Here is a 109,494-nt window from a genome sequence, read left to right as displayed (position 1 = left end):
CACCGTCGCAACAAAAAGCGCGGTGAAACGCGGCCAAACCTACCAGCTGATGTATGTGGATGATTTGGGTGCGTATAAAACCCGCACGCTCACCAGCCAGTGATCGGAAAGACTCACCATGAAAATGAAACAAAACAGGCTCTGCATGCTGGCTGTCTGCTCGCTTCTGCTTTCGCATAAATCAGGTGCGGTAACGTTTGATACCTCCCTGCTTGCTGGCGCATCCGGTGAGTCCGATCTGTCACGCTTTTACGAAAACAACGCCATGCCAGCCGGTCCCCAGGAGATGGATATTTACGTCAACGGAGACTGGAAGGGGCGCTATACGGTGACCTACGGCGAGCAACAGGATGACGTTCGCCTTGCCTGGAAAGACGCGCTTATGCTGGGGATCAACACCAAAGCGATTCCGGCCCCCGCCATTACTGACGGCCAGGTGCAGCTGCACGATCTGGTTCAGGGCGGCGAGGTAAAAACGGACACCAGCACGCTTAGTCTGGGACTCACCGTGCCACAGGCGGCCGTCTTACGTACCGAAGAGGGCTATGTTGCCCCTCAGTTCTGGGACGAAGGGATCCCGGCGCTGATGCTCTCCTGGAACACCACCTGGTACAACACGCGAACAAAAGGCTCCGCCAAAGAGACCAACGATGATTTTTACGCCGGGCTGGATTCCGGGGCCAACCTGCTCGGCTGGCAGTTTCGCGACAGCAGTACCTGGCGCAAATCCGCCAGCGGTGACAGCAGCTGGCAGAATAACACCCGCTACCTTCGCCGCCCGCTGGCGGCGCTGAAATCCAACCTGACGCTGGGCGACTTTTATATTCCCGGCGATCTGTTTGATTCCCTTCGTGTACGCGGCGTGTCGCTGGCGTCCGATATGAAAATGCGCCCTAACTCGCAGCAGGGCTTTTCACCGGTAGTGCACGGCGTGGCGCGCACTAACGCCCTGGTGAAGGTAATGCAGAACGGTAACGTCATCTATCAGGAGAACGTTCCGCCGGGCCAGTTCACCCTCGACAGCATTCAGCCGACCGGTTCAGCGGGCGACCTGCTGGTGGTCGTGCGCGAAGCGGACGGTTCCCAGCAATCATTCACGGTGCCTTTCTCTGCCGTGCCCGGCATGCTCAAAGAGGGTGTGAGCGAGTACAGCGTGGTGGCGGGAAAGGTTCATCAAAACACCCTTGAAGCGGACCCGGCGTTCCTGCAGGCCACGCTGCGCTATGGCTTTAATAACCTGATGACCGGCTATACGGGCACGATCGTGAGCGATAATTATCAGGCGGGGCTTATCGGCACCGGCTGGAATTTGCCCTTTGGCGCGGTATCCGTGGATGTCACCCACGCCAAAACCACGCTGCAGGACAGAACCGACAGCGGCCAAAGCTTTCGCGTGTCGTACAGTAAATTTATCGATACCACAGCCACCAACTTCACGCTGGCGGCCTACCGCTACTCCACGAAAGGGTATTACAGCTTTAGCGACGCGCTTTACTCCCGGGAAGGGTATCAACGCCTGAAAGCACAGTATGACGAGTATGAAGATCGCTTCGGGGTCGCCCCGGAGATGACGATGAGCACCTGGGATGCCCTGCGCGCCGCACAGCCTAAAAACACCTTCACGCTTAACCTGAACCAGCGTCTGCCCGACAACTGGGGCACGGTGTTTATCTCGGGTACACAGCGCGACTACTGGAATTCCCGCCAAACCTCGCGCGAATATCAGGCCGGCTACTCCAACGCCATCGGCCGGGCCAGCTATACCGTCTCCGCCAGCCGGGTGCGCAACAGCGAGCGTGAAGAAGAGACGCGTTTTTACCTCTCCCTCAGCCTGCCGTTCTCGCTGTTTGATAACAACGCGTGGGTCACCTCCAGCCTGACGGCCAGCGACTCGCATTATGAACAGAGCAATATCAGCATGAGCGGCAACGCGCTGGCGTCGAACCGCCTGAGCTATACGCTCTCCGGCAGCAATGCGCGGGGCGGGAACAACACCGCCAGCGTGAACACCGCATACCGGGCAAACTTCGCGACGCTTGGCGGCTCCTACAGTGAATCCTCCGACTACCGCCAGATGGGGCTGAACGGGCGCGGCAGCCTGGTGGCCGTGCCGTGGCATCTGCTTGCCTCCAACGAAACCGGCTCCACCATGACCATTGTCGATGCGCCGCAGGCGGAAGGGCTGATGGTTAACGGCGACGAAAGTATCGTGACCAACCGTGATGGCGTGGCGCTGGTGCCTTACGCCACGCCGTACCGTAAAAATGCCATCACCCTGTCCGAAACGGCGAACAGCCGCGGGGCAGAAGTGCTGGGCAACATCGCTAACGTCGCCCCTTACGATGGCGCGGTGAACTATATCCGCTTCGATACCGACCAGCGCCAGTCCTGGATGCTGCGCGCCACCCGCCCGGACGGGGCACCGTTGCCGTTTGGTACCGAAGTGCTGAACGAGCGCGGCGAGTCGGTGGGTTATGTCGGCCAGGCCAGCGTGCTCTACATTCGCGCGGAACAACCACCACGTGAGCTTAGCGTTCATTTGCGTGGCGGAAATTGCACTATCGCCGCACCGGCGTGGGGACTGGAAAGCCCGTCCTCTGTTTGCCATTACTAACGGAACATCAACATGATACGGTTACTGACCTTTCTGTTTCTCGCCTGCGTCAGCGGGGCAAGCTATGCCACCTGTTCCGGGGGCAGTATTTCCTATGGTCCGCCGATCAGCGTCGATCTGTCGGATAAGCTGACGCCCGCCACGCCGACCTGGACCGGGAGCTTCAGCACCCAGTACAGCGGCTCGTTTAACTGCTCAACCGGCAACAGCGAGTTTTCTTACACGCCGATCCTCTCGACCGACAGTAAGTACGCCACCATTCTGGGCTTCAGCAATGACAAATACAGGGTGCGGGCGGAGATCACCAGCACGCATCCCAACAAGACGCTGAGCGCGAGCGGTAACCATACGGCTTCTGAACTGAACACGCCGTTTACCGTGCGCTTTACGCTGGTTGATCAGAGTGGTACGACCCTCTCGGGAGACACGGCGACCATGAGCGATGTCTTGTTCGTCAGCGATATGAGCGGCATGTCGTTCTGGGAGATCATTACCTGGCCGATCAATCAGCTGGTGAAAATCGTGCAGTGGCTGTTTAACGGCTTTAAGTGGCCATACGATAACCGGGATATGTTTGGCCAGCCGATGACCATCAAATATGCGCCGAAGCTGACCACCTGCTCTTTCGACAACGCGGGGCTGACGGTTCATTTACCTACGCTTGGTATCCCACAGTTGAGTGCCTCTGCCCAGCCAGGGCTGACGCCCTTTACGCTCAATATGAGCTGTCAGAATCTGGGGACAAACGGGACGTCTGACCGGGCGATTGAGATGTTCCTCTCCAGCACGCAGCTGCTGTCGACCGACAGTTCCGTACTGGTCGACACCAGCAGCGGTGCCGCACAGGGCGTGGGGCTGCGGCTGATTCAGCGGAATAACCCGCAACAGCCGGTCATCTTCTCGACCTCTACCACCAGCCGCGGAAATGCCACGCTGCTGTTCAACGTGGCGGCGGGCGGGGCACTGAGCAAGACGTTCACCCTGCCCATGGCGGCGTCCTATTATGTCTGGGCACCGGCGAAGGTCAGTCAGGGCAAACTCAATACGACGGCGACGCTGAATATTATCTACCCCTGATGCGCATCTGCCGGGACGCTGTCGTTCCGGCGAATCGATGCTTAACTCCCGATCCGGCCCGCCATCTGCAGGTATTTGATGAGTTCGCTGTGGTTGGTGAGGTTGAGTTTTTTCATCGCATTGTGCTTTTGGGTGGCGATGGTACTGGCCGAGCGGCTTCGCAGCTGGGCAATTTCGGTCACGGTGTAGCCTTCCACCAGAAGATGCAGCACCTCCCACTCCCGGGCAGAAAGCACCGAACGCGAGCGCGCGCCGGCGCGCATCATTCCCTTCAGATACGATGAGACACGCGGCCTGGCCTCTTCTGCTCTGAGCAGCGCCTGTAATTCTCTTTTCAGCTCGCCGGGCTCGTCCTGCAGGGAAAGGGTCAGCTCGTATTTCATCTCCAGCACCCTTTTTAATAATCCGTACTGTAATTCAGGCACAAAAAGCACACGCTTAACGTGGTGCGTATGACATAACATATTGAGCCGGTTACTGGTCTGTACGCTCCACGATTTATGGTTAAACAGATAACTGAACTCGGCCATAACAATATCGACCTGACCGTCGCTAATGGCATCAAAGAGCTGTTCTGTTGATTCCACTATTGATATTTGCAGAGAATATTCAGGCAGTAATTTACGCAGCGCATCGCTTATCATCTCCTGCAGAATATTGACCCGATAAAACACAATAATCCTGAGAGTGAATTCAGAAAAAATCATATTATTTCATTATTAACACGATAAAAGGAGACTGATAGTAGTGTAATAAGCCCATGCTCACAACTTATTCCCACCAGGATTTTAACGCCCGGGTGGCTAAAATTCCTGGCGAAGCAATACAAGTGGCGAACCAACACCCAAAACGTGCTAAAACCCCGTCTAAAAACCCCATAAAAAGAGCGTGTTATCCATATCAAACCTTAACAAACGCCATTTCTCAGGATAAAAATCTATCTCTAATATTATAAGAAGATTAAAAATATTATATCTCACCTTAAAATATTTTTTGAATTTTATCTTTCGATAATAAAAGGGATTGGCTTTACGCAATACATTCTCCTGGCATACATTTTATGCCATGTCTCGCGACAAAGGCATGGGTGACCGCACGATTCAAATTACTGTTTCTCTTACACGGACCGGGTGCCCAACTAAAGGAGAATGACCATGAAAGAAACAATACATGTGGCCGTTATTGATAGTTGTGAGTTCACAATGATTGGCCTGCAATATCTTGGCAACCGTGAACCTGACGCGCATCGGGATGTTATTTTCCATGGGTTCAGCAATATTGAAGATTTTCTCCTCAGCGAACGAACCTGGGACATCGTCATTTATGATCCACTGAATATCGGCAGTTTTATGATTACGCCCAATGAAGATATTCTGCGCATTAAAGAAAAACAGCCAGCGGCGAGGATCTATATCTATTCGTTATCCGTCGGTTTTCTGAAATTTAAGCATGTGGATGGGGTCATCAATAAGCGCGTGTCGCTGGGGGATATCAAGGCGATGTGGCAAATCCTGATGAGCCAGACGCCAAAAGCGTTAAACCATTACAACGTGAGCATTACGACGCGGCAGCGCCCTGCAAGGCTCTCCAACGAGGAAGCGAGCGTGCTGCGAGGCTACTCATGTAACCTGAAAACCAAGCAAATTGCCCGTCAGCTCGGCTGCAACGTCAGGCTGGTCTATTTCTACAAAAACAATGCCATGAATAAGCTGAAGGCCGTGCGGGGCCCCTCGTTCTATCAGAGCATTCGCTGGATCCTGAATTAACTTCCCGACCGTGTGTCGTTTGCCTTTGTTCCCGTGTCCGCGGGAACCTTTTTTTCTGCAGGTCTTGTCATGTACACCGTGCTTCCCTCTCCCCTGCTGCATGCCATCACCGGATTGCGGTTTCAGCCTTTAGTCGATTTGCATTCCGGCCAGGCGGTGGCGCATGAGGTTCTGGTGGAGATCCACAACGTGAATCTTGACGCACTCTTCGCTTCACTGCCCACCCGCAGCGCGCTGCAAATTTTTTTCTGGCAGGCCAATACGCTGCTGCAGATGCCGGACAAAGGCCAGTACTGGCTTAATCTCCCGGCAGACCAGCTGCTTGATGCTAAAGCCATCGACCTGTTGCTTGCGCTACGTCACCAGCAGCGCTTAACGATAGAAATTCAGGATCCGTTAACCGTGACCCGCATGAGTGCCGCAGAGCAACGCGGCATCCATCACGCCCTGCTTCAGCTTAAGGCGGCGGGCTGGAAAATCTGGCTGGATGATCTGACTCAGGAACTGGCAGACGACTATGCGCGTCTTGCTCTGCCGGTAGATGGCATCAAGCTGGACCGCTCAGAGCTGAGCTCTCCCGCCCGCTTTGACACACTGGTTCACTTCGTCAGAGAGAAGATTGCCCGGGCTGTTGTCGTCGAAGGCATTGAAACCGCGCAGGACTTACAGCGAGCCTGCGCCTCAGGGGCACGGTTTGGCCAGGGTTTCCTCTGGCCGGAAAGCCGGATAGATGCCAGCGTGACGGTGTAAATTCCGTGGGCATTACCAGCCCGGCACCGCTCCGCCGTTAAAAATGGTCTCCGCCGCCTTCGCTACCTCCGGTGACTGATAGGACTGGATAAATTCCTTTACGTTCTCTGCGTCTTTATTGTCTTCGCGCGTCACCACGATGTTCACGTACGGCGAGTTTTTATCTTCGATAAAGACGCTGTCATGCACCGGGGAAAGCCCGGTTTGCTGGATATAGGTGGTGCTGATGATGGCAACATCCACTTTCGGGTCATCCAGCACGCGCGGCAGTTGCGCCCCTTCCAGCTCCATAATGTTCAGTTTTTTCGGGTTAGCGGTGATATCCAGCACGGTTGGTAGCAGGCCCACGTCCGGTTTCAGGGTAATCAGCTTCTCTTTTTGCAGCAGGAGCAGCGCGCGACCGAGGTTGGTGGGGTCATTAGGGATGGCAATGGTCGCCCCGTCTTTCAGGTCAGACAAGGATTTGATTTTGCGGGAATAACCGGCCATCGGGAAGACGAAGGTATTCGCTACGGCAACCAGTTTGTAGTTATGCGCCTTGTTATCTTCTGCAAGGAACGGACGATGCTGGAAGACGTTAGCATCCAGTTCTCCCTGGTTGGTGGCATCGTTGGGCAGCAGCGAACCGCTAAACCCGACCAGCTCCACATCCAGACCGTATTTCTCTTTTGCCACTTTTTTGGCGACTTCAGCCACATCCTGCTCCGCGCCGTTGATCACGCCGACTTTAATGTGTTTGGCATCGCTGCCACTTTGATCGCATCCTGCCAGCAGCAGACCCGCGAGAACCAGAGCACCCAATCGAAGTTTCACAAGACCTATCCTTTTGATGAACGTTTCAGTGACTATATCGGCAACGAGGCGGTGAAATAAAAACCGAAAAGGAATCAATAAGAAGGATAGGTTATATGCGGTCTATTGCCGGGTGACGCTGCGCCACCAGGCATCGGCGATCACGACGCTGTTGTCCAGTCCTCAACGGCAAGCGCCTGCACCATTCTGAATGCATGATCGTTGGTCACTATTGTTGTACCCCGACTAAGAGCATGCGCAGCGATCAGTTGATCGAGATCGCCCATCACTCTCCCTCTCTTCTCCATTTCTGCGCGGAGTTCACCGTACGTTGCTGCGGCTTCACTGTCCCAGTCGCAAATAGTGATGGTTTTAAGGAACTCAAGTATTGTTTTTTGTAATCTGTCACTTTGCTTTTTGGCTATTCCATAAAGCAGTTCAGCCTCCGTCACGCTTGAAATACACATTTTTTCTATTGGGGTGCGAGAATAGTGCTTTATCACCCCGGGATGTTGCCTGACGAGGTGGCTTACTATGTTTGTATCCAACATATGCAGCATTTTCTAGAACCCTTCAAATGGATCTCTTGTTGTATAGCTCTGATTGCGTTCCTCTTTACTCAGGAAAGAATCAGGAACATCAGTCTGCTTCAATAAACGTAAAAAATTATCTCTGTGACGCTCCTTTTCCGATCTCGCAGTCAAGATGACGTTCCCTTCCTCATCTCGTCGGATGTAAACACTCTCCGTATCAAACATGAAATCAGCAGGCAACATCACTGCCTGACGTCGCCCCTTTTTGAAGAGTTTTGCTGTACGTTTCATTGCTATCTCCCTGGTTGAATGACCAGGCCGAAGCATGTGCCATCGCCCTCAAGGGAGGCAAGCGAGACGCGTCAATTTCAGAAAGCGACTCGCAATAAATAGCGGAATGACTAATGCAGAACCGGGCCTAAAGCGCTTTCGTCAGATAATGACGCTGCATGCCTGGATACGGGTAATCCTGCAAAGACATCTGCAGCTGGTACCCCTGTTTTTCATAAAACGGACGCGCCTGGAAGCTGACCGTGTCGACCAGGGCATGTGTACAGCCTTTACGTCGGGCTTCTTCTTCCGCCGTTTTGATAAGCTGGCTGCCCACGCCGGTTCCCCGTACGGTATCGCTCACCCAGAGATAATCAATATTCAGCCATTCACCTTTTCGTACGCCGATTAATCCACCCAGCATGACGCCCTTTTCGTCTCGCATGTAAACGCCAATATCACCACTAAAGTTCGTCATATCTAAAAACTGGGCGTTGTAAGCTCTTAATCCCACAAATAACTCTTCTTTTTCTGCGGGTGTGACTTTTTCTGTTATGCTCAGGTGCATATTTTTCTCCTTATTTTCCACGCAATCTGAATATCTCACAGGTTAACCTTCATAAAAACTCCTTATTTCCTCCATTTTTTAAATCCTGAAATATTCATTCAATATGTAAATAAAAAAAGCCTTTCCAATACGCACCCAAAACGTATAATGAGAACGATCATTCTCACTTTTTTACCCGGTAATCGACGATGAGCACAAAACTGGAAGAACGGCAGAAACAACGTCAGGACGAGATCATCACCGCCGCGCGCCGCTGCTTTCGCGCCAGTGGATTTCATGCGGCCAGTATGTCGCAAATCGCCAGCGAGGCGAAACTCAGCGTCGGGCAAATTTACCGTTATTTCAGTAACAAAGATGCGATTATTGAAGAGATGATCCGCCGTATTATCGATTCCCGTATCGAGGGAATGCAGGACAAAACGGTGGTGGAAGGCATGCCGCAGGCGCTCGCCTGGCGTCAGACGATTAACGAAGACGACGATGCGCTGATGCTCGAAATGTCCGCCGAGGCGACGCGTAATCCGCAGGTGGCCGCCATGTTAACCGCAGCCGAGGCCCGTATGTTTAGCAACGCCTGTGCGCACCTGAAAAAGCAGTTTCCTCATTTAAGTGATGAACATATTCGCTGCTGCGTGGAGATTACCGCCGTGATGATCGAAGGCACAATTTACCGTCGACTTACGCCTTTAAACGTGCCGTCAGAACAATTAGAGCCGATTTATCAGAATATTTTAAATATGCTTTTCACTGCGAAGTAATCGCATGTGAATAATTAACGGGAACAGGTAATTTCCCGGTTTACCATTTCTGGTTCTGCCAGAGATACGGTATCGCTGTGCCTTTAAAACGCCCTCCTCCTTGTTAAGCCATTAACAGGGCGGGCATCGTTCACCCTGGAAAAAGATGATGAAAAAGATAACAACCTCCATCGCCGCATTACTCCTCCTGACAGGGTGTGATAATGCGCAAACATCTGCTCCCCAACGTCCTCTTCCGGAAGTGGGGATTGTCACACTCATGAGCCAGCCGGTGTCCGTCGTCAGTGAACTGACCGGGCGTACCACCGCCGCAATGAGCGCCGAGGTTCGCCCACAGGTGGGCGGCATTATTCAGAAGCGGCTGTTCACCGAGGGCGATACCGTGAAAGCCGGACAAGCGCTGTATCAGATCGATCCCTCCAGCTACCGCGCCGCGTTTGATGAAGCCGCCGCGGCGCTGAAACAGGCGCAAGCGCTGGTGCAGGCCGACTGCCAGAAAGCCCGGCGCTATGCGCAGCTGGTGAAAGACGACGGCGTGTCGCGCCAGGACGCAGAAGACGCGAAATCCACCTGCGCGCAGGACAAGGCCAGCGTCGAGTCAAAGAAAGCCGCGCAGGAGAGCGCGCGCATTAACCTCAACTGGACTACCGTCACCGCGCCGATTGCCGGACGCATCGGCATCTCCTCCGTCACGCCCGGCGCGCTGGTGACCGCTCAGCAGGACACCGCGCTGGCCACCATTCGCGGGCTGGACACCATGTATGTCGACTTAACGCGTTCGAGTGCCGATCTGCTGCGATTACGCAAACAAACCCTCGCCTCGAACAGCGATACGCTCAGCGTCACGTTGCAGCTAGAAGACGGCAGCACCTACAGCGAAAAGGGTCGTCTGGCGCTGACCGAAGTGGCGGTGGATGAATCGACCGGCTCGGTCACCCTGCGCGCCGTCTTCCCGAACCCACAGCATCAGCTTTTGCCGGGGATGTTTGTCCGCGCCAGAGTGGACTAGGGCATCATGGATGACGCGATCCTGGCCCCTCAGCAGGGCATTACCCGCGATGCCAAAGGCAAAGCCACTGCGCTGGTAGTGAACGCCAGCAACAAGGTGGAGCAACGCCAGCTGGAAACGGGTGACACCTACGGCGATAAATGGCTGGTGCTGAGCGGTCTGAAGGCGGGCGACAGGTTGATTGTGGAAGGCACCGACAAAGTCACCGCCGGCCAACAGGTGAAGGCCGAAGAGATGAAATCCAGCGGAGGGAATGCCTGATGTTTTCCCGTTTCTTCGTGCGTCGCCCAGTATTTGCCTGGGTGATCGCCATTCTGATTATGCTCGCCGGGATACTGGCGATCCGCACGCTGCCGGTTGCGCAGTACCCGGACGTCGCCCCGCCGTCGATCAAGATCTCCGCCACCTACACCGGTGCCTCCGCGCAGACGCTGGAAAACAGCGTGACGCAGGTGATTGAGCAGCAGCTCACCGGGCTGGATAACCTGCTCTACTTCACCTCCACCAGCAGTTCGGACGGTTCGGTGAGCATTACCGTCACCTTTGAACAGGGGACCGACCCGGACACCGCGCAGGTCCAGGTGCAGAACAAAGTCCAGCAGGCGGAATCACGCCTGCCGACTGAAGTACAGCAGTCCGGGATCACCGTCGAGAAATCGCAGAGCAACTTCCTGCTGATCATGGGGGTGTACGACAAAACCGACACCGCCAGCAGCTCGGATATCGCCGACTGGCTGGTCAGTAATATGCAGGATCCGCTGGCGCGCGTGGATGGCGTCGGGAGTCTGCAGGTGTTTGGCGCGGAATACGCGATGCGTATCTGGCTCGACCCGGCGAAGCTGGAGTCCTACTCGCTGATGCCGTCAGATGTGCAAAGTGCGATTGAAGCGCAGAACGTGCAGGTTTCCGCCGGTAAAATCGGCGCGCTGCCCTCGTCGAACGCCCAACAGCTGACCGCTACCGTACGCGCCCAGTCGCGTCTGCAGACGGTGGATCAGTTCAAAAATATCATCGTCAAGAGCCAGTCTAACGGCGCGGTGGTACACATCAGCGATGTTGCACGCGTGGAGATGGGCAGCGAAGATTACACCTCCACCGCGAAGCTGAACGGCCACCCGGCCGCGGGGATGGCGGTGATGCTTTCACCGGGCGCTAACGCGCTCAATACCGCCACGGCGGTGAAAGAGAAAATCGCCGAGTTCAAAAAGTCGATGCCGGAAGGCTACGACGTGGCCTACCCGAAAGACAGCACCGAGTTCATCAAAATCTCCGTTGAGGATGTCATTCAGACTCTGTTCGAAGCCATTATCCTCGTGGTCGTGGTGATGTACCTGTTCCTGCAAAACATCCGCGCCACGCTGATCCCGGCGCTGGCCGTTCCGGTGGTTCTGCTGGGCACCTTTGGCGTACTGGCGCTGTTCGGCTACTCCATCAACACCCTGACCCTGTTTGCGATGGTGCTGGCGATAGGGCTGCTGGTGGATGATGCCATCGTGGTGGTGGAAAACGTCGAACGTATTATGCGTGATGAAGGGCTGCCCGCCCGGGAAGCCACGGAAAAATCGATGGGCGAAATCTCCGGTGCGCTGGTAGCGATTGCCCTGGTGCTCTCTGCGGTGTTCCTGCCGATGGCCTTCTTTGGCGGCTCCACCGGGGTGATTTACCGTCAGTTCTCGGTCACCATTATCTCGGCGATGCTCCTTTCCGTGGTGGTGGCATTAACCCTGACGCCTGCGCTGTGCGGCTCGATTCTGAGCCACACCGCCCCACATAAGAAGGGCTTTTTCGGCGCGTTTAACCGCTTCTACAGCAAGACCGAGCATGGCTATCAGAACAAGGTGCTGCGCGCCCTGCGCCGCTCCGGCGGCATGCTGGTCATCTACGCTCTGCTCTGCGGCGCGATGGGGTTCGCGATGCTGAAACTGCCGGGCAGCTTCCTGCCGACGGAAGACCAGGGCGAAATCATGGTGCAGTACACCCTGCCAGCAGGCGCGACGACGGTCCGTACTGCCGAAGTCAGCCGCCAGGTGCGCGAGTGGTTCCTCACCAAAGAGAAAGCCAACACCAACGTTATCTTCACCATTGAGGGCTTCAGCTTTAGCGGCAGCGGCCAGAACGCCGGGATGGCGTTTGTCTCCCTGAAAAACTGGTCCGAACGTAAGGGGGATGAAAACACCGCTCAGGCCATTGCCCTGCGCGCCACGCAGGAGCTGAGCACCATCCGCGATGCGACCATCTTTGCCATGACGCCATCGGCGGTGGACGGCCTGGGCCAGAGCAATGGCTTTACCTTTGAGCTGATGGCGAGCGGCGGCACCGACCGCGACACGCTGCTCAAGCTGCGTAACCAGCTGATTGGCGAGGCGAATCAGGATGCCTCCCTGCACGCGGTTCGCGCCAACGATCTGCCGCAGATGCCGCAGCTTCAGGTGGATATCGACAACAATAAAGCCGTGTCGCTGGGGCTCTCCCTGAGCGACGTCACCGACACCCTCTCCAGCGCCTGGGGCGGCACCTATGTGAATGATTTTATCGATCGCGGCCGCGTGAAGAAGGTCTATATCCAGGGCGACAGCGACTATCGCGCCGTGCCGTCCGATCTCAACAAATGGTATGTGCGCGGTAGCGACAGCACCATGACCCCGTTCTCCGCCTTTGCCACCACCCGCTGGGAGTATGGCCCGGAAAGCCTGGTGCGCTACAACGGCTCGGCGGCGTATGAAATTCAGGGCGAGAACGCCAGTGGTGCCAGTTCCGGTACGGCGATGAGCAAAATGGAGCAGCTGGCGAATAATTTGCCGTCCGGCAGCACCTGGGCGTGGAGCGGGTTGTCCTTACAGGAAAAACTGGCGAGCGGCCAGGCCATGAGCCTGTATGCCCTCTCGATCCTGGTGGTGTTCCTGTGTCTGGCGGCGCTTTATGAGAGCTGGTCAGTACCGATTTCCGTCATCCTGGTGATCCCGCTTGGGGTGCTGGGCGCGGCGATTGCCGCCTCCCTGCGCGGCCTGAACAATGATGTCTACTTCCAGGTGGCACTGCTGACCACCATCGGCCTGTCGTCGAAGAACGCCATTCTGATTGTTGAATTTGCCGAGGCGAAAGTCGCCGAAGGCTACTCCCTGACACGTGCGGCGCTGCGTGCTGCCCAGACGCGTCTGCGCCCCATCATCATGACCTCGCTGGCGTTTATTGCAGGCGTGACGCCGCTGGCGATTGCCACCGGTGCAGGGGCCAACAGCCGGGTGGCGATCGGTACCGGCATTATTGGTGGGACGCTGGCCGCCACGCTGCTGGCGATCTTCTTCGTTCCGTTATTCTTTGTACTGGTGAAACGTCTGTTCTCCGGTAAACACAGCAACCGGAGGTCATAATGTTTCGTTTATCTGTTTTCGTGTTAGCGCTGATGAGCGCGGGCTGCGTCTCTTTAGATCCCACGTATCAGCGCCCGGCTGCGCCCGTCCCGGCGACGTTGCCGGGTGCGCACGGCGAAGCCACCGCCGTGGTGAGTCAGTGGCAACAGGTGATGAACGATGCGCGCCTGAAAGGCGTAGTGACGATGGCGCTCAACAGCAACCGCGACCTGCAAAAAGCGATTGCCGATATTGACGCCGCGCGCGCCCAGTACGGCGAAACGCGATCGTCCCTGTTCCCGACGGTGGACGCGGAGCTGAGCCACACCCGCAGCCGCACGCTGGCAAGCGGTGTCGCGACCAGCGATGAGGCCAACGGCACGGTCTCCAGCTTCGAGCTGGATCTGTTTGGCCGCAACCAGAGCCTGTCGCGTGCAGCACGTGAAACCTGGCTTGCCAGTGAATTTACCGCGCAGAACACGCGCCTGACGATGGTCAGCGAACTGACCACCACCTGGGTGACCCTGGCGGCCGATAACAGCAACCTGGCGCTGGCAAAATCGACGATGGAGAGCGCCGCCAGCTCGCTCAGGATAGTGAAGCGTCAGCAGCAGGTCGGCGTGGCGGCGGCTACGGACGTCAGCGAGGCGATGGCGGTTTACCAGCAGGCGCGAGCCAGCGTGGCGAGCTATCAAACGCAGGTAATGCAGGACAAAAACGCCCTTAATCTGCTGGCGGGTGACACGGTGCCGGACACTCTGCTGCCGGGTACGCTGGAGAGCCTGAGCGATAACGCCATCACGCTGATCCCGGCGGGTGTCAGTTCCAGCGCGCTGCTGCGTCGCCCGGATATTAAGGAGGCGGAGCACAACCTGCTGAGCGCCAACGCCAATATCGGTGCCGCGCGCGCCAACTTCTTCCCGACCATTTCACTGACCGCCAGTGCGGGCGTCGGCAGCGATTCGCTTTCGTCCCTGTTCAGCCACGGGATGAAGGTGTGGTCATTCGCACCGTCCATCACCCTGCCGCTGTTCAGCGGCGGTAACAATCTGGCCCAGCTGCGCTACGCGGAAGCGGAGAAGAAGGGATTGATCGCCACCTACGAGAAAACCATCCAGAGCGCGTTTAAAGACGTGGCCGATGCGCTGGCACGCCGTGAAACGCTCAGCGAGCAGCTTGATGCCCAGCGTGAATACGTTGCGGCCGAGCAAAAAACGCTGGATGTGGCGACCCGCAGCTATCAGGCAGGTGCCGGGGATTATCTGACGGTACTGACCGCGCAGCGGTCGCTGTGGTCGGCGCAGGAATCACTGATATCGCTGCAGCAAACCGACCTGGAAAACCGCATCACGCTGTGGCAGTCGCTGGGGGGTGGGATTGAATAAAGCAGATATGCGGCAAGTGGATTGTATGGAGGATTATTGAGGGCTGGAAACGTGCTTCTCGCCGGGTGGCGGCTGCGCCTTACCCGGCCTGCACAACATTTTTAACGCTTACGCACATCCGGAATGATCAAATCCCCGCGCAGCACGTACGACCCGAGCATCTGTGTTTTTTCCGTCAACCAGCTCACGATGCGCGCCGCCATGGCATCCATGGAATACTCAATGGCCGGGATCACCGGAATGCCTGGCAGATGCAGCGATCCGGCAAGGCTGAAGACCATGATGTCCTCCGGCACCGATTTATTAAACGCCTGCAACTGCGGGATCACCCGCTGCGCTTCCTGCTCGTCCGCAACCAGTAATGCGTTGAAATTCAGCGTGCTGGCGTTATTCAGCAGCTCCTGCAGCGCCACGGACGAGGAGGTCGCGTCCATAAACACGAGGTTGCGGTTGAAGGGCAGGAAATTTTTTTCCAGCGCATGTTTGTAGCCCAGCAGCACCTGATCGGCAAAGCCGCTACCGTGCGGATGGATCAGGGCAATCTGGCGGCGTCCCTGGCTGGTAAGGTAGTTACAGGCGGTTTCGGCGGCGAAGGCGTGATCGAACTGGATGCTGTTGGGATTTTCTGAGCCCATACAGTCAACCAGGATGACGTTATCCATGTCGATATCCAGTGGAAAACGCGCGCCAATCACCAGAATGTCATCGCAAAGCCCACAGGAGAGCTCTTCCAGGGCGTGCAGCACGTCCGCTTTGCTATGGGCGAAGCGCAGCAGCAGGTGTTTTTGATGCTGGCTGAGCTGTTTTTCCAGCGCGTACAGATAACCGGTCGTCTGGTTAATATTCTCCTGCGCGCAAATCACCCCGATACACCCCGTCGACTGGCTCAGCAGCGACTGCGCAATCACATTGGGCCGGTAGTTCAGTTCATCTACCGCTTTCAGAACGGCCTGACGGCTGGCTTCCTTTACGCCACGCGACCCACTCAACACTCGCGATACCGTGGCTTTCGACACCCCGGCAAGACGTGATACATCATTGATTGTCGACATCTTTTTCCCCTGACAGGCTTACCTCGCGCCTGCAAATTCCATTACCGCTACGGCTCACATTATAGCCAGTAAGGAGTATATCCGTTTCCGTTTTCCATGGAAACCGATTTTCCGTTTCCACTCAAAATGATGTCAAAACAGCCAAATTCTGTGACACACATCGGGTTAATTAGCCTCATATATAAGGGATCTTGATGGTTGTCACACTTCTGTCTTTTATAAATGGAAACCGGTTTCCATCTGATATCCAATCATTACCGCAATATCTATTTACATTTTGAGGATGGTTGTCGATGTTCAAGATTATGCTCTGCTGCTCTGCCGGGATGTCCACCAGCCTGCTGGTCAGCAAAATGGTCGATGTGGCGAAAGAACGCGGTTTGGCGGTAAAAATTGATGCGTACGGCGTTTCCGAATTTGATACGCAGTTTCCGCAATATCAGGTGGTGCTTCTCGGACCGCAAGTGAAATACATGTTACAGACACTCTCAGACAAGGCGGCCACAAAAGGCATTCCGGTCCAGCCCATCGATATGATGGACTACGGCATGCAGCGTGGCGATAAAGTACTGGACTATGCTCTGTCGCTCATCGAAGCGGCACACTAAAAGGTGTTCACATGAGTTCGTTATATCAATCCATGGTCGCGGTGATTGAGCAGTCAATTACCCCGCTGGCCGCGAAGCTCGGCCAGCAAAAGTATGTGATTGCCATCCGCGACGGCTTTACTGCCGCGCTGCCGTTTATGATCATCGGCTCGTTTATGCTGGTGTTCATCTTCCCGCCGTTCTCGGCGGATACCACCAACAGCTTTGCCCGCGGCTGGCTGGATTTCTCCCAGACTTATCGCGAACAGCTGATGCTGCCATTTAACCTCAGCATGGGCGTGATGACTTTCTTCATCTCGGTGGGGATCGGGGCGAGCCTGGGGCGTCAGTTTAATCTCGACCCGGTGATGTCCGGCCTGCTGGCCTTTATGGCCTTCCTGCTGGTCGCCGCGCCGTATGCGGACGGTAAGATCTCCACCCAGTATCTGTCTGGTCAGGGGATTTTCACTGCGCTGATCACCGCCATCTACGCCACCCGCGTCTATGCGTGGCTGAAGCAGAACAACGTGACCATTCGTCTGCCGAAGGAAGTCCCGACCGGCGTGGCGCGTTCGTTTGAGATCCTAATCCCGGTGATGGTGGTGATTGGCACCCTGCATCCGCTGAACCTGTTTATCGAGGCGCAGACCGGCATGATCATCCCGCAGGCGATTATGCACCTGCTGGAACCGCTGGTCTCTGCGTCTGACTCGCTGCCTGCCATTCTGCTCTCCGTGCTGCTGTGCCAGATCTTCTGGTTCGCCGGTATCCACGGCTCGCTGATTGTCACCGGCATCATGAACCCGTTCTGGATGGCGAACCTGTCGGCAAACCAGGCGGCTCTGGCGGCCGGTGCGGCGCTGCCGCACGTCTACCTGCAGGGCTTCTGGGATCACTACCTGCTGATTGGCGGCGTAGGCTCCACACTGCCGCTGGCCTTCCTGCTGCTGCGTAGCCGGGTAACGCACTTACGCACCATCGGCAAAATGGGCGTTGTGCCAAGCTTCTTTAACATCAACGAACCGATCCTGTTCGGCGCCCCCATTATCATGAACCCGATGCTGTTTATCCCGTTCGTGTGTGTTCCGCTGGTGAATGCGTGCCTGGCGTACGCGGCAACCAAACTGGGCTGGCTGGCACAGGTGGTATCGTTAACGCCGTGGACCACGCCCGCACCAATTGGCGCCTCATGGGCCGCCAACTGGGCGCTGAGCCCGGTGGTGATGTGTCTCATCTGTATGGTGATGTCAGCGCTGATGTACCTGCCGTTCCTGCGTGCTTACGAGCGTACGTTGATGAAAAACGAAGAGCAGAAAGCTCAGGCAACCGTCGGTACCGCTGAGACCGCAAGCAATTAAGTCAAAGAGGAAGCGTCATGAAATATACATTTCCCGATAATTTCTGGTGGGGCAGCGCAAGCTCTGCTCTCCAGACCGAAGGGACACGAGAGGGTGAAACCACATGGGATTACTGGTTTGCCCGCGAGCCGAACCGTTTTCACAACGGCGTGGGGCCGCAGCATACCTCCACGTTTTATCAGCACTGGAAAACGGACATTCAGCTGTTAAAGCAGCTGAACCACAACAGCTTTCGCACTTCTATAAGCTGGGCGCGTCTGATCCCCGACGGTATCGGTGAAGTGAATCCAAAGGCGGTCGAATTTTATAACCAGGTCATTGATGAGCTGATCGAGCAGGGCATTACGCCGTTTATCACCCTGTTCCATTTCGACATGCCGATGGCGATGCAGGAGATTGGCGGCTGGGAAAACCGGGAGGTGGTGGACGCTTACGCCCGCTATGCGCAGATTTGCTTCGACCTGTTTGGCGACCGCGTGCTGCACTGGTTTACCTTCAACGAGCCGATTGTCCCGGTTGAAGGCGGTTATCTGTACGATTTCCACTACCCCAACGTGGTGGATTTCCGTCGGGCGGCCACCGTGGCGTATCACACCGTGCTGGCCCACGCGAAGGCTGTCCAGGCCTACCGCGCCGGACATTACGCAGGTGAGATCGGCATCGTGCTCAACCTGACGCCGTCCTACCCGCGCTCGCAAAACCCGGCGGACGTGAAGGCGGCGCACATTGCGGATCTGATGTTCAACCGCAGCTTTCTGGACCCGGTTCTGCGCGGCGAATACCCGGCCGATCTGGTGGCGCTGCTGAAATCTTACGACCAGCTGCCCGCCTGTAAACCGGAGGACAGTTTCCTGATCGCGGAAGGGAAAATCGACCTGCTCGGCATTAACTATTACCAGCCGCGTCGCGTGAAGTGTCGCGACAGCGCGGTGAACCCGCAGGCGCCGTTTATGCCGGAGTGGTTCTTTGATAACTACGAGATGCCGGGCCGCAAGATGAACCCGTACCGTGGCTGGGAAATTTACGAGCCGGGTATTTACGATATTCTGGTTAATCTGCGCGACAATTACGGCAACCCACGCTGTTTTATTTCTGAAAACGGAATGGGTGTCGAAAATGAGCAGCGTTTTATTGAAAATGGCCAAATCAACGATCAATACCGCATCGATTTTATTTCCGGACATTTAGCCTGGCTGCATAAAGGTATTAGCGAAGGGTGTCACTGTCTTGGTTACCATATGTGGACGTTTATTGATAACTGGTCGTGGTGTAATGCGTATAAAAACCGCTATGGCTTTATTCAGCTCGATTTAACTACGCAACAGCGCACCATTAAAAAGAGCGGAGAGTGGTTTGCTGCCACCTCTTTACATAATAGTTTCGAGAAATAGAGAGAAAGACGATGATTGCCTTGGAAGAAGCCGTGATGGAAATCATCGTCAATGCGGGTCAGTCGCGCAGCCTGTGCTTTGAAGCACTGCACGCTGCGCGGCAGGGCAACATTGACGAAGCCAAAAGCCTGCTGCGCGAAGCCGATGGCTACGCGCGCCAGGCGCACAAGATGCAAACCAAACTCATTGAGCAGGATGCGGGTGAAGCCCGTCAGCCGATGACGTTAATTATGGTGCACGCGCAAGATCATTTAATGAATTCATTACTGGCGCGTGAATTATCCGAAGAAATTATTCATTTATATCAGAGATAATCTATGGCGAAATAACGAGTAATACCTCTGTACCTTAAATAGAAATCCACTTGTTCTGATGATAGCGACATACTCTGTCAGATCGGAGCGGGATGGTTATTGTCTGAATAAAATTAAACTATATTGAGATAACCATGACTACCCTAAAAAAACTTCCATTAACCATGGCGGTTATCGCCGCGCTTTGCCCAATTTCTGTGCTCGCACAGGAATTTACACAGGAACAAATCGACGCCATTGTGGCAAAAGCGGTGGATAAAGCCCTCGCGGAGCGTCAGGCCAAAATGGATGCCGCGGTCGCGAAAAAAGCCGACGTGGTGACGGAGCCGCAAAGCGCGGCGCAATCCCCGGATATGGCTATTCCGTTCGGCATTAAATTTACCGGTTATGCCCGTTACGGCGCGCACTTCCAGGCCGCTGACCAGAAATACGTGGCGGTGGACGGTTCCTATAACGGGGCATCTGCCATCGGTCGTCTGGGTAACGAAGGCAACGGCGGTGAATTCCAGCTCTCCAAGGCCTTCAAGGGTGACAACGGCGCCATCTGGGACATCAACGTGATGATCGACCACTGGGGCGATGAAGTTAACCTGAAAAAAGCCTACGCGGGGGTGACCAACATTATGGCCTCCAACCCGAACGCCTACTTCTGGGCTGGTCGTGACTTCCACCAGCGTCCGCAGCAGGGCATCAACGATTACTTCTGGATGAACCATGACGGCCAGGGCGCCGGGGTGAAGAACTTCGACATCGGCGGCGTGCAGTTTGACGTGGCCGCGGTGGCGGCGGTGGAATCCTGTAGCCCGGAAGTCATGGAAGATGAAGCCAACCCGTCACGCATCACCTGTACCGGCGGGTCCGGCACGGGCGACAAAGGTAACTACGCGGCCACCTCTAAAATCCACGGCATGAAAGTCGGTCCGCTGGATCTGGAGCTGTACGCCAACTACGGCTTTGATTCAAAAGCAGTGGAGAGCGATGAGCGTCTGAATGCCTGGCAGGGTGGCGTGGTACTGAGCCACACCAACGACAGCGGCGTGAACAAGGTGATTGCCCGTTACTCTGATAACGCGGACAACAGCGTGTTCAATAAAACCGAGGATCTGACCACGGTCTATGCCAGCTTCGAAGGGCTGTACAAATTCACCCAGGCCACGCAGGTGGAGTACATCCTCGCCTTCCACGACTACGACAACAGCCGTGATAAGACCGATAACCGTAAGAACTACAACGCCATTGTACGTCCGATGCACTGGTGGAACGACGTCCACTCCACCTGGCTGGAAGCAGGCTGGCAGCATGTGGATTACGACAACGGCGGCGACAACAAGGGCTGGAAGCTGACCCTGTCGCAGAACATGTCTATCGCCATGGGGCCGGAGTTCCGTCCGATGCTGCGCTTCTACGTCACCGGCGGCAAAGTGGATAACGAACGTACCGCCCGCGTGAACAATACCAAAGACGAAACGCTGGACGACTTCAACGTCGGCGCGATGTGGGAGGCGTGGTTCTAGTAGAGCGTCGTTTGTTTCGCCCGGCGGCGCTGCGCTTGCACGGGCCTACAAGGTTTTGTAGGCCGGGTAAGCGTAGCGCCACCCGGCAAGATCCCATGTTATGCTACAAAAAAACCAACATCGCAGGGGAGAACATGGGTTCCACACGTAAAGGGATGCTGAACGTCCTGATTGCCGCCGTTTTATGGGGCAGCTCAGGGGTTTGCGCGCAGTACATCATGGAGAAAAGCCAGATCTCGTCACCGTATCTGACCATGGTTCGCCTGCTGTTTACCGGCCTGATCCTGCTGACGCTTTCCTTCGTTCACGGCGACAAAATTTTCTCGGTCATCAAACATCGCAAAGACGCCCTCAGCCTGCTGTTTTTCTCCCTGGCTGGCGCGCTCACGGTGCAGCTCACCTTCCTGGTGACAATCGAGAAATCCAACGCAGCTACGGCCACCGTGCTGCAGTTTCTGTCACCGACGATTATCGTGGCGTGGTTTGCGCTGGCGCGGAAAAAGCGGCCGGGTCTGTTTGTGCTTTCCGCGATCCTGACCTCACTGGTGGGGACATTTTTGCTGGTCACCCACGGCGACCCCACTTCACTCTCCATCTCGCCTGCGGCTTTGTTCTTTGGCATTGCCTCGGCCTTTGCCGCGGCGTTTTACACGACGTATCCGTCAACCCTGATCGCCCGTTACGGCACCTTGCCGATTGTCGGCTGGAGTATGTTGATCGCCGGCTTAACGCTGACGCCGTTCTACGCCGGACGCGGCACCGCGTTTGTTATTGACGGCAGCCTGCTGCTGGCGTTTTTCTACCTGGTGGTGATCGGCACGGCGCTGACGTTCAGCCTGTACCTGAAAGGCGCGCAGATGATCGGTGGGCCGAAGGCGAGCATTCTGAGCTGCGCCGAGCCGCTGAGCAGCGCGTTACTGTCGGTGATTTTACTGGGCGTGGCGTTTACCCTGCCGGACTGGCTGGGCACGCTGCTGATCGTGTCGTCGGTGGTGTTGATTTCGATGGATTCGAGAAAACGGGTGAAAGCCCCGGTGTAGCCTGTTGCCCTCACCTCAGCCCTCTCCCACGGGAGAGGGATAAAAGCATTACTTCGCCTTCACTTTCCCTGCCACCAGCAGCGCGGTCAGCAACATCAGCGTGCCGGAGATGACCAGCGGCGACGTCAGCCCCAGGTGGTCGAGCGCCACGCCGCCCACCGCCGCGCCGCAGGTGTTCGCCAGCTGGATCACCGCCACCTGAATCGACCCGGCTTTTTCAGCCTGATCGGCAAGCGAGCGGGTGATCCACGTCGACCAGCCCACCGGCACCAGCGAAAAGGCAAAGCCCCAGATAATCGCAATCGCCGAGGCAAGCCATTTGTCGCTGCCCCACAGAATGAGCACGACGGCACTGACAGCCAGTACCAGCGGGGCGCCAGCAAGCGCCACTTTCAGGGAGCGCTTCAGGAACTGAGACGACAGCGAGGTGCCGACAAAGCTGGCGATACCGAAGCTGAGCAGCACCAGCGTCAGGCCATCCACGTCAAAGCCCGCCATGGTCATAAAGACCGGGCGTATATAGGTAAAGAAGGCAAACTGCCCGGCAAAGGCCATGAAGATGGCGGTCATCCCCGCCAGCACGCCGGGGCGCTTAAGCAGACTGAACATGTTCTGTTTGTGGTGCGCCGCTTCTCCCGGCAAGGACGGCAGCGCTTTCCACACCCACAGAATGCAGAGAAAACCCATCACCGCTGCGGCGTTAAAGACGTTACGCCAGCCGATGATTCCGCCAAGGAAACTCCCCAGCGGCGCGGCAATCACCAGCGCGATGGAGACCGCGCCAAAGATAACGGAGAGGGCTTTCGGCACGGTGCGTGCCGGCACCAGACGCATGGTGAGCGAGGCGGACATTGCCCAGAAACCGCCCAACCCCAGACCCAGACAGGCGCGGCCGAGCAGCAGCAGGGTGAAGCTCTCCGCGAAAGAGACCAGCAGACAGGAGAGCGTCAGGAGCACGCTGAAGAGAATGACCACTTTGCGGCGATCAATCGCGCCAATAACCTGCGTGATAAACAGGCTGGCAAACATCGCCACAAACGCGGTCACGGTAACGGACTGCCCTGCTACGCCTTCGGAAATGCCCAGATCCTGCGCCATCGGCGTCAGCAGGCTGACCGGTAAAAACTCGACGGTAATAAGACAGGCGACGCAGAACGCCACGGAAAAAACCGCCGACCAGTTGGGGCGAGAAACCTCTTTGGTCTGCGGTCTGGTCGTGGGCTGGATATGTTCTGTCATGGTGTCACCTGAGATAAAAACGTGCGGGAAAGTCGCGCAGTTTATCATCAAAAGTGTGACGAATTTAACGTTTCGACAACTTTTCTTGCATCGCCGCCTTCGCCAGCCCGACGATCCACTCCTGATGCCCGTTGATCATCGGGTTCGGTAGGGTACGTGCTAATTCCTGTGCCGGAACGCCTTTCTGCGACTCCTGAGTCAAAATACGGACGCGGTTACCCGGTAAGTCTTCAAACAACCAGGCGTGGATCACATCCAGACGCGCGCTCTCCTCCCCTTCCACCCAGCCGTGCCAGGCGATACGCGCCGCCTCGCCATCGACCGGCGGAACATACTCCGTCACCTGCGCCTCAACCGGAAAGCCAAAGGTCGTGAAGCGGAAGCGGGCGTTGGCGCTCAGTTCCGGACCGCTGCCGTCGTGAAAACGAATATCTTCGGCGTTGCTGTAGTAGTTCGGCCACAGGGTAGTGTCGTTAAGCTGCGCCCAAATCTCTTTTGCGCTCAGCCCGGCGACAATGATTTCGTTGGACGCAAAGTTATCGGTGGTGCCTGGCAGGTAATCGTCTGGCCAGATAATGGCGGATTGTTTCATGGTTCACCTCATCGTTAGTGGATGAGGTGATGGTGCGCCCGTGAGTGGTATAAATCTAATGATGATGCCTTATACTCATCATCACGGTTCGTGATATCAGTGCAGGTAAAACACACCCTCTTCCGGCAGAAAAAGCTGGTTGTAACGCAGCTGAAAAGCGTTCAACTCCTGCGGATCCGGCTCCATCTCGCGTATAAAGCCAAGGGCGAGGCGGATTTGCGCATCGGTGATCGGCGCGGCCAGACGGGCTTTACGCAACATGCGGTGCCAGGTGTGGAGATTCTCTTCGCTACCGTCGACGATACAGACCTGCCAGATGAGCAGCACCTGGGCAGCGTTTTGCAGATGCGCCTCGTCCGGGCGTTCAAGATAGCGGATAAACTCATTGCCGGGCGTTTTACCGAACTGATCGATCATCGATTCTACCGGCATCGGGGTGATACCCAGCCGTTCGCTCAAGCGTTTGATGGCGCGGCGGGAATCCGAGGTCAGGACACGAAACCCAACCACAAACACCACGGCAAGCGTTGCCAGCATTATCCAGACCATGCGTTCTCCTTTGATTAGCCGCTCATCATAGCGGGAAACGCAGGGTATCGACAGCGGGCACGGCCATAATAGTGAACTGAAAAAAGGTAGAACATCGTCATGAAAACGGATCTGCGCACGCTGGATCTTAACCTGCTGAAAACGCTCGACGCCCTGCTGGATGAACGCAGCGTCACCCGCGCGGCGACGCGTCTGGCCCTGACCCAGCCGGCGGTCAGCGGCATGCTGAACCGCCTGCGGGATTACTTCGACGACCCGCTGTTTATCCGTGCGCCCCACGGTATCGTACCCACGACGCGTGCGGAAGAGCTGGCCGCGCCGGTGAAGCGCATCCTGGCAGATATCGACCTCCTGCTGCAGCCGGTGGCGTTTGACCCACGACAGGCCACCCTCACCTTCACGCTTGCTGCCACCGATTACGCGCTCCGCGCGATCGCGGTGCCGTTTATCGCGGCACTGAAGGTGCGGGCACCGGCAGTACGCGTGCGGGTTATACCTGTCGATTCCGAGCGGATGATGAACCAGCTTGAACGCGGGAACGTTGACGTGGCGCTGATCACGCCCCACACCACGCCAGACGACCTGCACTGCCGGGCGCTTTATGATGAACGGTACGTTTGCATGATGCGTGCCGACCACCCGGACGCGGTCAAACCGCTCTCTCTGGCGCGCTTTTGCGCCCTTGAGCACGTGCTGGTCTCTTATGAGGGTGACAGTTTTCGCGGCGTGACGGATGGCGCGCTGGAAAAAATGGGCCGGACGCGGCACGTGGGGTTATCGGTGAGCAACTTCCTGGTACTGCCGGATGTACTGGCGATAAGCGATATGATCGCCGTGGTACCGTCACGGATAGCGGAAAACCAGACAGGAATGTTTGTCTGCGACACACCGGTTCCGGTGCCGGGTTTCACCAAGTGCATGGCCTGGCACGCCAGAACACACCGTAACCCCGCGCAGATGTGGCTGCGCGGGTTGTTGCTGGAAACCAGTCAGCGAGCCTGAAGCCCTTTCAGCAGTGCCTCGTGGAAGCGTGCAGGATCCTGCATCTGCGGCGCGTGCCCCATGTCGTTGAACTCGACCAGCGTCGCGTGCGGGATGCGTTTCGCCGTCTCCTTCCCCAGCACCGCATAGTTGCCGAGCGTTTTGCGGATCTCAGGCGGGGCGAGATCTTTCCCGATGGCGGTGTTGTCCTTCGTGCCGATCATCAATAATACCGGCATCTTTAGTTCACTAAATTCGTAGATCACCGGCTGGGTGTAAATCATGTCGTAAAGCAGCGCCGAGTTCCAGGCCACACGTTCTTTTCCCGGCCCGTTGTTCAGCCCGGCGAGCATGGTGACCCAACGCTCGTACTCCGGCTTCCACTCTCCGGCGTAGTAGGTATTTTTCTCATACTGACGAATGCCGTCGGCGCTGACCTTCAGCTCGCGCTGGTACCACTGGTCGACCGTAATATGCGGCACGCCGCGCGCTTTCCAGTCTTCCAGACCAATTGGGTTGACCATCACTAGCTGCTCCACCTGCTGCGGCCACATCAGCGCGTAACGGGTCGCCAGCATGCCGCCGGTCGAGTGGCCGATAACCGTCACGCGATCGACGCCGAGCGTTTTCAGCAAGGCGTGGGTGTTATCCGCCAGCTGCTGAAAGGTGTACTGATAGTGCTCCGGTTTGGTGGATTTACAAAAGCCAATCTGGTCGGGAGCGATCACCCGATAACCGCTGGCTGAGAGCGCACGGATAGTGCCGTCCCAGGTACCGGCGCAGAAGTTTTTGCCGTGCATCAGCACCACGGTGCGGCCGTTGGGTTTTTCCGGCTTCACGTCCAGATAAGCCATATCCAGAGACTGTTCCTGGGAGGTAAACGTAAAGTGTTTTACCGGCCAGCCGTAGTCGAAACCTTCCAGCTTCTCGCCGTAGGTGGGCGCATCCGTAGCCATTGCGGGGGTTGCCAGCGCCATCAACAGCGCCAGGCAGGATAATCGTCGGGTCAACATGCAAGCTCTCCCATAGCAAAAGGAATAAGGCTGCGCGAAAGGCGGCAGCAAAAAAAACTGTAGAGCAAGGAGAGGGGCGATTGTGTAAAGCGGGGTAAAAACTGGAATTTAAAACAAAAAAGCCCGGCATCACACACCGGGCAAAGAAGTCACCTGCACACTCAGGCTGCTTTTAATTTCTGCACACGATTTTCACGGCGAATTTTACGTTCTTCGAGCACCGCAACCATCGCCATCAGGACGATACAGCCGATGGCGGCGGCATCCAGCGCCGCAAAGGTGCCTGCCCAGCCGGTGAGGCCGAAAATCGGCGTGCCGTCGGCAATCATCCCCAGGCCCAGCTTGGCGAAGCTGTCGCCGATCAGGTAGGCGAAGGTGCCTTTAATTCCATCGGCGGCGCCGATCGCTTTTTTCGGTACAAAACCTACCGCCGCTACGCCGATCAACAGCTGCGGACCAAACACCAGGAAGCCGAGCGCAAACAGAGACGCCAGGTAAACGTACTGGTTGCTGGCGTGCTGGTAGACGCCCAGGGTAGCGATAATCAGCGCCAGCGCGACGCAGGCCACCAGCGCACGACGACCGTTGGCGAGGTCAGAGAGCCAGCCCCACAGCAGCGTACCGACCAGCGCACCCACCTCAAACAGGGTAAAGCCCTGAATCGCGACTTCTTTAGAGAGCTTCAGCTCCTGGAAGGCATACACGGTCGACCACTGGTCAATACCGATGCGCACCACGTACAGGAATATGTTGGAGAAGCAGAGCAGCCAGATCACTTTGTTTTTCAGCACGTACTCAACAAAGATCTGCCATTTTGTCATCTCGTTCTCTTCGGTCTCTTTGTCCTCTTCGCTGATCGCCTCGCCGAACAGCTCTTCGGCTTTGCCGAGGCCATAAGATTCCGGAGAGTCGCTGCCGAAACGCAGACCGATAAAGCCGACAATCAGGGCGATAATCGACGGGAAGATAAACATGCCGATGACGTGACCATCAAACAGGTAGTTCGCGCCGAACAGCGCCACGCCTGCTGCACCCGCCCCGCCGAGGTTGTGGGAGATGTTCCACATACCAAGGTATGAACCACGCTTACGGCGCGGGGTCCATTTGGTGATGGTGGAGTAACTGCACGACCCACCGGTACTCTGGAAGAAACCGCTCAGAGCGTAGAAGGCGATCATCAGGAACAGGCTGACGGAGCCCGCGCCCATGCTGGCGCTGAAGCCGAGCATACAGATGGCGGAGAGGATCAGCATAAACGGCAGGAATTGCTTGGTGTTTTTGCCGTCTGCATAGTACGAGACAACGGTTTTGCCCACGCCGTAGGTGATGGAGAAGCCCAGGCCAATCATCCCCAGCTGCGTCATGCTCAGCCCGTAGGTGGAGATCATGTCGTTCTGCGCGATGTTAAAGTTTTTGCGGATCAGGTACATGGTCAGGTAGCCGATAAAGACCACCAGATAGGACTGCATGAACGGTTTGAACCACATTTTGCGCCGCACGTCGAGCGGCAGATCCAGGGTCGGCTTGCGCACCTGATTAAGGAAGGCCAGCATGGTTTGCTCCTGAGCTGATTTTTACCTGCGAATGGCAGGCATTGTAAAAATCAGCCAGGAGAGATGCCTGAGACAGCGTCCAGGTAAAACCGGGAAAATTTCTTAGTTTTGCGCCACTCGGAGTGAAAAGGTGAGGCGCATCACATCACACTGGCTTCACGCGGCGCCTGCGCATGCAAAAACGGCAGCAGCAGCAGGGCCGATATCCCCGCCGCGATGGCGATCACGGCAAAGAAACCGCTCCAGTGCCAGATGTCGATCACCCGCGCCAGCGGCCAGCCGGAGAGGGACGCGCCCAGGTAGGCGAACAGCCCGACGAAGCCCGTCGCCGCACCGGCCGCCTCTTTATGCGAGCATTCTGCCGCCGCCATGCCGATCAGCATCTGCGGGCCAAACACGAAGAAGCCGATGGTAAAGAAGCACGCCGCCTGCATCACGTAGCTGGCGAACGGCATCAGCCACAGCGAACCGACGGAGAGTAAGATTCCTGCCGCAAAGATTAGGTTCATTGGGCCACGGTTGCCGTTGAAGAGCTTATCCGAGCCCCAGCCCGCCACCAGCGCGCCGATAAACCCGCCCAGCTCGAACATCGTCACCGCCGAGTTGGCGGTCACCAGGTCCACCCCCAGCGTCTCGGACATGTACAGGTTACCCCAGTCGTTGATGGCCGCGCGCACCACGTAGACCAGCACGTAGCAAAGCGACAGCAGCCAGATATACGGGTTTAACAGCACGTATTTGGTGAGGATCTCTTTGCGCGTCAGCCCCGCCCCCTCAAGCTGTTGCGCCACTTCCATTTCATCGTGCCGCCAGTCGCCCACCGCGGGCAGCCCCACGGTTTGTGGCCTGTCGCGCAGCCGCCAGCAGAGGAACAACCCGGCCAGGATCGCCAGACCACCGGCAATCATCATCCCCGCGCGCCAGCCGTAGTGCAGCGCCGCGGCACCGACCACCATTGGGATCAGCGCGCCACCGACGTTATGCGCGGTGTTCCAGATAGCCCACCAGCCGCCGCGCTCGTTGCGCGAATACCACGCCGTGAGCAGGCGGGCGCAGACCGGCGCGCCCCAGCCCTGGAAAAAGGCGTTCAGCGCCCACAGCAGGGCAAACGCCCAGAGCGAGGTGGAAAAGCCAAACAGAATATTCACCACTCCAGTTGCGATTAGCCCAAAGCCCATAAAGTAGCGGGCATTGGAGCGGTCGCTGACGATGCCGGAGAAGAACTTCGACAGGCCGTAGGTGATGTAGAACAGCGTCGCCAGCAGGCCGATATCGGTGCGCGTCATCACGCCGCTGGCTAGGATTTCCGGCGCGGCGGCGTTGAAACTTTTGCGGGTAAAGTAGAACAACGCGTAGCCGAGCCAGATAGTGATCAGGATATGACGACGCCAGTAGCGGTAGCGGGCGTCGATCTCCGCTTTGTTGCCTATCGGCGCGGCGTTTGCGGGGGTTTTAAACATGATGGCTCCTTAGCGGCAGGCTGACGCTGACGCGCGTCCCGTGGGTGCAGGAGATATTCAGTGTGCCGCCCAGCGCCTTCACGCGCTCGCGCATGCCCGCCAGGCCAAACCCCTGCTGCCCCGAGCCCGGCGGCAGGCCGCAGCCGTCGTCCTCAATCACCAGCCTGAGGCTTTCATCCTGCTGCCAGCCCTGCAGCGTCACCGCGCTGGCGTTGGCGTGTTTGACGATATTGTTCAGCCCTTCCTGACAGACGCGGAACAGCGTGACGCGCTGGCCTTCACTCAGCAATGATTCATCAATGCGCCAGTCGAGATGGCTGACAATTCCGCGGCTTTCCAGCTCCATCTCGCGCATCAGGGAGCGCACCGCCTGTTCCAGAGAGAGATCGTCCAGCTGGCGCGGACGGAGCCTGCCCAGCAGGCGACGCACCGAATCGTACACGCCAAGAGAGAGCTGTTCGATATGCGCCCCGCCCTGCTTCACTCCGGCGTTATCCGCCGCCAGGCGCTGAACAATGCCCGCCTGGGTGCGAATGGCGGTAATGGTCTGGCCGATGTCGTCGTGCAGTTCGCGCGCCACCTCCTGGCGCACACTCTCTTCGGTCTCCAGCAGACGTTCTGCTAGGCGGCGATTGCGCGACAGTTCGGTTTGCAGGGACTGGTTCAGCTCACGCAGGCGCTGAATACCTGCCCCGAGCAGCAGCCCGGTCAGGCTCTGCGCCAGCAGAGAGAGCAGTAAATCGACCGGGTGATCGTGCCAGGTCTGGCTGGCAATCAGCGCGATAGCGTTCATCAGCGTGGCGATCAGCGCCCCCTGCCAGCCGTAATGCCAGGCGAGAGCAATGATCGGCAGCGCCAGACAAAACGGGGTAAAACGGGAAAGCTCAGCAGGCAGGCCAAGCTGCAGCCACAGGCTCACCACAAACAGCAGCAGATACCAGATGAGATGTCGGGCGCGCCAGTTAACCGGCTGGGAGACCAGCGATGGCCCGAGCGGCTGCCAGACAGTGCTGGTGAGATAGTGCCAGAAAACCAGACAGGTGGGTGCTAGCGTCAGGCCGCCGGTCAGGGTCAGCAGCAAGGCGTTAAGCATCTCCTTTTCGCCTACCCACGGCAGGGATTGCAGCAGCGCGGCAGCAATCAGCGCCGCCCCCTGGCGCAGCAGCGTGCGCCAGTCGCGCTGGTGACGATAGCGGGAAATCAACGCAACCGGGAGGAGCGTGAGCAGGCTTCCGGTCATCAATAAGGGCAGATGCGCGAGGGCGACCTCCTGCGACAACCAGATCAACATCAGCCACTCTGCGCCCAACAAAACCGGCCAGTAGCCGCGCGGGCATTGCAACATCAGCCCCAGACGCAGGCCAAAGGGAAACAGCAGCACCGCCAGCTCCGGGCGTTCCACCAGATGCAGGCTGATGCTCCACAGGCAGAACCAGGCGGCAGAGAAGATAAAAAAGCTGGCAACAACGGCGATCAGCCGCGAAATCAACGGGTTCATTGCCAGCTATCGAACATACGGCGCGCCAGCTCGACGTCGTTGCTGACGCCGAGTTTTTCCATGAGGTTGGCGCGGTGAACGTGCACGGTTTTGGGCGACAAACCCAGTTCGGCGGCAATCTCTTTCACCGCCATCCCCTGCGCGAGTTTTTCTGCCACCTGACGCTCACGCCGGGTAAGCGGATCCTGACGTCCGGCCGCCAGCTTGAGGGCGATATCCGGCGTCAGGTAGCAGCCGCCCGTCGAGACGGTGCGCACGGCGGCGATCAGCTCATCCGGGCTACAGCGTTTTGACAGAAACCCACGCGCACCGGCATTGAGCGCCTGCTCCACCAGCGCCGGGCTGTCATGAACCGAGAGCATGATAATCGCCATCCCTTTCGGTAACTGACTTAGCAGCTCCAGCCCGGAGAGATCCGGCATTGAGATGTCACAGATACAGACCTGTACGCCACGCCCCGGCAGGCCCGCCAGCGCCTCGCGCCCCGAGCCGAACTCTGCCACCACCTGAAAATCCGGTTCGAGGTTTAAAAGCTGGGCAAAGCCGGAGCGAACGATAAGGTGGTCGTCGATGAGAGCGATGGTGGTCATGTCTGTTCCTGCGGTCTGAAAACGCCGGATGGCGCTGCGCTTATCCGGCCTACAAGAGCGAAAGACGCTTACCTTAAGCGATCTATTCGAAGAACACCGCAATTTTGTTAAACATGGTGGGATCGGACTGGTTGCGCGCCACTCTGGTGACGTCTTCCAGCTTGTCGATCTGGGCCATCATCTGCTCCAGACGCTGATCGTCGTTCACCAGTAGCCAGATGCGGCTGTGCTCGCTGCCCTGAATCGGCAGACAGAGAATACCTTCGACGTTAAACGCGCGGCGGGCAAACAGCCCGCAGACGTGGGTCATGACGCCAGGGTGGTTGCGGACGGTGAGTTCAAGAATGACGTTTTCATGTTGTTTCTGCATGGCTTATTCCCCCACCATCTCAGTATTTGCCGCACCCGGCGGCACCATCGGATACACTTTTTGTTCAGGATCGATACGGACGTGGATCAGCGCCGGGCCCGGACGAGAGATCGCCGCCTGCAGCGCTGCGTGGGCGTCCTCTTCTGCGTTCAGATCGCAGGTATGCAGGCCAAAACCGGCGGCAATTTGCATAAAGTTAATCATCCCCGGATAGGTTGCCGCAAACACTCCCTGCTTGTAGAACAGGCTCTGCTGCTGGTGTACCAGCCCCAGCGCCTCGTTGTTCATCAGGATGATTTTAACGTTTAATTGATTTTCGGCCGCGGTGGCCATCTCCTGAATGTTCATCATCAGGCTGCCGTCACCGGAGAAGCAGATCACCTTGCGGTCCGGGTTCGCCAGCGCCGCACCAACTGCCGCAGGCAGACCAAAGCCCATGGTTCCCAGGCCGCCGGAGGTCAGCCACTGACGCGGACGGTTCAGCGGATAGGCCTGGGCGGTCCACATCTGGTGCTGCCCAACGTCGGTGGTAATAATCGCGCTGTCGTCAACGCAGGCGGCCACGGCGTTAATCAGCCCGTAGTGGCTCAGCGGGTCGCCTTCGGTTGGGATCGCGCCCGGGAACTCGCGTTGCAGATCCGCCACCATCTGACGCCAGTCGGCGCGGTCAGTTGCGTCCGTTTGCGGGATCAGCTGTGCCAGCACGTCGGCCACGTCTCCCTGAATCGCCACGTGCGGTTGTTTGATTTTACCCAGCTCGGCGCGGTCGATATCCACGTGAATGATTTTTGCGTTCGGGCAGAACTGCTCGGTTTTACCAATCGCCCGGTCATCAAAACGCGCGCCCATCACAATCAGCAAATCCGCCTCTTGCAGGATGTAGTTAGTGCTGCGCGCGCCGTGCATGCCCAGCATTCCTAATGACAGCGGGTGCGCTTTAGGCAGCATACCGAGCGCCATCAGGGTCATGGTGGTAGGCAGGTTGGCTTTTTCAGCGAACTGACGGATTTCATCTGCGGCATTGATTGCCCCGCCGCCCAGATAGAGCACCGGACGTTTAGCGGCGTTGATCATGGCCGCGGCATCGCGCACGCTCTCAGCGCTGAATTCTGGCGCGGGTGCCCGCTCGCCCGGCTCCGGCAGGACGTCGATCTCAATTTCTGCGGTCTGGACATCCTTAGGAATGTCTATCCACACCGGGCCTGGACGACCGGACTGCGCAATGCGGAACGCATCGCTGATAACCTGAGGAAGCTCGGCAATATCACGAACTAAATAGTTATGTTTGGTGATGGGGATAGAGATGCCGTAGGTATCCACTTCCTGAAACGCATCGGTACCGATCATTGAGGACGGCACCTGGCCGGTAATGCAAATCAGCGGAATGGAGTCGAGACGCGCGTCGGCGATGGCGGTTACCAGGTTGGTCGCCCCCGGACCGCTACAGGCCATACAGACTGCCGGTTTACCCTGCGTACGTGCCATGCCCTGAGCGATAAAACCCGCTCCCTGCTCGTGACGCGCCAGCACGTGGCGGATCTGCGTGCTTTGGCTTAACGCGTCATACAGCGGCAGCACCGTACCGCCCGGAATACCCGCAACCGTGGTAATGCCCTGTCGTTCCAGTAAATGAACAATCAACTGCGCGCCCGTAAAACGCGTCTTGGTGGATGTTGTGCCCGAACTTGCCATGCTCCAGTCCTTTTATGGGCCGACTTTCCGGGGAGGGGTCCTAAACGAAAAACCCCGCCCGGTTTGCGCCGGCGGGGTTTTGGATTCGTGTGTTGATCCAGTCCCTACGGCGCATTGCCGACGACCACCACCACACGCACGACGACCACTGCGGCTGGTTGCGCAGTTTTTAGTAGGGTCGCGGTGTTCATGGATGCAGTCATGGGGGACCTGTGTTTGGAATCATTGATTGAATTTATACAAACACAGGTTTTCGGGCGTGACAATGGAAATATTTTCATCTGCGCAAAAATGCGTCAGGGATCACATTTCGTTTGTTGGGTGATGAAAGCAAAAAAGCCGTTTTGCCTTATTCAATAAATAGTGCTGGTGAAACACCAAATCTGGACGCCAGCTTTTTAATATGGTTCAGAGTAAGCTGTCGCTGACCATTCAGAACCCTTGAAACCATTGATTTACTACCAATTTCATCCTGAAAATCAGATGTTGTCAGTTTATACTGATCCATCAAGGTTCTTAAAACCGCGATACCGACAGGCACGAGTTCCATCTCCTTGCGTAACGCGACGATCTCTGGCCGATTGGCTTCGTAACGGCTGATTCTGGCGCACACGATATCCAGCAATGGGCTATTAGGTTCGTTAATAAGCAGATACTCAACCAACTCCAGTGCATCGTTATAATCTTTCTCGCTCGGCTGCTCTCCCAATAGAGGAACGGCCTCAACAAGGGCATGCGTAGCTTTCATTGCATCAGCGACGATCATCATTTCTTCCCCTTAGTGCGATGTTTTTCCGTAAAACGGTCATATTCCTTATGAGTAAAAACATGGCGCACATAAAACTTTTGGCTTTCAAAGAATATGAGAGCCACTACCCTAAGATTGTTGTTCGCAATATCAATAACATAATGCTTATCCAGATACTTGAAGTTATCCAGCGTCGGAAATAGTTTTTTTAACGCAGCAGGTGTTGGGCAATGACTCTTTTCAAGAGTGCGTCCCAAAACGAGGAGTTCTTCCCTGTGCTGCGGAAACTGGATAACCGCATCCAAAATTGCCTTCATCGAGATTAAATGCATACTGCATGCCTGCCGCGTCCGTTGCCATTATGGCAACAATAGCAGTCGTTGCCAATAAGTCAACAAACATCCCGTTCGGTACAGAAAGCAGAAAACAAAAAACCCCGCCGGAGCGAGGTTTTTTCAGGGTTTTGCGGTTGGTTGCCGCAGAACACACTGTGTTACGTCAACGCAGGAAGTATATGCGTTCGAAGACGAACGCGCAATTCCGGCACGGATTTTGACGTTTTTGAGTATGGAATGGGTTTCGAATTTTGTCCACAAAATACTGTTCATGCATACAGTATTTATCTATACTGAGGATGTTCGCAGTGAGCGAGGGGGCCGCAGTTCTACCGGCGCAACGAAGTCCTGGCTGAAACGGGTGGTGCCGTCAGTGCCTTAACCCTCTGAAGTGAGCACACTGTGTTACGTCAATCGAGGTGCTGGCAACAGGCGGCGGAAAGGTACGCCAGCATCGTGCTCCTTTTTACCAAAAGGAGACGCGTATGAGCGTAGTGGATATGGTGATACTTATCCTCAAACTCATTGTTGCTGTTCTGCAACTGCTTGATGCTGTCCTGAAATACCTTCGGTGATTCAGGTTCAAGTCGCACCTGAGAGGGGCGGGCAACCGCCCCTCTTTAATAACGAGGGAATGCTATGTCGCGTCTGTTAATTGAACCCATCACGCCGGAAGAGCCCGGGTATATCGCGCTGAAAGCCGAAAGCATCGCGGCGAATTTCAATATGCTGCGCAGGCTGGAAGAGAACTGGCAGCGTGGTGAAAACCGCTTTAACGCGCCGGGTGAAAAGCTGCTGGGTGCCTTTTTAAACGGCAAGCTGGTGGGCGTCTGCGGCCTTAACCGCGATCCGTTCAGCCAGCAGCCGCGTGCCGGACGTATTCGCCATCTTTATGTCAGCGAGAAGTGCCGCGGTCTGGGCATTGGTAAACAGCTGTTAACGGTGGTGATGGCCGATGCCAGCATCTGGTTTGATTTCCTCAATACCCATGCACCCGATACGGCCTGCGGCTTCTACCGTCGGGCAGGCTTCAGGCTGGTGTCAGACGAGCCACGGGTTACCCATCGTCTCTTTTGCGCGGTGTAGCTGGCTGGCGACATCAGGTCGTGAATGTTACAGTTGAGTGACAATTCACCGCCAAAGACGCCATGACCCTCTCCGTTTTCTGTATTTTGCTGTTCGCCGCACTGCTGCATGCCAGCTGGAACGCCATCGTCAAAGCCGGAACGGATAAGCTTTACTCGGCGATCAGCGTTAGCGGCTCCGCCACGCTCATTGCACTGGTTTTATTGCCATTTTCTCCTCAACCCTCCGTAGCCAGCTGGCCATTTTTAGTGGTCTCCTGCGCGCTGCAGGTGGTGTACACGGTACTGGTGGCGAAGACGTATCAGGTCTCAGACATGAGCCAGACCTATCCGCTGATGCGCGGAACAGCCCCACTGCTGGTGGCGCTGATCAGCGTGCTGGTGCTCGGGGATAGCCTCTCCTGGCTCGCCTGGGCGGGCATCGGGGTGATCTGCCTGTCGATCCTAGCGATGGCGATAAATGGCCGACTGCAGTCCCGCAAAGGGATCTGGCTGGCACTGCTGAACGCCTGCTTTATCGCCGGCTATACGCTGGTGGACGGAACGGGCGTACGTTTATCGGATACCGCGCTGGGCTATACGCTGTGGACCTTCTTTATGAACGGCTTCTGCCTGCTGTGCTGGGCAATTGTGGCGCGACGCCGCGAAGCTTCCAGCTACCTGCGTTTGCACTGGAAAAAGGGGTTGCTCGGCGGGGTTGGAACCATGGGCTCGTATGGCCTGGCCTTATGGGCGATGACGCAGGCTCCGCTGGCGGTTGTCGCTGCGCTGCGTGAAACCTCCATACTCTTCGGTGCGCTGATCGCATTTGTGCTTTTAAAAGAAAAGGTTGCCGGTCTGCGTATCGCTGCCGCGTTGGGTATTGCAGCCGGTGCGATCCTGCTGCGTCTGGCGTAATTCACTGGCAACATTAGTTGCCGTTCTTGTTTACAAAACCTGCCTTAATCCTTTTTTTCATTCATCATAACAATGCTTAATTTGTCATCTCATTGTGGTAGATTCCTCGCGCATTTATGGGAATGCGTAGTCACTTATTCTTCATTTTTCTCATTTGGCAAAAGTATTCAGCGACATGAAAAAACAAAGGAACGTTAACTTATTGTTGATGCTGGTGTTACTGGTGGCCGTCGGTCAGATGGCGCAAACCATCTACATTCCGGCGATTGCCGACATGGCAAAGGAACTCAACGTCCGCGAGGGCGCGGTACAAAGCGTGATGGCCGCCTACCTGCTGACCTATGGCGTTTCGCAGCTGTTCTACGGGCCATTATCCGACCGCATTGGCCGCCGTCCGGTCATTCTGACCGGCATGTGCATTTTCATGGTCGCGACGGTGATTGCTATTACCACCCATAGCCTGACCGTACTAATTGCCGCCAGCGCGCTGCAGGGGGTAGGCACGGGCGTCGGTGGGGTGATGGCGCGTACCTTACCGCGCGATATGTATCAGGGCACGCAACTCCGCCATGCCAACAGCCTGTTGAATATGGGTATTCTGGTCAGCCCGCTGCTGGCACCACTGATTGGCGGCCTGCTGGACACAATGTGGTCCTGGCGCGCCTGCTATGCCTTCCTGCTGGTGCTGTGCGTGATTGTCACCTTCAGTATGGCGCGCTGGATGCCGGAAACCCGTCCCCAGGACGCACCGCGCACGAAGCTTCTCGCCAGCTACAAAACACTGTTCGGCAACGGGGCTTTTACCTGTTACCTGCTGATGCTGATCGGCGGTCTGGCGGGCATTGCGGTGTTCGAAGCCTGCTCCGGCGTACTGCTGGGAGCGGGGCTTGGCCTGAGCAGCATGGTGGTGAGTATTCTGTTTATCCTGCCGATCCCGGCGGCGTTCTTTGGAGCCTGGTTCGCCGGACGTCAGAACAAACGCTTCTCAACTCTGATGTGGCAGTCTGTGATCAGCTGCCTGCTGGCTGGCCTGATGATGTGGATCCCGGGTCTGTTTGGCATAATGACCGTCTGGACGCTGCTGATCCCGGCGGCGCTGTTCTTCTTCGGCGCGGGGATGCTGTTCCCGCTTGCCACCAGCGGCGCCATGGAGCCGTTCCCGTTCCTCGCGGGTACGGCGGGTGCGCTGGTGGGCGGTTTGCAAAACATCGGTTCCGGCGCGCTGGCCTGGCTCTCCGCCATGATGCCGCAAACCGGGCAGGCTAGTTTGGGTTTACTGATGACGCTGATGGGGCTACTGATTTTGCTGTGCTGGCTGCCGCTGGCGTCGCGTGTTCCCCACCACGAGCAGCCTGTTTAACCGCATGATGGCCCGGCTTCTCGCCGGGCTTTTCACACGCCGGGGCAATCATCGCCTCCAGCAGCGGCTCTGGCGCTGGCCGCCAGGCCCCCTCCTCTCCGTCATAAAACTGGAAATCGGCGTTAATCGCGTAGGGTATTTTCGCCTTTTGCAGCTCGCAGGCCATAAACGTGGCAAAGGCCATTTGCGACGCGGTGGGTGTAAAGCGGTTTGACTCCCCCACGCCCCAGCCCCCGACCCAGCTGACGTGTCCGGTTTTTTGTTGCCAGCGCAGCGCCGTCGCGATGCGATTGTGAATCGCCGCTTTCTCCGCCGCCGTACCGGAGGTCCACGGGTATTTGCCGTTATTTTTCAGCGGCCCCCAGGGGAAGATATGCCACTCCGCCAGCAGGAAGTTTTGGCTGTGCGCAGGCAGCTTGAGGCTGGGGAGATCTTCGGGGGCCGCACGCAGGCGGGGAGCGATGAAGATCATCCGGTCCGCATCAATGCTGTGGATGACCTTGATGGTTTTTTCATACACCCGGTTGAGCGAGGCTGCGTTGTGGTTGAGCTTGTCCGCAGGCTCATAAATCAGGTCAAAGCCCAGCAGCGGCGAACGTTTGCCGAAATAGTGCGCCACGGCAATCCACCAGTCGGTAACCTCTTTTTCGTTATCGGCTTTCGGATCGTTTTTATAGCTGTCCGCCTGATACGCGATAATCGGGATCACGCCGTACTGCTCGCAGGCTTCCACCAGCTTACGCAGGTGGATCAGCCGTGCTTCGGTCGGCTCATCGGCCACGCGAATACGCACATGGCTGATGCCTTTCGCGCGGAAGTCGCGTACCACCAGCGGGTCGAATTCCCGTATCCCGCGCTCGGTGCGCGCCCAGTCCACGTCCATACCCACACCCAGCTTTTGCGCATAAAGCGCAGCCGTCAGCGGCGGCTCGGCGGCTATCGCCCAGCCGGAAGAGAGAAGTAAAGCGGTCGCAATAAGAGGCTTTAACACGGCTTACCCTGGATAAATCAAAAGCATTACCTGTATTTAGCACGCTTTTTTGTATTTGGTGTAGCGCCAAAGCGTAATAATTCTTCAGCCTGCCAGTTCTCTTAGCCAGCCAATAAAGGCGTCAATTTTCGGCCACTGACGGCCGGGAAGCGTTGAGATGTAATAGTGCTGATGGCATTTGAGGGTCTTGTTGCCAAACGGGGCGATAAGCTCGCCCCGCTCAAGGCGCTTTTGCACCAGCCGCTTTCTCCCCATCGCCACGCCCACATGATTCATGGCTGCCACTATCGCTAAATCGGAACGATCGAAGCCAATACCCGATGATGACGGCATATTCATCGCAAAATGCTGCGCCCAGCTGAGCCACTCATCCGTACCGGAATCATTACTCCAGGCCTGACGGTCGTGCAGTAACGTGCAGTGGCTGAGGTTATCGGGGTTTTTCAACAGCGCATGCTCGCGGGCATATGCGGGCGAGCAGACGGGCAAAATCTCCTCGTCCATCAAGAAGTGATGAGAAAGGTAGTTTGGCGGCGTATCGTCGAAATAGATGGCCAAATCGATGCCGGTTCGCTGCATATTGACGTACTCATTGCCGGTGAGAATGGTGAGAGATATCGACGGATAACGGCGGGTAAAATCCCCCAGCATGGGGACCAGCCAGCACTGGGCGATTGACGGCCGGGAATACACCGTCAGCGTACCGGACAGCGCCTGGTTTTTAATATCCAGGATCTCCTGATTCAGGGTGTCGAGGGATGATTTTAGGGTCCAGTAAACGCGCTTTCCTTCCTGCGTTAGCTCAACTTTACGGTGCGAGCGGACAAACAGCTGAATGCCCAGCTCCTCTTCCAGCAGGTTAATGCGGTGGCTCACCGCGCTGGGGCTGAGCGACAGTTCCGCCGCCGCCAGCGCGAAGGATTCATGCCGGGCAGCCACTTCAAAAGTGTACATCTTTGACAGTTGCCAGCCATTTAGCAGCCGGTTTCTGACTTCATTCGCATCGGTCATCACAATTCTCACACGTTATTTCTGCGCCCAGCATACCGCCCAGGCATGAATTTATGTGAACCAAGAGCGAAATAAGTGCGCTTTTTTGAGTTCAGTCACTCAGTTGATCCAATCTGGCTCACCTGAACGGCAATTTTTATCGTTTGTCAGCTCACGCCGTTTTTTCGTCCAATACCCACAGATGACATAAGGGTGAGGTGAGATATGGGATCGCCGGTCTGGGTTGTGGTAACGCTGCTTGTCAGCATTGTGTTGATTGTTTTAACCATCGTAAAACTGAAGTTTCACCCGTTCCTTGCGCTGCTGCTGGCGAGCTTTTTCGTCGGCGCGATGATGGGGATGAGCCCGCTGGATATGGTGAATGCCATTGAAAGCGGGATTGGCGGTACGCTGGGCTTCCTGGCAGCAGTCATCGGCCTGGGTACCATTCTGGGTAAGATGATGGAAGTCTCCGGTGCGGCGGAGCGCATCGGGATCACGCTACAGCGCTGCCGCTGGCTGTCAGCGGACGTCATTATGGTGCTGGTGGGTCTTATCTGCGGTATTACGCTATTCGTGGAAGTGGGCGTGGTACTGCTGATCCCGCTGGCGTTTTCCATCGCCAAAAAGACGAATACGTCGCTGCTTAAGCTTGCCATTCCGCTCTGTACCGCACTGATGGCGGTGCACTGCGTGGTACCGCCGCATCCGGCTGCGTTGTTTGTCACCAACAAATTAGGTGCGGACGTCGGAACGGTGATTGTTTACGGCCTGCTGGTGGGTCTGGTGGCATCTCTGGTTGGTGGCCCGCTGTTCCTGAAACTGCTCGGCAACCGTCTGCCGTATAAACCGGTTCCGGCAGAATTTTCCGACCTGAAGGTGCGGGAGGAGCATACCCTGCCGTCGCTGGGGGCAACGCTGTTTACGGTGCTGCTGCCGATTGTTCTGATGCTGGTGAAGACCCTCGCTGAGCTCAATATGGCGAAGGAAGGCACGCTGTATACCCTGCTGGAGTTTATCGGCAACCCGATCACGGCAATGTTTATCGCTGTATTTGTCGCCTACTACCTGCTGGGGATCCGCCAGCATATGGGCATGGGCGCAATGCTGACCCATACGGAGCACGGCTTTGGCTCTATCGCGAACATATTGTTGATTATTGGTGCCGGTGGCGCGTTCAACGCTATTCTCAAAACCAGCGGGCTGGCAGATTCGCTGGCGCATATTCTCTCGAACCTGCACATGCATCCGATCCTGCTCGCCTGGCTGGTGGCGCTGGTGCTGCATGCCGCTGTAGGCTACGCTACGGTCGCGATGATGGGTGCGACGGCAATAGTGGCGCCGATGCTACCGCTCTACCCGAACGTAAGCCCGGAGATCATCACCATTGCCATCGGTTCCGGCGCTATTGGCTGCACGATCGTGACCGATTCGCTCTTCTGGCTGGTCAAGCAATACTGCGGCGCGACCCTGAATGAGACCTTCAAATACTATACGACGGCGACGTTTATCGCCTCGGTGCTTGCACTTGGCGGCACATTCCTGCTTTCTTTCATTATCTGAGCGCGACGAGACGTATTATGGAAAACGCAACTATCACTGCTTTAACCGCACAATTTCCTCTGGTTGAGGATCTGATGGCTCTGAAAGAGACCACGTGGCTTAACCCGCGAACCACTTCGCTTGCAGAAGGGTTGCCCTATGTCGGGCTGACCAAAGCCGACGTGGACGACGCGCATGCGCGCCTCAACCGCTTCGCGCCGTATCTGGCGAAAGCCTTCCCGGAAACCGCGGCAACGGGCGGGATTATCGAATCTGAGCTGGTTGCTATTCCGGCCATGAAAAAACGGCTGGAGAGAGAATCTGGCAAGGCTCTTCCCGGAACGCTGCTGCTGAAAAAAGACAGTCATCTGCCCATCTCCGGCTCGATTAAAGCGCGCGGCGGCATCTACGAGGTGCTGACCCACGCGGAAAAACTGGCGCTGGAAGCGGGATTGCTGAGCACTGAAGATGACTACAGCATCCTGCTGGAACCGCGCTTTAAAGACTTCTTTAGCCAGTACAGCATTGCGGTGGGTTCAACCGGCAACCTGGGAATGTCCATCGGCATCATGAGCGCACGCATCGGCTTTAAGGTGACGGTACATATGTCCGCCGACGCCCGCGAGTGGAAGAAAGCCAAACTGCGCAGCCATGGCGTTACCGTCGTGGAATATGAGCAGGATTATGGCGTGGCGGTGGAACAAGGGCGAAAAGCGGCGGAAAACGACCCGAACTGCTTCTTTATCGACGATGAAAACTCTCGCACCCTGTTCCTGGGCTATGCCGTTGCCGGCGAGCGCCTGAAGGCGCAGTTTGCCGAACAGGGCCGTGTGGTGGATGCAGAGTACCCGCTGTATGTCTATCTGCCGTGCGGCGTTGGCGGGGGGCCTGGCGGTGTGGCGTTTGGTCTGAAGCTGGCGTTTGGCGACAACGTTCACTGCTTCTTTGCCGAGCCCACGCACTCCCCGTGCATGCTGCTGGGAGTTTATACCGGCCTGCACGATGAGATTGCCGTGCAGGATCTGGGTATCGACAACGTGACGGCAGCGGACGGGCTGGCGGTCGGACGCGCGTCGGGCTTCGTCGGCCGCGCGATGGAACGTCTGCTCGACGGGTTCTATACCCTTTCCGATCAAAGCATGTACGACATGCTCGGCTGGCTGGCGCAGGAGGAAGGGATTCGTCTGGAGCCATCGGCGCTGGCGGGCATGGCCGGGCCGCTGCGTGTTCAGGCTGATGCCAACGTCACCCATCTCGTGTGGGCGACCGGCGGCGGCATGGTGCCGGAAGACGAGATGGCGAAGTATCTGGCGAAAGGGAAGTAATTATGCCGGGTGGCGGCTGCGCCTTACCCGGCCTACAGGTGCACAATTTGTTGAATGTGGGTTACCGCAAACAGCAGTGATAGCGACAGCACGGCCAGGGCGATGAGGAACTTATCCCGCACCGCCTTCGGCTGCACAAAATCGTCCTGCGCCACGTCCATCACGTTACGGCTGCGGGTATAGCGCCATAAAATGATGGCCACCAGCGCCAGCACAACCAGTGAGATCCAGAAGGGTAGCCCCGTGCGGTGCCAGTTGTGCTTAATCGCCAGGGCAATCAGCGCGCCATACCCCAGCAGCGTGCGCAGCCACGCCAGCGACGTCCGCTCCGGCTGCAGGCCGGGGTCCGCTTCGCGCCGCGCTTTGCGACTATCCGCCATACACCACCAGCACCATCACCACGCCCGCCACTGTCAGCAAAATCGCACTGATGATCAGTAACCCACGCGTATAGGGCAGATCCTGCTTCAGGCGCATCGCCTTTTCGTTACGCAGCCAGCGCAGATAGCCGTAAATCGCCAGTACGCCCGCAAACAGGCACAGCAACAGCGCCAGCACTTCACGAATCAACGGCGTGGCGAAATCGGGCGCGAGCTGATCAAGACCGACGCCGGCGGCCAGAAAGCCCAGCGCGGTACGGATCCACGCCAGATATGTACGTTCATTGGCCAGCGAGAAGCGGTAGTCCGGGGCTTCACCGAGGCGGGAAATTTTCATGAAGGCTCCTTGTCATGCTGCAGGCAGGCTTCAGCATAGCGTAAATCGGCCAGGACAAGGAGACCGGCATCAGGCGATGCCGGTCAGGAGGGTTAATGCAGTTCTGGCCAGTAATCCTTATTGGCCTCGATCAGGTCATCCAGAATCGCTTTCGCGACCGACGCGCTCGGTACGGTTTTTGACAGGGTGATTGCCTGCCAGAGTTTCTGGTACGAGCGTTGCTCCCAGGCATCCACCACCAGTTTTTCCACCGCCACCTGCTGGCTCATCAGCCCTTTCTGGAAGTGCGGGATATCGCCCACGGTGAGCGGCTCCGGCCCGTTATGGCCCACCAGACACGGAATTTCCACCATCGCGTCGGCATCAAAGTTATGAATGGCCCCGTTGTTTGGCACAATCAGCAGCATCCGCTCCTGGGTATTAAAGGCAATCGCCGTCGCCAGATCGACGATGTACGAGGCATGTTCGTCGATCTCCAGCTCCCCGGCAGAGGATTTTCCGGCTTCTATAATCGCCCGGCACGAACTGAATACATGCTTCTCACGGTGATCCATAACTTCATTGGCGCGGGTCCGCTCCGGGTTGGCGTGCGCGACCACGTAGTCCGGGAACAGGTAATACTTCAGATAGGTGTTTGGCATGGTATCTGGATCGAGCGCCTGCACGTCTTTGGCTTTGGCGAAGGTATCGTTCCAGCTCGCTTCGGTATGCGCATCTTCCGAAGGCGGAACATAGCCGTGTTTCGCCACGTATTCGCGCAGTTTCGGCATCAGATCGTTACCGTTCAGATCTTCAATCGATGTCCACCAGCCGAAGTGGTTCAGGCCGTAGTAACGCACGCGCATCTGTTTGCGGTCTTTCAGGCCGACAATCTGCGCCATGCGCCCTTCAATACCGATTGGCATATCGCAGATGTTGAGAATTTTGGCATGCGGACGCAGGCGGCGCGTCGCTTCCGCCACAATCGCCGCCGGGTTGGAGTAGTTCAGCATCCACGCGTTCGGGGAGTACTGCTCCATATAATCCACCAGTTCCAGTACGCCGCCGATGGAGCGCATGCCGTAAGAGATCCCACCCGGGCCGCAGGTTTCCTGACCTAGCACACCGTGACGCAGCGGAATTTTCTCGTCTTTTTCGCGCATCGGGTATTTGCCCACGCGGATGTGCGCCATCACGAAATCCACATCGGTAAACGCCGCTTTTGGATCGGTGGTGTAGCTAAACTCAATCTCCGGTGCCTGTTCCTTAAGGATAATTTTGCACGCCTCGGCGATGGTTTCCTGACGTGCGCCATCGTTGTCATAAAACTTCAGGGCACGCAGCGGGAAACGGTCACGGTTGGCTAACAGCATCAGGACGATACCAGGCGTAAAGGTGCTGCCGCCGCCTGCAATGACAACTGAGAATTTTTTCATGATATAGCCTCTGTCAGGGTGGTTTGTTCATTCGTTAAAGGGGTTTTCATCAGCGATTCCAGCTTGTCGCGCACCTGCGGAACGTGCAGGCCAACGATCACCTGTATGCCGTTGCCGCGTCGCACTACGCCGTGTGCGCCGAGGGCTTTGAACACCTCATCGCTTTGGGTTTGCGCCATGTCGACCAGCGCGATACGCAAGCGGGTGGCGCAGTTGTTGATGCTTTCGATGTTGGCCGCGCCGCCCAGCGCCTGCAGGAATCCGGCGGCTTGGCCGACCTGCTGGCTGGCGGCAGCCGGGGCGGTGGTTTGTCCGCGCGCCGCCTTATAGTCCGCCTTGCTGTAGAGTTTGATTTCACTCTCTTCACGACCCGGGGTTTTGAGGTTCAGACGCTCAATCAGCGTTTTGAAGACCACGAAGTAAAGGCCGGTAAAGCAGACGCCGATGCCGATCTGGGTGAATACCGTTGAAGCGTGGTTATGGAACATGGGGATCCAGTTTTGCGGCAGGAACTGGTCCAGCAGGCCACCGCCCATGTTGCCCACCACGCCAAAGGTGTACATCACCGTCGCCATGGTGGCCGCCAGCACGGCGTGAATGGCAAACAGCAGCGGCGAAATAAACAGGAAAGTAAATTCCAGCGGTTCGGTAATCCCCACCAGCACGGCGGTAAGCGTGGCCGGGATCAGCAGGCCCGCGACCTTGACGCGGTTTTCTGGTGAGGCGGTGTACCAGATCGCCAGCGCAATCCCGACCGATCCAAACACCTTAGCGTTACCGTGCAGCGCGAAACCACCTTCCGGGAACAGGGTTTTCAGCGGCAGCGTGCTCTGGCTGAACGCCTGAAGATGCTGCGCCCAGTAGACCTGGATCCCACCCTCAACGGCGGCCGGGCCAAAGATAAACGGACCGTAGACGAAGTGGTGCAGCCCGGTTGGGATCAGAATGCGTTCCAGGAAGGTATACACCCAGACACCGAGCGCACCGGCGGAGCGTAAGAACGCCTGCAGGGACTCAATGCCCATCTGCACTTTCGGCCAGCCCAGCAGCGTCAGCCAGGCGCAGGGGATCATGACGAAAAACGCGATAATCACCACAAACGAGGTGCCCTGGAAAATGCCCAGGAAAACCGGCAGTGGTTTCTCGAAAAAGCGGTTATGGATCGCAGTGACAATACCGGAAATCGCAATCGCCCCAATAATGCTGGTATCAAGGGTTTTGATCCCGGCAATCATCGCCAGCCCGCTACCCGCCGTCGGTTCGGCGGAAAAGTCGACGCCAAAGAAGTGGCCCCAGGTCATCCCCATCGCGTTGATGAAGTAGTTCCAGGTCAGGAAGCTGATCAGCACCGCCAGACAGGCGCGGCCCTGCGCCTGTTTCGCCAAACCAATCGGTAAGCCAACGGCAAAAATCAGCGGCATATTGCGGAACACCGCCCAGCCGCCCTCTTCAATGATGTGCACGATCTGCGCGAACAGATTATCAGGAGCCGTTAAGGCTTCGCCCACGAAAAGCGGATTGCGAAGCATGATGGCGATTCCCACCACGATCCCGGCAAAGGGAAACAGCAACACCGGGGTAAACATGGCACCACCAAAACGTTGTATTTGACTGAGCATCTTTAAATCCTCACGTAACAACCTGTAGGGGAGAGAGGCCTTTATGGTTTTGTGCTGGCCTGAGGTGAGCATAAGAAGTTACTGATGCGCGAACATGGCGTGCCGCTGCGATTCGTGATCGCATTCATGGTTTTATTTTGACCAATCAGGTCTACTTTTCGCTGTAAATATGGACATGTCAGGATGCAATCCACGCCCTGATACGGGCAGAGAGGTCTACTGGTGATCTACAAATCCATTGCCGACCGATTACGGCTACGGCTGAATTCATCGGACTACAACATCGGCAGCCCCATTCCGGGTGAGAAAGCGCTGGCGCAGGAGTTTGGCGTGGCGCGCATGACCATTCGCAAGGCGCTGGATCTGCTGGTGAGCTGGGGGCTGGTTGAGCGGCGGCACGGCAGCGGGACGTTTGTAGCACGCAAAGATGTGCACCATGAAACCACCAACCTCACCGGGCTGGTGGAGGTACTGCGTCAGCAGGGCAAAGAGGTACAGAGCAAGGTGTTGCAGTTTGAAGTGATGCCCGCCCCGCCCGCCATCGCCAGCCAGCTGCGGATCCAGGTGGATGAGCGGATCTACTTTTCCCGCCGGGTGCGCTACGTGGACGGAAAACCGCTGATGCTGGAGGACAGCTTTATGCCCGTGAAGCTGTTTCGCAACCTCTCGCTGGCGCATCTGGAAGGGTCAAAGTTTGATTACATCGAGAAGGAGTGCGGAATTACAATCAGCGGCAATTACGAGAGCCTGACGCCGGTACTGGCCGATAAACAACTCGCTGGTTACATGAACCTGCCGGAGCAAACGCCGCTGCTGCGCATTACCTCTCTCTCCTACAGCGACAGCGGCGAGTTCCTTAACTATTCCGTGATGTTCCGAAATACCAGTGATTACCAGGTGGACTACCATCTGCGGCGCATCCACCCGGACGACCTGCTAACTCATCCCCCAGAACAGCACCGCCAGTAGCTGCGGGGTGATGATGCGCAGGAACATGACCAGCGGATAGACCGTAGCGTACGACAGCGCCGCCGCGCCGCTGGTGGCGTGCAGGCTATTGGCAAAGGCCAGCGCCGGTGGATCCGTCATCGACCCCGCCAGCATGCCGCACAGCGTCAGATAGTTCATTTTAGAGAACATTCGCGCCAGTATGCCGACCGTCAGCAGCGGGATCGCGGTGATGAAGATGCCATAGCCGACCCAACTCATCCCTTCCCCCCTGACCAGGGTATCGACAAAATCGCCACCGGATTTTAGCCCGACGACCGCCAGAAACAGCACAATGCCCAGCTCGCGCAGCGCCAGGTTGGCGCTCGGCGGCATAAACCAGTAGAGCTTACCGACACAGCCGATTCGCCCGAGGATCAGCGCCATAATCAGCGGCCCGCCCGCCAGACCCAGCTTGAGGGCCACCGGGAACCCCGGTATATACAGCGGAATGGAGCCAAGCAGCACGCCCAGCCCGATACCGATAAACACCGGCAGCATTTGGACCTGCTGCAGTTTTTGCTGAGCGTTACCGACCATATCCGCCACGGCGTCAATGGACGACGGACGCCCGACCAGGTTAAGAATATCGCCGAACTGCAGGCTGGCTTCCGGGCTGGCGACCAGTTCAACACCGGCGCGATTGAGACGAGAGATAACCACGTCGTAACGTTCTTTTACCTGCAAATCGCGTATTTTCTTGCCCAGAACGTGCTCGTTAGTTACCACCACACGCTCCACGCGCATGTCGGTGCCGCGGGTAGAGAGCGAGGTATCCACTTCCTGACCAATCACCAGCCGCGCGTTGTTTAAATCCCCGGGCTGCCCGACAAGGTGCAGCAGATCGCCTTGCCGGATAATGGTGCCAGGCGCGGGCACCATCAGCATTTCGTCACGTTTCAGGCGCGAGCAGATAATATTGGCGCTGTTCAGGATCGGCACGTCCTGAATCGCCATGTTGTTCAGATTGGGGTTATCGACGCGGATGTTGATGGTTTTGATCGGCATATGGCCGTTGGTAAGCGTGGTTTCGTGGTCCTTCGCCTCTTTGTCGACGTTAATGCGAAAGAGCACCCGAACCAGCCACATGGAGAGCAGAATGCCGCAAATCCCGAACGGATAAGCCATCGCATAGCTCATCCCCATCTGGTCGACAATGCCGGGTTCGATACCTAAATCGCGCAGGATTTGCTGGCCCGCACCCAGCGCGGGCGTGTTAGTCACGGCCCCGGAGAAAATGCCCAGCACCACGGGCAGCGGAATTGCGAAGAGTTTATGCAGGATAGCGGTGACCAGCCCGCCCATTACGACGATGCCGAGGGCAAACAGATTGAGGCGTAATCCGGAAACCCGCAATGAGGCGAAAAAGCCCGGCCCGACCTGAATGCCTATGGTATAGACGAAGAGGATCAGGCCGAACTCCTGCGTAAAGTGGAGCATATCGGCGCTGAGAACCAGCCCGAGTTTGTCAGCAAAGTGTCCGACAAAAATGCCGCCAAACAGCACCCCACCGATCCCAAACCCGACGCCACGGATTTTGATGTTGCCAATCCATAATCCAACAACAGCGACCAGGGCCAACACGCTGACGGTTAACGCGATATCACTCATGATCCACTTCCTTGCATAACCTTAGTTATGTTAAGGATTCTCTCAGAGGTAAAGGGCGTTGTATGGGTGATGGCGCACAAAAAAGCCCTGCCGGGGCAGGGCTTTAACTTTTCACCCTCTCCCACAGGGAGAGGGCTGGGGGTGAGGGCACCAGCCCGCACAGCATTAGCTATTCAGCGCCGGCCGCTCGCTAATGGCGATACGCTGTGGCGCGATGGCTTCCGGCACGTTACGGACCAGGTCAATATGCAGCAACCCGTTGGTAAAGGTCGCGCCGGAGACTTCCATATGATCTGCCAGGGTAAAGCTCAGGCTAAACGGCTGAGTCACCAGACCCTGATGCAGCCATTTGGTCTCGGTTTCTTGTTTTTCCGGCGTCCCTTTCACGGTCAGACGCGTGCCTTCGAGCTGGATATCCAGATCGTCCTGGCGGAACCCGGCCAGCGCCAGCGTGATGCGATAGTGGTTATCGTCGCTTTTTTCGATGTTGTACGGCGGAAACGTCTGGTGCTCAGTGGTGCTCTGCAGGGCGTTAGCCAGTTTGTCAAAACCAATCCACTGACGCAGCAGGGGGGATAAATCGTAGTTACGCATACTAAATCTCCTTCTGAGAAGCGAGTTCGGCACAGTTTATTTTTGTGCACAGTTGTTCCTGCAAATCCTTGTGGATTCGCATATGCTCCCGGTTCGGCAAGCAATTCTGAGTGGGCCGCTGACGCGACCCGCGGCATTAATTAATTTCGATACGGCGCGGTTTTTTCTCTTCCGGAATCACACGTTCCAGCTCGATAAACAGCAGACCGTTGACCAGATTCGCGCCTTTAACGTGAATGTTCTCCGCTAACTGGAACTTGCGTTCAAAGTTGCGCTCGGCGATGCCCTGGTAAAGGTAGGTACGTTCTTTCTGCTCGGCCGTATGTGAACCTTTCACCACCAGCAGGTTGTCCTGCGCGGTGATCTCCAGTTCGCTCTCTGCAAAACCGGCGACAGCAATGGCAATGCGGTAGTGGTTTTCATCAACCAGCTCAACATTGTATGGAGGGTAGCCGTTGCTCTGGCTTTGGTTATTTTCTAAATGATTAAACAGGCGGTCAAAACCAATTGCAGAACGGTATAGCGGGGAAAGATCGAAGTTACGCATAAATAAAAGCTCCTGAAATCAGCGAGAAATTTTAGCCTTCCACCATGGACAGGCCATTGCGCCCCCGAACACCCATCAGGCGTGCTCGTTATCGGGTTACATTCTTAAAATGGGTCTGGAAACGGTGTTTTCAACCGCGACGTTCGCACTTTTTTTTGCACTTTTGAGCTTCTCGCTTAGACTGGGACAACAGCACAAAGGGTTAAATTGCGATGGCTGCCACAGTGCGGGGTTATTGGGCTATTCATTTTCAACAAGGCTCGCTATAACCCAGAGTTGCAGGTCTATGCAGTGCCATTAACGATGACTGAGTGATGATGAAAAATGTTCTGATTAAGCTGACGACGTTCAGCGGGGTGGTTTTACTTTGCGGGTGTTCGAGCGTGATGTCTCACACCGGCGGTAAAGAAGGAACATATCCGGGGACGCGCGCCAGCGCGGCGATGATCTCCGATGATGACACGAACTGGGGCACCAAATCCCTGGTGATCCTCGATATGCCGTTCACGGCAGTGGCCGATACGCTTTTGCTGCCCTGGGATATGTTCCGCACGGACAGCTCCGTACGCTCGCGCGTTGAGAAAAGCGAGCAGCAAAATCTGGCAACCAACGCCGTTATCCCGCCCGCCGAGATGCCGCGACGCTAATCCTGTACGGTTTCCGTTAGCCACAGCTGGCGGAAACCCTCTTTCTCCTCCATCCATGCAATAGCGCGCCCGTCCGGGGAAAAGACGACCGCATCGGCAGACGGCGGATTGCCGTGATCGGACGTCAAAAACGTGACCTCTCCGGTCTGCGCATCGCAGCAGGCGATACGATTTTCCAGCACAAATCCCAGACTGTCGCCCGAAGGATGCCAGTTGAATGCCGACTGGATACCGCTTTCGGTATGCGTTAACTGACGCGGCTCGCCCCCCTCCGGTGAGACCAGCCACAGCTGGACAATGCCGTTATCATCACGCATCAGAAAAGCAATCTGCGTACCCTGCGGGTTGCTGCGCACCCAGTGGCGCGGCACGTTCACCAGCCCCGGATACACCTTTTGATGGGTAAAGGTCAGACGGCGCTGCAGCACGCCAGCAGGCGGTGCTGGCATCGTCTCTGGCGTGCCCTGCAATGGCGCATCGCCTGCCTGTTTCCAGCCCTGCTCGTCTTTGGGCAGATCGACAATAAACAGTTCAGGCACTTTTTCGCCTTTCACAGACAGGGTATCGCCAATAAACGCCAGCCTGCCGTTGCCCACCCAGCCCTCTTCATAGGCGCGGTTGATCTCATCGCTGCCCGGCTGTGGGTTCGGCGTCGTGCGGCTTACCAGCACGCTCCAGAAGGTGCCCGGATATTCATGAGGATGGTTGCCCTGCGGGATGACCGGGCCAAAGGGTGCGGCGACGCCAACGTTACGTAAATCGAGCTTTGGATCGCGCTCATGCAACACATGGTCGTTATAGGTGAAGCTGACGAACTGCCCGTTCGGGCTAAAGACGTGTACATGGCTACCGCCACGGAGTGCGCCTGCGGTATAGGGCGCGGTGATATCCATGGCATCGAGGTTGCTCGCCTGGCCGTTATGGACAATCACGCCCTGGCGATGGTGAAAATCGTATTGCCAGTCTGCATCCGGGTTTTTCGGGCCGTGGATAAAGACGTATTTGTCTTGTGCAGGATGAACGGTCACCACCCCGACATGCGCGCCGTGCGTGGCACGATAAATCACCTCAACCTCGCCCGTACCGACGTTTACCCGCTCTATGGTTTCGCCGGTGAACGATGCCCCGGACGGGCGCACATCGTAGACCAGCCACTGGCTGTCCGGTGTCCAGGTATTGGTATTGGTGAGCTGGTGGTTGCGGGAAGCAAAGGTGATTTGTTTCATGGGATACCCTGATGCGCAGTTATCGCATCAGGGTAAAACATCCGCAGGGATTAGCCTACTCGTTTCACGTCGCCGACCAGCAGGATGTAGGAGAGCGCGCCAATCAACGCCACGGCAGAGATGTAGACCAGGGCCGGGCCAAAGCCGTAGTCCTGCGCCAGGTAGCCGATGACCAGCGGCACAGTGATCCCGCCGAGTCCACCGACGAAGTTGAACACACCACCGGTCAGGCCAATCAGACGCATCGGCGCCAGAGACGACACCAGCGACCAGGTGATAGAGGCAAAACCGTTGCCGAAGAACGCGAGCGCCATCAGGGTCATAATCCACACCGGATCGTTGGTGTAGTTGGCGCCCATGATACAGGTTGAGATCAGCAGCCCGCAGATAATCGGCGTTTTACGCGCAACACCTAATGAGACGCCTTTTTTGACCAGCTTATCCGCCAGCCAGCCCGAGAGCAGCACGCCAAAGAATGCGGCAAGGAACGGTACGGTGGTCATAAAGCCCGCTTTCAGCGCGGTAATCCCCTTTTCCTGGGTGAGGTAATTCGGGAACCAGGTCAGGAAGAACCACAGCGTCGACGTAACCGCAAACTGACCGAGATAAACCCCCACCAGCTTACGATGGAAGACCAGCTTCCAGTCCGCGCGGGTCAGCGGTTGACGCGCCTCTTTTTTCACTGGCGCATCGCCGTCTACCAGGCCGCCACCGTCGCGGATGTAGTCCAGTTCCGCTTTGGTGATATTTTTTGTCAGACGCGGCGGTTGATAGACCTTGAACCAGATCAGGGACCAGATAATGCCGATCCCACCGGTGACGATAAACACCCAGTGCCAGCTTAGCAGCTCCTGGATCCAGATTAACAGCGGGGTCAGGAACGCCAGGCCGACAAACTGCCCGGAGGTGTAAAAGCCCACCGCAGAGGCACGTTCATGCTCCGGGAACCAACTGGTGACCATACGGTTGTTGGTGGGGAACGCGGGTGCCTCGAAAACGCCGGTGATAGCACGCAGGCCAATCAGTGACATCAGCCCGGTCGCGAAGCCCTGGAACAGGGTCGCCACGGACCAGCCTAAAATGGCGATGAAGTAGGTCAGACGCGACCCCACGCGGTCGAGGAACCAGCCGCCGGGGATCTGGCAGAGCGTATAGAGCCAGGCAAACGCCGAGAAGACGTAGCCCATTTCCGCCTTGGTGATCCCAAACTCTTCCTGAATATGGGCCGAGGCCACGGCAAGGTTGGCGCGGTCAACATAGCAAATGACCACGGTAATAAAGATCATGATTAGCGTCAGGTAGCGGCGACGCCCGGTCTTTGTAGCAGTAACTGGAATATCCATCGCAATCTGTCTCCAGATTTTGGGCATAGCGAAGCCGCTCACCATGCCCTGTAATTTACAGAGGGTTATATTTTTGTATGTACGTTTTTATTGCCCGGTGGCGCTTCGCTTACCGGGCCTACGAGAGAGTAGGCCGGATAAGCGTAGCGCCATCCGGCGATTTACCACTCGGCTACGGAGCCATCTTCATGACGCCACAGCGGGTTACGCCAGTCCGGCGCATTTTTACTGAGCTCAATGACTTTGGCTTCGTCAATGTCTACGCCAAGGCCCGGCTTCATTAATGGTTTGAAGAAACCGCCTTCCATGCTGAAGTCTTCTTTGTTTTTCACAAAGTCGAGCAATTCCGCGCCCTTGTTATAGTGAATGCCCATGCTCTGTTCCTGGAAGACGGCATTGCGGGAGACAAAATCCACGTGCAGGCAGGCCGCCAGCGCGACGGGCCCCAGCGGACAGTGCGGTGCCAGCGCCACATCGTAGGCTTCTGCCATCCCGGCAATTTTGTAGCATTCGGTGATACCGCCCGCATGGGAGAGATCCGGTTGCAGGATCGCAATACCGCCCGCCTCCAGCACACGTTTGAACTCGAAGCGCGAGAACATACGCTCACCTGCGGCGATAGGAATATGGGTCTGTTCAGCCAGTTTCGGATAGTACTCCGCCTGCTCGGCCAGGACGGGCTCTTCAATAAACAGCGGACGATAGGGCTCCAGCTCTTTAATCAGCACTTTGGCCATTGGCGCACTGACGCGTCCGTGGAAGTCCAGACCAAACTCAATCTCGTTACCGAAAGCTTCACGGATTTGCGCCACGGTATTCACCGCCCGGTCCACCGCGCGCGAGTTGTCTATCACACCCATCTCTTCACAGCCGTTAAGCTTAAAAGTATCGAAGCCGATATTGCGCAGCTGCGTAATGCCGTCGATCACTTCCGCAGGGCGGTCGCCACCCACCCAGCTGTAGGCTTTGATTTTGTCGCGTACCAGGCCGCCCATCAGCTGCCAGACCGGGGCATTCAGCACTTTGCCTTTGATATCCCACAGCGCCTGGTCAATACCGGCGATGGCGCTCATCAGGATTGGGCCACCGCGATAAAAGCCCGCCCGGTACATCACCTGCCACAGGTCGTTAATGCGTGCCGGATCCTGTCCAATCAGGTATTCCCCCAGCTCATGCACCGCGGCCTCCACGGTGCGCGCGCGCCCTTCTATCACCGGTTCGCCCCAGCCAACCACGCCTTCATCGGTTTCAATTTTCAGGAACATCCAGCGCGGGGGTAAACGGTACGTGGTGAGTTTGGTTATTTTCATTGCACTGCCTCTCGATACGCTTTCACAAATGCTGCCGCCTGCTGCGCGGTACGTTCAACGGACTGTCCGGCGCGATAGAGATCGCTGCCCAGCCCCGCGCCCACACAACCGGCGTTAATCCACTGCGCCAGGTTTTCTGGCGTCACGCCGCCCACGGCAAAGACCGGCACGCTGGCGGGCAAGACCGCTTTCAGTGCTTTGATATAGTCAGGACCAAAGGCTGAAGAGGGGAAAATTTTGAGCGACTGCGCACCCGCATCGAGGGCGGTAAAGGCTTCGGTTGCCGTCGCGCATCCTGGACACACGGTCATTCCATAGCTCACCGCGCGGCGGATCACCTCGGGGTTGATGTTGGGGGTGACGATGAGCTTGCAGCCCATCTTTGCCAGCCTCTCCACCTGCTCCGGCTGCAAGACGGTTCCTGCGCCAATCAGCGCTTTATCACCAAAGGCCTCCACCACTGTCGGAATGCTTTTTTCCCATTCGGGGGAGTTGAGCGGGATTTCCACCGCGTCGAATCCAGCGTCGATCACGGCACCGACGTGCGCTAGCGCCTCGTCGGGGGTAATGCCGCGCAAGATTGCGATAAGGGGAAGACTAGTTTGCCACTGCATGAGCGATGCTCCTTATTCCTGCCTGAAATGCCGTGTCGCCGGGTACCATTGATACTTCACGGCCAATCGCGCGAAACGCCTGCTCGTAGCGCGACGTCAGCGCTGCACCAGCGACAATCGTGACAGCCTGCTCGCGCCCGACGAACTCACGCATGCTGGCGACTTCTGCGCCAATCAGCAGGCCAGAAAGAAACTCGCTGACCTGCTCGCGCGGGAGATTTCCCAGCACGTGCGAGGCGCGAACCTCAAAAAGTTGCGGCAAAACATCAGGAGAAGCGATCCCACGAGCAAGGCCAGCAGCAAACGCCTCCGGCGACGGAACCTGCTCCGGCAAACCGGCCCCCAACAGCGAATGATTAAGCAGCAAATGGTGCAATTCGCCGGTCATTACGGTGCGAAAATCGTGGATATGCTGTGCATCTGCCTGGACCCACTTGCAGTGCGTGCCGGGCATGACGTAGACAGAAGAAGGAGAAAGCGTGCGCGCACCGAGCAGCTGTGTCTCTTCACCGCGCATCACGTTATGGTTATCGTCGCGCGAGACGCACAAACCGGGAACAATCCAGATATTGTCGCCAACGGACGTTAACTGCTTGCCAATGGCGGAGAAAGAGACAGGAACAGGCAGATAAGGCGCGATTTTCCAGCCCACGTTGCTGCCCACCATCCCCGCCATCACCACGGGCGTGGCGCTGTCGCGCCAGTTTTGTGTCACCTCTGCTAACACCGCCTCGGGGGATTTTCCGTTCAGACGCGTCACGCCTGCTTCTGATTGCCTTCTCTCCAGGCACTGCTCGCCCTGGTACAGCCAGGCGCGCAGATTGGTCGATCCCCAGTCAATTGCGATGTAGCGTGATGTCATGTGATTTCCTTCAGCCTTCGTGTTGAGCTGGCAATCATGGTGAGCGCCGCCTGCTCTGCCGCATCGCCGTCCTGATGCCGTATCGCATCGAACAGCGCTTTATGTTCCTGGAGCGTTTTTGGCATATTGGCCTCATCACCCATCCAGGTACGTTCAAATACTGCTCGCTGTAGCGAGCTGATCGCCACGCTAAGCTGCTGTAACACCGGGTTATGCACCGACTGCAGTACCGCCTCGTGGTAGCGAATATCCGCCTCGTTAAATGCCTCACGGTTCTGGTTATTGGCGATCATGTCGTTCAGCGCCGACTCAATCTGCGCCAGGTCACCTGAGGTGGCGCGCTCTGCCGCCCAGCGGGCGATAGCCGGTTCTACCAGGTTTCGTACCTCGCTCATGGCGCCAATCAGCCGCGGGTCGTAATCGTTTTCCAGTACCCACTGCAGAACATCGGTATCGAGGTAGTTCCACTGGTTACGCGGGGCAACAAACGCGCCGCGATAGCGTTTCATTTCAATCAGCCGCTTCGCCATCAGCGAGCGGAACACTTCCCGGATGATGTTGCGGGAGGTTTCAAACTCCTCACACAGTTCTGCCTCTGCCGGCAGCGGCGAGCCGGGAACATATTTGCCACCCACAATCTGTGTACCCAGCGTGATGACAATGCGATCGGTTTTATTGAGAGTCATGGAGAGTCCTTGTGCTCTGTAAGTCCATCACTACTTTACCGCGACCGCTGAATTTCGCCTCACTTTTGCAGTACAAACGTGAGGCCTTTCGCCTTTGCTGTGATGACAATGTAGTACAATCATTTAATGTTGTACTACAATCAAGATCACAAAAAGAACAATTCAATAAACTCAGGGCCAAAAAAAGCCCCGGTTGATAACCGAGGCTGATGATTAAGGGCGACTGCTAAGACAGGACAAATTTCTCAATCGCGTAAGCCACGCCGTCTTCCAGGTTAGATTTGGTGACGAAGTTCGCCACTTCTTTCACTGACGGGATGGCGTTTTCCATCGCCACGCCCATACCCGCGTATTCAATCATTGCGATGTCGTTTTCCTGATCGCCCAGGGCCATGATCTCTTCAGGCTTAATGCCCAGCGCGTCGGCAAGCGACTTCACGCCGGTGCCCTTATTGACGCGTTTATCGAGGATTTCGAGGAAGTACGGTGCGCTTTTCAGCACAGTGTATTTCTCTTTGACCTCCGCCGGGATGCGCGCAATGGCTTTATCGAGGATCTCTGGCTCATCGATCATCATTACTTTCAGGAACTGAGTGTTCGGATCCATTTTTTCTGCTTCACAGAACACCAGCGGAATGGTGGCGACATACGATTCGTGCACGGTGTAATAGCTGATGTCGCGGTTAGCGGTGTAGAGCGTTGTACGATCGAGCGCGTGGAAGTGAGACCCGACTTCACGGGACAGTTTTTCCAGGAACAGATAGTCATCATAATTCAGCGCGGTTTGCGCAACCGTGCTGCCGTCCGCCGCTTTCTGCACCAGCGCGCCGTTATAGGTGATGCAGTAATCGCCCGGCTGATTCATGTGTAGCTCTTTGAGGTAGCTGTGCACGCCCGCATACGGACGCCCGGTGGTCAGTACCACATTCACGCCCTTTGCGCGCGCCGCGGCGATTGCGTTTTTAACGGCTGGAGAGATAGTGTGGTCTGGCAGAAGCAGCGTGCCGTCCATATCGATTGCAATGAGTTTGATAGCCATGAGGTCCCCGGGATAAATGAGTGCTACCTCATGCTAACGCGATTAAGCACACAAAAATAGAGCTACATTGCGCAACCGAAAACCCCTTTTTCCGCAATCCCGGGGAACGTTGGCTCACTCGCGGGTGAGGACGATTTTACCAAACGCGCCGCGATCGAGGTGTTCCAGCGCCTGCTCCAGCTGGTCAAAACGGTAGCGCTGCTCAATGACCGGTTTCAGCCCTGTCACTTCCACGGCGCGGACAAACTCTTCCAGTGCACGGCGATGCCCGACACCAATCCCCTGAATAACCGGGGATTTCAGCAACAACTCACCCGCTGATAGCGTAATCTCGCTCCCGGCCAGCACGCCAATCACCGAGATGCGTCCATGAACGGCGACGGCACGCAGGGAGTGCTGCAGGTTTTCTCCCCCCACGGTTTCAATTATGTGGTCAATGCCGCGATCCTGAGTCAGCGTTAAAAGCGCTTCAGCCCAGTCGCCTTTCAGCCGGTTGATACCCCGATCGGCTCCCAGTTTTTTAGCCCGCGCCAGCTTTTCATCACTCCCCGAGGTCACGTAAACCTCTGCACCGAGTGCTTTTGCAATTTGCAGTGCGAAAATCGCCACCCCGCCGGTGCCTTGTACCAGCACCGATTGTCCGGCTCGCAAGTTCCCGCGCTCCACCAGCGCAAACCAGGCGGTTAGCCCTGCACAAGGTAATGTGCTGGCCTCAACGTCATCCAGGGTTTCCGGAGCGGCCACCAGCCCGTTTTCATTCACGATCGCGTACTCAGCCAGCATCCCCGGGAAGTACCCTCCGCTCGTTTTATAGGGCAAATGACGGGCATCCGCCTGCGGCCTGCCATCGATCCACTCCGGGAAGAACGTCGAGATGACGCGAGCGCCGGGTTGAAAACGCGTCACGCCTTCACCGATGCTGTCCACCACGCCGGCCATGTCAGACGCCGGTGTGAACGGGAAGGAAAGCGGGATCGGCATCATGCCTTCAATCACCATTTTATCGCGATAGTTGAGCGCAACGGCATTCACCCGCACGCGCACTTCGCCTGGACCTGGCTTCGGAACAGGTTCCTGGGTGAGTTTAAGATTCTCCCGTCCGAGAGCGTTCATTGACCAGCGTTGCATTGTCTCTGCCATCGTTTTTCTCCTGCCGTTAAATAAGCTTCAGTATCGACAGTCTACCGTTGACTCCTTGTTGCCAGTGGCGATAACTTTTCCCACTATTGACGCCATAATGGAAACAATCCATGACCAGTACGCTGAAGGATATTCCCGTTTTCGTGGCCGCCGTGGAGGCGGGCAGTTTTGCGCAGGCCGCGATCCGCCTGCATTTGTCGCGCTCCGCGGTGGGGAAAAGCATCGCTCGCCTGGAAGAGCGGCTGGGAGTCCGTCTGTTTCACCGCACCACCCGCAGCCAAAGCCTGACCGATAACGGGGCGCTTTTTTACGATCGCTGCCTGCGCGCGCTGGAGGAGATTAGGGGCGCGGAGTCGCTGCTGGAAACGGGGAAGCAGCAGGTCAGCGGCCGCCTGCGTGTGGCCATGCCGGTGCTGTTTGGTCGCCAGTGCGTCGCGCCACTGCTGATAGAACTGGCGCAGGAACATCCCGGTCTTGAACTGGAAATGTCATTCAGCGACCGCGTGGTGGATCTCGTAGAGGAAGGGTTTGATATGGCGGTGCGCAACGGCACGTTGCAGGACAGTAGCGTTCTGGTCGCCAGAAGGCTGGGAGAACACCGCATGGTGCTCTGTGCTGCGCCAGAATATCTGCAAAAAAGCGGTCAGCCAGACACCGTTGCTGATTTACCCCACCATACTGCCATTAACTATCTGCGGGCAGGCAGAGTGTTACCCTGGCAGCTAATGGATAACGAAGGGAGATCGCACACCTTTACTCCCCGCTCATCCCTCAATATGGATGATTTACAGGCGATTTGCGACGCAGCGCTGGCAGGATACGGCATTGCATGGTTGCCCTGCTGGATGGCCCGCAGAGAAATACAGCAGGGGAAACTCATCCCGCTTTTAAAGCAGGCGCCGGACGTACGCTTCGACGTTCATGCAGTCTGGCAACAGACGCCGCATCTGCCACTCAGAGTCAGAATTGCCATCGATACGCTTGCCAGCCGTTTACCGTCAGTGCTGTCGCTGGATATGCCTGAGCCAAAAAAAAAGCCGCGCTAAATGCGCGGCCTGAGTCGTGCTGTATAACAACGATTAAATATCGATATTCGCCGCTTTCAGTGCGTTCTCTTCGATGAAGGCACGACGAGGTTCAACCGCATCGCCCATCAGGGTCGTGAACAACTGGTCGGCAGCAATCGCGTCTTTAACGGTAACGCGCAGCATGCGACGGCTTTCCGGATCCATGGTGGTTTCCCACAGCTGATCCGGGTTCATTTCGCCCAGACCTTTGTAACGCTGGATAGAGAGGCCGCGACGGGACTCTTTCACCAGCCATTCCAGCGCCTGTTCGAAGCTGGCCACCGGCTGACGACGTTCGCCACGTTCGATGAACGCATCGTCTTCAATCAGACCACGCAGCTTCTCGCCAAGAGTGCAGATACGACGGTATTCCGGGCCGGTCACAAACTCGTGCTCCAGCGGGTAATCGGTATCGACGCCGTGGGTACGCACGCGAATAATCGGCTCAAACTGCTGCGCCGCGTTCTGCTGAACGTCGAACTTCCACTGGCTACCGTGCTGCTCTTTCTCGTTCAGCTCGCTCACCAGCGCGTTCACCCAGCGGGTCACCGCCTGCTCGTTGCTCAGATCGGCTTCAGTCAGGGTTGGCTGATAGATCAGCTCCTTCAGCAGCGCTTTTGGATAGCGACGCTCCATACGACCAATCATTTTCTGCGTGGCGTTGAACTCAGACACCAGACGCTCCAGCGGCTCACCTGCCAGTGCCGGAGCGCTGGAGTTCGCATGCAGGGTCGCACCATCAAGTGCGATCGCGATTTGGTACTGATCCATCGCGTCGTCATCTTTAATGTACTGTTCCTGTTTGCCTTTCTTCACTTTGTACAGCGGCGGCTGTGCAATGTAGACGTGGCCGCGTTCAACGATTTCCGGCATCTGACGGTAGAAGAAGGTCAACAGCAGCGTACGGATGTGCGAGCCGTCGACGTCCGCATCGGTCATAATGATGATGCTGTGATAGCGCAGCTTGTCCGGGTTGTATTCGTCACGACCAATGCCGCAGCCCAGCGCGGTGATCAGCGTCGCCACTTCCTGAGAAGAGAGCATTTTGTCGAAACGCGCTTTCTCAACGTTGAGGATTTTACCTTTCAACGGCAGGATGGCCTGGTTCTTACGGTTACGGCCCTGCTTCGCAGAACCGCCCGCGGAGTCCCCTTCCACAAGGTACAGTTCGGACAGCGCCGGGTCGCGTTCCTGACAGTCAGCCAGTTTGCCCGGCAGACCCGCTAAGTCCAGCGCGCCTTTACGGCGGGTCATTTCACGGGCTTTACGCGCCGCTTCACGGGCACGCGCCGCATCGATAATTTTACCGACAACAATTTTCGCGTCGTTCGGGTTTTCCTGCAGGTAGTCGCTCAGCAGTTCGTTCATCTGCTGTTCAACCGCCGATTTCACCTCAGAGGAGACCAGCTTGTCTTTGGTCTGTGAGGAGAACTTCGGATCCGGCACTTTCACGGAGACAACAGCAATCAGGCCTTCACGGGCGTCATCACCGGTGGCGCTGACTTTCGCTTTTTTGCTGTAGCCTTCTTTGTCCATGTAGGCGTTCAGGGTACGGGTCATCGCCGCACGGAAGCCCGCAAGGTGCGTACCACCGTCACGCTGTGGAATGTTGTTGGTGAAGCAGTAGATGTTTTCCTGGAAACCGTCGTTCCACTGCAGAGCCACTTCCACGCCGATACCGTCTTTTTCCGTAGAGAAATAGAAGATATTTGGGTGAATTGGCGTTTTGTTCTTGTTCAGGTATTCAACGAACGCTTTGATACCACCTTCATAGTGGAAGTGGTCTTCTTTGTTGTCGCGTTTGTCACGCAGACGAATTGAGACACCGGAGTTCAGGAACGACAGTTCACGCAGGCGTTTTGCCAGGATGTCGTACTCGAACTCGGTGACGTTGGTGAAGGTTTCGAGGCTCGGCCAGAAACGCACCATGGTACCGGTTTTTTCGGTATCGCCGGTCACGGCCAGCGGCGCTTCAGGCACACCGTGCTGATAGATCTGGCGGTGAATTTTGCCTTCGCGCTGGATAACCAGTTCCAGTTTCTGCGACAGGGCGTTTACCACGGAAACACCTACGCCGTGCAGGCCGCCGGAGACTTTATAGGAGTTATCGTCAAATTTACCGCCTGCGTGCAGAACGGTCATGATCACTTCTGCAGCAGACACGCCCTCTTCCGGATGGATACCGGTCGGGATACCACGGCCGTCATCCTGTACGGAAACAGAGTTATCGGCGTGGATGGTGACGATAATGTCTTTACAGTGACCCGCGAGCGCTTCGTCGATAGCGTTATCTACCACCTCGAATACCATGTGGTGCAGACCGGTGCCGTCATCCGTATCGCCGATATACATACCCGGGCGCTTACGCACCGCATCCAGCCCTTTCAGGACTTTGATACTGGAGGAGTCATAAGAATTCGACATCAACGTTTCTCGCTCATTTCAACTTGGGTTAATCCGTTATTTTACCCTTTTCCACGGTAAACATCTTCGAATTTTCGTCCGACATGTCCATAACGTGTTCAGCGCTAATGGCGCTGACGAAAACCTGCGACTGCGTGGCTTTCAGGCGGCTGGCAAGCAGCCCGCGCCGCGCGTCGTCAAGTTCCGAGGCAAAATCATCTATCAGGTACAGGCAGCGTCGCCCGCTTTCGCGGGTGAGGAACTCCCCCTGAGCCAGGCGCAGCGCGCACATCAGGAGCTTGAGCTGCCCGCGCGACAAGGTGTCTTCTACCGGCGCACCGTCAGCACGAATGCGGAAATCTGCCTTGTGCGGGCCGTGCGCGGTGTAGGTCAACATACGGTCGCGCTCGAAGTTTCTCTCCAGCACCTCGGCATAATCCGTCTCTTTTTCCCAGCCGCGCTGGAAGGAGAAGGTGAGAGAAAATTCAGGTAAAAACTGTTTGCAGGTGTCGGCCATATCTTCGGCGATGCCTGCGCTGTATTCGGCACGCCAGCGGCTGATTTGTTCCGCAAGAGGAATTAATTCCATGTCCCACGGGCGCAGCTGGGCGTAGCGCGTGACCTGGCGCAATGCGGCGTTACGCTGCTTAAGCAGACGCTTCAGGTTGCTCCAGGCGTTAAAGAAACCGGCTTCGTTGTGAAAGCATCCCCAGTCGAGGAACGCTCTTCTGTATTTGGGGCCGCCGTTGAGTAAAGTAAACCCCTCCGGCGTGATCAGCTGCATCGGCATCAGCAGCGCCAGCTCCGCCACTTTGTGGCCGTCGGTACCGTCGATGCGCACCTTGCTGTCGCCCTGCTTGTCTTTGGTCAGGCCAATGGCGGTTTCCCGCTCCTCACTCTGCAAACGCCCGTGCAGGACAAAGGATTCCTGTTCGTGGCGAATCACGCGACCAATCTGCAAACTGCGAAACGCCCGGCCATGGCCGAGCGTATAGATGGCTTCAAGCACGCTGGTTTTGCCGCTGCCGTTCGCGCCAACCAGGAAGTTAAAGCCAGGGGATAAAGCGAGATCCGCGCTTTCGATATTGCGAAAGTCGCGGATCAACAGACGGGTGAGCGACATTACAGTCTCATTGGCATAACAACATACGCAGCCGACTGTGATGCGGCATCTTCAATCTGTACGCTCGATACGGAGTCAGTCAGCAGAATGCGAACGTTCTCGCATTTCAGTGCATTCAGCACGTCCAGCACGTAGCTGACGTTAAACCCGATTTCCATCTCCGCCCCGGCGTAGGTGACGTCCAGAATCTCTTCTGCTTCTTCCTGCTCCGGGTTGTTGGCGGTGATTTTGATCTGGTTTTCACTTACGTACAGGCGCACGCCGCGGAATTTCTCGTTCGAGAGAATGGCCGCACGGGCAAATGCCTGCTTGAGGCTATCGCAACCCGCTTCCAGCGTTTTGTCCGGGTTCTTCGGTAATACGCGGCGATAATCCGGGAAACGACCGTCAACCAGCTTGGATGTGAAGACGAAATCGCCCACGTGAGCGCGGATGTTGTTGCTGCCGATCTGCACGCGCAGCGGCGTGTCGCCACCGTCGAGCATACGCATCAGCTCAATTACGCCTTTACGCGGCACGATCACCGAATGGTTAGGTAGTGAGTCGCCAATTGGCATGGAACAGACCGCCAGACGGTGGCCGTCGGTGGCCACGGTACGCAGCTCTTCCCCTTCGGTTTCGAACAGCATGCCGTTTAAATAGTAACGAACGTCCTGGTGCGCCATAGAGAACTGCGTGGCTTCAATCAGACGCTTCATCGTCGCCTGCGGCAGGGTGAATTCGACTTCACTTTGCCAGTCGTCCAGGTTCGGGAAGTCCGCAGCAGGCAGCGTGGAGAGGGAGAAACGGCTGCGGCCAGAGCGCACCAGCATGCGGTCGCCTTCCAGCTGCACCGCGATCTCTGCGCCTTCCGGCAGCCCGCGGCAGATATCAAAGAATTTACGTGCCGGAACCGTGGTCGCGCCTGCGTCATGCGGCTGAGTCAGCGTAACGCGCGCGATCATTTCCATTTCCAGGTCTGTGCCGGTCAGCGACAGCGTACCGTCCGCGACCTGAAGCAGCAGGTTTCCGAGAATAGGCAGCGTTGGGCGGCCACCTAATGGGCCACTCACCTGTTGCAGCGGTTTTAATAAATGTTCACGTTCAACGGTAAATTTCATAGCGTCACGATGATAATGTTCTGATTAAATTGGAAAAATCTTCTTTTATGTCGTGGCTTTCTTCGCGTAACTGCTCAATCTTGCGACAAGCGTGCAGCACGGTCGTATGGTCACGGCCACCAAACGCATCGCCGATCTCCGGCAGACTGTGGTTGGTTAACTCCTTTGCCAGCGCCATCGCCATCTGACGCGGGCGCGCCACCGAGCGGGAACGACGTTTAGACAGTAAATCTGCCACTTTGATTTTGTAGTACTCGGCCACCGTCTTCTGAATGTTGTCGATAGTGACCAGTTTTTCCTGCAGTGCCAGCAGATCGCGCAGCGCTTCACGCACAAAATCGATGGTGATCGCGCGGCCGGTAAAGTTGGCATTGGCGATGACGCGGTTCAGCGCCCCTTCCAGCTCACGAACGTTGGAACGCAGACGCTTGGCAATAAAGAACGCCACTTCACCCGGCAGGCGAATGTCGTTCTCATCGGCTTTTTTCATCAGGATCGCGACGCGGGTTTCCAGTTCCGGCGGCTCGATCGCCACGGTCAGGCCCCAGCCGAAGCGGGATTTCAGACGATCTTCCACACCGTTGATCTCTTTTGGATAACGATCCGAGGTCAAAATGATCTGCTGGTTACCTTCCAGCAGCGCATTGAAGGTGTGGAAAAACTCCTCCTGCGATCGTTCTTTATTCGCAAAGAACTGAATGTCATCGATCAGCAGCGCATCAACAGAACGATAATAGCGTTTAAACTCTTCGATCGCATTGTTTTGCAGGGCCTTTACCATGTCCTGAACGAAGCGCTCGGAGTGCATATACACCACTTTCGCATTTGGCTTGCGCGCCATAATGCCGTTACCCACCGCGTGCAGAAGGTGCGTTTTACCCAGACCCGTGCCGCCATAGAGGAACAGCGGGTTATAGGCTCCACCGGGGTTGTCTGCCACCTGGCGAGCCGCCGCGCGTGCCAGCTGGTTCGATTTACCTTCCACGAAGTTATCGAAGGTGTGTTTGACGTTAACGTTAGAGCGGTAGGTCGGTTCTGCCGGGGCAGGCACATTATCCCAACCCGGACGTGCAGCAGGAGCAACGCGAGGAGCCGGAGCGGGTGCCGCCTGAGCAGGCGCTGCCACGTTTACGGTTTCGCGCACCGTCTGGGTGACCGGCTTTGTGCCCACTTCAAAGCGCAGCTGCGGGGCATCTGACCCGCAGAAATCATTCAGCAGTCCGTTGATGTTATTAAGGTACTTGTCCCTTACCCAATCGAGCACAAAACGGTTTGGCGCATACAAAGCCAGCGTGTTATCGCTCAGTTCCGCCTGCAACGGGCGGATCCACATACTGAATTCTGTGGCTGGTAACTCATCCTGCAATCGGGCAAGACACTGCTGCCAAAGCGAAAGTGACACGGCGGACTCCACTCGAACAATAAAAGAAAACTATTGAATATTCATGATTGTTGGCGCACATCGACATGACCCAATGAGGGGGATGTGCGAACCGCTATCTGCGGTTATACACGCCATCGTTGAAACAACCTGAACGATATTGTGTTTATGCCCGGCCAGGATCGCTGGATCCCGATCGGGACCGCGGATCATAGCCTAAACTGAGCCAGAGATCTTCTGTTTCTCACAGATTCTTCCCGATTTATCCACAGGAAGATCCGAAACCGGGTAAGTGTAAACGATCCTGGCGGGAGTGCCCCACGATTTAGCCCGCATATTGGAAAATTTAATGAGAACAGACAATTTTTTGCTTAAATGATCTAACGAAGATCCAGGACGATCCTTGCGCTTTGTTGATGAGACCGTATAATCCTCGACCCGGCGCGTGATGCTCTTCTTCCTGCGTCGTCCGTTGCTCATTTTCCACGCGAAATCGTGCGGAAATACGCGGGAAATAAGGAAAGAGAATTGACTCCGGAGTGTACAATTATTACAATCCGGCCTCTTTAATCACCCACGCTGAGGCGTTAGTCGTTCGAATCTCGTTCGGGTATACGCAAAAGTCAGTGAATTTATTCAAGTTTAGGTAGAAATCGCCATGAAACGCACTTTTCAACCGTCTGTACTGAAGCGCAACCGTTCTCACGGCTTCCGTGCTCGTATGGCTACTAAAAATGGTCGTCAGGTTCTGGCACGTCGTCGTGCTAAAGGCCGCGCTCGTCTGACCGTTTCCAAGTAATAAAGCTAACCCCTGAGTGGTTAAGCTAGCATTTCCCAGGGAGTTACGTTTGTTAACTCCCGCTCATTTCACTTTCGTCTTCCAGCAGCCACTACGGGCTGGCACGCCGCAAATCACCATCCTCGGCCGCCAAAATTCGCTGGGGCATCCCCGCATCGGTCTTACTGTCGCCAAGAAAAACGTTAAGCGTGCGCATGAACGCAACCGGATTAAACGTCTGACGCGTGAAAGCTTCCGTTTACGTCAGCACGAACTGCCTTCTATGGATTTCGTGGTGGTGGCGAAAAAAGGGGTTGCCGACCTCGATAACCGTGCTCTCTCGGAAGCGTTGGAAAAATTATGGCGCCGCCACTGTCGCCTGGCTCGCGGGTCCTGATAGCCCTCATTCGGGTCTATCAACGCCTGATTAGTCCGCTACTCGGGCCACACTGCCGTTTCACGCCAACATGCTCAAGCTACGGAATTGAGGCATTGCGCAGGTTTGGAGTGATAAAAGGCAGTTGGTTGACGGTGAAACGCGTATTAAAATGCCACCCTTTACACCCAGGTGGAGACGACCCCGTCCCCCCAGGACCCTTTGATACCAGAGAACACTAACGATGGATTCGCAACGCAATCTTCTTATCATCGCTTTGTTGTTCGTGTCTTTCATGATCTGGCAGGCATGGGAGCAGGATAAAAATCCTCAACCCCAGCAGCAGACCACGCAGACAACGAGCAGCCAGGGGAGTGCCGCCGACCAGGGCGTACCGGCCAGTGGCCAGGGGAAACAGATTACGGTTAAGACCGATGTGCTTGAGCTGACTATCAACACCCGTGGTGGTGATGTTGAGCAGGCGCTGCTGTTGACCTACCCGAAAGAGCTGAAGTCTACCGAGCCGTTCCAGTTACTGGAAACCACGCCAGAGTTTATCTACCAGGCGCAGAGCGGCCTGACCGGTCGTGATGGCCCGGATAACCCGGCTAACGGTGCGCGTCCACTGTACAACGTCGAAAACGACACCTTTGTACTGGCTGATGGCCAGAACGAACTCGTTATTCCGATGACCTACACCGACGCGGCAGGCAACACCTTCACTAAAACCTTCACCCTGAAACGCGGTGAATATGCAGTGAACGTGGGCTACAGCGTACAGAACGCCGGTGCGAAACCGCTTGAAGTATCGACCTTTGGTCAGCTGAAGCAGTCCATCAATCTGCCGTCTCACCGTGACACCGGAAGCAGCAACTTTGCGCTGCATACCTTCCGTGGCGCGGCATACTCCACGCCTGACGCGAAGTATGAGAAATACAAATTCGACACCATTGCCGATAACGAAAACCTGAACGTCAGCTCCAAAGGCGGTTGGGTGGCAATGTTGCAGCAGTATTTCGCAACGGCATGGATCCCAAATAACGACGGTACCAATAACTTCTACACCGCGAATCTGGGCAACGGTATTGCGGCTATCGGCTACAAATCTCAGCCGGTTCTGGTTCAGCCGGGTCAAACCGGTAAGCTGGCAAGCACCCTGTGGGTCGGCCCGGAAATCCAGGACAAAATGGCTGCTGTTGCACCGCACCTGGATCTGACCGTTGACTACGGCTGGTTGTGGTTCATCTCTCAGCCGCTGTTCAAGCTGCTGAAGTTCATCCACAGCTTCCTGGGTAACTGGGGCTTCTCCATCATCGTTATCACCTTCATCGTACGTGGCATCATGTACCCGCTGACCAAAGCGCAGTACACCTCCATGGCGAAGATGCGTATGCTGCAGCCGAAGATTCAGGCAATGCGCGAGCGTCTGGGCGATGACAAACAGCGTCAGAGCCAGGAGATGATGGCCCTGTATAAAGCAGAGAAAGTGAACCCGCTGGGTGGCTGCTTCCCGCTGCTGATTCAGATGCCAATCTTCCTTGCGCTGTACTACATGCTGATGGGTTCCGTTGAGCTGCGCCATGCGCCGTTCGCGCTGTGGATCCATGACCTGTCCGCACAGGACCCGTACTACATCCTGCCGATCCTGATGGGCGTGACGATGTTCTTCATCCAGAAGATGTCTCCGACCACCGTGACCGACCCGATGCAGCAGAAGATCATGACCTTTATGCCGGTCATCTTCACCGTGTTCTTCCTGTGGTTCCCGTCAGGTCTGGTGCTGTACTATATCGTCAGCAACCTGGTGACCATCATCCAGCAGCAGCTGATTTACCGTGGTCTGGAAAAACGTGGCCTGCATAGCCGCGAAAAGAAAAAGTCCTGATTCGGTAAGTTAACGCTAAAATAAGGGCGGTCGATTGACCGCCTTTTTTATTTGTATTGAACGAGAGCAACCATGAGCCATAACGACACTATCGTCGCCCAGGCAACCCCACCGGGACGCGGTGGTGTAGGCATTTTGCGTATCTCCGGCCTGAAGGCGCGCGAGGTCGCTGAAGCGGTACTGGGTAAACTGCCAAAGCCGCGCTACGCTGATTATCTGCCGTTTAAAGACAGCGACGGTACCCCACTGGACCAGGGCATTGCGCTGTGGTTCCCCGGCCCGAACTCCTTTACCGGTGAAGACGTGCTGGAGCTGCAGGGTCACGGTGGCCCGGTCATCCTCGACCTGCTGTTAAAACGTATTCTGACTCTGCCGGGCCTGCGTATTGCGAAGCCTGGCGAGTTCTCCGAGCGTGCTTTCCTCAACGACAAGCTCGACCTGGCGCAGGCCGAGGCGATTGCAGACCTGATCGACGCCAGCTCTGAACAGGCGGCTCGCTCTGCTCTGAACTCGTTGCAGGGCGCTTTTTCCGCACGCGTAAATCACCTTGTGGAAGCACTTACTCACCTCAGGATCTACGTCGAAGCAGCGATTGACTTCCCGGATGAAGAAATTGACTTTCTCTCTGACGGTAAAATTGAAGCCCAGCTCAATGATGTGATGGCCGATCTCGATGCCGTTCGCGCCGAAGCGCGCCAGGGGAGTCTGCTGCGTGAAGGGATGAAGGTGGTCATCGCGGGTCGTCCAAACGCCGGTAAATCGAGCCTGCTGAACGCCCTCGCGGGCCGTGAGGCGGCGATCGTGACCGACATCGCCGGGACCACCCGCGACGTGCTGCGCGAGCATATTCACATCGATGGCATGCCGTTGCATATCATCGACACTGCGGGTCTGCGTGATGCCAGCGACGAAGTGGAGCGTATTGGTATCGAGCGCGCCTGGCAGGAGATTGAGCAGGCCGACCGTGTGCTGTTTATGGTAGATGGCACCACGACCGACGCCGTAGACCCGGCGGAGATCTGGCCGGACTTTATCGCCCGTCTGCCAGCTAAACTGCCGATCACCGTAGTGCGTAACAAAGCAGACGTCACCGGCGAAACGCTGGGCATCAGCGATGTGAATGGTCACTCACTTATCCGTCTGTCGGCCCGCACCGGCGAGGGCGTTGACGACCTGCGTAACCATCTCAAGCAGAGCATGGGCTTTGACACCAGCATGGAAGGCGGCTTCCTGGCGCGGCGTCGCCACCTGCAGGCGCTGGAAGAGGCGGCACGTCACCTTGAGCAGGGCAAAGCCCAGCTGATTGGCGCATGGGCGGGGGAATTGCTGGCGGAAGAGTTGCGCCTGGCGCAGCAGAATCTGAGTGAGATCACCGGGGAGTTTACGTCGGACGATCTGCTTGGGAGGATCTTCTCGAGCTTCTGTATTGGTAAGTGACCCCCGTTACTGAAGGGTGATTTCCCCCAGGAAATCACCCTTGTCCAGTCGATTGCCGTACTCAAAGAGAGCCATCCGGCCGAAAGCTACTGAACCGTTTTTTATTAGCCGATTATTGATCACCACTCTGAGCGTGACGGCGATCCTCACCTATGTAACCGTTTCCCTGGTGCTGCTGATGGAAACCATGGGTTTTAATCGCGAGCAGTATTCCACGATGGTCAGTATGGCGGTCTCGTTCTTGACGCCGTTTGCGCGCAATATGCTGATCGGGATTATGATTGGCTGTAGCATGCTCTGCATCCTTTTACTTATGGTCCTCCAGCCCTTCACGCAGATCTGGCATAAACGGAACAGCCATAATCCGAAAATCCTCTGGCTACGCGAGACCATCAAGGCGTTATAGGGTGTCAGCGATCCAATTTTCGCCTAAGAAAATGTAAAGTTCGGTCCTCAGCCTTTTCTTACTATCATTTACTGATTAAAACAGGAGTTGAGTTAAGCGATAATGATGTAACCGTTTAACCGACTACGACCATTATCAAGGAGCGAAAAATGGCTACGCACTTTGCAAGAGGGATACTGACAGAAGGTCGTCTCGTATCGGCCAGAATTTCTTCAGCGTGTCACAGTGAAGCGCTCAAACTTCCTGAGCACCGTCGGTCGCGTTTTTTGGCGTCCCGGGCGCTTCTTGCTGAACTGCTGTTTATGCTGTACGGCACCAGTGAGCTGCCGGACATTATCATCCAACCTGAAGGTCGTCCGGTCTTTGCCGACCCGGAGCTGCCGCGTTTCTCCATTGCCTATACGGGCAATATTATTGGCGTAGCACTCACCACCGAAGGCGATTGCGGGCTGGATATGGAGCTTCAGCGCGCGACACGCGGTTTTCACGGCGCCAGCCCGCATGATGATTACCCGCTCTCCAGCAATGAACAGCTGTGGGTGCGCAACCAGAACGATCCCACTGAAGCCCGGGCTCAGCTTATCACCTTGCGTCAGAGCATTCGTAAGCTCTGTGGCTGCGCGTCAGACGATGCCAGTCAGCTACAACTCCTGCCGGGCTCCGGACGCCTGCGCTCCACGCAAGCCGCGCTGGTAGAAGCGCTCAGCGATGTTGAAGACGTACTGATCTGGTCTGTAGCAGTGACACCTGCCATTGAACGGCTGAAAATCTGGGAATTTGACAGTAAACAGGGATGGAGTAGCCTTCCGGATGTGCCCGAACGTGCCAACGAGCCCGCTGCGCGCCTGATGAGATTAACCAGTTTACCGGCAGAAAAAGCATATACCCTTAGCTGATCCGCTCAGGGTCATCATGATGAAACAGGAGTAATCATGTCTGAAACGTTGAAAGTCGTTACATTACTGGGAAGCCTGCGCAAAGGTTCATTTAACGGAATGGTTGCCCGTACGCTGCCACAGTTGGCTCCGGCGGGTATGGAGATTAGCGCCCTGCCGTCCATTGGTGACATTCCCCTTTACGATGCGGACGAGCAACAGGAAGAAGGCTTTCCGCAGAGCGTCGAAGCGCTGGCCGAGCAGATTCGCCAGGCTGACGGGGTGGTGATTGTGACCCCAGAGTATAACTACTCGGTTCCGGGTGGCCTGAAAAACGCAATTGACTGGCTATCCCGCCTGCCGGAGCAGCCGCTTTCCGGTAAGCCGGTGCTGATTCAGACCAGTTCAATGGGTGCCATTGGCGGTGCGCGCTGCCAGTATCACCTGCGCCAGATCCTGGTATTCCTGGATGCAATGGTCATGAACAAGCCGGAATTTATGGGTGGAGTGATTCAGAATAAGGTCGACCCGCAGACGGGTGAAGTGGTGGATCAGAGCACGCGTGACCATCTCTCTGGCCAGCTGACGGCGTTTGGGGATTATATCAAGAGGGTGAAGGCTTAAGTGAGGTGCGGGCTGATGCCCTCACCCCAGCCCTCTCCCACGGGAGAGGGTGCAAACATGTTTATTTGGCGTCGATAAACACAATCTTCAGCACAAACAGCAGCGCCACAATGATGACACACGGGCTGAGGTCGCGGAAACGACCAGTGCCAATCTTCATCACGCAGTAAGAGATAAAGCCCAGGGCGATACCTTCAGTAATAGAGAAGCTGAACGGCATCATTACCGCGGTAATAAACGCCGGTACCGCTTCGGTTAAATCATCCCACTTCACGCGCGACAGGCTGGAGGTCATCAGTACCCCCACGTAAATCAGCGCACCGGCAGCCGCATACGGTGGAACCATGCCAGCCAGTGGAGAAAGGAAGATCACCAGCAGGAACAGAATACCCACCACTACCGCGGTCAGACCGGTACGGCCCCCTACGGAGACACCGGAAGAGGACTCAATGTAAGCGGTAACAGAAGAGGTCCCGATAAAAGCACCGCTGACAGAGGAGATGCTGTCCACAAACAGCGCCTGCTTCATGCGCGGGAATTTACCTTTCTCATCCGCCAGGCCCGCTTTGTCGGTCACGCCGATCAGCGTGCCGGAGGAGTCAAACAGGTTCACCAGCATAAAGGAGAAAATCACCCCCGCCAGACCCAGATTCAGGGAACCCGCCAGATCAACATGGCCAATAACGGTAGAGACGCTCGGTGGTGCGGAGACAATGCCGTTATAGTGAACGTCACCCAGCATCCAGCCCAGCAGGGTGGTCACTACGATGGATACCAGCACCGCCGCATGAATATTGCGCGAAGCGAGGATCGCGATGATAAAGAAGCCCAGCACGCCCAGCAGCACGTTATGGGAGGTCAGGTGACCGATGCTGACCAACGTCTCCGGGTTAGCGACGATAACACCGGCATTTTTCAGCCCCATCATACCGATGAACAGACCGATACCGCTGGTGATACCCACGCGCAGGCTGACAGGAATGTTAGCAATCATCCAGTAACGCACGCGGAAAATAGTCAGCAGCAGCAGACCAACCGCGCCCCAGAAGATAGCGCCCATGCCGACTTGCCACGGCAGCCCCATCGCCTGAACCACCACGAACGCAAAGAATGCGTTAAGACCCATCGCCGGGGCCAGTGCGACCGGCAGGTTAGCAAACACGCCCATCAGAATGCTGCCAAGTGCAGCGATCAGGCAGGTAGTCACGAAGACGGCGCTGGTATCCATGCCAGCAACGCCCAGAATTTGTGGGTTAACAAAAACGATATAGACCATCGTCAGGAAGGTGGTAAAACCGGCGATCACTTCGGTGCGTGCCGTTGTGCCGTGCTCGCGCAGTTTAAACACGCGCTCAAGCAGACCCTGACCCGATGTCTGGGTTGTGTGTTGTTGACTCATCATCAATTTCCGAACAAGGAGGGAAAATTCGTCGCTATCCTATACCAAAATGCGACAATAGTGGCGGTTACGAGATACTTTTTTCATTGATTTTGCTTATACGGCAACGATTGCGTCTCGTTGAACTGCAGTACGTAAACGTTAAACTTGTAAAAAGGGAAAGGCATGTCCGGAATTGAAGCGGTATTTTTCGACTGCGACGGTACGCTGGTCGACAGTGAGGTCATTTGTTCCCGCGCGTATGTCGCCATGTTCCAGGAATTTGGTATTACGCTCGCTCTCGACGAGGTGTTCAAACGCTTTAAGGGCGTGAAACTGTACGAGATCATCGACATCATTAACGCCGAACACGGTGTGGATCTGGCGAAAACGGATCTGGAACCGGTGTACCGCGCCGAGGTCGCACGCCTGTTCGATTCTGAGCTGGAGGTCATTGCTGGCGCAAACGCGCTGCTGGATGCCATGACGGTACCGATCTGCGTGGTGTCTAACGGACCGGTCAGCAAAATGCAGCACTCGCTGGGTAAGCTTGAGATGCTGCACCACTTCCCGGAAAAATTGTTCAGCGGCTACGATATTCAACGCTGGAAGCCAGATCCTGCGCTGATGTTCCATGCGGCAAACGCAATGAACGTCAACGTAGAGAACTGTATTCTGGTGGATGACTCGTCCGCGGGCGCGCAGTCGGGCATTGATGCAGGAATGGAAGTGTTTTATTTCTGTGCCGACCCGCACAACAAGCCGATCGATCATCCAAAAGTGACGACCTTTACCGATCTGGCGCAGTTGCCGGAATTGTGGAAGGCGCGCGGGTGGAATATTACACGATAGGTTTTTGTAGGCCCGGTAAGCGCAGCGCCACCGGGCATTTTAACCACTGATTACTCTTTCGGATCTTTACCCGCCAGCAGCTTGTCCAGCTCGTCGCCGCCCACGTGACGGAAGTCCTGACCTTTCACAAAGTAGAAAATGTATTCGCAAATGTTCTGGCAGCGGTCGCCGATACGCTCGATAGAGCGCGCGCAGAACAGGGCGGTCAGTACGCTTGGGATCGTACGTGAATCTTCCATCATGTAGGTCATCAGCTGGCGCACGATGCCTTCATACTCCTGGTCGACTTTCTTGTCTTCACGGTAGATACGTACCGCTTCATCCAGATCCATACGCGCAAAGGCATCCAGCACGTCGTGCAGCATCTGCACCGTGTGGCGGCCCAGCGACTCCAGGCTCACCAGCAGCGGCTGATGCTGCTGAGAGAATTTCTCCAGCGCGGTGCGGCAGATTTTATCCGCAACGTCACCGATACGTTCCAGCTCGGCGATGGTTTTGATGATGGCCATCACCAGACGCAGGTCGCTCGCCGTCGGCTGACGCTTGGCGATTATGCGCACACACGCTTCGTCAATCGCCACTTCCATCATGTTGACGTTTTTATCGCCTTCGATAACGCGCTTCGCCAGTTCGCTGTCCTGGTTATGCATCGCCGTGATCGCATCAGAAAGCTGTTGCTCGACCATGCCACCCATGGTCATGACCTGAGTGCGAATACTTTCCAGCTCTGCGTTGAACTGGCCGGAAATGTGTTTATTAAGATTGAGATTGTCCATAGCGCGCTCCTGAATCAACCGTAACGACCGGTGATATAGTCTTCTGTTTGCTTTTTAGCGGGCTTGGTGAACAGATCGTCCGTGTTACTGAACTCAATCAACTCGCCCAGGTACATAAATGCCGTGTGGTCGGAGCAACGCGCAGCCTGCTGCATGTTGTGGGTCACGATAACCACGGTGTAATCCTGCTTCAGCTCGGTGATCAGCTCTTCGATACGACCGGTTGAGATCGGGTCCAGCGCTGAACATGGCTCATCCAGCAGCAACACTTCCGGGCGGATCGCGATTCCACGCGCAATGCACAGACGCTGCTGCTGCCCGCCGGAGAGAGAGTAACCGCTCTGGTGCAACTTATCTTTGGTTTCGTTCCATAATGCGGCCTTGGTCAAGGCCCACTGCACGCGCTCGTCCATATCGGCACGGGAGAGCTTTTCAAAAAGGCGTACACCAAACGCGATGTTGTCGTATATCGACATCGGGAACGGCGTCGGTTTCTGGAAAACCATGCCCACTTTCGCGCGCAGCAGGGCGATATCCTGAGCCTGGGTCAGAATGTTTTCACCGTCCAGGATGATTTCGCCTTCGGCACGCTGCTCTGGATAGAGCGAGTACATTTTGTTAAAGGTGCGCAGCAGCGTGGATTTACCACAGCCGGACGGACCGATGAATGCCGTTACCTGGTTCTTCGCGATATCCAGGTTGATATTCTTCAGGGCATGGAATTTGCCGTAGTAGAAGTTCAAATCACGAACCTGAATCTTACCCGGGGCAGTATCAACCATACTCATTGACTCATTTCCTCATTCGGCGCCGCGAGCTGCCGCGCCGTAAAAATTTAACCGTGTTTCTTCTTCGCGAAAATGACGCGCGCCAGAATGTTCAGCAACAATACGCAAAGGGTGATGATCAGCACCCCGGCCCAGGCCAGCTGCTGCCATTCCGCGAATGGGCTCATCGCAAATTTAAAGATCGTCACCGGCAGGTTGGCGATCGGCTGCATCATGTCCGTGCTCCAGAACTGGTTGGAGAGGGCGGTAAACAGCAGCGGTGCCGTTTCACCCGCGATACGGGCAATGGCCAGCAGAATACCGGTCATGATCCCGGAGACAGAGGCTTTAAGCGTAATCGCGGAGATCATTTTCCACTTTGGTGTACCCAGCGCATACGCCGCTTCACGCAGACTGTCCGGCACCAGTTTGAGCATGTTCTCGGTGGTACGAATGACGATAGGCACCTGCAGCAGCGCCAGCGCAATCACACCCGCCCAGCCGGAGAAGTGTTCCATTTGTGCCACAACAATGGTGTAAACAAACAGACCCACCACAATAGACGGCGCAGAGAGTAGAATGTCGTTAATGAAACGAATCACTTCTGCGAGCCAGGATTTACGGCCATATTCCGCCAGATAGATACCCGCCATGATGCCAAGCGGCGTACCGAATACCGTCGCCCACAGGATCAGCAATCCGCTGCCTGCCAGGGCGTTCGCCAGTCCACCACCCGCCGTGTTCGGCGGCGGCGTCATTTCGGTGAACAGCGCCAGAGACATGCCGTCGATACCGCGAACCACGGTAGAGAACAGGATCCAGATCAGCCAGAACAGACCGAATGCCATCGTCGCCATCGAGAGCGTCAGCGCGATACGGTTTTTGAAACGACGCTTCGCCTGCATTTTGCGGCGGGATTCCGCAAGCTGAGCAGGGCTTTGCATTTCGAGAGTTGCCATTAGCGTGCCCCCTCATTTTTCGCGAGACGCAGGATCATCAGCTTGGAGATCGCCAGTACGATGAAGGTAATCACGAACAGGATCAGACCCAGCTCCATCAGCGCCGCCACGTGCAGCCCGGATTCCGCTTCGGCGAATTCGTTCGCCAGTGCGGAGGTAATACTGTTACCCGGCATATAGAGCGAAGCACTGTCGAGCTGGTAGGTGTTACCGATGATAAAGGTCACCGCCATGGTCTCACCCAACGCACGCCCTAAGCCCAGCATCACGCCCCCGATCACCCCATTTTTGGTGAACGGAAGAACGATACGCCAGATCACTTCCCAGGTGGTGCAGCCAATGCCGTAAGCCGACTCTTTCATCATCACCGGGGTTTGTTCGAACACATCGCGCATAACTGCCGCAATGTACGGAATAATCATGATGGCGAGGATCACACCAGCCGCCAGAATACCGATACCGAATGCCGGGCCGGAGAACAGCGCCCCCACAAACGGAATAGCGGAAAGAACATTACCCACCGGCTCCTGGAAATACGTGGCAAACAGTGGCGCAAAGATAAACAGACCCCACATGCCGTACACGATACTTGGAATGGCCGCCAGCAGTTCAATGGCGATACCCAGCGGGCGTCGCAGCCAGCCCGGTGCCAGTTCCGTCAGGAACAGGGCGATACCAAAGCTTACCGGAACTGCAATCAGCAGGGCGATGAACGAGGTGACCAGCGTGCCGTAAATCGGCACCAGCGCACCGTAGATATCATTCGGCGCGTCCCACTCTTTGGTCCACAGGAAGGAGAAACCGAATTTCTGAATGCTCGGCCAGGAGGAGAAAATCAGAGACACGATAATGCCGCCCAGCAGCAATAGCACAATCAGCGCAGCCAGTTTTACCAGCGCGCTGAAAATCATGTCACCTTTTTTACCCGGAGGGTTAAATGCAGGCTTGGTTGCAGCCATAAATTACTCTTCTGTTTGAGACGTTTTACGAATATGCCCGGTGGTGCTGACGCTTACCGGGCCTACAGCGTTAACCGTAGGGCGGGTAAGCGTAGCGCCACCCGCCATCTTCGTTAAATATATCCTGTTAGTACAGCGCTTTACCGCTGCTGTCTTTCACGTTGGTTTTCCATGCAGCACGAATCTGCTCAACCACGCTGTCTGGCAGGCTGGCATAATCCAGGTCATTAGCCTGTTTGCCGCCGTTTTTATATGCCCAGTCGAAGAACTTCAGCACTTCTGCGCCCTGCTCAGGTTTCTTCTGCTCTTTGTGAACCAGAATGAAGGTGGTAGAGGTGATTGGCCACGCGTCTTCACCTTTCTGGTTAGTCAGGTCCTGAGCGAAGGATTTGCTCCAGTCAGCGCCTTTTGCAGCGTTGGCAAAATTCTCTTCAGTCGGGCTGACAGGTTTGCCATCAGCAGAAACCAGTTTGGTGTAGGACAGGTTGTTCTGCTTGGCGTACGCATATTCTACGTAACCGATAGAACCCGGCAGACGCTGTACGAACGCGGCGATACCGTCGTTCCCTTTACCGCCCAGACCGGTTGGCCAGTTAACGGTAGAGCCGGAACCGACTTTAGATTTCCACTCTTCGTTCACCTTCGCCAGGTAGCTGGTGAAGACGAAAGAGGTACCAGAACCATCCGCGCGGCGAACCACGGCGATGTTCTGAGAAGGCAGCTTCAGGCCAGGGTTGAGCTTAGCGATGGCTTCGTCATCCCATTTTTTGATTTTGCCCAGGTAGATATCACCCAGGGTTTTGCCGTCCAGCACCAGCTCACCCGACTTCACGCCCGGCAGGTTGATCGCCAGAACCACGCCACCGATTACGGTCGGGAACTGGAACAGGCCTTCCTGAGCCAGTTTGTCATCAGACAGCGGAGCGTCGGATGCGCCGAAATCAACGGTGTTTGCGGTAATTTGTTTCACGCCACCGGAGGAGCCGATACCCTGATAGTTAACCTTGTTACCGGTTTCTTTCTGGTAGGTATCCGCCCATTTGGCATACACCGGCGCAGGGAAGGTTGCACCAGCGCCAGTCAGGCTTGCTTCTGCGAATACAGAGAAAGCGCTCAGAGATAAGGTCGCGGCGACAACAGTTGCGACAGTGGTACGCATAACTTTCATAATGTCTCCTGCAAGGATTTCGTAAATCATTGTTTAAGTGGCTACGATGAGCAAAATAGGACAAACAGGTGACAGATAAATGTACGAATTATGACAGTTTTATGACAATGGAAATTTAGCTTAAAAAACAGAGAAAGATTTCTTATTTATCATCATGTTAGTCACTATCATGACAACAACTTTTCAGAAATATTTTCTTTATGTGACACTGAAAAAAGTAGCTGAAGATGACAGATTGTCATAAATAAAAACGCGAATGCGTTGATTAAAAACAAACCAGGCAGGGTAAAAAAGCTCCACCCGAAGGTGGAGCCTGGAGGGATTATTCTACGGTGACCGATTTCGCCAGGTTACGCGGCTGGTCAACGTCGGTGCCTTTGATCAGCGCAACGTGGTAAGCCAGCAACTGCAGCGGCACGGTGTAGAAGATAGGGGCAATAACCTCTTCTACATGCGGCATCTCGATGATGTGCATGTTGTCGCTGCTGGCAAAACCGGCGTCCTTATCAGCGAAGACGTACAGTACACCACCGCGGGCGCGAACTTCTTCAATGTTGGACTTCAGTTTTTCCAGCAGTTCGTTGTTAGGTGCCACAACGATAACCGGCATATCCGCGTCAATCAGCGCCAGCGGGCCGTGTTTTAGCTCGCCTGCCGCGTAGGCTTCAGCGTGGATGTAGGAGATCTCTTTCAGCTTCAGCGCGCCTTCCAGCGCAATAGGGTACTGGTCGCCACGGCCGAGGAACAGGGCGTGGTGCTTGTCAGAGAAATCTTCAGCCAGGGCTTCAATGCGCTTATCCTGAGATAACATCTGCTCAATACGGCTTGGCAGTGCCTGCAGACCATGAACGATGTCATGCTCAACAGAAGCATCCAGCCCTTTCAGACGCGCCAGTTTCGCCACCAGCATCAGCAGAACCGTCAACTGCGTGGTAAACGCTTTGGTGGAGGCCACGCCGATTTCAGTGCCAGCTTTGGTCATCAGCGCCAGATCGGATTCACGCACCAGCGATGAGCCCGGCACGTTACAGATAGCCAGCGATCCCAGGTAACCCAGCTCTTTAGAGAGACGCAGCGCCGCCAGGGTATCTGCCGTTTCGCCAGACTGAGAAAGGGTGATCATCAGGCTGTTACGGCGCACGGCGGATTTGCGGTAGCGGAATTCAGAGGCGATTTCCACATCGCACGGCACGCCAGCCAGCGACTCAAACCAGTAGCGAGAGACCATCCCGGAGTTGTAGGAGGTACCGCAGGCCACAATCTGAATGTGCTCAACCTTGCTGAGGAGCTCGTTTGCGTTGGCACCCAGTTCGCTCAGGTCCACTTCACCGTGGCTGATACGACCGGTCAGGGTGTTTTTGATGGCGTTTGGCTGCTCATAAATCTCTTTCTGCATGTAGTGACGGTAAGCGCCTTTGTCGCCCGCGTCGTACTGCAGATTGGATTCAATTTCAGGGCGCTTCACCTGCTCGCCTTTGGTATCAAATACCGTCACGCTGCGGCGAGTCACTTCTGCGATATCACCCTCTTCCAGGAAGATAAAGCGGCGGGTGACCGGCAGGAGCGCCAGCTGATCAGAAGCGATAAAGTTTTCGCCCATGCCCATACCGATAACCATTGGACTACCGGAACGCGCCGCCAGCAGGGTGGACGGATCGCGGGAGTCCATGATCACCGTACCGTACGCACCGCGCAGCTGTGGGATTGCGCGCAGCACCGCGTCACGTAACGTGCCGCCCTGTGCCAGCTCCCAGTGCACCAGGTGCGCAATCACTTCGGTATCGGTTTCAGAAACGAAGGTATAGCCGCGCGCTTTCAGTTCTTCGCGCAGCGGTTCGTGGTTTTCGATAATGCCGTTATGCACGACCACGATGTGTTCAGACACATGCGGGTGCGCGTTGCCTTCAGACGGTTCGCCGTGTGTCGCCCAGCGGGTATGCGCAATACCGGTGCCACCGTGCAGCGGGTGTTCTTCCGCGGCCTGGGCCAGCATCTGCACTTTACCGAGGCGACGCAGACGGGTCATATGACCTTCTGCATCCACTACTGCCAGACCGGCAGAGTCGTAGCCACGGTATTCCAGACGACGTAAACCTTCGAGAAGGATTTCAGCAATATCACGCTGCGCAACTGCGCCAACAATTCCACACATAGTTAGATTTCCTGATTATGGCGTTATGCCATGCGTTGTCGCTGACCTGTATTTGCCCTTTCCGGGCGCCCCGAGCCTTGTAGAGAGTGGGGTTATTGTTATGGGTACTGCTTGTGGGGGGAGGATTATATTATCCCCTCACCCCGGCCCTCTCCCCAAAGGGGCGAGGGAGAAAAACACCGCACCGAACAATTCCCTCTCCCTTTGGGGAGAGGGTTAGGGTGAGGGGTAAATCCGTTACTTCTTCTTCACCGGGCGTTTCCAGCCCTGCTTGTGCACCTGCGGCACACGGCTTAATACCAGTTCGTTATCGGCGATATCGCGCGTAACGGTTGTCCCGGCGGCAATCGTTACGCCGTTACCCACGGTAACAGGCGCCACCAGCTGAGTGTCGGAACCGACAAACACATCATCACCGATGATGGTTTTAAACTTATTCGCGCCGTCATAGTTGCAGGTAATCGTTCCTGCGCCAATATTCACGTTGTCGCCAATTTCCGCATCGCCCAGATAGGTCAAATGACCGGCTTTAGAGCCTTTACCCAGACGCGCTTTTTTCATCTCAACAAAGTTTCCAACATGTGAGCCTTCCAGCAGCTCAGCCCCCGGGCGCAGACGCGCGAACGGCCCAATAGTGCACGCTGCGTCAAGACGGGCATCTTCCACCACGCTGTATGGGCTAATTTCGCAATCATCACCGATGATGCTGTTTTTGATCACACAGCCCGCACCAATTTTGACGCGGTTACCCAGCGTGACGTTACCTTCCAGGATAACGTTAGTATCAATTTCAACGTCGCGCCCATGCGCTAACGTTCCACGCAGATCGAAACGCGCCGGATCGCGCAGCATCACGCCGGCCAGCAGCAGTTTTTCGGCCTGTTCGGACTGATAAACACGCTCCAGACGGGAAAGCTGAAGGCGGTTATTCACCCCTTCGGTTTCGCTGATACGCGCCGGGTGAACCGCCGCAATCTCACGCCCTTCCTGGTACGCCATCGCAATGATATCGGTGATGTAGTATTCACCCTGCGCGTTGTTGTTGTTGAGCTTAGACAGCCAGCGCTTCATGTCCGCGCCGTTAGCCATCAGGATACCGGTGTTGATCTCCTGAATCTGGCGCTGTGCTTCGCTGGCGTCTTTATGTTCAACGATACCCGTGACGTTGCCGTTTTCACGGGTGATGCGGCCGTAGCCGGTCGGATCGTCCAGCACGACGGTTAATAAACCGATACCGCCCTGCGGTTTGGCTTCACGCAGGCGAGTCAGTGTGTCGATGGAGATCAGCGGAACATCGCCGTAGAGCATCAGAATGTCTTCGTCATCGGCAAAGAACGGTGCTGCCTGCTGCATTGCGTGGCCGGTTCCCAGCTGTTCAGCCTGAAGCACCCAGTTGAGCTTGTCATCGCTCAGCGTCTTTTTAAGCAGATCGCCGCCGTGGCCATAGACCAGATGAACCTGGCGAGCGCCCAATTCATTTGCTGCATCAATAACATGCTGCACCATTGGCTTTCCTGCCAGTGTATGAAGCACTTTAGGCAGATCGGAATACATGCGGGTACCTTTGCCTGCGGCAAGGATCACCACGCTCATCGCACTGTTTGACATACGCATCCTGACGGTAGTTTGAGTGAGAAGTAAAAACGTTTGGTGCTTAAAATTCTACATCTTTTTCGTCATGAATTAAGGACGAAAAAAAAGCCAGCCTGGTATCCAGACTGGCTTTTGTGCTTTTCAAGCCGGTGTTACATCGCTTTTTTGGTCAACTCGATAACGCGCAGTTTGGCGATCGCTTTGGCCAGCTCCGCAGACGCCTGAGCGTAATCCACGTCACCATGAGAGCTGCTAATGTGCTCTTCAGCCTTACGCTTCGATTCCAGGGCTCGCGCTTCGTCGAGATCCTGGCCACGAATAGCGGTATCGGCCAGAACGGTCACACTGCCAGGCTGCACTTCAAGAATGCCGCCGGACAGATAGATAAACTCTTCGTGACCGAACTGTTTAACGATGCGGATCATACCAGGCTTAATGGCGGTGAGCAGCGGTGCGTGACCCGGGAAGATACCCAGTTCACCTTCACTACCCGTTACCTGGATTTTCTCGACCAGACCAGAGAACATTTGTTGCTCTGCGCTGACGACGTCCAGGTGGTAAGTCATTGCCATATCACCCTCCGATTAAGGCGTTAAAGTTTTTTGGCTTTTTCCACAGCTTCTTCGATGGAACCAACCATGTAGAACGCCTGCTCTGGCAGGTGATCGTATTCGCCTTCCATGATGCCTTTAAAGCCACGGATGGTGTCTTTCAGGGAAACGTATTTACCTGGAGAACCGGTGAATACTTCCGCAACGAAGAACGGCTGGGACAGGAAGCGCTGGATCTTACGCGCACGTGCTACCACCAGTTTGTCTTCTTCAGACAGTTCATCCATACCCAGGATGGCGATGATGTCTTTCAGTTCCTGGTAACGCTGCAGCAGGGACTGTACGCCACGCGCGGTGTCGTAGTGTTCCTGACCAACAACCAGTGGATCCAGCTGACGGCTGGTGGAGTCCAGCGGGTCAACAGCCGGGTAGATACCCAGAGACGCGATCTGACGGCTCAGTACCACGGTTGCATCTAAGTGCGCAAAGGTGGTTGCTGGAGATGGGTCAGTCAAGTCATCCGCAGGTACGTATACCGCCTGAACGGAGGTGATAGAACCGGTTTTGGTAGAGGTGATACGTTCCTGAAGAACACCCATCTCTTCCGCCAGCGTAGGCTGATAACCTACCGCTGAAGGCATACGACCCAGCAGTGCAGATACTTCAGTACCGGCCAGGGTGTAACGGTAGATGTTATCAACGAACAGCAGAACGTCACGGCCTTCGTCACGGAACTTCTCAGCCATCGTCAGACCAGTCAGCGCAACGCGCAGACGGTTTCCTGGTGGCTCGTTCATCTGGCCGTAAACCAGGGATACTTTGTCCAGAACGTTGGAGTCGGTCATTTCGTGGTAGAAGTCGTTACCCTCACGAGTACGTTCACCTACGCCCGCAAATACGGAATAACCGGAGTGCTCGATCGCGATGTTACGGATCAGCTCCATCATGTTTACGGTTTTACCTACACCCGCACCACCGAACAGACCAACTTTACCGCCCTTCGCAAACGGACACATCAGGTCGATAACTTTGATACCGGTTTCCAGCAGTTCCTGAGAGCTGGACAGCTCTTCGTAGGAAGGTGCCGCGCGGTGGATAGCCCAACGCTCTTCTTCACCGATGTCGCCTTTCATGTCGATTGGCTGACCCAATACGTTCATGATACGACCCAGTGTTGCTTTACCTACCGGGACTTCGATCGGGTGCTCAAGGTCTTTAACTTCCAGACCACGACGCAGACCGTCGGAAGAACCCATCGCGATGGTACGCACGATACCGCCGCCGAGCTGCTGCTGAACTTCCAGCACCAGGCTCTCGTTACCATTCTGTACCTCAAGCGCGTCGTACACGCGTGGTACGGCGTCCTGAGGGAACTCGACGTCCACCACGGCGCCGATTACCTGGACAATCTTTCCAGTAGCCATCTTGAATCCTCTACGTAATTCGTAAACCTGGTTAAACCGCGGCGGCCCCCGAGACGATCTCGGTGAGTTCCTGAGTAATGCTGGCCTGACGAGCTTTGTTGTAAACCAACTGCAGCTCTTTAATCAGGCTGCCGCCATTATCGGTCGCGGCTTTCATCGCCACCATTCGTGCGGCCTGCTCGCTGGCCAGGTTTTCTACAACGCCCTGATAAACCTGAGATTCAACGTAACGACGCAGCAGGGTATCCAGCAGCGGTTTCGGATCGGGTTCATACAGGTAATCCCAGGCTTTCTGTTTCAGCTCGTCATCTTCTGAAGCCGGTAAAGGCAGCATCTGAGTGAGCGTTGGCACCTGAGACATGGTGTTAATAAATTTGTTGCTGACAACGTACAGTCTGTCCAGACGGCCTTCATCATAGGCCTGCAACATCACTTTAACCGGGCCGATCAGTTCGGACAGGGACGGGTTATCACCCATACCGGTCACCTGAGCGACAATGTTGCCACCAACGGAGTTAAAGAAAGAGACGCCTTTAGAGCCGATCAATGCGAGGTCGCACTGAACGCCTTTATCGGACCAGCCTTTCATATCCGCCAGCAGTTTTTTGAACAGGTTAATGTTCAAGCCGCCACACAGACCACGGTCGGTCGACACCACCAGGTAGCCCACGCGCTTAACGTCGCGTTCTTCCAGGTAAGGGTGCTTATATTCCAGATTACCGTTTGCAAGGTGACCAATCACTTTGCGCATGGTTTCTGCATAAGGACGGCTGGCCGCCATGCGATCCTGCGATTTACGCATTTTGGAAGCGGCGACCATCTCCATCGCTTTAGTGATCTTTTGCGTGTTCTGGACGCTTGCGATCTTACTACGTATCTCTTTTGCGCCGGCCATGAGCTTCTCCTCAATGCCAGGCGGCTTGTCCTGAGACAAGCCGCCGGACGATTACCAGGATTGGGTTGCTTTGAAGGAATCGAGGATAGCTTTCAGCTTGCCTTCGATTTCGTCGTTATAGCCACCGGTCTGGTTGATCTCTTGCATCAGCGGAGCGTGATCACGGTCGACGTAAGCCAGCAGAGCGGCTTCGAAGCTACCGATTTTCGCCAGTTCCACATCTTCGAGGTAACCGCGTTCAGCCGCGAACAGTACCAGGCCCTGCTGAGCAACAGACATTGGTGCGTACTGTTTCTGCTTCAGCAGCTCGGTCACTTTCTGACCATGGCTCAGCTGTTTACGGGTTGCTTCGTCCAGATCGGATGCGAACTGAGAGAACGCAGCCAGTTCACGATACTGTGCCAGCGCGGTACGGATACCACCGGACAGTTTCTTGATGATCTTGGTCTGAGCAGCACCACCTACACGGGATACGGAGATACCCGGGTTAACCGCCGGACGAATACCGGAGTTAAACAGGTTGGTTTCCAGGAAGATCTGACCATCGGTAATGGAGATTACGTTGGTCGGAACGAACGCAGAAACGTCACCCGCCTGGGTTTCAATGATCGGCAGCGCGGTCAGAGAGCCCGTTTTACCCTTCACTTCACCTTTGGTGAAGTTCTCGACGTATTCCGCGTTAACGCGGGAAGCACGCTCCAGCAGACGAGAGTGGAGGTAGAATACGTCGCCAGGGAACGCTTCACGTCCTGGTGGACGACGGAGCAGCAGGGAAACCTGACGATAAGCAACAGCCTGTTTAGACAGGTCATCGTATACGATCAGTGCATCTTCACCGCGGTCACGGAAGTATTCACCCATTGCACAACCGGCGTATGGCGCCAGGTATTGCAGTGCAGCAGATTCAGAAGCGGTAGCCACAACAACGATGGTGTTAGACAGCGCGCCGTGCTCTTCCAGTTTACGAACCACGTTAGAAATGGTGGACGCTTTCTGGCCGATAGCCACGTACACACATTTGATGCCGGAGTCACGCTGGTTGATGATGGCATCGATAGCCATCGCGGTTTTACCGGTCTGACGGTCACCGATGATCAGTTCACGCTGACCACGACCGATTGGGATCATGGCATCAACGGACTTATAACCCGTCTGAACAGGCTGATCTACGGACTGACGGTCGATAACGCCCGGTGCGATAACTTCGATTGGAGAGAAGCCATCGTGCTCAACCGGACCTTTACCGTCGATTGGTGCACCCAGGGTGTTAACAACACGACCCAGCAGGCCACGGCCAACCGGAACTTCCAGAATACGGCCAGTACACTTAACCTTCATGCCTTCGGCGAGGTCAGCGTATGGACCCATCACAACTGCACCTACGGAGTCGCGCTCCAGGTTCAGTGCGATAGCGTAACGGTTACCCGGCAGGGAAATCATCTCACCCTGCATACAATCGGCCAGGCCGTGGATGCGGATAACACCGTCACTTACAGAAACAATAGTACCTTCGTTATGAGCTTCGCTCACAACATTGAACTGAGCAATGCGCTGCTTGATCAGTTCGCTGATTTCGGTGGAATTCAGTTGCATGCTCCAGTCCCCTTAAGACTGCAAGACGTCTGCAAGGCGCTCAAGACGGCCGCGTACGCTGCCATCAATGACCATATCACCCGAGCGGATGATTACGCCTGCCATTACAGACTTATCGATTTTGCAATTCAGCTTAACTTTGCGTGACAGACGTTTTTCCATCGCGGCGGTAATTTTCGCAAGCTGTTCATGACTCAGTTCAGTCGCAGAAGTTACTTCAACTTCAGCAGTAGCTTCACTAAGGGCACGTAAGTGCTCAAACTGCTCGAGAACATCCGGGAGCACACGGAGACGACCATTTTCTGCCATTACCTTAATCAGGTTCTGGCCGTTGGCATCCAGTTGCTCTCCGCACACGGCGATGAACGACGCGGCGAGGGTTTCAGGTGCTAATGCACCAGAAAGCAACTCGGCCATTTGTTCGTTTTTCGTCACCTCAGCGGCAAACGCCAGCATATTCTGCCAGCGATCGACATTTTGGTGTTCGACAGCAAAGTCAAAAGCTGCTTTGGCGTAGGGGCGAGCTACCGTAACAAATTCAGACATCAGCCCCTCCCTCCTTACAGTTCAGCGACAAGTTTGTCCACGATGTCGCTGTTAGCAGCTTCATCCACGGAACGTTCGATGATCTTCTCGGCGCCAGCAACAGCCAGAATCGCAACCTGCTTACGCAGTTCTTCACGAGCACGTTTACGCTCAGCTTCAATTTCAGCCTGAGCCTGTGTCACGATCTTAGTACGTTCCTGTTCTGCTTCAGCTTTGGCTTCGTCCAGGATCTGAGAACGGCGTTTGTTAGCCTGTTCGATGATTACCTGAGCTTCCGCTTTCGCTTTTTTCAGCTGGTCTGTCGCGTTGGCCTGTGCAAGGTCCAAATCTTTCTTTGCACGTTCTGCAGAAGCCAGACCGTCAGCAATTTCTTTCTGACGTTTTTCGATGGCAGCCATTAAAGGCGGCCATACATACTTCATGCAGAACCAGACAAAGATAATAAACGCGATGGCCTGGCCGAGGATTGTTGCGTTCATGTTCACAGCACAATACCTCTTAAATTTCTGTGGCTTGGGGTTTTAAAACAACTACTACGCGACAGCAAACATCACGTACAGACCCAGACCTACAGCGATCATTGGGATAGCATCCACCAGACCCATAACGATAAAGAACTGAGTACGCAGCAGAGGAATCAGATCAGGTTGACGCGCAGCGCCTTCCAGGAATTTGCCCCCGAGGATGCCGATACCGATCGCAGCACCGATAGCCGCCAGACCCATCATCACAGCGGCAGCCATGTACAGCAGATCCATATTCAGGTTTTCCATGACAGTCTCCAGTTTGTTTCAATTAAAACGTAGTAGTGTTGGTAAAAAATCAGTGCTCTTCAGACGCCATCGACAGATAGACGATCGTCAGAACCATGAAGATAAAGGCTTGCAGCGTAATGATCAGGATGTGGAAAATGGCCCACGGCACATTCAGAACCCACTGTGACCACCACGGCAGAAGACCCGCGATCAGAATGAAAATCAGCTCACCCGCATACATGTTGCCGAACAGTCGCAGACCCAGTGAAACAGGTTTGGACAGCAGGCTAACGCCTTCCAGGATCAGGTTGACCGGAATAAACGCCCAGTGGTTGAACGGCTGCAAGGTAAGCTCTTTCACAAAGCCGCTTACGCCTTTCATTTTGATGCTGTAGAAAAGAATCAGGATAAACACGCCCAGCGCCATCGACAGGGTGATGTTCACGTCAGCAGACGGAACCACGCGCAGAGCAGGCAGACCGAAGACATGCTCGCCAATCCACGGCAGGAAATCGATAGGCAGAAGGTCCATCAGGTTCATCAGGAAGACCCACACGAACACGGTCAGTGCCAGTGGCGCAATCAGCTTGCTCTTACCATGGTACATGTCTTTCACGCTGCCATGGACGAAGCCGATGATCATCTCAACGAACGTCTGGAATTTCCCTGGAACACCGCTGGTCGCCTTTTTAGCAACACCGCGGAACATGGCCAGGAACAGAAGACCCAAAACCACCGAGAAGAACATGGAGTCGATGTTGATCGTCCAGAAGGTGGCCGGGGGGTTATGCGGATCCACCAGCGAGAATGTACGCAGGTCCAGCTGAAGGTTATTCAGATGGTGACCTATGTAATCCTGCGGCGTCATATTTTCTGAAGCCATGATGCCTTTTACCCTTTGTTATTGATTACAGCTGGAGCCAGAACTTGTACCACCAGCACCAAAACCCACGTAGCTATCAGCGGCATGAATACCACTTTCAAAACCGCCAGCGCCATCACCAGTAGAGCAAAGGTCAGCAACACCTTACACACTTCGCCGAGGGCGAAGGACCAGGCCACGCGGCCTTTGGCAGGTGTATGCGCCTGATGACGCCAGGCAAAAATCATAAACAACACGTTTGGCAGCACAACCGCCAAACCCCCGCACACGGCGGAGATGCCCCAGAAGGGGTCTTTGAGGCTAAACAGCAATCCACTTGCTATCACAGCCATAAACTGAATGAACAGAAGCTTACGAGCAACGTTTCTACTCAAGAGCGACACAGACATCACGTTTTTACTCCTGCTCCCTTCGAGGTATGCCGCGTGTCGTATAAAACGTCCTTTAAGGCTCAGAGTCAAGCATCAAAAAGCGGTCAAATTATACGGTGCGCACCCGTGATTTCAAACATTAAGTAGCGAAAAGGTGAATAAATGTTTAAATATTTTTCCCCGCCGCTATTTTTCAACTTTTGATGAAAGCCCCGACCTTCGAGCAAAACTGCAAACAGCGCGAAAACGTTGACTACAAAGCGTGCACGAGATCACAAAATACACATTTGCGATAAGGTTGTATTTATCAAACTCGTAAATCGCTTAATTTCATCTTTCTGAAATTAAAGATAAAATGTCGCAACTATTTTCAAAACAGCCCCGTATACAATAAAAACCTTTTATTGACATTCTTAATAAATATTTAACATTGCATTCTGGTTGCTGCTTTCCACTTTTAGCAGGCTGATATTTTCGTGGTTGATTATCTTCAGGGTGAACAATGGTGAGGAAGTTAACCATTAGAAAACCCTTAGTAAAAACACGGTTAAATTCTCTCCGGCAAAATCCGTTGTGTTGTGCTGTTTTTTAACACTGACAGAACAGCACAAATTCCACATTTTTTATTAATTTTTTAAAAATTGTTTGGCTTAATTATCACCAGATGACGTTCGCCTTCGAGCTGAGGAATCTGTAATTTCTCAATGGACTCGACGGCAAAACCGTCCGGAAGCTGTTCAATTTCATCGCCGGGCAACTGCCCTTTCAGCGCATAAAAACGGCCATTCTCTGCCGGTAAGTGCTTACACCAGTTCACCATGTCATTAAGCGAAGCAAACGCACGGCTGATAACCCCGTCGAACGGTGGCTCTGCCGGGAACTCCTCTACCCTGCTCTGCACAGGCGTGATGTTCTCAAGCTTCAGCTCATGCTGTACCTGGCGCAAAAAACGCACGCGCTTGCCAAGGCTATCCAGCAGCGTGAAATGGCTTTCCGGGCGGACAATTGACAGGGGAATACCCGGCAGGCCAGGACCCGTGCCCACATCGATAAAGCGCTCACCGTTCAGGTACGGCGCAACCACAATGCTATCGAGAATATGGCGAATCAGCATCTCGTTGGGGTCGCGTACGGAGGTGAGGTTGTACGCTTTATTCCATTTGTTCAGCATATCGACATAGGCCACCAGCTGATTTTTCTGGTGATCGGTGAGCGAAATACCTGCCTGATCCAGCAGACGAGAGAGTTTATTGAGCACGGTGAATACCTGTTGAGAGACTTAAGTGGCGGGTGGCGCTTCGCCAGACCGCCCTACGGAGTTCTGTAGGCCCGGTAAGCGCAGCGCCACCGGGCGAATTACACATATTACGCGCTGCGGCGCAGCATGCCCTGCTTTTTCAACCACACCAGCAGAATCGAAATCGCTGCTGGGGTAACGCCCGAGATGCGGGAGGCCTGGCCGATCGACACCGGTTTGTGATCGTTCAGTTTGGCGATCACCTCGTTGGACAGCCCCGTCACCTGACGATAGTCCAGCATTTCCGGCAGCAGCGTGTTTTCGTTACGCTGCTGCTTTTCGATCTCATCCTGCTGACGTGCGATGTAACCTTCGTATTTCACCTGGATCTCAACCTGCTCTGCCGCTTCAGCGTCTTCAAGACCCGGGGCAAAGGCGGTGAGTTTCACCAGATTCTCATAGGTCACTTCCGGGCGACGCAGCAGATCTTCACCGCTGGCTTCGCGCGAGAGCGGCGCAGTTAAGTGAGCGTTCACTTCCGCAGCGGTTTCAGCCTGCGGATTAACCCAGGTCGTTTTCAGGCGCTGACGTTCCTGCTCAATGCGCTCCAGTTTCTCGTTGAAGCGTGCCCAGCGTTCGTCATCCACCAGACCCAGCTCACGGCCCATTTCGGTCAGACGCAGGTCGGCGTTATCTTCGCGCAGCATCAGGCGATATTCCGCGCGAGAGGTAAACATACGGTACGGTTCTTTGGTGCCCAGCGTGCAGAGATCGTCGACCAGCACGCCCAGATAAGCCTGAGAACGCGCCGGAGCCCAGCCCTCTTTCTCGGCAGAGAAACGGGCGGCGTTCAGACCGGCCAGCAGGCCCTGTGCAGCAGCTTCTTCGTAACCGGTGGTGCCGTTAATCTGACCTGCGAAGAACAGACCGTGGATGAATTTGCTCTCCAGGGTTGGCTTCAGGTCACGCGGATCGAAGAAATCGTACTCAATAGCGTAGCCAGGGCGAACGATTTTCGCATTCTCCATCCCCTGCATTGAGCGAACAATTTGCATCTGCACATCGAACGGCAGGCTGGTGGAGATGCCGTTCGGATAGATTTCGTTCGAGGTCAGCCCTTCAGGCTCCAGGAAGATCTGGTGTTGGTTACGATCGGCAAAGCGCATGACTTTGTCTTCGATCGACGGGCAATAGCGTGGGCCGATCCCTTCGATCACGCCGGCGTACATTGGGCTGCGATCGAGGTTATTGCGGATCACGTCATGGGTTTTTTCGTTGGTATGCGTGATATAGCACGGTACCTGCTGCGGATGCTGCGCTGCATTGCCCATGAACGAGAAGACCGGCATTGGGTTATCGCCGTGCTGTTGTGCCAGCACGCTGAAATCAATGGTGCGCGCATCAATACGCGGTGGAGTACCGGTTTTCAGACGGCTGACACGCAGCGGCAGTTCACGCAGACGGCGTGACAATGGGATAGATGGCGGATCGCCAGCACGTCCACCGCTGTAATTATCCAGACCGATATGGATCTTACCGTCCAGGAATGTCCCGACGGTCAGAACAACCGCTTTGGCGCGGAATTTGAGCCCCATCTGGGTAACTGCGCCAACGACACGATCGTTCTCCACGATAAGATCTTCCACTGCCTGCTGGAAGATCATCAGGTTCGGCTGGTTCTCCAGGGCAGTACGCACCGCCTGACGATAAAGCACGCGGTCTGCCTGAGCGCGGGTCGCACGCACAGCGGGGCCTTTACTGGCGTTTAGTATCCTAAACTGAATGCCTGCGTGATCGATCGCTTTCGCCATCAGGCCGCCAAGTGCATCCACTTCTTTTACCAGGTGTCCTTTCCCAATGCCGCCAATCGCCGGATTACAGGACATTTGTCCCAGCGTGTCGATATTGTGTGTCAAAAGCAGGGTCTGCTGACCCATTCGCGCTGCGGCCATTGCGGCCTCAGTGCCTGCGTGACCCCCGCCAATGATGATGACGTCAAAAGGATCCTGATAAAACATGGTGGTCTGCCTCGCGTAAAGCGGTATGAAAATGGATTGAAGCCCGGGCCGTGGATTCTACTCAACTTTAGTCTTTCGAGAAAGCATTGGGATCCTGGGCTATTAAAAAGAAGATCTTTTTATTTAGAGATCTGTTCTATTGTGATCTCTTATTAGGATCGAGGACCTTTGTGGATAAGTCCGATCTCATAAAGAAGATCATGGAGTTAGAAAGGATCGTTTGCTGTGAATGATCGGTGATCCTGGCCCGTATAAGCTGGGATCAGATCGCGACTTTATACACAGGGCAAAAACGACTTCAACGTTGTTCTTTGGATAACTACTGCTTAATACGAGCTTTTAACCAGAGTTATCCACATCTGTTCGCGCGATCTTTAATCGTTTTTGAGTAAATTTTTCCATTCACCCAGCCAGATCTCAGCCGGATCCTCCGGAATATCATGATCGAGGATGTTGATCTTCAGCGTTTCACCCACCTGTTTTGCTCCGCAGGCGGTGACAGCGGCTTCCACTTTCTCTATAGCACCGCAGAAGGTGTCATATTCACGGCTGCCAATACCCACTGCGCCAAAACGCACGTTTGACAGGTCTGGCTGCTGTTCCTGCAGTTCGTCATATAAAGGTTGCAGGTTATCCGGTAGATCGCCTGCGCCATGCGTGGAGGTGATCACCAGCCAGACCCCATCAGTCGGGAGATCTTCAAGCAAAGGCCCGTGCAGCGTTTGTGTGGAAAATCCCGCATCCTCCAGCTTCTCAGCCAGATGTTCCGCTACATATTCCGCGCCGCCAAGGGTGCTGCCACTGATAAGGGTAATGTCCGCCATTGATCGCTCGCTCAGATAAAGAGGGGGCCATTGTACGCTGTGAACGGGCTGGGATCTACCTGTGGAAAATGTGGGTATGGATTTGCCCGATCAGGGGCGAATGGTACGCATGATCGGGTTTTGCAGGGAGATCAACGTCTCGGTGGACTGAATTTCATCGATTGTTTGGATCTTGTTGATAAGTACCTGCTGCAGGGCATCGATGGATCGACACATCACCTTGATAAAGATGCTGTAGTGGCCGGTGGTGTAGTACGCCTCTGTGACTTCATCGAGCGCGTTCAACTTCGCCAGCGCGGAAGGATAATCTTTTGCGCTTTTAAGAATAATGCCAATAAAGCAGCAGACGTCATAGCCCAGCTGTTTTGGGCTGACATCGATACGAGCCCCGGTAATGATCCCCGCCTGTTTCATCTTCTCTACACGAACGTGAATCGTCCCCGGGCTGACGCCAAACTGCTTCGCCAGTTCGGCATAGGCGGTACGGGCATTGGCCATTAACGCCTCCAGGATGCCGCGGTCCAGATTATCGATCTGATAATTTTCCATAGCTTTTTCTTATGAAGATTAATGAATCACTCTATTCTAGCGTTAAATTTTGACGAATCAAAAGTGAAGGTGGCTTTTTGTTGTTTGATTATTGAATTGAATGCCTTTTCTGTTGCTTAATCAATACCAACAGGACGCAGGAGTATAAATAATGAAAACCGCTTATATCGCAAAACAACGCCAGATCAGTTTCGTTAAATCCCATTTTTCCCGCCAGCTGGAAGAGAAGCTGGGTCTGATTGAAGTTCAGGCACCGATTCTCAGCCGCGTGGGTGATGGGACGCAGGATAACTTGTCCGGATGCGAAAAAGCGGTGCAGGTGAAAGTGAAAACACTGCCAGACGCCCAGTTCGAAGTGGTTCATTCCCTCGCGAAGTGGAAGCGTCAAACCCTGGGACAGCACGACTTCAGCGCGGGCGAAGGACTCTACACGCACATGAAAGCCCTTCGCCCCGATGAAGACCGTCTGTCTGCCATTCACTCTGTTTACGTTGACCAGTGGGACTGGGAGCGCGTAATGGGTGATGGCGAGCGCCATGTCGGCACGCTGAAATCCACCGTTGAGGCGATCTACGCCGGGATCAAAGCGACCGAAGCGGCCGTAAGCAAAGAGTTTGGTCTGGCACCGTTCCTGCCGGAATCGATCCACTTTGTTCACAGCCAGGAGTTGCTGAGTCGTTTCCCGGATCTGGATGCTAAAGGTCGTGAACGTGCGATCGCTAAAGAATTGGGTGCCGTCTTCCTGATGGGGATCGGCGGTAAGCTGTCGGATGGTAAACGTCATGATGTTCGTGCACCGGATTATGATGACTGGAGCACCATGAGCGAGGGCGAATTTGCTGGACTGAACGGCGATATTCTGGTCTGGAACCCCGTGCTGGAAGATGCGTTTGAACTCTCCTCAATGGGGATCCGCGTGGATGCTGATGCGCTGAAACGCCAGCTGGCGGTGACCGGTGATGAAGATCGTCTCACGCTGGAATGGCACCAGGCGCTGCTGCGCGGTGAGATGCCGCAGACCATTGGCGGCGGCATCGGCCAGTCCCGTCTGACCATGCTGTTGCTGCAACTGTCGCATATTGGTCAGGTGCAGTGTGGTGTCTGGCCGCAGCAGGTACGCGAAAGCGTCAGCTCGCTTCTGTAATTAACGCTGCCAGCGTCTGAGCAGGCGGCTACGCAACCCGGTATCAAAGCGCCAGATATGATCGAAGATGCGCATGATGCCGGGTTTTCCATGGGCGGACATCGCCACTGCGTGGAAACGGTGCTGATGCACCCGCTGTAACTCCTTCACTTTATTCACCACGTCATCCGGCAGCCGCTGGGCAATAAAATCGGAAATCACCACCGCGTCAGCGTCGTACCAGTCGCCGCCCTGCATACGTTCCACAATGCTGCGAAAACAGCTGGCCAGATCGGTACCGCCGCGAAAACGCTGGCTTAAAAAGCGGATCGCCTGCTCAATACCCTGCTGATGGGTCAGCTCATAGCTGACCACTTCGCTGGAAAAGAGCATGATAAAGCAGCGACGCCGGTCAGCGAGCGCCACGCGCATCAGCGCCAGGCAGAACGCTTTGGCACACTGTTCGTTGAAACCGCCCATCGATCCAGATGTATCCACACAAACAATAAATGGGCCGCGCGGTTGCTCATCAAAATCCTGATGGACCACCGGACGTTGACTGATTTTTTCGCGCCAGGCTTCGCCATGCAGGCGATAGGTCAGAAGCTGTTTTTCCACCAGCCGACGATAAAACTCATATTCCAGCTCGGTCATCCCGAGCGTGCTCAGCTCCGTAGGCAGCAGGCGTAAAATGTCATCGCTTTGCTGGAGCCCATCCACCTGTTCCGGCACGGTGGCCGGTTCCCGCACCAGGGTGCGGAAGGTTTCCATCGGGGCATCCTTCTTTGGGACCGATTTAGCCTCCCTTGAGCGACCCAGCTGTTCCGCAAGCTTCATCAGCTCGGGCTGCTGCGCCAGGAAATCACCATACCGGACAATCAGCTGATAATCCCCACGCCTGATTTGGCCTGCACTCATATCCCAGAGACGTCCGGCGGCGTTTTCATTTTCTACCAGTACCTGCTCCAGCTGACCGCTTAAGGTCATGCGTTCCTGAACTTCGCTGAGCAATTGTTCACGCTCTTCATCCAGCAGTTGCTGGTTCAGCGTCGTGGCCTGAACCACAAGGCTGAGACGCCAGCGCTGTAAAAAGAGTGTGTGTAAGGCGGGGGTGAAGGTGGCGTTATCGGTGACCAGCGCCCGGGCCTGGCTGGCAAACGGGGAGTGTACTTTATCGAGTAACGTCAGGGTTTGCGGGATCTGAACAATAAACTGCGACGTGGAAAGCCGCTGGCACTGCTGATAGCAGGCCACCTCTTCGGTTAACTCCTGTGGCACTTCGGTCTCTTTAAACCGCTGTCGCAGGTTGTCCCGCCAGCGCGGGAGATCGTCCGTCATCGCTTTTTTTAGCTTCGGGAATTTTTCAAAAAAAGCCGCCAGCTGAGGAGACGCCAGAAGAGTAATGATCACCTCTTCGATCAACCCATCTTCGCTGACGGCCAGCATGACGTTAAGCGTATCCAGCGTTAGCATTGACGAGCCTGTTTGATCTGCGCGCTCACATCCTGCAGGCTGGCTTCAATGCGACCTAACCAGTCGCTGTGAATAAAGAGGCACTTTTGCTGTTCGCTGAAGCGCGTATGCTGCTGATGCCATTCGGTATCCAACGCCTCCAGCTGCTGCGTGATCTCTTCCGGTACGCTGTCAGAGGCGCTTCCCGGGAGGGCAAGGCGCGACCCCTGCAGGCTTACGTCGCGGATCACCAGGTGCTGACTGCTGTCCACTTCCATATTCAGCGGCTGTGCAAAGCCTATACCGTTAAGCTTACCGCGGATCTCTCCGCCCTTATCAAGCCACTGGGCCAGCGCGTCACGCTCAAGCGTAATGTGCACCACCTGCATGTCATGGAGTTTAAGCGGCTGCTGGAGAAGCAGCGTCAGCGTTGGGCTGGTCAGCTCAGCGGGCAGTTCGTAGTGCGGTTTACGGGCGAACATGCCGCCAAGACGGTTCACCTTCAGCGCGGTTTTATCACTTTGCTGCTGCTGTAGCTGAATGCGCCGTTGGGCTATCGCCCCAAGCTGGTTGAGCATTGATTGCTGGCCCCAGGCGTGTCCGGTCATCAATATTTCAAGCTGCTGCTGCATCAGATTCATCCCTTCGGCATCGTGCCAGAGGCAGTCTTTCAGCAGGATCAGATCGATAGGGGCAACCGCGTCGCGCCCGCTGAACAGGGCGCTGGCCTGCAGCAGACGAATTGCTTTTTTCCAGCGACGGTCGGAAACATAAGGTGCAGAAGGAAGGTGATCAAGCTGCTGACGGAGCTGGTAGATCAACTCAAAGACCGCGTCCGGCAGTGTGATTTTGCCGATATCCACCTGCCACTGCTGATACTCCTCGTCCGTGACCTGCAGTGAAGCGGCTACCGGGTTTTCATTTTCATCCTGCTGGCTGGTCAGCATGGAGCGGAAGTTCGATTTATCCTGCACTTTGTCCAGCCACAGGCGGATCAGCATGCGGTCATACAGCGCTTCAAGGCTGCTGTCGGCTTCGGGAAGTTCGTTCGAGGCGGCCACCAGCAGGCGCATCGGGATTTTCTCTTCGCTGGCGCCGTTACGGAACCGGCGTTCGTTAATCGCCGTGAGCAGGGTATTCAGAATGGCCGGTCCCGCTTTCCAGATCTCATCGAGAAAAACAATCTCTGCTTCCGGCAGATACCCCTCGGTAAGGCGTTGATAACGCCCCTCATCTTTCAGCGCCTGGATGGACAGCGGGCCGAAAACCTCTTCAGGGGTGGAAAAGCGGGTCATCAGGTATTCGAAGGCGCGTGCATTCTGAAAGGCAAATTTCAGCCTACGGGCAATCAGGCTTTTGGCAATGCCCGGCGGGCCAAGCAGAAATACGCTTTCACCGCTCAACGCCGCCAGTAAACAGAGGCGGATGGCGTGACTGCGTTCGAAAAGACCTTTCTCCAGTGCGCTGCTGAGACGGGAAATTCTTTCTGCTAATAAATGTGAGTGAGCCATAATAGTTTTTGCATCCTTTCGCCGTCGTGGCGGCTAATTGAAGCGAGTATAGACGTTTCAGTCAGGGCTGGTAATAGGCTGAAGTGCGGCGCAATTTTCTTTGCGCTACATTAATGCGGTTGCATTTAGGGGTTCGATTTTGCAACGAATCGTGCATACTGTGCGCTTTTTGTGGACCAAGGGAACAGGAACACATTTGTTATTTAAACGAAAAGACTAGTCTATGAGCACTGATAATAAGCAATCATTACCCGCAATTACGCTTGCGGCGATCGGGGTTGTCTACGGTGATATCGGCACCAGCCCGCTTTATACGCTTCGTGAATGTCTGTCCGGCCAGTTTGGCTTTGGTGTTGAACGCGATGCCGTATTTGGCTTCCTGTCCCTCATCTTCTGGCTGCTGATCCTGGTGGTTTCTGTTAAATACCTCTCCTTTGTGATGCGTGCAGATAACGCAGGTGAGGGGGGGATCCTGACCCTGATGTCCCTTGCGGGGCGCAACACCTCGGCCAGAATGACGTCGGTACTGGTTATTATTGGCCTGATTGGTGGCAGCTTCTTCTATGGGGAAGTGGTCATCACGCCTGCTATCTCGGTGCTTTCGGCGATTGAGGGGCTTGAGATTATCGCACCGCAGCTTGATACGTGGGTGGTTCCGCTGGCGATAATCGTTCTGACGTTGCTGTTTATTATCCAGAAGCACGGTACCGGGCTGGTGGGGAAACTGTTCGCACCGATTATGCTGGCCTGGTTCCTGATTCTGGCGGCGCTCGGTTTGCGCGGAGTTATTGGCAACCCGGAGGTTCTGCAGGCGCTGAACCCATACTGGGCTATCCATTTCTTCCTTGAATACAAAGTCGTTTCCTTCGTGGCGCTCGGCGCCGTTGTGCTCTCTATTACCGGTGTCGAAGCGCTGTATGCAGATATGGGGCACTTCGGCAAACTGCCGATTCGCGTGGCGTGGTTTTTAGTTGTCCTGCCATCGCTTGTATTGAACTACTTCGGGCAGGGGGCGCTGCTGCTGAAAAACCCGGAAGCGATTAAAAACCCCTTCTTCCTGCTGGCCCCGGATTGGGCGCTGGTGCCGATGCTTATTCTGGCCACGCTGGCCACCGTTATCGCTTCTCAGGCGGTCATTTCCGGCGTGTTCTCTCTGACGCGCCAGGCCGTGCGTCTGGGGTATCTCTCTCCCATGCGTATCATCCATACCTCAGAGATGGAATCGGGCCAGATCTACATCCCGTTTGTTAACTGGCTGCTCTATTTTGCTGTGGTGATCGTGATCGTCAGCTTTGAGCACTCCAGCAACCTGGCCGCGGCGTACGGTATTGCGGTAACAGGCACCATGGTGCTGACATCGCTTCTTTCCACCACGGTGGCGTACCGAAACTGGCACTGGAACAAGTTCCTCGTGGCGATGATTTTGGTGGGCTTCCTGTGCATCGACGTACCGCTGTTCTCGGCAAACCTCGATAAGATTGTCTCCGGCGGCTGGCTACCGCTGACGCTTGGTCTGTTGATGTTCATTGTGATGACCACGTGGAAAAGCGAGCGTTTCCGTCTGCTGCGTCGTATGCATGAACACGGAAACTCCCTGGAGGCGATGATTGCCTCGCTGGAGAAATCCCCACCGGTTCGCGTACCGGGCACGGCGGTGTATATGTCTCGTGCGTTGAACGTTATTCCGTTCGCATTGATGCATAACCTCAAGCACAACAAGGTGCTGCATGAGCGGGTTATCCTGCTGACCCTGCGCACCGAAGATGCACCGTATGTTCACAATGTGCGCCGTGTTCAAATTGAGCAACTGTCGCCAACCTTCTGGCGCGTGGTGGCGAGCTACGGCTGGCGTGAGACGCCGAACGTGGAAGAGGTCTTCCACCGCTGCGGTCTGGAAGGCTTAAGCTGCCGCATGATGGAAACATCGTTCTTTATGTCGCATGAGTCGCTGATTATCGGTAAACGTCCGTGGTATCTGCGCCTGCGCGGCAAGCTGTATCTTATTCTGCAGCGAAACGCCCTGCGTGCGCCGGACCAGTTTGAGATCCCGCCTAACCGTGTGATCGAGCTGGGAACCCAGGTCGAGATTTAAGCTCCTTAAAATGCCGGGTAGCGCTTCGCTTACCCGGCCTATTCATACTCAATATTCCCGCCAAAATTTACGTCTCATTTCACTTAGCGAAACGTTTCGACACCGTTCACAATTCTGTTACGTCATGGTGGTTTTCTGAACACTCTTAAGACTAAACTGATTTCAGCGAAACGTTTCGCTAGTGGAGCAAGAAAATGAAGAAAGGCACGGTTCTCAACTCAGAAATCTCGTCGGTTATTTCCCGTCTTGGGCATACCGATACGCTGGTGGTTTGCGATGCAGGCTTACCGGTTCCGCGCAACACAACCCGTATTGATATGGCGTTAACGCAGGGCGTGCCCTCGTTTATGCAGGTACTGGATGTAGTGACCGCGGAGATGCAGGTTGAGGCGGCCATTCTCGCGACGGAAATTAAACAACATAATCCGCAACTCCACGAAACGTTGCTCAATCACATTGAGCAACTGCAACAACACCAGGGAAACACCATAGAAATTCGTTACACAACGCACGAACAGTTCAAACAACAAACCGCAGACAGTCAGGCGGTGATTCGCAGCGGGGAGTGTTCCCCGTATGCGAATATCATTCTCTGTGCTGGCGTCACCTTCTGAGGCCATCATGGACGCATTACTGCAACTTAAAGGGATCGATAAATCGTTCCCGGGCGTAAAAGCCCTTTCTGGCGCGGCGCTGAACGTTTATGCCGGACGCGTAATGGCGCTGGTGGGCGAGAATGGCGCCGGCAAATCCACCATGATGAAAGTACTGACCGGTATCTATCAACGCGATGCCGGTTCACTTTTGTGGCTGGGTAAAGAGACCACCTTCAGCGGTCCAAAAGCTTCGCAGGAAGCGGGGATCGGCATTATTCACCAGGAACTGAACCTGATCCCGCAGCTCACTATTGCGGAGAACATTTTCCTCGGCCGCGAATTTGTTAACCGGTTTGGCAAAATTGACTGGAAAACGATGTATGCCGAAGCGGATAAGCTGCTGGCGAAGCTGAACCTGCGCTTCAAAAGCGACCGCCTGGTGGGCGAACTCTCCATTGGCGACCAGCAGATGGTGGAGATCGCGAAAGTGCTGAGCTTTGAGTCGAAGGTCATCATTATGGATGAACCGACGGACGCCCTGACCGATACCGAAACCGAATCCCTGTTCCGCGTCATCCGCGAGCTGAAATCGCAGGGACGTGGAATTGTCTATATCTCTCACCGTATGAAAGAGATTTTCGAGATCTGCGACGACGTTACCGTCTTCCGCGACGGGCAGTTTATTGCCGAGCGTGAAGTGGCAACGCTGACGGAAGATACGCTTATCGAAATGATGGTGGGACGCAAGCTCGAAGATCAGTACCCGCACCTCGACAAAGCACCGGGTGAGATCCGCCTGAAGGTGGATAACCTCTGTGGCCCGGGCGTGGACAATGTTTCCTTTACCCTGCGTAAAGGGGAAATTCTTGGCGTGGCAGGGCTAATGGGCGCCGGCCGTACCGAGCTGATGAAAGTGCTGTACGGTGCGCTGCCGCGATCCAGCGGTTATGTCACTCTCGACGGGCATGAAGTGGTGACGCGCTCTCCGCAGGATGGCCTGGCGAATGGTATTGTTTATATCTCCGAAGACCGTAAGCGCGACGGCTTAGTGCTGGGCATGTCGGTGAAAGAGAACATGTCTCTTACCGCCCTGCGCTATTTCAGCCGCAGCGGCGGCAGCCTGAAACATAAAGATGAACAGCAGGCAGTCAGCGATTTTATCCGCCTCTTTAATGTGAAAACCCCCTCGATGGAACAGGCGATTGGCCTGCTGTCCGGCGGTAATCAACAGAAAGTGGCGATTGCACGCGGGCTGATGACGCGCCCGAAAGTGTTGATCCTTGATGAACCTACCCGCGGCGTGGACGTAGGGGCCAAAAAAGAGATCTATCAGCTGATTAACCAGTTCAAGGCCGACGGTCTGAGCATCATTCTGGTCTCTTCCGAGATGCCAGAGGTATTAGGCATGAGCGATCGCATTATCGTCATGCATGAAGGGCATCTCGGCGGTGAATTCACTCGCGAGCAGGCCACCCAGGAAGTTCTGATGGCTGCCGCTGTGGGCAAGCTTAATCGCGTGAATCAGGAGTAAGAAGATGACTACCCAGGCTGTTTCTGGTCGCCGTTATTTCACAAAGGCATGGCTGATGGAACAAAAATCGCTGATTGCCCTGCTGGTGCTGATCGCGATTGTGTCGACCATGAGCCCCAATTTCTTCACCGTTAATAACCTGTTCAACATTCTTCAGCAGACCTCCGTGAACGCCATTATGGCGGTCGGGATGACGCTGGTGATCCTGACATCGGGTATCGATCTGTCCGTCGGTTCCCTGCTGGCGCTCACTGGTGCGGTTGCTGCTTCAATCGTCGGGATTGAGGTCAACGCGCTGGTGGCCGTTGCCGCTGCGCTGGCGCTGGGTGCGGCAATTGGTGCTGTCACCGGGGTTATTGTGGCGAAAGGTCGTGTTCAGGCGTTTATTGCGACGCTGGTCATGATGCTGCTGCTGCGCGGTGTCACCATGGTGTATACCAACGGCAGCCCGGTTAACACCGGCTTTACGGACAACGCCGATCTGTTTGGCTGGTTCGGTATCGGTCGCCCGCTGGGTATCCCGACGCCGGTCTGGATCATGGCCATCGTCTTCCTGGCGGCGTGGTACATGCTGCACCACACGCGTCTGGGCCGCTATATTTATGCACTGGGCGGTAACGAAGCGGCAACGCGTCTGTCCGGTATCAGCGTCAACAAAGTTAAAATTATCGTTTACTCACTGTGCGGTTTGCTGGCCTCTCTGGCGGGCATCATCGAAGTGGCGCGCCTCTCTTCCGCGCAGCCAACGGCGGGTACGGGGTATGAGCTGGATGCCATTGCGGCAGTGGTTCTGGGCGGTACGAGTCTTGCGGGCGGTAAAGGTCGCATTGTTGGGACATTGATCGGCGCACTGATTCTCGGTTTCCTGAATAATGGTTTGAATTTGTTAGGTGTTTCCTCCTATTACCAGATGATCGTTAAAGCAGTGGTGATTTTGCTGGCGGTCCTGGTAGACAACAAAAAACAGTAACTGACGACACTACAGGACATCTTAGATATGAACATGAAAAAACTGGCTACCCTGGTTTCTGCTGTCGCGCTGAGCGCAACCGTAAGTGCTAACGCTATGGCGAAAGACACCATCGCGCTGGTTATCTCCACGCTGAACAACCCGTTCTTCGTCTCCCTGAAGGATGGCGCACAGAAAGAAGCCGACAAACTGGGCTACAACCTGGTGGTGCTGGATTCACAGAACAACCCGGCGAAAGAGCTGGCTAACGTGCAGGACTTAACCGTTCGCGGCACCAAAATCCTGCTGATCAACCCAACCGATTCTGACGCGGTGGGTAACGCCGTGAAGATGGCAAACCAGGCGAAGATCCCGGTGATCACCCTGGACCGTCAGGCAACGAAAGGCGACGTTGTGAGCCACATTGCGTCTGATAACGTGCTGGGCGGTAAAATCGCGGGTGACTACATCGCGAAGAAAGCAGGTGAAGGCGCGAAAGTTATCGAACTGCAGGGTATTGCCGGTACGTCCGCAGCCCGCGAACGTGGCGAAGGTTTCCAGCAGGCGGTTGCGGCTCACAAATTTAACGTCCTGGCCAGCCAGCCTGCTGACTTCGACCGTACTAAAGGTCTGAACGTCATGCAGAACCTGCTGACCGCGCACCCAGACGTGCAGGCGGTGTTCGCACAGAACGACGAAATGGCGCTCGGCGCGCTGCGTGCCCTGCAGACTGCAGGTAAATCTGATGTGATGGTTGTCGGATTTGACGGCACACCAGATGGAGAAAAAGCGGTAAATGATGGCAAACTGGCGGCGACCATCGCTCAGCTGCCTGAGCAGATCGGCGCGACTGGCGTGCAGACTGCTGACAAAGTGCTGAAGGGCGAAAAAGTTCAGGCTAAATATCCAGTTGACCTGAAACTGGTCATCAAGCAGTAAAAAGGCGATTCAGGCAGTCGCTGGCTGCCTGAGGGACACCAATAAAGAAAAGTGTGGCATACGCCACCGGGTAACACCGGTGGCGCTCTCAGATGGACAGCTCAACCATGAAAACCGCAGGCAACCTCGTCGTCCTTGGCAGTATCAATGCCGATCACATTCTTAACCTTGAGTCCTTCCCGACGCCGGGCGAAACCGTCACCGGCAACCATTATCAGGTGGCATTTGGCGGTAAAGGTGCCAACCAGGCGGTTGCAGCAGGACGCAGTGGGGCAAATATCGCGTTTATCGCCTGCACGGGTGATGACGATACTGGTGAGCGCGTGCGTAAACAGCTCGCCAGCGATAACATCGATGTTGCGCCAGTCAGCGTTGTTGCAGGGGAATCGACCGGCGTGGCGCTGATTTTCGTCAACGCGGAAGGTGAGAATGTCATCGGTATTCATGCAGGCGCGAATGCCCGTCTTACGACGGACCGCGTTGAAGCACAGCGCGAGCTTATCGCTAATGCCGACGCGTTACTGATGCAGCTGGAATCGCCCGTAGAAAGCGTACTGGCGGCCGCTGACATTGCGCATCAAAATCATACCACTGTCGTACTTAATCCTGCGCCTGCCCGTGTATTATCAGACGAACTGCTGGCGCGGGTGGACATCATTACACCGAACGAAACCGAAGCGGAAAAACTGACGGGCATTGGTGTTGAAAATGATGATGACGCAGCGCGTGCTGCGAAAGCGCTGCACGATAAAGGCATCGGCACCGTTATCATTACCCTCGGTAGCCGCGGCGTGTGGGCAAGCGTAAACGGCGAAGGCCGTCGCGTGCCGGGCTTTAAGGTCAAGGCGATTGACACCATCGCGGCAGGCGATACGTTTAACGGAGCATTGGTGACAGCGCTGCTGGAAGGAAAGGGAATGGATGATGCTATCCGCTTTGCGCATGCTGCTGCGGCTATCGCCGTCACGCGCAAAGGTGCCCAGCCCTCAGTTCCGTGGCGTAAAGAGATCGATGAATTCTTAAGTCAGCAGGGGTAACGCTTGGCCACAATGAAAGATGTCGCCCGCCTGGCGGGCGTTTCTACGTCGACAGTCTCCCACGTCATTAATAACGATCGCTTCGTCAGCGAGGCGATTCGGGAAAAAGTCGAAGCCGCAGTGAAAGATCTCAACTATGCGCCGTCTGCGCTGGCCCGCAGCCTGAAGCTCAACCAGACGCGCACCATTGGCATGCTGATCACCGCCAGTACGAATCCCTTTTATTCTGAACTTGTCCGCGGGGTGGAACGCAGCTGCTTCGAACGCGGCTATAGTCTGGTGCTGTGCAATACCGAAGGGGATGAGCAGCGTATGAACCGTAATCTGGAGACGCTGATGCAAAAACGCGTCGACGGGTTACTGCTGCTGTGTACCGAAACGCATCAACCCTCGAAAGAGATCATTCAGCGTTATCCGTCTATCCCCACAGTGATGATGGACTGGGCGCCGTTCGACGGGACCAGCGATCTGATTCAGGATAACTCCCTGCTGGGCGGAGATATGGCAACCCAGTATCTGATCGACAAAGGCCATACCCGCATCGCCTGCATTACTGGTCCGCTGGATAAAACCCCGGCGCGTCTGCGTCTGGAGGGGTACCTTTCCGCGATGGCTCGGGCGGGACTCGCGGTTCCGGAGGGTTACCGTATTACCGGCGATTTTGAATTTCAGGGCGGTTTCGAGGCGATGCAGACATTGCTGGCACAGACACCGCGCCCGCAGGCCGTCTTTATTGGCAACGATGCCATGGCATTTGGGGCGTATAAGGCGTTGTACCAGGCGGGATTGCGTATTCCTGACGATATGGCGGTGATTGGCTACGATGATATCGAACTGGCCAGCTACATGACCCCGCCGCTGACCACGATCCATCAGCCAAAAGATGAACTGGGTGAGCTGGCCATTGATGTATTAATCCACCGAATGGCGCAACCCACGCTGCAGCAGCAACGTCTGCAGCTTACTCCTGTTCTGATGGAACGGGGTTCGGTTTAGCTTTTGTTTTGTGGCGTTCTTTAATCAGATTTCGACCATCTTTCGGTTTTAACAGCATAAAGACCAGCGCTGAAACGACGGTAAGTACGCCCATCGTGATAAAGGTATAGTGGAACTGTTCGACGGTGTTCGCGCTGTCAAAACCTTCATAGAACCGCAGTACCGCGGCACTGACAGCCACCCCAAGGCTGATTGATAACTGTTGAGTCACCGCCAGCACGCTGTTGCCACTACTGGCGTTGTCGTCAGTCAGATCCGCGAGAGTAATCGTGTTCATCGACGTGAACTGCGTTGACATTGCCATACCCAGCACAAACAGCGGCAGGATCAGCATCCAGACGGGAAGCGAGGCAGATTGTAGCGAGAACTGCGCAATCATCAGCCCGATAAAGACCGTTACGCCAACCAGCGTCTTCCGATAGCCAAACCAGCGCAGCACCTGCGTGACGGTTGATTTGGCCAGAATTGAGCCCATTGCCGTGGGCGCCATCATGCAGCCGGCTATCAGGGCCGGATAGCCGAAACCGACCTGCAGCATCAGGGGCATCAAAAACGGTACGCAGCCCGTCCCCAGGCGCGAAGCAATATTCCCCGCGATACCTACCGAGAAAGTGCGCGTATTAAAGAGAGACAGCGAGATCAGCGGTGTCGGGTGACGGCGTGCATGACGTATATAAAGAAGGAACAGCAAAATACCGCCAAGAATGACAGCCAGCGCAAGCCATGTTGCCACTATCTTCTCACCAAACAGCTCCATCCCGCTGGAGAACAATACCAGGCTCAGACCAAACAGGAAAAAACCACCCATATCGAAACTGCGTCTTGGCGTGGTGAAGTTCGGCATATATTTACGGGCATACAGCAGCCCCGCTACGCCAATTGGAATGTTAATCAGGAAGATCCAGTGCCAGCTGGCCCAGGTGACAAACACACCGCCCAGCACCGGGCCAAGTATCGGGCCGACCAGGCCGGGCATGGTGACGAAGTTGAGCACGGGAAGCAATTCACTGCGCGGATAGGCGCGCAAAAGTGCCAAGCGCGCCACGGGCATCATCATCGCGCCGCCAATTCCCTGCAGGACGCGGAAGATAACCAGTTCGGTCAGAGAGGATGATAATGCACAGGCCAGCGAACCGAGCGTAAAGAGCGTTACGGCCAACATAAATACGCGACGGGTGCCGAAGCGATCGGCCAGCCAGCCGCTCACCGGGATCAACATTGCAACCGTCAGGGTGTAACTGATGATGGCGGACTGCATCGCCAGCGGCGATCGGTTAAGGCTTTGCGCAATGGCGGGAAGTGCGGTGTTGAGGATGGTGGCATCCAGTGCCTGCATAAAGAACGCCATGGCTGCAATCCACGGCAGCCCGGCCATGCTGCGTGCTTTTTTCTTTGTCATTTATTCACCTGCTGGTGGGTTGGCGCGGCCAGTAACGCCTGGCACGCGCTCAGGGCTCGTTGCCCGTCGCTCTCCTGAATGGCATCGACAATGGCCTGATGCAGATCCAGCTTCACCACTTCGTCCTGAGTAATAGAGGTAAAGTAGGTGTGGTACACCGAATGGAATAAAGAAGCAAAAGAGGTAAGGAACGGATTGGCGCTCATCATATAGATATGTTCATGCCAGGCCATATCGACCTCAACCCAGCGCTCGCGGTTGAAGTGCTTTTTCAGGAACACCATCTCTTCCATTAAGGTGTTGAGCTGGGCTTTTTGTTCGGCTGTCCCGAGCGTGGCGGCAAGCAGGCAGGCCTGCGGCTCAAGACTGCTGCGCATCACCAGAAAGTGATCGACGACCTGATTGAAGTTGTCTTCTGTCATCCACCAGGAGAGAAGTTCCTGATCGAGGAAGTTCCAGTTGCTTTGTGGCATTACCCGCGTGCCAATGCGCGGACGCGGTAGCACCATGCCTTTTGCTGTTAAGGTTTTCACTGCTTCGCGAACGGCGGTACGACTCACGCCAAACTGCTCGCCCAGCTCCATTTCACCCGGCAGGATGCTACCCGGGGCATATTTACCCGCTAAAATCAGCTGAGCCAGCTTTTCTGCCAGCACATAAGACAGGTTTTTTTGGGCTGCCAGCTGTTGTGCGCTCAATGGCATTGCTTTTATTCCTTAATGATTCTTGTCGATAAGTATGCCACCGTGAATGTGATTGTGGTTGCAGATACATCAAATAGAACACTTTGTAGCTTGATTTCATCGCTATTGGTGAAAAAAAACACGGACGGAAACTTTTTTTAAATTTCCTCTTGTCACTTCAGAATA

The 109,494-nt window shown here is 55.7% G+C and carries 104 protein-coding genes, 2 pseudogenes and 1 other annotated feature; of the genes and pseudogenes, 41 read left to right on the top strand and 65 right to left on the bottom strand.

Annotated elements, in window-relative coordinates; all coding sequences use genetic code 11:
- The first annotated feature begins 118 nt into the window (after positions 1–118).
- Together M8370_RS07700 and M8370_RS07695 are read left to right on the top strand one after the other, a co-directional pair.
- On the top strand, positions 119–2,614 hold the full coding sequence (locus tag M8370_RS07700) for a fimbria/pilus outer membrane usher protein (RefSeq protein WP_250020723.1): 2,496 nt from the start codon (positions 119–121) through the stop codon (positions 2,612–2,614).
- Positions 2,615–2,626: 12 nt separating this feature from the next.
- The gene (locus M8370_RS07695; protein WP_013094835.1) at positions 2,627–3,691 is read left to right on the top strand and encodes a fimbrial protein; all 1,065 of its coding nucleotides are present in this window, start codon (positions 2,627–2,629) and stop codon (positions 3,689–3,691) included.
- A gap of 41 nt (positions 3,692–3,732) precedes the next feature.
- Here the strand turns inward: M8370_RS07695 and M8370_RS07690 are convergent, their stop codons facing one another.
- Positions 3,733–4,365, bottom strand: coding sequence for a LuxR C-terminal-related transcriptional regulator (locus M8370_RS07690; protein ID WP_224085144.1), 633 nt, complete (start codon positions 4,363–4,365; stop codon positions 3,733–3,735).
- Between the two features lie 480 nt (positions 4,366–4,845).
- Here M8370_RS07690 and M8370_RS07685 point away from each other — a divergent pair, with 480 nt between their 5' ends.
- A complete protein-coding gene (locus M8370_RS07685; protein ID WP_013094832.1) occupies positions 4,846–5,457 on the top strand; it encodes a helix-turn-helix transcriptional regulator in 612 nt (203 codons plus the stop codon).
- A gap of 69 nt (positions 5,458–5,526) precedes the next feature.
- Positions 5,527–6,207, top strand: coding sequence for an EAL domain-containing protein (locus tag M8370_RS07680; RefSeq protein ID WP_029881866.1), 681 nt, complete (start codon positions 5,527–5,529; stop codon positions 6,205–6,207).
- Positions 6,208–6,219: 12 nt separating this feature from the next.
- Here the strand turns inward: M8370_RS07680 and nlpA are convergent, their stop codons facing one another.
- The 4 genes from nlpA to M8370_RS07660 form a co-directional block, all read right to left on the bottom strand.
- Positions 6,220–7,020: a lipoprotein NlpA gene (nlpA, locus tag M8370_RS07675; protein ID WP_250020722.1), complete on the bottom strand. Its 801-nt coding sequence runs from the start codon at positions 7,018–7,020 to the stop codon at positions 6,220–6,222.
- 140 nt (positions 7,021–7,160) lie between these two features.
- Positions 7,161–7,559, bottom strand: a complete 399-nt coding sequence (locus M8370_RS07670; RefSeq protein WP_020686448.1) for a type II toxin-antitoxin system VapC family toxin — start codon at positions 7,557–7,559, stop codon at positions 7,161–7,163.
- Between the two features lie 3 nt (positions 7,560–7,562).
- Entirely contained in the window at positions 7,563–7,823 is a 261-nt protein-coding gene (locus M8370_RS07665; RefSeq protein WP_020686447.1) for an antitoxin, read from the bottom strand.
- A gap of 127 nt (positions 7,824–7,950) precedes the next feature.
- Positions 7,951–8,370, bottom strand: coding sequence for a GNAT family N-acetyltransferase (locus M8370_RS07660; protein WP_020686446.1), 420 nt, complete (start codon positions 8,368–8,370; stop codon positions 7,951–7,953).
- A gap of 188 nt (positions 8,371–8,558) precedes the next feature.
- Here M8370_RS07660 and M8370_RS07655 point away from each other — a divergent pair, with 188 nt between their 5' ends.
- The 4 genes and pseudogenes from M8370_RS07655 to M8370_RS07640 all read left to right on the top strand — a co-directional run bounded on the left by M8370_RS07655 (position 8,559) and on the right by M8370_RS07640 (position 14,872).
- Entirely contained in the window at positions 8,559–9,128 is a 570-nt protein-coding gene (locus tag M8370_RS07655; RefSeq protein WP_013094828.1) for a TetR/AcrR family transcriptional regulator, read from the top strand.
- A 148-nt stretch (positions 9,129–9,276) separates the two neighbouring features.
- Positions 9,277–10,398: pseudogene (locus M8370_RS07650) on the top strand (efflux RND transporter periplasmic adaptor subunit).
- Positions 10,398–13,508: an efflux RND transporter permease subunit gene (locus M8370_RS07645; protein WP_250020721.1), complete on the top strand. Its 3,111-nt coding sequence runs from the start codon at positions 10,398–10,400 to the stop codon at positions 13,506–13,508. The pseudogene M8370_RS07650 and the gene M8370_RS07645 overlap by 1 nt, the downstream one beginning before the upstream one ends.
- Positions 13,508–14,872, top strand: coding sequence for an efflux transporter outer membrane subunit (locus tag M8370_RS07640; protein WP_250020720.1), 1,365 nt, complete (start codon positions 13,508–13,510; stop codon positions 14,870–14,872). The genes M8370_RS07645 and M8370_RS07640 overlap by 1 nt, the downstream gene beginning before the upstream one ends.
- A 101-nt stretch (positions 14,873–14,973) precedes the next feature.
- Here M8370_RS07640 and M8370_RS07635 read toward each other — a convergent pair whose 3' ends face one another.
- Complete coding sequence (locus M8370_RS07635; RefSeq protein WP_013094823.1) at positions 14,974–15,924, bottom strand: LacI family DNA-binding transcriptional regulator; 951 nt, start codon at positions 15,922–15,924, stop codon at positions 14,974–14,976.
- 293 nt (positions 15,925–16,217) lie between these two features.
- Between M8370_RS07635 and M8370_RS07630 the strand changes: the two genes are divergently transcribed.
- The 6 genes from M8370_RS07630 to M8370_RS07605 all read left to right on the top strand — a co-directional run bounded on the left by M8370_RS07630 (position 16,218) and on the right by M8370_RS07605 (position 22,128).
- Positions 16,218–16,532, top strand: coding sequence for a PTS sugar transporter subunit IIB (locus M8370_RS07630; protein ID WP_013094822.1), 315 nt, complete (start codon positions 16,218–16,220; stop codon positions 16,530–16,532).
- A gap of 11 nt (positions 16,533–16,543) precedes the next feature.
- A complete protein-coding gene (locus tag M8370_RS07625) occupies positions 16,544–17,869 on the top strand; it encodes a PTS cellobiose transporter subunit IIC (protein WP_013094821.1) in 1,326 nt (441 codons plus the stop codon).
- 17 nt (positions 17,870–17,886) lie between these two features.
- Positions 17,887–19,260 carry a 6-phospho-beta-glucosidase GmuD gene (gene gmuD / locus M8370_RS07620; protein ID WP_013094820.1) on the top strand — a complete coding sequence of 458 codons (1,374 nt, stop codon included), beginning with the start codon at positions 17,887–17,889 and terminating at the stop codon, positions 19,258–19,260.
- 11 nt (positions 19,261–19,271) lie between these two features.
- The gene (locus tag M8370_RS07615) at positions 19,272–19,574 is read left to right on the top strand and encodes a PTS lactose/cellobiose transporter subunit IIA (RefSeq protein WP_008500136.1); all 303 of its coding nucleotides are present in this window, start codon (positions 19,272–19,274) and stop codon (positions 19,572–19,574) included.
- 134 nt (positions 19,575–19,708) lie between these two features.
- Positions 19,709–21,088, top strand: a complete 1,380-nt coding sequence (locus tag M8370_RS07610; RefSeq protein WP_013094819.1) for a carbohydrate porin — start codon at positions 19,709–19,711, stop codon at positions 21,086–21,088.
- Positions 21,089–21,222: 134 nt separating this feature from the next.
- Positions 21,223–22,128: an EamA family transporter gene (locus tag M8370_RS07605; protein ID WP_248058582.1), complete on the top strand. Its 906-nt coding sequence runs from the start codon at positions 21,223–21,225 to the stop codon at positions 22,126–22,128.
- A 48-nt stretch (positions 22,129–22,176) separates the two neighbouring features.
- Here M8370_RS07605 and nepI read toward each other — a convergent pair whose 3' ends face one another.
- The 3 genes from nepI to M8370_RS07590 form a co-directional block, all read right to left on the bottom strand.
- The gene (gene nepI, locus M8370_RS07600) at positions 22,177–23,367 is read right to left on the bottom strand and encodes a purine ribonucleoside efflux pump NepI (protein ID WP_250020719.1); all 1,191 of its coding nucleotides are present in this window, start codon (positions 23,365–23,367) and stop codon (positions 22,177–22,179) included.
- 64 nt (positions 23,368–23,431) lie between these two features.
- Positions 23,432–23,959 carry an SRPBCC domain-containing protein gene (locus tag M8370_RS07595; protein ID WP_047352072.1) on the bottom strand — a complete coding sequence of 176 codons (528 nt, stop codon included), beginning with the start codon at positions 23,957–23,959 and terminating at the stop codon, positions 23,432–23,434.
- Positions 23,960–24,055: 96 nt separating this feature from the next.
- Positions 24,056–24,508 (bottom strand): DUF1198 domain-containing protein, encoded by a 453-nt coding sequence (locus M8370_RS07590; protein WP_250020718.1) that lies wholly within the window; start codon positions 24,506–24,508, stop codon positions 24,056–24,058.
- Between the two features lie 99 nt (positions 24,509–24,607).
- On the opposite strand from M8370_RS07590, the gene M8370_RS07585 reads away from it, so the two are divergent.
- Positions 24,608–25,510: a LysR family transcriptional regulator gene (locus tag M8370_RS07585; RefSeq protein WP_250020717.1), complete on the top strand. Its 903-nt coding sequence runs from the start codon at positions 24,608–24,610 to the stop codon at positions 25,508–25,510.
- On the opposite strand, the gene M8370_RS07580 is transcribed toward M8370_RS07585, so the two are convergent.
- The 10 genes from M8370_RS07580 to M8370_RS07535 form a co-directional block, all read right to left on the bottom strand.
- Positions 25,498–26,502, bottom strand: a complete 1,005-nt coding sequence (locus M8370_RS07580) for an alpha/beta fold hydrolase (protein WP_038418263.1) — start codon at positions 26,500–26,502, stop codon at positions 25,498–25,500. The two genes, M8370_RS07585 and M8370_RS07580, sit on opposite strands and share 13 nt — an antisense overlap.
- Positions 26,503–26,663: 161 nt before the next feature.
- On the bottom strand, positions 26,664–28,055 hold the full coding sequence (uhpT, locus tag M8370_RS07575) for a hexose-6-phosphate:phosphate antiporter UhpT (protein ID WP_013094812.1): 1,392 nt from the start codon (positions 28,053–28,055) through the stop codon (positions 26,664–26,666).
- A 140-nt stretch (positions 28,056–28,195) separates the two neighbouring features.
- On the bottom strand, positions 28,196–29,515 hold the full coding sequence (locus M8370_RS07570) for an MFS transporter (protein ID WP_013094811.1): 1,320 nt from the start codon (positions 29,513–29,515) through the stop codon (positions 28,196–28,198).
- Positions 29,508–31,013 (bottom strand): signal transduction histidine-protein kinase/phosphatase UhpB, encoded by a 1,506-nt coding sequence (gene uhpB / locus M8370_RS07565; protein WP_013094810.1) that lies wholly within the window; start codon positions 31,011–31,013, stop codon positions 29,508–29,510. The genes M8370_RS07570 and uhpB overlap by 8 nt, the downstream gene beginning before the upstream one ends.
- Complete coding sequence (gene uhpA, locus M8370_RS07560; protein WP_013094809.1) at positions 31,010–31,603, bottom strand: response regulator transcription factor UhpA; 594 nt, start codon at positions 31,601–31,603, stop codon at positions 31,010–31,012. Before uhpA ends, uhpB begins: the two co-directional genes overlap by 4 nt.
- 82 nt (positions 31,604–31,685) lie before the next feature.
- On the bottom strand, positions 31,686–31,973 hold the full coding sequence (gene ilvN, locus M8370_RS07555; RefSeq protein WP_001171659.1) for an acetolactate synthase small subunit: 288 nt from the start codon (positions 31,971–31,973) through the stop codon (positions 31,686–31,688).
- Between the two features lie 3 nt (positions 31,974–31,976).
- Positions 31,977–33,665, bottom strand: a complete 1,689-nt coding sequence (gene ilvB / locus M8370_RS07550; RefSeq protein ID WP_038982441.1) for an acetolactate synthase large subunit — start codon at positions 33,663–33,665, stop codon at positions 31,977–31,979.
- A gap of 104 nt (positions 33,666–33,769) precedes the next feature.
- Entirely contained in the window at positions 33,770–33,868 is a 99-nt protein-coding gene (gene ivbL, locus M8370_RS07545) for an ilvB operon leader peptide IvbL (RefSeq protein ID WP_071830013.1), read from the bottom strand.
- Positions 33,869–34,014: 146 nt separating this feature from the next.
- On the bottom strand, positions 34,015–34,431 hold the full coding sequence (locus M8370_RS07540) for a helix-turn-helix domain-containing protein (protein WP_028027984.1): 417 nt from the start codon (positions 34,429–34,431) through the stop codon (positions 34,015–34,017).
- Entirely contained in the window at positions 34,431–34,745 is a 315-nt protein-coding gene (locus tag M8370_RS07535; protein WP_020684666.1) for a type II toxin-antitoxin system HigB family toxin, read from the bottom strand. Before M8370_RS07535 ends, M8370_RS07540 begins: the two co-directional genes overlap by 1 nt.
- 488 nt (positions 34,746–35,233) lie before the next feature.
- Between M8370_RS07535 and tisB the strand changes: the two genes are divergently transcribed.
- The 4 genes from tisB (at position 35,234) to emrD (ending at position 38,090) form a co-directional block, all read left to right on the top strand.
- Positions 35,234–35,323 (top strand): type I toxin-antitoxin system toxin TisB, encoded by a 90-nt coding sequence (gene tisB, locus M8370_RS07530; RefSeq protein WP_020684667.1) that lies wholly within the window; start codon positions 35,234–35,236, stop codon positions 35,321–35,323.
- 64 nt (positions 35,324–35,387) lie between these two features.
- Entirely contained in the window at positions 35,388–35,834 is a 447-nt protein-coding gene (locus tag M8370_RS07525; protein WP_013094803.1) for a GNAT family N-acetyltransferase, read from the top strand.
- Between the two features lie 62 nt (positions 35,835–35,896).
- Positions 35,897–36,730 (top strand): EamA family transporter, encoded by an 834-nt coding sequence (locus M8370_RS07520; protein ID WP_045293100.1) that lies wholly within the window; start codon positions 35,897–35,899, stop codon positions 36,728–36,730.
- 175 nt (positions 36,731–36,905) lie between these two features.
- A complete protein-coding gene (gene emrD / locus M8370_RS07515) occupies positions 36,906–38,090 on the top strand; it encodes a multidrug efflux MFS transporter EmrD (protein ID WP_038420858.1) in 1,185 nt (394 codons plus the stop codon).
- On the opposite strand, the gene M8370_RS07510 is transcribed toward emrD, so the two are convergent.
- A complete protein-coding gene (locus tag M8370_RS07510) occupies positions 37,993–39,081 on the bottom strand; it encodes a glycoside hydrolase family 5 protein (RefSeq protein WP_032618344.1) in 1,089 nt (362 codons plus the stop codon). The two genes, emrD and M8370_RS07510, sit on opposite strands and share 98 nt — an antisense overlap.
- A gap of 84 nt (positions 39,082–39,165) precedes the next feature.
- Entirely contained in the window at positions 39,166–40,092 is a 927-nt protein-coding gene (dsdC, locus tag M8370_RS07505) for a DNA-binding transcriptional regulator DsdC (protein WP_038418253.1), read from the bottom strand.
- Between the two features lie 204 nt (positions 40,093–40,296).
- Between dsdC and dsdX the strand changes: the two genes are divergently transcribed.
- A complete protein-coding gene (gene dsdX, locus M8370_RS07500; RefSeq protein WP_250020716.1) occupies positions 40,297–41,634 on the top strand; it encodes a D-serine transporter DsdX in 1,338 nt (445 codons plus the stop codon).
- A gap of 17 nt (positions 41,635–41,651) precedes the next feature.
- Positions 41,652–42,938: a D-serine ammonia-lyase gene (dsdA, locus tag M8370_RS07495; protein WP_250020715.1), complete on the top strand. Its 1,287-nt coding sequence runs from the start codon at positions 41,652–41,654 to the stop codon at positions 42,936–42,938.
- 32 nt (positions 42,939–42,970) lie between these two features.
- Here dsdA and M8370_RS07490 read toward each other — a convergent pair whose 3' ends face one another.
- From M8370_RS07490 to M8370_RS07475, 4 genes are all read right to left on the bottom strand, one after another.
- A complete protein-coding gene (locus tag M8370_RS07490) occupies positions 42,971–43,318 on the bottom strand; it encodes a DUF202 domain-containing protein (protein ID WP_013094796.1) in 348 nt (115 codons plus the stop codon).
- Positions 43,308–43,655, bottom strand: a complete 348-nt coding sequence (locus M8370_RS07485; RefSeq protein WP_013094795.1) for a YidH family protein — start codon at positions 43,653–43,655, stop codon at positions 43,308–43,310. Before M8370_RS07485 ends, M8370_RS07490 begins: the two co-directional genes overlap by 11 nt.
- Before the next feature lie 92 nt (positions 43,656–43,747).
- Entirely contained in the window at positions 43,748–45,070 is a 1,323-nt protein-coding gene (locus M8370_RS07480) for a 6-phospho-alpha-glucosidase (RefSeq protein WP_013094794.1), read from the bottom strand.
- Complete coding sequence (locus M8370_RS07475; protein ID WP_250020714.1) at positions 45,067–46,689, bottom strand: alpha-glucoside-specific PTS transporter subunit IIBC; 1,623 nt, start codon at positions 46,687–46,689, stop codon at positions 45,067–45,069. The genes M8370_RS07480 and M8370_RS07475 overlap by 4 nt, the downstream gene beginning before the upstream one ends.
- A gap of 222 nt (positions 46,690–46,911) precedes the next feature.
- On the opposite strand from M8370_RS07475, the gene M8370_RS07470 reads away from it, so the two are divergent.
- Positions 46,912–47,658: a GntR family transcriptional regulator gene (locus M8370_RS07470; RefSeq protein WP_013094792.1), complete on the top strand. Its 747-nt coding sequence runs from the start codon at positions 46,912–46,914 to the stop codon at positions 47,656–47,658.
- On the opposite strand, the gene M8370_RS07465 is transcribed toward M8370_RS07470, so the two are convergent.
- The 3 genes from M8370_RS07465 to ibpA form a co-directional block, all read right to left on the bottom strand.
- Positions 47,626–49,287 carry a putative transporter gene (locus M8370_RS07465; protein WP_250020713.1) on the bottom strand — a complete coding sequence of 554 codons (1,662 nt, stop codon included), beginning with the start codon at positions 49,285–49,287 and terminating at the stop codon, positions 47,626–47,628. The genes M8370_RS07470 and M8370_RS07465 overlap by 33 nt on opposite strands.
- Positions 49,288–49,452: 165 nt before the next feature.
- Positions 49,453–49,881, bottom strand: a complete 429-nt coding sequence (gene ibpB, locus M8370_RS07460) for a small heat shock chaperone IbpB (protein ID WP_246932849.1) — start codon at positions 49,879–49,881, stop codon at positions 49,453–49,455.
- Positions 49,882–50,017: 136 nt separating this feature from the next.
- Positions 50,018–50,428, bottom strand: coding sequence for a small heat shock chaperone IbpA (gene ibpA, locus M8370_RS07455; protein ID WP_006177605.1), 411 nt, complete (start codon positions 50,426–50,428; stop codon positions 50,018–50,020).
- Positions 50,422–50,494 (bottom strand) — a sequence feature (ROSE (Repression Of Heat Shock gene Expression) occurs in the 5'-region of heat shock genes and acts as an RNA thermometer to modulate expression.). Its footprint overlaps the gene before it by 7 nt.
- A gap of 248 nt (positions 50,495–50,742) precedes the next feature.
- On the opposite strand from ibpA, the gene M8370_RS07450 reads away from it, so the two are divergent.
- Positions 50,743–51,075 carry a YceK/YidQ family lipoprotein gene (locus tag M8370_RS07450; protein WP_029883588.1) on the top strand — a complete coding sequence of 111 codons (333 nt, stop codon included), beginning with the start codon at positions 50,743–50,745 and terminating at the stop codon, positions 51,073–51,075.
- Here the strand turns inward: M8370_RS07450 and M8370_RS07445 are convergent.
- The 8 genes from M8370_RS07445 to M8370_RS07410 form a co-directional block, all read right to left on the bottom strand.
- The gene (locus M8370_RS07445) at positions 51,072–52,301 is read right to left on the bottom strand and encodes a YidR family protein (RefSeq protein ID WP_129253041.1); all 1,230 of its coding nucleotides are present in this window, start codon (positions 52,299–52,301) and stop codon (positions 51,072–51,074) included. The genes M8370_RS07450 and M8370_RS07445 overlap by 4 nt on opposite strands.
- A gap of 50 nt (positions 52,302–52,351) precedes the next feature.
- Positions 52,352–53,689 (bottom strand): MFS transporter, encoded by a 1,338-nt coding sequence (locus tag M8370_RS07440; RefSeq protein WP_161496901.1) that lies wholly within the window; start codon positions 53,687–53,689, stop codon positions 52,352–52,354.
- Between the two features lie 116 nt (positions 53,690–53,805).
- On the bottom strand, positions 53,806–54,954 hold the full coding sequence (gene dgoD / locus M8370_RS07435; RefSeq protein ID WP_013094786.1) for a galactonate dehydratase: 1,149 nt from the start codon (positions 54,952–54,954) through the stop codon (positions 53,806–53,808).
- Positions 54,951–55,568 (bottom strand): 2-dehydro-3-deoxy-6-phosphogalactonate aldolase, encoded by a 618-nt coding sequence (locus M8370_RS07430; RefSeq protein ID WP_020685439.1) that lies wholly within the window; start codon positions 55,566–55,568, stop codon positions 54,951–54,953. The genes dgoD and M8370_RS07430 overlap by 4 nt, the downstream gene beginning before the upstream one ends.
- On the bottom strand, positions 55,552–56,430 hold the full coding sequence (locus M8370_RS07425) for a 2-dehydro-3-deoxygalactonokinase (RefSeq protein ID WP_250020712.1): 879 nt from the start codon (positions 56,428–56,430) through the stop codon (positions 55,552–55,554). Before M8370_RS07425 ends, M8370_RS07430 begins: the two co-directional genes overlap by 17 nt.
- Positions 56,427–57,116 carry a D-galactonate utilization transcriptional regulator DgoR gene (gene dgoR, locus M8370_RS07420; RefSeq protein ID WP_003861109.1) on the bottom strand — a complete coding sequence of 230 codons (690 nt, stop codon included), beginning with the start codon at positions 57,114–57,116 and terminating at the stop codon, positions 56,427–56,429. The genes M8370_RS07425 and dgoR overlap by 4 nt, the downstream gene beginning before the upstream one ends.
- 226 nt (positions 57,117–57,342) lie before the next feature.
- On the bottom strand, positions 57,343–58,155 hold the full coding sequence (gene yidA / locus M8370_RS07415) for a sugar-phosphatase (protein WP_020685441.1): 813 nt from the start codon (positions 58,153–58,155) through the stop codon (positions 57,343–57,345).
- A gap of 114 nt (positions 58,156–58,269) precedes the next feature.
- Positions 58,270–59,295 carry a zinc-dependent alcohol dehydrogenase family protein gene (locus M8370_RS07410; protein WP_129327733.1) on the bottom strand — a complete coding sequence of 342 codons (1,026 nt, stop codon included), beginning with the start codon at positions 59,293–59,295 and terminating at the stop codon, positions 58,270–58,272.
- A 110-nt stretch (positions 59,296–59,405) separates the two neighbouring features.
- Here M8370_RS07410 and M8370_RS07405 point away from each other — a divergent pair, with 110 nt between their 5' ends.
- Complete coding sequence (locus M8370_RS07405; RefSeq protein ID WP_250020711.1) at positions 59,406–60,341, top strand: LysR family transcriptional regulator; 936 nt, start codon at positions 59,406–59,408, stop codon at positions 60,339–60,341.
- Positions 60,342–60,374: 33 nt separating this feature from the next.
- Here the strand turns inward: M8370_RS07405 and gyrB are convergent, their stop codons facing one another.
- The 4 genes from gyrB to dnaA are packed head-to-tail and all read right to left on the bottom strand — an operon-like array spanning position 60,375 to position 66,390.
- Positions 60,375–62,786 carry a DNA topoisomerase (ATP-hydrolyzing) subunit B gene (gyrB, locus tag M8370_RS07400; RefSeq protein WP_013094780.1) on the bottom strand — a complete coding sequence of 804 codons (2,412 nt, stop codon included), beginning with the start codon at positions 62,784–62,786 and terminating at the stop codon, positions 60,375–60,377.
- Positions 62,787–62,814: 28 nt separating this feature from the next.
- Complete coding sequence (gene recF, locus M8370_RS07395; RefSeq protein ID WP_250020710.1) at positions 62,815–63,888, bottom strand: DNA replication/repair protein RecF; 1,074 nt, start codon at positions 63,886–63,888, stop codon at positions 62,815–62,817.
- Entirely contained in the window at positions 63,888–64,988 is a 1,101-nt protein-coding gene (gene dnaN, locus M8370_RS07390) for a DNA polymerase III subunit beta (protein WP_008500170.1), read from the bottom strand. Before dnaN ends, recF begins: the two co-directional genes overlap by 1 nt.
- Before the next feature lie 4 nt (positions 64,989–64,992).
- Positions 64,993–66,390: a chromosomal replication initiator protein DnaA gene (gene dnaA / locus M8370_RS07385; protein WP_014830027.1), complete on the bottom strand. Its 1,398-nt coding sequence runs from the start codon at positions 66,388–66,390 to the stop codon at positions 64,993–64,995.
- A gap of 637 nt (positions 66,391–67,027) precedes the next feature.
- On the opposite strand from dnaA, the gene rpmH reads away from it, so the two are divergent.
- From rpmH to M8370_RS07345, 8 genes and pseudogenes are all read left to right on the top strand, one after another.
- Positions 67,028–67,168 carry a 50S ribosomal protein L34 gene (gene rpmH / locus M8370_RS07380; protein ID WP_000831330.1) on the top strand — a complete coding sequence of 47 codons (141 nt, stop codon included), beginning with the start codon at positions 67,028–67,030 and terminating at the stop codon, positions 67,166–67,168.
- 16 nt (positions 67,169–67,184) lie between these two features.
- Positions 67,185–67,544: a ribonuclease P protein component gene (rnpA, locus tag M8370_RS07375; RefSeq protein ID WP_028028049.1), complete on the top strand. Its 360-nt coding sequence runs from the start codon at positions 67,185–67,187 to the stop codon at positions 67,542–67,544.
- Entirely contained in the window at positions 67,508–67,765 is a 258-nt protein-coding gene (yidD, locus tag M8370_RS07370; RefSeq protein WP_001307474.1) for a membrane protein insertion efficiency factor YidD, read from the top strand. Before rnpA ends, yidD begins: the two co-directional genes overlap by 37 nt.
- 2 nt (positions 67,766–67,767) lie before the next feature.
- On the top strand, positions 67,768–69,408 hold the full coding sequence (gene yidC, locus M8370_RS07365; protein ID WP_020685445.1) for a membrane protein insertase YidC: 1,641 nt from the start codon (positions 67,768–67,770) through the stop codon (positions 69,406–69,408).
- Between the two features lie 72 nt (positions 69,409–69,480).
- Positions 69,481–70,845 (top strand): tRNA uridine-5-carboxymethylaminomethyl(34) synthesis GTPase MnmE, encoded by a 1,365-nt coding sequence (mnmE, locus tag M8370_RS07360; RefSeq protein ID WP_020685446.1) that lies wholly within the window; start codon positions 69,481–69,483, stop codon positions 70,843–70,845.
- A 97-nt stretch (positions 70,846–70,942) separates the two neighbouring features.
- A pseudogene (locus M8370_RS07355) lies at positions 70,943–71,251 on the top strand (hypothetical protein); the annotation flags it as partial.
- A gap of 149 nt (positions 71,252–71,400) precedes the next feature.
- Entirely contained in the window at positions 71,401–72,147 is a 747-nt protein-coding gene (locus tag M8370_RS07350; RefSeq protein ID WP_013099416.1) for a 4'-phosphopantetheinyl transferase family protein, read from the top strand.
- 36 nt (positions 72,148–72,183) lie between these two features.
- Complete coding sequence (locus tag M8370_RS07345) at positions 72,184–72,750, top strand: NADPH-dependent FMN reductase (RefSeq protein ID WP_250020709.1); 567 nt, start codon at positions 72,184–72,186, stop codon at positions 72,748–72,750.
- Positions 72,751–72,811: 61 nt separating this feature from the next.
- On the opposite strand, the gene adeP is transcribed toward M8370_RS07345, so the two are convergent.
- Entirely contained in the window at positions 72,812–74,149 is a 1,338-nt protein-coding gene (adeP, locus tag M8370_RS07340) for an adenine permease AdeP (RefSeq protein ID WP_023621401.1), read from the bottom strand.
- Between the two features lie 165 nt (positions 74,150–74,314).
- Between adeP and yieH the strand changes: the two genes are divergently transcribed.
- Positions 74,315–74,980: a 6-phosphogluconate phosphatase gene (gene yieH, locus M8370_RS07335; RefSeq protein WP_250020708.1), complete on the top strand. Its 666-nt coding sequence runs from the start codon at positions 74,315–74,317 to the stop codon at positions 74,978–74,980.
- Between the two features lie 50 nt (positions 74,981–75,030).
- Here yieH and phoU read toward each other — a convergent pair whose 3' ends face one another.
- The 20 genes from phoU to asnC all read right to left on the bottom strand — a co-directional run bounded on the left by phoU (position 75,031) and on the right by asnC (position 95,000).
- Entirely contained in the window at positions 75,031–75,756 is a 726-nt protein-coding gene (gene phoU, locus M8370_RS07330) for a phosphate signaling complex protein PhoU (protein WP_008500182.1), read from the bottom strand.
- Positions 75,757–75,770: 14 nt separating this feature from the next.
- The gene (pstB, locus tag M8370_RS07325) at positions 75,771–76,544 is read right to left on the bottom strand and encodes a phosphate ABC transporter ATP-binding protein PstB (protein WP_008500183.1); all 774 of its coding nucleotides are present in this window, start codon (positions 76,542–76,544) and stop codon (positions 75,771–75,773) included.
- A gap of 47 nt (positions 76,545–76,591) precedes the next feature.
- Positions 76,592–77,482, bottom strand: coding sequence for a phosphate ABC transporter permease PstA (gene pstA / locus M8370_RS07320; protein ID WP_013099412.1), 891 nt, complete (start codon positions 77,480–77,482; stop codon positions 76,592–76,594).
- The gene (gene pstC / locus M8370_RS07315; protein WP_013099411.1) at positions 77,482–78,441 is read right to left on the bottom strand and encodes a phosphate ABC transporter permease PstC; all 960 of its coding nucleotides are present in this window, start codon (positions 78,439–78,441) and stop codon (positions 77,482–77,484) included. Before pstC ends, pstA begins: the two co-directional genes overlap by 1 nt.
- A 127-nt stretch (positions 78,442–78,568) precedes the next feature.
- A complete protein-coding gene (gene pstS, locus M8370_RS07310; RefSeq protein WP_013099410.1) occupies positions 78,569–79,609 on the bottom strand; it encodes a phosphate ABC transporter substrate-binding protein PstS in 1,041 nt (346 codons plus the stop codon).
- Positions 79,610–79,931: 322 nt separating this feature from the next.
- Positions 79,932–81,761, bottom strand: coding sequence for a glutamine--fructose-6-phosphate transaminase (isomerizing) (gene glmS, locus M8370_RS07305; RefSeq protein WP_020690250.1), 1,830 nt, complete (start codon positions 81,759–81,761; stop codon positions 79,932–79,934).
- A gap of 237 nt (positions 81,762–81,998) precedes the next feature.
- Entirely contained in the window at positions 81,999–83,369 is a 1,371-nt protein-coding gene (glmU, locus tag M8370_RS07300) for a bifunctional UDP-N-acetylglucosamine diphosphorylase/glucosamine-1-phosphate N-acetyltransferase GlmU (protein ID WP_038420852.1), read from the bottom strand.
- Between the two features lie 137 nt (positions 83,370–83,506).
- Positions 83,507–83,926 carry a F0F1 ATP synthase subunit epsilon gene (locus M8370_RS07295; protein WP_006177560.1) on the bottom strand — a complete coding sequence of 140 codons (420 nt, stop codon included), beginning with the start codon at positions 83,924–83,926 and terminating at the stop codon, positions 83,507–83,509.
- Between the two features lie 20 nt (positions 83,927–83,946).
- Complete coding sequence (atpD, locus tag M8370_RS07290; protein WP_003862362.1) at positions 83,947–85,329, bottom strand: F0F1 ATP synthase subunit beta; 1,383 nt, start codon at positions 85,327–85,329, stop codon at positions 83,947–83,949.
- Positions 85,330–85,360: 31 nt separating this feature from the next.
- Positions 85,361–86,224: a F0F1 ATP synthase subunit gamma gene (gene atpG, locus M8370_RS07285; protein WP_003862364.1), complete on the bottom strand. Its 864-nt coding sequence runs from the start codon at positions 86,222–86,224 to the stop codon at positions 85,361–85,363.
- Positions 86,225–86,275: 51 nt separating this feature from the next.
- Complete coding sequence (atpA, locus tag M8370_RS07280; protein ID WP_003862367.1) at positions 86,276–87,817, bottom strand: F0F1 ATP synthase subunit alpha; 1,542 nt, start codon at positions 87,815–87,817, stop codon at positions 86,276–86,278.
- A gap of 12 nt (positions 87,818–87,829) precedes the next feature.
- Positions 87,830–88,363 carry a F0F1 ATP synthase subunit delta gene (atpH, locus tag M8370_RS07275; RefSeq protein WP_013099407.1) on the bottom strand — a complete coding sequence of 178 codons (534 nt, stop codon included), beginning with the start codon at positions 88,361–88,363 and terminating at the stop codon, positions 87,830–87,832.
- 14 nt (positions 88,364–88,377) lie between these two features.
- Positions 88,378–88,848, bottom strand: a complete 471-nt coding sequence (gene atpF, locus M8370_RS07270; protein ID WP_013099406.1) for a F0F1 ATP synthase subunit B — start codon at positions 88,846–88,848, stop codon at positions 88,378–88,380.
- A 48-nt stretch (positions 88,849–88,896) separates the two neighbouring features.
- Positions 88,897–89,136 carry a F0F1 ATP synthase subunit C gene (gene atpE, locus M8370_RS07265; protein WP_000429386.1) on the bottom strand — a complete coding sequence of 80 codons (240 nt, stop codon included), beginning with the start codon at positions 89,134–89,136 and terminating at the stop codon, positions 88,897–88,899.
- A 49-nt stretch (positions 89,137–89,185) separates the two neighbouring features.
- Positions 89,186–90,001: a F0F1 ATP synthase subunit A gene (gene atpB, locus M8370_RS07260; RefSeq protein WP_013099405.1), complete on the bottom strand. Its 816-nt coding sequence runs from the start codon at positions 89,999–90,001 to the stop codon at positions 89,186–89,188.
- Between the two features lie 8 nt (positions 90,002–90,009).
- Positions 90,010–90,390 carry a F0F1 ATP synthase subunit I gene (atpI, locus tag M8370_RS07255; RefSeq protein ID WP_250020707.1) on the bottom strand — a complete coding sequence of 127 codons (381 nt, stop codon included), beginning with the start codon at positions 90,388–90,390 and terminating at the stop codon, positions 90,010–90,012.
- A gap of 616 nt (positions 90,391–91,006) precedes the next feature.
- Entirely contained in the window at positions 91,007–91,630 is a 624-nt protein-coding gene (gene rsmG / locus M8370_RS07250; protein WP_139936884.1) for a 16S rRNA (guanine(527)-N(7))-methyltransferase RsmG, read from the bottom strand.
- A gap of 107 nt (positions 91,631–91,737) precedes the next feature.
- Positions 91,738–93,627 carry a tRNA uridine-5-carboxymethylaminomethyl(34) synthesis enzyme MnmG gene (gene mnmG, locus M8370_RS07245; protein ID WP_008500196.1) on the bottom strand — a complete coding sequence of 630 codons (1,890 nt, stop codon included), beginning with the start codon at positions 93,625–93,627 and terminating at the stop codon, positions 91,738–91,740.
- Positions 93,628–94,001: 374 nt separating this feature from the next.
- A complete protein-coding gene (gene mioC, locus M8370_RS07240) occupies positions 94,002–94,451 on the bottom strand; it encodes an FMN-binding protein MioC (RefSeq protein WP_013099402.1) in 450 nt (149 codons plus the stop codon).
- 90 nt (positions 94,452–94,541) lie between these two features.
- On the bottom strand, positions 94,542–95,000 hold the full coding sequence (gene asnC / locus M8370_RS07235) for a transcriptional regulator AsnC (RefSeq protein ID WP_008500198.1): 459 nt from the start codon (positions 94,998–95,000) through the stop codon (positions 94,542–94,544).
- 151 nt (positions 95,001–95,151) lie between these two features.
- On the opposite strand from asnC, the gene asnA reads away from it, so the two are divergent.
- The gene (asnA, locus tag M8370_RS07230; protein ID WP_013099401.1) at positions 95,152–96,144 is read left to right on the top strand and encodes an aspartate--ammonia ligase; all 993 of its coding nucleotides are present in this window, start codon (positions 95,152–95,154) and stop codon (positions 96,142–96,144) included.
- Here asnA and viaA read toward each other — a convergent pair whose 3' ends face one another.
- Together viaA and ravA are read right to left on the bottom strand one after the other, a co-directional pair.
- Complete coding sequence (gene viaA, locus M8370_RS07225; RefSeq protein WP_013099400.1) at positions 96,145–97,596, bottom strand: ATPase RavA stimulator ViaA; 1,452 nt, start codon at positions 97,594–97,596, stop codon at positions 96,145–96,147.
- Positions 97,590–99,086 (bottom strand): ATPase RavA, encoded by a 1,497-nt coding sequence (ravA, locus tag M8370_RS07220; protein WP_139936881.1) that lies wholly within the window; start codon positions 99,084–99,086, stop codon positions 97,590–97,592. Before ravA ends, viaA begins: the two co-directional genes overlap by 7 nt.
- Before the next feature lie 223 nt (positions 99,087–99,309).
- Between ravA and kup the strand changes: the two genes are divergently transcribed.
- From kup to rbsR, 7 genes are all read left to right on the top strand, one after another.
- Positions 99,310–101,178, top strand: coding sequence for a low affinity potassium transporter Kup (kup, locus tag M8370_RS07215; RefSeq protein ID WP_013099398.1), 1,869 nt, complete (start codon positions 99,310–99,312; stop codon positions 101,176–101,178).
- A gap of 194 nt (positions 101,179–101,372) precedes the next feature.
- A complete protein-coding gene (gene rbsD / locus M8370_RS07210) occupies positions 101,373–101,792 on the top strand; it encodes a D-ribose pyranase (protein ID WP_020690257.1) in 420 nt (139 codons plus the stop codon).
- 7 nt (positions 101,793–101,799) lie between these two features.
- On the top strand, positions 101,800–103,305 hold the full coding sequence (gene rbsA, locus M8370_RS07205) for a ribose ABC transporter ATP-binding protein RbsA (RefSeq protein ID WP_057072889.1): 1,506 nt from the start codon (positions 101,800–101,802) through the stop codon (positions 103,303–103,305).
- 4 nt (positions 103,306–103,309) lie between these two features.
- Positions 103,310–104,275 (top strand): ribose ABC transporter permease, encoded by a 966-nt coding sequence (gene rbsC / locus M8370_RS07200; RefSeq protein ID WP_029883505.1) that lies wholly within the window; start codon positions 103,310–103,312, stop codon positions 104,273–104,275.
- Between the two features lie 27 nt (positions 104,276–104,302).
- Complete coding sequence (gene rbsB, locus M8370_RS07195; protein ID WP_013099394.1) at positions 104,303–105,193, top strand: ribose ABC transporter substrate-binding protein RbsB; 891 nt, start codon at positions 104,303–104,305, stop codon at positions 105,191–105,193.
- 107 nt (positions 105,194–105,300) lie between these two features.
- A complete protein-coding gene (rbsK, locus tag M8370_RS07190) occupies positions 105,301–106,230 on the top strand; it encodes a ribokinase (protein ID WP_028028127.1) in 930 nt (309 codons plus the stop codon).
- A gap of 3 nt (positions 106,231–106,233) precedes the next feature.
- Positions 106,234–107,226 carry a ribose operon transcriptional repressor RbsR gene (gene rbsR, locus M8370_RS07185; protein WP_013099392.1) on the top strand — a complete coding sequence of 331 codons (993 nt, stop codon included), beginning with the start codon at positions 106,234–106,236 and terminating at the stop codon, positions 107,224–107,226.
- Here the strand turns inward: rbsR and mdtD are convergent.
- Positions 107,192–108,625 carry a multidrug transporter subunit MdtD gene (gene mdtD, locus M8370_RS07180; RefSeq protein WP_020690262.1) on the bottom strand — a complete coding sequence of 478 codons (1,434 nt, stop codon included), beginning with the start codon at positions 108,623–108,625 and terminating at the stop codon, positions 107,192–107,194. The genes rbsR and mdtD overlap by 35 nt on opposite strands.
- A complete protein-coding gene (locus tag M8370_RS07175) occupies positions 108,622–109,329 on the bottom strand; it encodes a FadR/GntR family transcriptional regulator (protein WP_013099390.1) in 708 nt (235 codons plus the stop codon). Before M8370_RS07175 ends, mdtD begins: the two co-directional genes overlap by 4 nt.
- Positions 109,330–109,494 lie beyond the last annotated feature (165 nt).

Source organism: Enterobacter cloacae complex sp. OE43NF (genome assembly GCF_023544405.1).
Classification (GTDB): domain Bacteria; phylum Pseudomonadota; class Gammaproteobacteria; order Enterobacterales; family Enterobacteriaceae; genus Enterobacter; species Enterobacter cloacae.
The sequence above is the reverse complement of the archived record's forward strand: the minus strand, read 5'-3'. Positions and strand labels throughout refer to the sequence as shown.

Excerpts from the sequence above, each read along its gene's own strand:
- M8370_RS07700 (WP_250020723.1), top strand. The coding sequence starts at position 119 with ATGAAAATGAAACAAAACAGGCTCTGCATGCTGGCTGTCTGCTCGCTT.
- M8370_RS07695 (WP_013094835.1), top strand. The coding sequence starts at position 2,627 with ATGATACGGTTACTGACCTTTCTGTTTCTCGCCTGCGTCAGCGGGGCA.
- M8370_RS07685 (WP_013094832.1), top strand. The coding sequence starts at position 4,846 with ATGAAAGAAACAATACATGTGGCCGTTATTGATAGTTGTGAGTTCACA.
- M8370_RS07680 (WP_029881866.1), top strand. The coding sequence starts at position 5,527 with ATGTACACCGTGCTTCCCTCTCCCCTGCTGCATGCCATCACCGGATTG.
- M8370_RS07670 (WP_020686448.1), bottom strand. The coding sequence starts at position 7,559 with ATGCTGCATATGTTGGATACAAACATAGTAAGCCACCTCGTCAGGCAA.
- M8370_RS07665 (WP_020686447.1), bottom strand. The coding sequence starts at position 7,823 with ATGAAACGTACAGCAAAACTCTTCAAAAAGGGGCGACGTCAGGCAGTG.
- M8370_RS07660 (WP_020686446.1), bottom strand. The coding sequence starts at position 8,370 with ATGCACCTGAGCATAACAGAAAAAGTCACACCCGCAGAAAAAGAAGAG.
- M8370_RS07655 (WP_013094828.1), top strand. The coding sequence starts at position 8,559 with ATGAGCACAAAACTGGAAGAACGGCAGAAACAACGTCAGGACGAGATC.
- M8370_RS07645 (WP_250020721.1), top strand. The coding sequence starts at position 10,398 with ATGTTTTCCCGTTTCTTCGTGCGTCGCCCAGTATTTGCCTGGGTGATC.
- M8370_RS07640 (WP_250020720.1), top strand. The coding sequence starts at position 13,508 with ATGTTTCGTTTATCTGTTTTCGTGTTAGCGCTGATGAGCGCGGGCTGC.
- M8370_RS07635 (WP_013094823.1), bottom strand. The coding sequence starts at position 15,924 with ATGTCGACAATCAATGATGTATCACGTCTTGCCGGGGTGTCGAAAGCC.
- M8370_RS07630 (WP_013094822.1), top strand. The coding sequence starts at position 16,218 with ATGTTCAAGATTATGCTCTGCTGCTCTGCCGGGATGTCCACCAGCCTG.
- M8370_RS07625 (WP_013094821.1), top strand. The coding sequence starts at position 16,544 with ATGAGTTCGTTATATCAATCCATGGTCGCGGTGATTGAGCAGTCAATT.
- gmuD (WP_013094820.1), top strand. The coding sequence starts at position 17,887 with ATGAAATATACATTTCCCGATAATTTCTGGTGGGGCAGCGCAAGCTCT.
- M8370_RS07615 (WP_008500136.1), top strand. The coding sequence starts at position 19,272 with ATGATTGCCTTGGAAGAAGCCGTGATGGAAATCATCGTCAATGCGGGT.
- M8370_RS07610 (WP_013094819.1), top strand. The coding sequence starts at position 19,709 with ATGACTACCCTAAAAAAACTTCCATTAACCATGGCGGTTATCGCCGCG.
- M8370_RS07605 (WP_248058582.1), top strand. The coding sequence starts at position 21,223 with ATGGGTTCCACACGTAAAGGGATGCTGAACGTCCTGATTGCCGCCGTT.
- nepI (WP_250020719.1), bottom strand. The coding sequence starts at position 23,367 with ATGACAGAACATATCCAGCCCACGACCAGACCGCAGACCAAAGAGGTT.
- M8370_RS07595 (WP_047352072.1), bottom strand. The coding sequence starts at position 23,959 with ATGAAACAATCCGCCATTATCTGGCCAGACGATTACCTGCCAGGCACC.
- M8370_RS07590 (WP_250020718.1), bottom strand. The coding sequence starts at position 24,508 with ATGGTCTGGATAATGCTGGCAACGCTTGCCGTGGTGTTTGTGGTTGGG.
- M8370_RS07585 (WP_250020717.1), top strand. The coding sequence starts at position 24,608 with ATGAAAACGGATCTGCGCACGCTGGATCTTAACCTGCTGAAAACGCTC.
- M8370_RS07580 (WP_038418263.1), bottom strand. The coding sequence starts at position 26,502 with ATGTTGACCCGACGATTATCCTGCCTGGCGCTGTTGATGGCGCTGGCA.
- uhpT (WP_013094812.1), bottom strand. The coding sequence starts at position 28,055 with ATGCTGGCCTTCCTTAATCAGGTGCGCAAGCCGACCCTGGATCTGCCG.
- M8370_RS07570 (WP_013094811.1), bottom strand. The coding sequence starts at position 29,515 with ATGTTTAAAACCCCCGCAAACGCCGCGCCGATAGGCAACAAAGCGGAG.
- uhpB (WP_013094810.1), bottom strand. The coding sequence starts at position 31,013 with ATGAACCCGTTGATTTCGCGGCTGATCGCCGTTGTTGCCAGCTTTTTT.
- uhpA (WP_013094809.1), bottom strand. The coding sequence starts at position 31,603 with ATGACCACCATCGCTCTCATCGACGACCACCTTATCGTTCGCTCCGGC.
- ilvN (WP_001171659.1), bottom strand. The coding sequence starts at position 31,973 with ATGCAGAAACAACATGAAAACGTCATTCTTGAACTCACCGTCCGCAAC.
- ilvB (WP_038982441.1), bottom strand. The coding sequence starts at position 33,665 with ATGGCAAGTTCGGGCACAACATCCACCAAGACGCGTTTTACGGGCGCG.
- ivbL (WP_071830013.1), bottom strand. The coding sequence starts at position 33,868 with ATGACTGCATCCATGAACACCGCGACCCTACTAAAAACTGCGCAACCA.
- M8370_RS07540 (WP_028027984.1), bottom strand. The coding sequence starts at position 34,431 with ATGATCGTCGCTGATGCAATGAAAGCTACGCATGCCCTTGTTGAGGCC.
- M8370_RS07535 (WP_020684666.1), bottom strand. The coding sequence starts at position 34,745 with ATGCATTTAATCTCGATGAAGGCAATTTTGGATGCGGTTATCCAGTTT.
- tisB (WP_020684667.1), top strand. The coding sequence starts at position 35,234 with ATGAGCGTAGTGGATATGGTGATACTTATCCTCAAACTCATTGTTGCT.
- M8370_RS07525 (WP_013094803.1), top strand. The coding sequence starts at position 35,388 with ATGTCGCGTCTGTTAATTGAACCCATCACGCCGGAAGAGCCCGGGTAT.
- M8370_RS07520 (WP_045293100.1), top strand. The coding sequence starts at position 35,897 with ATGACCCTCTCCGTTTTCTGTATTTTGCTGTTCGCCGCACTGCTGCAT.
- emrD (WP_038420858.1), top strand. The coding sequence starts at position 36,906 with ATGAAAAAACAAAGGAACGTTAACTTATTGTTGATGCTGGTGTTACTG.
- dsdC (WP_038418253.1), bottom strand. The coding sequence starts at position 40,092 with ATGACCGATGCGAATGAAGTCAGAAACCGGCTGCTAAATGGCTGGCAA.
- dsdX (WP_250020716.1), top strand. The coding sequence starts at position 40,297 with ATGGGATCGCCGGTCTGGGTTGTGGTAACGCTGCTTGTCAGCATTGTG.
- dsdA (WP_250020715.1), top strand. The coding sequence starts at position 41,652 with ATGGAAAACGCAACTATCACTGCTTTAACCGCACAATTTCCTCTGGTT.
- M8370_RS07490 (WP_013094796.1), bottom strand. The coding sequence starts at position 43,318 with ATGGCGGATAGTCGCAAAGCGCGGCGCGAAGCGGACCCCGGCCTGCAG.
- M8370_RS07485 (WP_013094795.1), bottom strand. The coding sequence starts at position 43,655 with ATGAAAATTTCCCGCCTCGGTGAAGCCCCGGACTACCGCTTCTCGCTG.
- M8370_RS07480 (WP_013094794.1), bottom strand. The coding sequence starts at position 45,070 with ATGAAAAAATTCTCAGTTGTCATTGCAGGCGGCGGCAGCACCTTTACG.
- M8370_RS07475 (WP_250020714.1), bottom strand. The coding sequence starts at position 46,689 with ATGCTCAGTCAAATACAACGTTTTGGTGGTGCCATGTTTACCCCGGTG.
- M8370_RS07465 (WP_250020713.1), bottom strand. The coding sequence starts at position 49,287 with ATGAGTGATATCGCGTTAACCGTCAGCGTGTTGGCCCTGGTCGCTGTT.
- ibpB (WP_246932849.1), bottom strand. The coding sequence starts at position 49,881 with ATGCGTAACTACGATTTATCCCCCCTGCTGCGTCAGTGGATTGGTTTT.
- ibpA (WP_006177605.1), bottom strand. The coding sequence starts at position 50,428 with ATGCGTAACTTCGATCTTTCCCCGCTATACCGTTCTGCAATTGGTTTT.
- M8370_RS07450 (WP_029883588.1), top strand. The coding sequence starts at position 50,743 with ATGATGAAAAATGTTCTGATTAAGCTGACGACGTTCAGCGGGGTGGTT.
- M8370_RS07445 (WP_129253041.1), bottom strand. The coding sequence starts at position 52,301 with ATGAAACAAATCACCTTTGCTTCCCGCAACCACCAGCTCACCAATACC.
- M8370_RS07440 (WP_161496901.1), bottom strand. The coding sequence starts at position 53,689 with ATGGTGAGCGGCTTCGCTATGCCCAAAATCTGGAGACAGATTGCGATG.
- dgoD (WP_013094786.1), bottom strand. The coding sequence starts at position 54,954 with ATGAAAATAACCAAACTCACCACGTACCGTTTACCCCCGCGCTGGATG.
- M8370_RS07430 (WP_020685439.1), bottom strand. The coding sequence starts at position 55,568 with ATGCAGTGGCAAACTAGTCTTCCCCTTATCGCAATCTTGCGCGGCATT.
- M8370_RS07425 (WP_250020712.1), bottom strand. The coding sequence starts at position 56,430 with ATGACATCACGCTACATCGCAATTGACTGGGGATCGACCAATCTGCGC.
- dgoR (WP_003861109.1), bottom strand. The coding sequence starts at position 57,116 with ATGACTCTCAATAAAACCGATCGCATTGTCATCACGCTGGGTACACAG.
- yidA (WP_020685441.1), bottom strand. The coding sequence starts at position 58,155 with ATGGCTATCAAACTCATTGCAATCGATATGGACGGCACGCTGCTTCTG.
- M8370_RS07410 (WP_129327733.1), bottom strand. The coding sequence starts at position 59,295 with ATGGCAGAGACAATGCAACGCTGGTCAATGAACGCTCTCGGACGGGAG.
- M8370_RS07405 (WP_250020711.1), top strand. The coding sequence starts at position 59,406 with ATGACCAGTACGCTGAAGGATATTCCCGTTTTCGTGGCCGCCGTGGAG.
- gyrB (WP_013094780.1), bottom strand. The coding sequence starts at position 62,786 with ATGTCGAATTCTTATGACTCCTCCAGTATCAAAGTCCTGAAAGGGCTG.
- recF (WP_250020710.1), bottom strand. The coding sequence starts at position 63,888 with ATGTCGCTCACCCGTCTGTTGATCCGCGACTTTCGCAATATCGAAAGC.
- dnaN (WP_008500170.1), bottom strand. The coding sequence starts at position 64,988 with ATGAAATTTACCGTTGAACGTGAACATTTATTAAAACCGCTGCAACAG.
- rpmH (WP_000831330.1), top strand. The coding sequence starts at position 67,028 with ATGAAACGCACTTTTCAACCGTCTGTACTGAAGCGCAACCGTTCTCAC.
- yidD (WP_001307474.1), top strand. The coding sequence starts at position 67,508 with ATGGCGCCGCCACTGTCGCCTGGCTCGCGGGTCCTGATAGCCCTCATT.
- yidC (WP_020685445.1), top strand. The coding sequence starts at position 67,768 with ATGGATTCGCAACGCAATCTTCTTATCATCGCTTTGTTGTTCGTGTCT.
- mnmE (WP_020685446.1), top strand. The coding sequence starts at position 69,481 with ATGAGCCATAACGACACTATCGTCGCCCAGGCAACCCCACCGGGACGC.
- M8370_RS07350 (WP_013099416.1), top strand. The coding sequence starts at position 71,401 with ATGGCTACGCACTTTGCAAGAGGGATACTGACAGAAGGTCGTCTCGTA.
- M8370_RS07345 (WP_250020709.1), top strand. The coding sequence starts at position 72,184 with ATGTCTGAAACGTTGAAAGTCGTTACATTACTGGGAAGCCTGCGCAAA.
- adeP (WP_023621401.1), bottom strand. The coding sequence starts at position 74,149 with ATGAGTCAACAACACACAACCCAGACATCGGGTCAGGGTCTGCTTGAG.
- yieH (WP_250020708.1), top strand. The coding sequence starts at position 74,315 with ATGTCCGGAATTGAAGCGGTATTTTTCGACTGCGACGGTACGCTGGTC.
- phoU (WP_008500182.1), bottom strand. The coding sequence starts at position 75,756 with ATGGACAATCTCAATCTTAATAAACACATTTCCGGCCAGTTCAACGCA.
- pstB (WP_008500183.1), bottom strand. The coding sequence starts at position 76,544 with ATGAGTATGGTTGATACTGCCCCGGGTAAGATTCAGGTTCGTGATTTG.
- pstA (WP_013099412.1), bottom strand. The coding sequence starts at position 77,482 with ATGGCAACTCTCGAAATGCAAAGCCCTGCTCAGCTTGCGGAATCCCGC.
- pstC (WP_013099411.1), bottom strand. The coding sequence starts at position 78,441 with ATGGCTGCAACCAAGCCTGCATTTAACCCTCCGGGTAAAAAAGGTGAC.
- pstS (WP_013099410.1), bottom strand. The coding sequence starts at position 79,609 with ATGAAAGTTATGCGTACCACTGTCGCAACTGTTGTCGCCGCGACCTTA.
- glmS (WP_020690250.1), bottom strand. The coding sequence starts at position 81,761 with ATGTGTGGAATTGTTGGCGCAGTTGCGCAGCGTGATATTGCTGAAATC.
- glmU (WP_038420852.1), bottom strand. The coding sequence starts at position 83,369 with ATGTCAAACAGTGCGATGAGCGTGGTGATCCTTGCCGCAGGCAAAGGT.
- M8370_RS07295 (WP_006177560.1), bottom strand. The coding sequence starts at position 83,926 with ATGGCAATGACTTACCACCTGGACGTCGTCAGCGCAGAGCAACAAATG.
- atpD (WP_003862362.1), bottom strand. The coding sequence starts at position 85,329 with ATGGCTACTGGAAAGATTGTCCAGGTAATCGGCGCCGTGGTGGACGTC.
- atpG (WP_003862364.1), bottom strand. The coding sequence starts at position 86,224 with ATGGCCGGCGCAAAAGAGATACGTAGTAAGATCGCAAGCGTCCAGAAC.
- atpA (WP_003862367.1), bottom strand. The coding sequence starts at position 87,817 with ATGCAACTGAATTCCACCGAAATCAGCGAACTGATCAAGCAGCGCATT.
- atpH (WP_013099407.1), bottom strand. The coding sequence starts at position 88,363 with ATGTCTGAATTTGTTACGGTAGCTCGCCCCTACGCCAAAGCAGCTTTT.
- atpE (WP_000429386.1), bottom strand. The coding sequence starts at position 89,136 with ATGGAAAACCTGAATATGGATCTGCTGTACATGGCTGCCGCTGTGATG.
- atpB (WP_013099405.1), bottom strand. The coding sequence starts at position 90,001 with ATGGCTTCAGAAAATATGACGCCGCAGGATTACATAGGTCACCATCTG.
- atpI (WP_250020707.1), bottom strand. The coding sequence starts at position 90,390 with ATGTCTGTGTCGCTCTTGAGTAGAAACGTTGCTCGTAAGCTTCTGTTC.
- mnmG (WP_008500196.1), bottom strand. The coding sequence starts at position 93,627 with ATGTTTTATCAGGATCCTTTTGACGTCATCATCATTGGCGGGGGTCAC.
- mioC (WP_013099402.1), bottom strand. The coding sequence starts at position 94,451 with ATGGCGGACATTACCCTTATCAGTGGCAGCACCCTTGGCGGCGCGGAA.
- asnC (WP_008500198.1), bottom strand. The coding sequence starts at position 95,000 with ATGGAAAATTATCAGATCGATAATCTGGACCGCGGCATCCTGGAGGCG.
- asnA (WP_013099401.1), top strand. The coding sequence starts at position 95,152 with ATGAAAACCGCTTATATCGCAAAACAACGCCAGATCAGTTTCGTTAAA.
- viaA (WP_013099400.1), bottom strand. The coding sequence starts at position 97,596 with ATGCTAACGCTGGATACGCTTAACGTCATGCTGGCCGTCAGCGAAGAT.
- ravA (WP_139936881.1), bottom strand. The coding sequence starts at position 99,086 with ATGGCTCACTCACATTTATTAGCAGAAAGAATTTCCCGTCTCAGCAGC.
- kup (WP_013099398.1), top strand. The coding sequence starts at position 99,310 with ATGAGCACTGATAATAAGCAATCATTACCCGCAATTACGCTTGCGGCG.
- rbsD (WP_020690257.1), top strand. The coding sequence starts at position 101,373 with ATGAAGAAAGGCACGGTTCTCAACTCAGAAATCTCGTCGGTTATTTCC.
- rbsA (WP_057072889.1), top strand. The coding sequence starts at position 101,800 with ATGGACGCATTACTGCAACTTAAAGGGATCGATAAATCGTTCCCGGGC.
- rbsC (WP_029883505.1), top strand. The coding sequence starts at position 103,310 with ATGACTACCCAGGCTGTTTCTGGTCGCCGTTATTTCACAAAGGCATGG.
- rbsB (WP_013099394.1), top strand. The coding sequence starts at position 104,303 with ATGAACATGAAAAAACTGGCTACCCTGGTTTCTGCTGTCGCGCTGAGC.
- rbsK (WP_028028127.1), top strand. The coding sequence starts at position 105,301 with ATGAAAACCGCAGGCAACCTCGTCGTCCTTGGCAGTATCAATGCCGAT.
- mdtD (WP_020690262.1), bottom strand. The coding sequence starts at position 108,625 with ATGACAAAGAAAAAAGCACGCAGCATGGCCGGGCTGCCGTGGATTGCA.
- M8370_RS07175 (WP_013099390.1), bottom strand. The coding sequence starts at position 109,329 with ATGCCATTGAGCGCACAACAGCTGGCAGCCCAAAAAAACCTGTCTTAT.